Annotated in this window: 102 protein-coding genes and 1 tRNA gene (2 of these 103 only partly in view); 23 read left to right on the top strand and 80 right to left on the bottom strand. The window is 60.6% G+C overall.

Features of this window, described 5'->3' with window-relative positions; translation table 11 throughout:
* A protein-coding gene (locus tag KHU30_RS02965; protein ID WP_211441136.1) for a low temperature requirement protein A crosses the window boundary here: on the top strand, nucleotides 1–455 show its 3' portion. The gene continues 739 nt to the left of window position 1, outside the view; 455 of the gene's 1194 nt are visible here — the last part of the coding sequence; its start codon lies beyond the left edge, outside the window; it ends in the stop codon at nucleotides 453–455.
* Nucleotides 456–481: 26 nt separating this feature from the next.
* Here the strand turns inward: KHU30_RS02965 and KHU30_RS02960 are convergent, their stop codons facing one another.
* The 4 genes from KHU30_RS02960 to tauA form a co-directional block, all read right to left on the bottom strand.
* On the bottom strand, nucleotides 482–1426 hold the full coding sequence (locus KHU30_RS02960; protein WP_211441135.1) for an AraC family transcriptional regulator: 945 nt from the start codon (nucleotides 1424–1426) through the stop codon (nucleotides 482–484).
* Between the two features lie 257 nt (nucleotides 1427–1683).
* Nucleotides 1684–2583, bottom strand: coding sequence for a taurine ABC transporter permease TauC (tauC, locus tag KHU30_RS02955; protein WP_230427163.1), 900 nt, complete (start codon nucleotides 2581–2583; stop codon nucleotides 1684–1686).
* Nucleotides 2580–3371: a taurine ABC transporter ATP-binding protein gene (locus KHU30_RS02950; RefSeq protein WP_211441134.1), complete on the bottom strand. Its 792-nt coding sequence runs from the start codon at nucleotides 3369–3371 to the stop codon at nucleotides 2580–2582. The genes tauC and KHU30_RS02950 overlap by 4 nt, the downstream gene beginning before the upstream one ends.
* Nucleotides 3372–3380: 9 nt before the next feature.
* On the bottom strand, nucleotides 3381–4385 hold the full coding sequence (gene tauA / locus KHU30_RS02945; protein WP_211441133.1) for a taurine ABC transporter substrate-binding protein: 1005 nt from the start codon (nucleotides 4383–4385) through the stop codon (nucleotides 3381–3383).
* A gap of 322 nt (nucleotides 4386–4707) precedes the next feature.
* Between tauA and KHU30_RS02940 the strand changes: the two genes are divergently transcribed.
* The 4 genes from KHU30_RS02940 (at nucleotide 4708) to KHU30_RS02925 (ending at nucleotide 8517) form a co-directional block, all read left to right on the top strand.
* Nucleotides 4708–5004, top strand: a complete 297-nt coding sequence (locus tag KHU30_RS02940; RefSeq protein ID WP_211441132.1) for a helix-turn-helix domain-containing protein — start codon at nucleotides 4708–4710, stop codon at nucleotides 5002–5004.
* Nucleotides 5001–6305 (top strand): type II toxin-antitoxin system HipA family toxin, encoded by a 1305-nt coding sequence (locus KHU30_RS02935; RefSeq protein WP_211441131.1) that lies wholly within the window; start codon nucleotides 5001–5003, stop codon nucleotides 6303–6305. Before KHU30_RS02940 ends, KHU30_RS02935 begins: the two co-directional genes overlap by 4 nt.
* Before the next feature lie 91 nt (nucleotides 6306–6396).
* Nucleotides 6397–7284: a Dyp-type peroxidase gene (locus tag KHU30_RS02930; RefSeq protein ID WP_211441130.1), complete on the top strand. Its 888-nt coding sequence runs from the start codon at nucleotides 6397–6399 to the stop codon at nucleotides 7282–7284.
* A gap of 12 nt (nucleotides 7285–7296) precedes the next feature.
* Complete coding sequence (locus tag KHU30_RS02925) at nucleotides 7297–8517, top strand: winged helix-turn-helix domain-containing protein (RefSeq protein ID WP_211441129.1); 1221 nt, start codon at nucleotides 7297–7299, stop codon at nucleotides 8515–8517.
* Between the two features lie 17 nt (nucleotides 8518–8534).
* On the opposite strand, the gene KHU30_RS02920 is transcribed toward KHU30_RS02925, so the two are convergent.
* Nucleotides 8535–11348, bottom strand: coding sequence for an EAL domain-containing protein (locus tag KHU30_RS02920; protein ID WP_211441128.1), 2814 nt, complete (start codon nucleotides 11346–11348; stop codon nucleotides 8535–8537).
* Between the two features lie 324 nt (nucleotides 11349–11672).
* Between KHU30_RS02920 and KHU30_RS02915 the strand changes: the two genes are divergently transcribed.
* A complete protein-coding gene (locus tag KHU30_RS02915) occupies nucleotides 11673–15713 on the top strand; it encodes a Pls/PosA family non-ribosomal peptide synthetase (protein ID WP_211441127.1) in 4041 nt (1346 codons plus the stop codon).
* Nucleotides 15714–15945: 232 nt separating this feature from the next.
* Here KHU30_RS02915 and KHU30_RS02910 read toward each other — a convergent pair.
* The 8 genes from KHU30_RS02910 to KHU30_RS02875 form a co-directional block, all read right to left on the bottom strand.
* Nucleotides 15946–16030 (bottom strand) — tRNA-Leu (locus KHU30_RS02910).
* A 193-nt stretch (nucleotides 16031–16223) separates the two neighbouring features.
* On the bottom strand, nucleotides 16224–17018 hold the full coding sequence (gene iolB, locus KHU30_RS02905) for a 5-deoxy-glucuronate isomerase (RefSeq protein WP_211441126.1): 795 nt from the start codon (nucleotides 17016–17018) through the stop codon (nucleotides 16224–16226).
* Nucleotides 17015–17941 (bottom strand): myo-inosose-2 dehydratase, encoded by a 927-nt coding sequence (gene iolE, locus KHU30_RS02900; RefSeq protein WP_211441125.1) that lies wholly within the window; start codon nucleotides 17939–17941, stop codon nucleotides 17015–17017. Before iolE ends, iolB begins: the two co-directional genes overlap by 4 nt.
* A 33-nt stretch (nucleotides 17942–17974) precedes the next feature.
* Complete coding sequence (gene iolD, locus KHU30_RS02895; RefSeq protein ID WP_211441124.1) at nucleotides 17975–19846, bottom strand: 3D-(3,5/4)-trihydroxycyclohexane-1,2-dione acylhydrolase (decyclizing); 1872 nt, start codon at nucleotides 19844–19846, stop codon at nucleotides 17975–17977.
* On the bottom strand, nucleotides 19843–21816 hold the full coding sequence (locus tag KHU30_RS02890) for a bifunctional 5-dehydro-2-deoxygluconokinase/5-dehydro-2-deoxyphosphogluconate aldolase (RefSeq protein ID WP_211441123.1): 1974 nt from the start codon (nucleotides 21814–21816) through the stop codon (nucleotides 19843–19845). Before KHU30_RS02890 ends, iolD begins: the two co-directional genes overlap by 4 nt.
* 11 nt (nucleotides 21817–21827) lie before the next feature.
* Nucleotides 21828–22610, bottom strand: coding sequence for an ATP-binding cassette domain-containing protein (locus KHU30_RS02885; RefSeq protein ID WP_211441122.1), 783 nt, complete (start codon nucleotides 22608–22610; stop codon nucleotides 21828–21830).
* Nucleotides 22611–22612: 2 nt separating this feature from the next.
* The gene (locus KHU30_RS02880) at nucleotides 22613–23773 is read right to left on the bottom strand and encodes an ABC transporter permease (protein ID WP_230411511.1); all 1161 of its coding nucleotides are present in this window, start codon (nucleotides 23771–23773) and stop codon (nucleotides 22613–22615) included.
* Nucleotides 23774–23952: 179 nt separating this feature from the next.
* Nucleotides 23953–24996, bottom strand: a complete 1044-nt coding sequence (locus KHU30_RS02875) for a sugar ABC transporter substrate-binding protein (RefSeq protein WP_407928014.1) — start codon at nucleotides 24994–24996, stop codon at nucleotides 23953–23955.
* 207 nt (nucleotides 24997–25203) lie between these two features.
* Between KHU30_RS02875 and KHU30_RS02870 the strand changes: the two genes are divergently transcribed.
* Nucleotides 25204–26070, top strand: coding sequence for a MurR/RpiR family transcriptional regulator (locus tag KHU30_RS02870; protein ID WP_211441121.1), 867 nt, complete (start codon nucleotides 25204–25206; stop codon nucleotides 26068–26070).
* 127 nt (nucleotides 26071–26197) lie between these two features.
* Here the strand turns inward: KHU30_RS02870 and KHU30_RS02865 are convergent, their stop codons facing one another.
* From KHU30_RS02865 to KHU30_RS02855, 3 genes are all read right to left on the bottom strand, one after another.
* Entirely contained in the window at nucleotides 26198–27235 is a 1038-nt protein-coding gene (locus KHU30_RS02865; protein ID WP_211441120.1) for a Gfo/Idh/MocA family oxidoreductase, read from the bottom strand.
* On the bottom strand, nucleotides 27232–28224 hold the full coding sequence (iolG, locus tag KHU30_RS02860; protein WP_211441119.1) for an inositol 2-dehydrogenase: 993 nt from the start codon (nucleotides 28222–28224) through the stop codon (nucleotides 27232–27234). Before iolG ends, KHU30_RS02865 begins: the two co-directional genes overlap by 4 nt.
* Before the next feature lie 174 nt (nucleotides 28225–28398).
* Nucleotides 28399–29688 (bottom strand): MFS transporter, encoded by a 1290-nt coding sequence (locus tag KHU30_RS02855; protein ID WP_211441118.1) that lies wholly within the window; start codon nucleotides 29686–29688, stop codon nucleotides 28399–28401.
* Between the two features lie 244 nt (nucleotides 29689–29932).
* On the opposite strand from KHU30_RS02855, the gene KHU30_RS02850 reads away from it, so the two are divergent.
* From KHU30_RS02850 to KHU30_RS02825, 6 genes are all read left to right on the top strand, one after another.
* The gene (locus KHU30_RS02850; RefSeq protein WP_211441117.1) at nucleotides 29933–30940 is read left to right on the top strand and encodes a LacI family DNA-binding transcriptional regulator; all 1008 of its coding nucleotides are present in this window, start codon (nucleotides 29933–29935) and stop codon (nucleotides 30938–30940) included.
* A 2-nt stretch (nucleotides 30941–30942) separates the two neighbouring features.
* Entirely contained in the window at nucleotides 30943–32430 is a 1488-nt protein-coding gene (locus tag KHU30_RS02845) for a sugar ABC transporter ATP-binding protein (protein ID WP_211441116.1), read from the top strand.
* The gene (locus tag KHU30_RS02840) at nucleotides 32411–33415 is read left to right on the top strand and encodes an ABC transporter permease (RefSeq protein WP_211441115.1); all 1005 of its coding nucleotides are present in this window, start codon (nucleotides 32411–32413) and stop codon (nucleotides 33413–33415) included. Before KHU30_RS02845 ends, KHU30_RS02840 begins: the two co-directional genes overlap by 20 nt.
* A gap of 88 nt (nucleotides 33416–33503) precedes the next feature.
* Nucleotides 33504–34490 carry a substrate-binding domain-containing protein gene (locus KHU30_RS02835; RefSeq protein ID WP_230427162.1) on the top strand — a complete coding sequence of 329 codons (987 nt, stop codon included), beginning with the start codon at nucleotides 33504–33506 and terminating at the stop codon, nucleotides 34488–34490.
* Between the two features lie 67 nt (nucleotides 34491–34557).
* Nucleotides 34558–35610, top strand: coding sequence for a sugar phosphate isomerase/epimerase family protein (locus tag KHU30_RS02830; protein ID WP_211441114.1), 1053 nt, complete (start codon nucleotides 34558–34560; stop codon nucleotides 35608–35610).
* Nucleotides 35611–35612: 2 nt separating this feature from the next.
* Complete coding sequence (locus tag KHU30_RS02825; protein ID WP_211441113.1) at nucleotides 35613–36821, top strand: Gfo/Idh/MocA family protein; 1209 nt, start codon at nucleotides 35613–35615, stop codon at nucleotides 36819–36821.
* Nucleotides 36822–36882: 61 nt separating this feature from the next.
* Here the strand turns inward: KHU30_RS02825 and KHU30_RS02820 are convergent, their stop codons facing one another.
* From KHU30_RS02820 to ndk, 16 genes are all read right to left on the bottom strand, one after another.
* Nucleotides 36883–37419 carry a phosphoribosyltransferase gene (locus KHU30_RS02820; RefSeq protein WP_211441112.1) on the bottom strand — a complete coding sequence of 179 codons (537 nt, stop codon included), beginning with the start codon at nucleotides 37417–37419 and terminating at the stop codon, nucleotides 36883–36885.
* A gap of 7 nt (nucleotides 37420–37426) precedes the next feature.
* Complete coding sequence (locus tag KHU30_RS02815; protein WP_098497181.1) at nucleotides 37427–38740, bottom strand: adenylosuccinate synthase; 1314 nt, start codon at nucleotides 38738–38740, stop codon at nucleotides 37427–37429.
* Between the two features lie 3 nt (nucleotides 38741–38743).
* Nucleotides 38744–39892 carry an ATP phosphoribosyltransferase regulatory subunit gene (locus KHU30_RS02810; RefSeq protein WP_211441111.1) on the bottom strand — a complete coding sequence of 383 codons (1149 nt, stop codon included), beginning with the start codon at nucleotides 39890–39892 and terminating at the stop codon, nucleotides 38744–38746.
* A 233-nt stretch (nucleotides 39893–40125) separates the two neighbouring features.
* Nucleotides 40126–41022 carry a protease modulator HflC gene (hflC, locus tag KHU30_RS02805; RefSeq protein ID WP_211441110.1) on the bottom strand — a complete coding sequence of 299 codons (897 nt, stop codon included), beginning with the start codon at nucleotides 41020–41022 and terminating at the stop codon, nucleotides 40126–40128.
* A complete protein-coding gene (gene hflK, locus KHU30_RS02800) occupies nucleotides 41022–42320 on the bottom strand; it encodes an FtsH protease activity modulator HflK (protein WP_211441109.1) in 1299 nt (432 codons plus the stop codon). Before hflK ends, hflC begins: the two co-directional genes overlap by 1 nt.
* A gap of 138 nt (nucleotides 42321–42458) precedes the next feature.
* Complete coding sequence (gene hflX, locus KHU30_RS02795; RefSeq protein WP_211441108.1) at nucleotides 42459–43589, bottom strand: GTPase HflX; 1131 nt, start codon at nucleotides 43587–43589, stop codon at nucleotides 42459–42461.
* 51 nt (nucleotides 43590–43640) lie between these two features.
* The gene (hfq, locus tag KHU30_RS02790; RefSeq protein ID WP_019141241.1) at nucleotides 43641–43877 is read right to left on the bottom strand and encodes an RNA chaperone Hfq; all 237 of its coding nucleotides are present in this window, start codon (nucleotides 43875–43877) and stop codon (nucleotides 43641–43643) included.
* Nucleotides 43878–44024: 147 nt separating this feature from the next.
* Entirely contained in the window at nucleotides 44025–45371 is a 1347-nt protein-coding gene (der, locus tag KHU30_RS02785; RefSeq protein WP_211441107.1) for a ribosome biogenesis GTPase Der, read from the bottom strand.
* A 7-nt stretch (nucleotides 45372–45378) separates the two neighbouring features.
* On the bottom strand, nucleotides 45379–46518 hold the full coding sequence (gene bamB / locus KHU30_RS02780; protein ID WP_329956630.1) for an outer membrane protein assembly factor BamB: 1140 nt from the start codon (nucleotides 46516–46518) through the stop codon (nucleotides 45379–45381).
* 28 nt (nucleotides 46519–46546) lie between these two features.
* Nucleotides 46547–47197 carry a YfgM family protein gene (locus tag KHU30_RS02775; protein ID WP_211441105.1) on the bottom strand — a complete coding sequence of 217 codons (651 nt, stop codon included), beginning with the start codon at nucleotides 47195–47197 and terminating at the stop codon, nucleotides 46547–46549.
* A gap of 20 nt (nucleotides 47198–47217) precedes the next feature.
* On the bottom strand, nucleotides 47218–48615 hold the full coding sequence (gene hisS / locus KHU30_RS02770; RefSeq protein ID WP_211441104.1) for a histidine--tRNA ligase: 1398 nt from the start codon (nucleotides 48613–48615) through the stop codon (nucleotides 47218–47220).
* A gap of 66 nt (nucleotides 48616–48681) precedes the next feature.
* Entirely contained in the window at nucleotides 48682–49938 is a 1257-nt protein-coding gene (ispG, locus tag KHU30_RS02765) for a flavodoxin-dependent (E)-4-hydroxy-3-methylbut-2-enyl-diphosphate synthase (RefSeq protein ID WP_211441103.1), read from the bottom strand.
* A 19-nt stretch (nucleotides 49939–49957) separates the two neighbouring features.
* Entirely contained in the window at nucleotides 49958–50959 is a 1002-nt protein-coding gene (locus tag KHU30_RS02760; RefSeq protein ID WP_211441102.1) for a helix-turn-helix domain-containing protein, read from the bottom strand.
* Complete coding sequence (gene pilW, locus KHU30_RS02755) at nucleotides 50952–51794, bottom strand: type IV pilus biogenesis/stability protein PilW (RefSeq protein ID WP_211441101.1); 843 nt, start codon at nucleotides 51792–51794, stop codon at nucleotides 50952–50954. Before pilW ends, KHU30_RS02760 begins: the two co-directional genes overlap by 8 nt.
* Complete coding sequence (rlmN, locus tag KHU30_RS02750) at nucleotides 51791–52966, bottom strand: 23S rRNA (adenine(2503)-C(2))-methyltransferase RlmN (RefSeq protein WP_098497192.1); 1176 nt, start codon at nucleotides 52964–52966, stop codon at nucleotides 51791–51793. Before rlmN ends, pilW begins: the two co-directional genes overlap by 4 nt.
* Nucleotides 52967–53059: 93 nt before the next feature.
* Nucleotides 53060–53470: a nucleoside-diphosphate kinase gene (ndk, locus tag KHU30_RS02745; protein ID WP_211441100.1), complete on the bottom strand. Its 411-nt coding sequence runs from the start codon at nucleotides 53468–53470 to the stop codon at nucleotides 53060–53062.
* A 294-nt stretch (nucleotides 53471–53764) separates the two neighbouring features.
* Here ndk and KHU30_RS02740 point away from each other — a divergent pair, with 294 nt between their 5' ends.
* Nucleotides 53765–54460 (top strand): Bax inhibitor-1/YccA family protein, encoded by a 696-nt coding sequence (locus KHU30_RS02740; RefSeq protein WP_211441099.1) that lies wholly within the window; start codon nucleotides 53765–53767, stop codon nucleotides 54458–54460.
* An 82-nt stretch (nucleotides 54461–54542) separates the two neighbouring features.
* Here KHU30_RS02740 and rlmD read toward each other — a convergent pair whose 3' ends face one another.
* The 5 genes from rlmD to surE form a co-directional block, all read right to left on the bottom strand.
* Entirely contained in the window at nucleotides 54543–55892 is a 1350-nt protein-coding gene (gene rlmD / locus KHU30_RS02735; RefSeq protein WP_211441098.1) for a 23S rRNA (uracil(1939)-C(5))-methyltransferase RlmD, read from the bottom strand.
* Nucleotides 55893–56014: 122 nt separating this feature from the next.
* On the bottom strand, nucleotides 56015–57046 hold the full coding sequence (rpoS, locus tag KHU30_RS02730; protein WP_211441097.1) for an RNA polymerase sigma factor RpoS: 1032 nt from the start codon (nucleotides 57044–57046) through the stop codon (nucleotides 56015–56017).
* An 11-nt stretch (nucleotides 57047–57057) separates the two neighbouring features.
* Nucleotides 57058–58044, bottom strand: a complete 987-nt coding sequence (locus tag KHU30_RS02725; protein WP_211441096.1) for a peptidoglycan DD-metalloendopeptidase family protein — start codon at nucleotides 58042–58044, stop codon at nucleotides 57058–57060.
* Nucleotides 58045–58139: 95 nt separating this feature from the next.
* Entirely contained in the window at nucleotides 58140–59033 is an 894-nt protein-coding gene (locus KHU30_RS02720; protein WP_211441095.1) for a protein-L-isoaspartate(D-aspartate) O-methyltransferase, read from the bottom strand.
* The gene (surE, locus tag KHU30_RS02715; protein WP_211441094.1) at nucleotides 59030–59767 is read right to left on the bottom strand and encodes a 5'/3'-nucleotidase SurE; all 738 of its coding nucleotides are present in this window, start codon (nucleotides 59765–59767) and stop codon (nucleotides 59030–59032) included. The genes KHU30_RS02720 and surE overlap by 4 nt, the downstream gene beginning before the upstream one ends.
* A 250-nt stretch (nucleotides 59768–60017) precedes the next feature.
* On the opposite strand from surE, the gene KHU30_RS02710 reads away from it, so the two are divergent.
* Nucleotides 60018–60542: a polyhydroxyalkanoate granule-associated phasin gene (locus KHU30_RS02710; protein ID WP_211441093.1), complete on the top strand. Its 525-nt coding sequence runs from the start codon at nucleotides 60018–60020 to the stop codon at nucleotides 60540–60542.
* 188 nt (nucleotides 60543–60730) lie between these two features.
* Here KHU30_RS02710 and KHU30_RS02705 read toward each other — a convergent pair whose 3' ends face one another.
* From KHU30_RS02705 to KHU30_RS02595, 23 genes are all read right to left on the bottom strand, one after another.
* Entirely contained in the window at nucleotides 60731–61657 is a 927-nt protein-coding gene (locus KHU30_RS02705; RefSeq protein ID WP_211441092.1) for a hypothetical protein, read from the bottom strand.
* Nucleotides 61654–62715 carry a DUF2515 family protein gene (locus KHU30_RS02700; protein ID WP_230427161.1) on the bottom strand — a complete coding sequence of 354 codons (1062 nt, stop codon included), beginning with the start codon at nucleotides 62713–62715 and terminating at the stop codon, nucleotides 61654–61656. Before KHU30_RS02700 ends, KHU30_RS02705 begins: the two co-directional genes overlap by 4 nt.
* Nucleotides 62708–65380, bottom strand: a complete 2673-nt coding sequence (locus KHU30_RS02695; protein WP_230427160.1) for a type VI secretion system Vgr family protein — start codon at nucleotides 65378–65380, stop codon at nucleotides 62708–62710. Before KHU30_RS02695 ends, KHU30_RS02700 begins: the two co-directional genes overlap by 8 nt.
* A gap of 146 nt (nucleotides 65381–65526) precedes the next feature.
* Complete coding sequence (locus tag KHU30_RS02690; RefSeq protein ID WP_211441091.1) at nucleotides 65527–66228, bottom strand: 4'-phosphopantetheinyl transferase family protein; 702 nt, start codon at nucleotides 66226–66228, stop codon at nucleotides 65527–65529.
* Nucleotides 66229–66236: 8 nt separating this feature from the next.
* Nucleotides 66237–67481: a beta-ketoacyl-ACP synthase gene (locus tag KHU30_RS02685; protein WP_211441090.1), complete on the bottom strand. Its 1245-nt coding sequence runs from the start codon at nucleotides 67479–67481 to the stop codon at nucleotides 66237–66239.
* On the bottom strand, nucleotides 67478–68254 hold the full coding sequence (fabG, locus tag KHU30_RS02680) for a 3-oxoacyl-ACP reductase FabG (protein ID WP_211442172.1): 777 nt from the start codon (nucleotides 68252–68254) through the stop codon (nucleotides 67478–67480). The genes KHU30_RS02685 and fabG overlap by 4 nt, the downstream gene beginning before the upstream one ends.
* Entirely contained in the window at nucleotides 68254–68733 is a 480-nt protein-coding gene (locus KHU30_RS02675) for an ApeP family dehydratase (protein ID WP_211441089.1), read from the bottom strand. Before KHU30_RS02675 ends, fabG begins: the two co-directional genes overlap by 1 nt.
* Nucleotides 68730–69905: a beta-ketoacyl-ACP synthase gene (locus tag KHU30_RS02670; RefSeq protein WP_211441088.1), complete on the bottom strand. Its 1176-nt coding sequence runs from the start codon at nucleotides 69903–69905 to the stop codon at nucleotides 68730–68732. Before KHU30_RS02670 ends, KHU30_RS02675 begins: the two co-directional genes overlap by 4 nt.
* A gap of 2 nt (nucleotides 69906–69907) precedes the next feature.
* Nucleotides 69908–70549: a DUF3261 domain-containing protein gene (locus KHU30_RS02665; RefSeq protein WP_211441087.1), complete on the bottom strand. Its 642-nt coding sequence runs from the start codon at nucleotides 70547–70549 to the stop codon at nucleotides 69908–69910.
* Nucleotides 70540–71772: an NAD(P)/FAD-dependent oxidoreductase gene (locus KHU30_RS02660; RefSeq protein ID WP_211441086.1), complete on the bottom strand. Its 1233-nt coding sequence runs from the start codon at nucleotides 71770–71772 to the stop codon at nucleotides 70540–70542. Before KHU30_RS02660 ends, KHU30_RS02665 begins: the two co-directional genes overlap by 10 nt.
* Nucleotides 71772–74207: an MMPL family transporter gene (locus KHU30_RS02655; RefSeq protein WP_407928012.1), complete on the bottom strand. Its 2436-nt coding sequence runs from the start codon at nucleotides 74205–74207 to the stop codon at nucleotides 71772–71774. The genes KHU30_RS02660 and KHU30_RS02655 overlap by 1 nt, the downstream gene beginning before the upstream one ends.
* Nucleotides 74200–74820, bottom strand: a complete 621-nt coding sequence (locus KHU30_RS02650) for an outer membrane lipoprotein carrier protein LolA (RefSeq protein ID WP_211441085.1) — start codon at nucleotides 74818–74820, stop codon at nucleotides 74200–74202. Before KHU30_RS02650 ends, KHU30_RS02655 begins: the two co-directional genes overlap by 8 nt.
* Nucleotides 74817–75257, bottom strand: coding sequence for an acyl-CoA thioesterase (locus tag KHU30_RS02645; protein WP_211441084.1), 441 nt, complete (start codon nucleotides 75255–75257; stop codon nucleotides 74817–74819). Before KHU30_RS02645 ends, KHU30_RS02650 begins: the two co-directional genes overlap by 4 nt.
* 4 nt (nucleotides 75258–75261) lie before the next feature.
* Nucleotides 75262–76842 carry an HAL/PAL/TAL family ammonia-lyase gene (locus tag KHU30_RS02640; protein WP_211441083.1) on the bottom strand — a complete coding sequence of 527 codons (1581 nt, stop codon included), beginning with the start codon at nucleotides 76840–76842 and terminating at the stop codon, nucleotides 75262–75264.
* The gene (locus KHU30_RS02635) at nucleotides 76829–77797 is read right to left on the bottom strand and encodes an LpxL/LpxP family acyltransferase (RefSeq protein ID WP_211441082.1); all 969 of its coding nucleotides are present in this window, start codon (nucleotides 77795–77797) and stop codon (nucleotides 76829–76831) included. Before KHU30_RS02635 ends, KHU30_RS02640 begins: the two co-directional genes overlap by 14 nt.
* Nucleotides 77794–78600, bottom strand: coding sequence for a glycosyltransferase family 2 protein (locus KHU30_RS02630; RefSeq protein WP_211441081.1), 807 nt, complete (start codon nucleotides 78598–78600; stop codon nucleotides 77794–77796). Before KHU30_RS02630 ends, KHU30_RS02635 begins: the two co-directional genes overlap by 4 nt.
* A complete protein-coding gene (locus KHU30_RS02625; protein WP_211441080.1) occupies nucleotides 78587–80344 on the bottom strand; it encodes an AMP-binding protein in 1758 nt (585 codons plus the stop codon). The genes KHU30_RS02630 and KHU30_RS02625 overlap by 14 nt, the downstream gene beginning before the upstream one ends.
* Nucleotides 80337–80942, bottom strand: coding sequence for a COG4648 family protein (locus KHU30_RS02620; protein WP_211441079.1), 606 nt, complete (start codon nucleotides 80940–80942; stop codon nucleotides 80337–80339). Before KHU30_RS02620 ends, KHU30_RS02625 begins: the two co-directional genes overlap by 8 nt.
* 16 nt (nucleotides 80943–80958) lie before the next feature.
* Nucleotides 80959–81228, bottom strand: coding sequence for an acyl carrier protein (locus KHU30_RS02615; protein ID WP_230411571.1), 270 nt, complete (start codon nucleotides 81226–81228; stop codon nucleotides 80959–80961).
* 10 nt (nucleotides 81229–81238) lie between these two features.
* On the bottom strand, nucleotides 81239–81499 hold the full coding sequence (locus tag KHU30_RS02610) for a phosphopantetheine-binding protein (RefSeq protein WP_211441078.1): 261 nt from the start codon (nucleotides 81497–81499) through the stop codon (nucleotides 81239–81241).
* Nucleotides 81486–82265 carry a lysophospholipid acyltransferase family protein gene (locus KHU30_RS02605; RefSeq protein WP_211441077.1) on the bottom strand — a complete coding sequence of 260 codons (780 nt, stop codon included), beginning with the start codon at nucleotides 82263–82265 and terminating at the stop codon, nucleotides 81486–81488. The genes KHU30_RS02610 and KHU30_RS02605 overlap by 14 nt, the downstream gene beginning before the upstream one ends.
* The gene (locus KHU30_RS02600) at nucleotides 82258–82989 is read right to left on the bottom strand and encodes a beta-ketoacyl synthase chain length factor (protein WP_329956629.1); all 732 of its coding nucleotides are present in this window, start codon (nucleotides 82987–82989) and stop codon (nucleotides 82258–82260) included. The genes KHU30_RS02605 and KHU30_RS02600 overlap by 8 nt, the downstream gene beginning before the upstream one ends.
* A gap of 513 nt (nucleotides 82990–83502) precedes the next feature.
* Nucleotides 83503–83694, bottom strand: coding sequence for a DUF1289 domain-containing protein (locus tag KHU30_RS02595; protein WP_061940244.1), 192 nt, complete (start codon nucleotides 83692–83694; stop codon nucleotides 83503–83505).
* Between the two features lie 273 nt (nucleotides 83695–83967).
* Here KHU30_RS02595 and KHU30_RS02590 point away from each other — a divergent pair, with 273 nt between their 5' ends.
* Nucleotides 83968–84633: a TetR/AcrR family transcriptional regulator gene (locus KHU30_RS02590; protein ID WP_211441075.1), complete on the top strand. Its 666-nt coding sequence runs from the start codon at nucleotides 83968–83970 to the stop codon at nucleotides 84631–84633.
* A gap of 35 nt (nucleotides 84634–84668) precedes the next feature.
* Complete coding sequence (locus KHU30_RS02585; protein ID WP_211441074.1) at nucleotides 84669–85250, top strand: LOG family protein; 582 nt, start codon at nucleotides 84669–84671, stop codon at nucleotides 85248–85250.
* Between the two features lie 62 nt (nucleotides 85251–85312).
* On the opposite strand, the gene KHU30_RS02580 is transcribed toward KHU30_RS02585, so the two are convergent.
* From KHU30_RS02580 to KHU30_RS02500, 17 genes are all read right to left on the bottom strand, one after another.
* Nucleotides 85313–86548: a cystathionine gamma-synthase family protein gene (locus KHU30_RS02580; RefSeq protein ID WP_211441073.1), complete on the bottom strand. Its 1236-nt coding sequence runs from the start codon at nucleotides 86546–86548 to the stop codon at nucleotides 85313–85315.
* A 157-nt stretch (nucleotides 86549–86705) separates the two neighbouring features.
* Nucleotides 86706–88223: an amidophosphoribosyltransferase gene (gene purF, locus KHU30_RS02575; protein WP_098497228.1), complete on the bottom strand. Its 1518-nt coding sequence runs from the start codon at nucleotides 88221–88223 to the stop codon at nucleotides 86706–86708.
* A gap of 88 nt (nucleotides 88224–88311) precedes the next feature.
* Nucleotides 88312–88800, bottom strand: a complete 489-nt coding sequence (locus KHU30_RS02570) for a CvpA family protein (protein ID WP_211441072.1) — start codon at nucleotides 88798–88800, stop codon at nucleotides 88312–88314.
* Between the two features lie 80 nt (nucleotides 88801–88880).
* A complete protein-coding gene (locus KHU30_RS02565) occupies nucleotides 88881–89825 on the bottom strand; it encodes an SPOR domain-containing protein (protein ID WP_211441071.1) in 945 nt (314 codons plus the stop codon).
* A 55-nt stretch (nucleotides 89826–89880) separates the two neighbouring features.
* Entirely contained in the window at nucleotides 89881–91191 is a 1311-nt protein-coding gene (gene folC / locus KHU30_RS02560; protein WP_211441070.1) for a bifunctional tetrahydrofolate synthase/dihydrofolate synthase, read from the bottom strand.
* A gap of 67 nt (nucleotides 91192–91258) precedes the next feature.
* Nucleotides 91259–92131 carry an acetyl-CoA carboxylase, carboxyltransferase subunit beta gene (accD, locus tag KHU30_RS02555; protein ID WP_211441069.1) on the bottom strand — a complete coding sequence of 291 codons (873 nt, stop codon included), beginning with the start codon at nucleotides 92129–92131 and terminating at the stop codon, nucleotides 91259–91261.
* A 114-nt stretch (nucleotides 92132–92245) separates the two neighbouring features.
* The gene (gene trpA / locus KHU30_RS02550; RefSeq protein ID WP_211441068.1) at nucleotides 92246–93043 is read right to left on the bottom strand and encodes a tryptophan synthase subunit alpha; all 798 of its coding nucleotides are present in this window, start codon (nucleotides 93041–93043) and stop codon (nucleotides 92246–92248) included.
* Nucleotides 93044–93138: 95 nt separating this feature from the next.
* Nucleotides 93139–94404: a tryptophan synthase subunit beta gene (gene trpB / locus KHU30_RS02545; protein WP_211441067.1), complete on the bottom strand. Its 1266-nt coding sequence runs from the start codon at nucleotides 94402–94404 to the stop codon at nucleotides 93139–93141.
* Nucleotides 94405–94472: 68 nt separating this feature from the next.
* Nucleotides 94473–95147 (bottom strand): phosphoribosylanthranilate isomerase, encoded by a 675-nt coding sequence (locus tag KHU30_RS02540; RefSeq protein WP_211441066.1) that lies wholly within the window; start codon nucleotides 95145–95147, stop codon nucleotides 94473–94475.
* Between the two features lie 98 nt (nucleotides 95148–95245).
* Nucleotides 95246–96055: a tRNA pseudouridine(38-40) synthase TruA gene (truA, locus tag KHU30_RS02535; RefSeq protein WP_211441065.1), complete on the bottom strand. Its 810-nt coding sequence runs from the start codon at nucleotides 96053–96055 to the stop codon at nucleotides 95246–95248.
* Between the two features lie 119 nt (nucleotides 96056–96174).
* On the bottom strand, nucleotides 96175–99138 hold the full coding sequence (locus KHU30_RS02530; RefSeq protein ID WP_230427159.1) for a FimV/HubP family polar landmark protein: 2964 nt from the start codon (nucleotides 99136–99138) through the stop codon (nucleotides 96175–96177).
* A 262-nt stretch (nucleotides 99139–99400) separates the two neighbouring features.
* Nucleotides 99401–100534, bottom strand: a complete 1134-nt coding sequence (gene asd, locus KHU30_RS02525; protein WP_211442170.1) for an aspartate-semialdehyde dehydrogenase — start codon at nucleotides 100532–100534, stop codon at nucleotides 99401–99403.
* A gap of 66 nt (nucleotides 100535–100600) precedes the next feature.
* Nucleotides 100601–101671, bottom strand: coding sequence for a 3-isopropylmalate dehydrogenase (gene leuB, locus KHU30_RS02520; RefSeq protein ID WP_211441063.1), 1071 nt, complete (start codon nucleotides 101669–101671; stop codon nucleotides 100601–100603).
* A gap of 36 nt (nucleotides 101672–101707) precedes the next feature.
* Entirely contained in the window at nucleotides 101708–102355 is a 648-nt protein-coding gene (gene leuD, locus KHU30_RS02515) for a 3-isopropylmalate dehydratase small subunit (protein ID WP_211441062.1), read from the bottom strand.
* Between the two features lie 55 nt (nucleotides 102356–102410).
* Nucleotides 102411–102536 carry an entericidin A/B family lipoprotein gene (locus KHU30_RS02510; RefSeq protein ID WP_329956628.1) on the bottom strand — a complete coding sequence of 42 codons (126 nt, stop codon included), beginning with the start codon at nucleotides 102534–102536 and terminating at the stop codon, nucleotides 102411–102413.
* 17 nt (nucleotides 102537–102553) lie between these two features.
* On the bottom strand, nucleotides 102554–103954 hold the full coding sequence (gene leuC / locus KHU30_RS02505; protein WP_211441061.1) for a 3-isopropylmalate dehydratase large subunit: 1401 nt from the start codon (nucleotides 103952–103954) through the stop codon (nucleotides 102554–102556).
* 177 nt (nucleotides 103955–104131) lie between these two features.
* Nucleotides 104132–105016, bottom strand: coding sequence for a DMT family transporter (locus KHU30_RS02500; RefSeq protein WP_211441060.1), 885 nt, complete (start codon nucleotides 105014–105016; stop codon nucleotides 104132–104134).
* A 767-nt stretch (nucleotides 105017–105783) separates the two neighbouring features.
* Here KHU30_RS02500 and KHU30_RS25340 point away from each other — a divergent pair.
* The 5 genes from KHU30_RS25340 to KHU30_RS02470 all read left to right on the top strand — a co-directional run bounded on the left by KHU30_RS25340 (nucleotide 105784) and on the right by KHU30_RS02470 (nucleotide 110591).
* Nucleotides 105784–106407: a hypothetical protein gene (locus KHU30_RS25340; protein WP_268907163.1), complete on the top strand. Its 624-nt coding sequence runs from the start codon at nucleotides 105784–105786 to the stop codon at nucleotides 106405–106407.
* Nucleotides 106408–106506: 99 nt separating this feature from the next.
* Nucleotides 106507–107340, top strand: coding sequence for a hypothetical protein (locus tag KHU30_RS02485; RefSeq protein WP_211441058.1), 834 nt, complete (start codon nucleotides 106507–106509; stop codon nucleotides 107338–107340).
* Nucleotides 107341–107360: 20 nt separating this feature from the next.
* A complete protein-coding gene (locus KHU30_RS02480) occupies nucleotides 107361–107657 on the top strand; it encodes a transposase (RefSeq protein WP_211441057.1) in 297 nt (98 codons plus the stop codon).
* A 316-nt stretch (nucleotides 107658–107973) separates the two neighbouring features.
* Nucleotides 107974–108996 (top strand): GlxA family transcriptional regulator, encoded by a 1023-nt coding sequence (locus KHU30_RS02475; protein ID WP_211441056.1) that lies wholly within the window; start codon nucleotides 107974–107976, stop codon nucleotides 108994–108996.
* Between the two features lie 29 nt (nucleotides 108997–109025).
* Nucleotides 109026–110591, top strand: a complete 1566-nt coding sequence (locus KHU30_RS02470; protein WP_211441055.1) for a sensor domain-containing diguanylate cyclase — start codon at nucleotides 109026–109028, stop codon at nucleotides 110589–110591.
* A gap of 10 nt (nucleotides 110592–110601) precedes the next feature.
* On the opposite strand, the gene KHU30_RS02465 is transcribed toward KHU30_RS02470, so the two are convergent.
* Together KHU30_RS02465 and KHU30_RS25335 are read right to left on the bottom strand one after the other, a co-directional pair.
* Nucleotides 110602–110796 (bottom strand): hypothetical protein, encoded by a 195-nt coding sequence (locus KHU30_RS02465; protein ID WP_211441054.1) that lies wholly within the window; start codon nucleotides 110794–110796, stop codon nucleotides 110602–110604.
* A gap of 297 nt (nucleotides 110797–111093) precedes the next feature.
* A complete protein-coding gene (locus tag KHU30_RS25335; RefSeq protein ID WP_268907162.1) occupies nucleotides 111094–112917 on the bottom strand; it encodes a collagen-like triple helix repeat-containing protein in 1824 nt (607 codons plus the stop codon).
* Nucleotides 112918–113435: 518 nt separating this feature from the next.
* Here KHU30_RS25335 and KHU30_RS02455 point away from each other — a divergent pair.
* A complete protein-coding gene (locus KHU30_RS02455) occupies nucleotides 113436–114203 on the top strand; it encodes a peptidoglycan DD-metalloendopeptidase family protein (protein WP_230427158.1) in 768 nt (255 codons plus the stop codon).
* Between the two features lie 72 nt (nucleotides 114204–114275).
* Here the strand turns inward: KHU30_RS02455 and KHU30_RS02450 are convergent, their stop codons facing one another.
* A protein-coding gene (locus tag KHU30_RS02450) for a DUF3443 domain-containing protein (protein WP_211441052.1) crosses the window boundary here: on the bottom strand, nucleotides 114276–115343 show its 3' portion. Its footprint extends 159 nt past the window's final position; the window shows 1068 of its 1227 coding nt (coding positions 160–1227); the start codon falls outside the window, past its right edge; its stop codon occupies nucleotides 114276–114278.

Below are 115343 nucleotides of genomic sequence, written 5' to 3'. Positions count from 1 at the left end.
GCAGCCTGGCGATGTGGTGGCTCTACTTCGACACCAGCAGCCAGGCCGGCACCGAAGCCATCGTCACCTCCAACGATCCCGGGCGCATCGGTGCTTATTTTCACTACACCCATGTGATCATCGTCGCCGGCGTGATCATTGCCGCAGTCGGCAACGAACTGGCGATCGCGCATCCGGCCGGCCATATCGACACCAAATCGCTGGCAGTGCTGATCGGCGGCCCCATGACTTACCTGCTGGGCAACGGCATCTACAAGACCGTGGTGTACCGCCGCTTTCCGTTCTCCCACATGATCGGGCTGGCATTGCTGGCGATCCTGATCCCGTTCGCCTACCTCACCGACCAGCTGATGATTGCCGGCCTGACCACCGCGATATTGATCGCGGCGGCGATACAGGAAGCCGTTTCACGCCGCAGCGGCGCCAGGCAGCACGCAGCCGGGCACGCCGAATAAGGCGATTGCCCGGCCGGCCCTGGGCCCTAGGCTGCGCTGACCCCGGCCTGGCCGGCGCTGCGCAAGCGGGCGGCGTCGCGCGCGGGCGGTGCGCCGAACATGCGGTTGTACTCGCGGCTGAACTGCGAGGGACTTTCGTAACCGACCAGATGACCCGCAGTGGCGGCGTCGCCGACGTCGGTGAACAACAGCCGGCGCGCCTCTTGCAGCCGCAGCTGCTTCTGGAATTGCAGCGGCGTCATGGCGGTCACCGCCTTGAAATGCTGATGCAGCGAGGAAGAACTCATATTGGCTTCGCGCGCCAGGCTTTCAATGCGCAGCGGCAGCCGGTAATCGCGCTTGATCAGTTCAATGGCCTTGACCACGTGCTGCGCCTGGCTGTCGGACATGGCGATCTGCTGCAGCATGCTGCCCTGTTCTTCCTGCAACAGGCGGTACAGGATTTCGCGCATCACCAGCGGCGCCAGCACCGGGATATCCTGCGGCGCAGCCAGCAATTGCATCAGGCGCAACACCGCATCGAGCAAGCTGGTCGTGGCTTTGCTGACAAACATGCCGCGTGCCGGCGCATCGCCCTTCTTTGCCCGCATTTCAGTAGCCATCATCAGGTCGCCGATTTCTTTCGGATCAAGATCGAGCCGCAGGCACAGATACGGCAATTCCGGCGAGGCTTGCGTGACCTGCCCCGTGACCGGCAAATCGACCGACACCACCAGGTAGCTCGCGGAATTATAGACATACACTTCGTCGGCCAGTATCGCCCGCTTCTGGCCCTGGGCGATGATGCACAAGGCCGGCTTGTGCAAGGCGTGCACCGGCACCGACGGCTGCGACATGCGCACCACGTTGAGCGGCGCGATCGCCGTCTGGTGCACGCCGTCGGTGGCGGCGTATTGCGCAATCAGGCGCGCCAGCTCGATTTGCTGCAGCGACACCGCGCGTTCTGCCGAGATTGCTTCCGGATCTGTCATTTTCTGCCTCGTTTCCTGCCATTTGCAGGGTTAGCCCGAGTCTACTATTTTTCGATCCGCAGTGCCGCCGCCCACCCCCACATTTGGAGGATCGTGCAAGAAGTTGCGGGGATCCGGCTATCGGCGCCCGGCCGAGGCAGTCGCGCGGACGGTGCTGTTGCCATCGAACAGCCGGCTGACGTTGATATCGATGGGATCCTGGTGCGCCCTACCGCCAGCCTGCACTACGACGGGGAAAACCGCAGGCCGGCCTGCGCCTATGCCCGCCCCTCCCAGGGCACGTATTTGCGCTGCAGCCAGCGCAGGCCATATTCGAATGCCGAGGCGATCAGGGCGATCACCAGGATGCCCATGATGACGACGTCGGTCACCAGGAACTGCGCCGCCGACTGGATCATGAAACCGAGGCCGCGGGTGGCGGCGATCAGCTCTGCCGCCACCAGGGTCGACCAGCCCACGCCCAGGCCGATGCGAACGCCAGTCAGGATATCGGGCAAGGCCGACGGCAGGATCACGAAGCGCACCAGCTGCCAGCGCGTAGCGCCCAGCGTCTGCGCCGCCCGCAAGCGGTTCTGCTCGACCCGGCGCGCACCGTGCAAGGTGGCGATCGCCAGCGGCGCGAAGATCGCCAGGTAGATCAGCAGCACCTTCGACAGCTCGCCGATGCCGAACCAGATCACGATCAGCGGCAAGTAAGCCAGCGGCGGGATCGGCCGGTAGAACTCGATCAGGGGATCGAACACCGCTCTGGCGCGCCGGCTCAGCCCGATCAGGATGCCGACCGGGACCGCACTGACAATCGCCAGCAGCAGCGCCGCAAACACGCGGGCGACGCTGGTTGCGGCATGCTGCCACAAGGTGGCGTCGACAAAGCCTTGGAGCGCCACCGTCTTGAATTTTTGCAGCACCGCCAGCGGCGACGGCAGGAACAGCGGCGGCACCAGCGCCAGCGCGCTGACCAGCCACCAGAGGGCAAGCAAACCCAGCACGGTCAGCAGCGTGATGCCGCGGTCGGAAATGGCAAACCCGGTCCGCGGCCTGGCCACGGCAGGACTGCGGCGGCCTGTTTGCCAGGCGGCTGGATACGGCGCCAGCATTTGCGCCACCGGATCATGCGGCAGCTCAAGCGGCGCCAGGGTAACGGATAATTCGCTCATGAACAGGCTTCCTCTGATACATCAGCCGCCTGCGGATGCAACAGCTGCTCCAGGATTTCTTCGCGCAAGCTGACAAAACGCGGATCGGACTTGATGCTGCGGGCCGCTTCGCCGGCAGCAAAACGCTCGCCGAAATGCAGCCGGCGCACGCTCTCGACCCGCCCCGGCCGCGCCCGCAGCAACACCAGGTCGGTCGCCAGGAACAGGGCTTCCTCGACGCTGTGGGTAATCATGAAAATGCCTTTGCCGGTGGTTTTCCATACCTGCAGCAAATGCTCTTGCATCTGTTCCCGGGTCAGCGCGTCCAGCGCCCCCAGAGGCTCATCGAGCAGCAGGAAGCGCGGATCGACCGCCAGGGCGCGCGCCAGGCTGACGCGCTGACGCATGCCGCCGGACAGTTCCCAGATGGCGGCATCGGCATAATCCTGCAAACCGGTGAGCGCCAGGTATTCGCGCGCCTTGGCCTGGCGCTGCTGCGGCGACTGGCCGGCCAGGCGCAGACCGAAGGCGACGTTTTCCTGCACGCTCTGCCATGGCAGCAAAGTATCGCTCTGGAACACAACGCCGCGTTCGGCGCCGGGGCCGCTGACCGGCTGGCCGTCGATGCTGACGCTGCCGGCGGTCGGCGGCAGAAAGCCGGCAATCAGGTTGAGCAGAGTGGTTTTGCCGCAGCCGGAGGCGCCGATCACCACGGTAAAGCGGCCATCGTGCACATCCAGCGAAAGGTCGCGCAAGACCGGCCACGGCGCCGACGGATAGCTCACGCCGACTGCTTGCAAACGGATCATGTCAGCTCCTTATCGCGCCGCGGCCTGCCTGGCGAATGCCGGATTCACATACGGCTGGTAGTCAGGCAGCACGCGCTCGACCTTTTTCTGCTCTTGCAGGAAGCCGGAGGTGGCCGCCAGCGCCTGCACCGTCGGCCCGCTGAGCAACTGCTGCTGCTCGCTCAATGTCGGAAAGCCGCTGCCGGCCAGCAGTTCCGCGATGTCGCTCTGCTTGGCAGCCGTCAGGCGGGCAATTTTCCCGAACTGCGCTGAACCGGCTTTCCATTCGGCGCCGTGGGCGCGATAGTCGGCGTAGGCCTGGCCGGTGACTTTGACGAAAGCAGTAACGAAATCAGGATGCTTCTGCGCGAAATCCTTGCGCACGATCCAGGCGTCGAAGGTCGGCGCGCCCCACCTGGCGACTTCGGCCGAATTGGTCAGCACTTTGCCGCTCTCCTTGACCTTGCCGAGCGCCGGATCCCAGACATAGGCGGCATCAATATCGCCTCGCTGCCATGCCGCCGTGATTTCCTGCGGCCGCAGGTTCAGGATTTGCACCTTGGAAGCTGGAATGCCCCAATGCTTGAGCGCGGCCAGCAGGCTGTAATGCGTGGTCGAGACGAAAGGCACGGCGATCTTTTTGCCGATCAAGTCTTGCGCACTGGCGATGCCGCTGCCATTGCGCACCACCAAGGCCTCCGCCTGGCCGATCTGCGCTGCGACCAGGATGGTTTCTATCGGCAGTTCGCGCGTCGCCGCGGCGGCCAAGGGGCTGCTGCCGACATAGCCGACCTGGATATCGCCGGATGCCACAGCGGTGATCACATCCGCGCCGCTGTCGAATTTTTTCCAATTGATTTTCCAGCCGCTGGCTTTTTCATAGGCGCCATCGGCCTGGGCAATTTTGGCTGGTTCCACCACCGTTTGATAGGCGATGTTGACTTCCTGGCCTGCGCCCGATGCCGAACCGGCAGCGGCGGCAATGACGGCAGCTGCGGCCAGGACCGGCAAGCGTTTCAGAATATTGGTAAGCATGCTTTTCCTCGATGATTGAATGATCGGGCGCTTACAGTACTGTCAGGACAGCCAGTACTGTTACCGCTCTGTTATCCACGTTAATCGATTCAAGCGATTTGCAAAACGAAGGTTTTCGGAGATGCTTAGTTGCTTTCTGCGGGGCGGCATCATGTCGGCCGGCATGCGGCACGACACAAAAATAGCGGATGCTTTCCGCCCGCGGCGTCTCATAAATAGATATCAAACTATCTTTTTTATAGATAAAGATATTAATCTATTCTTTTTAAGAAGGAGATACTATACTATCCTTAACTAATCAATAGATAGTTTATTATCCATCATGAAAACCTTGAGCGAGCTTTCTTCCATCCTCCGCCATGCCAAGGACAGGCTGGCGCTGCCCGTAGTGGCCATGAGCCGCGACAGCGGACTGACCGCCGTCACGATACGCGGCGTGCTTGCGGGCAAGAACGATCCCCGCCTCAGCACCTTGATGACGATTGCCGACCAGTTAGGGCTGGAACTGATGCTGCTGCCGAAAACCATGGCATCGTCGATTGCCGCGCAAGCTCGCACTGAAGACGAGGTGCAAAGCCTGGTCGCTGCGGCGCTGGCGCGGCCGGGGAGCGGGCAATGAACCTGAGCGCGCTGGATATTTTCATTGGCGAACGCCAGGCCGGCATCCTGTTCCAGTATGGCGACATGCTGCGCTTCCAGGTCGATCCCGCCTATGCGCAAGACCCGCAGCGCCCTCCGCTGTCGCTCTCGATGCGTGCCGCCACGCCGCAACAGGACATGGCGCTGCTGCTCAATCCGCTGGCGGCAATCTTCAACTCGCCAGGCAAGATGCGGCTGCCGGCCTTCTTCCAGAACCTGCTGCCGGAAGGCGTGCTGCGCAAGCAGATCGCGCTGGAGCGCCAGTGCGCGGAGGACGATCATTTCGAGCTGCTGGCCGCCTGCGGCCGCGACTTGCCGGGCGCGGTGCGCGCCATTCCGACCAGGCTGACGCGGGCCATGATGACGCGCCTGGTCACTCAGGACAAGGAAGCCATCGAAGAAAGCGTGATGGCAGCGCCGCTGGTCGACGGCGTCTCGATTTCCGGCATGCAGCCGAAGCTGGCCCTGATCCTGGAAGGCGGCCGCTATGTCAGCCGCACCCGCCACAAAGACGCCCATATCATCGGCAAGCTGCCGACCGCCCAATACGATCGCTTGCCGGAAGTCGAGCACCTGTCGCTGCAACTGGCGCGCGCCGCCGGCGTGACGGTATGCGAAGCCAGCCTGCAGCCGCTGGCGGCGATCATGGCTGAACATCCCTATGCGGCGGAACACAGCCAGCAGTTCCTCGCGGTGCAGCGCTTCGACCGCGACCAGCCGGGGCGGCTGCACGTAGAGGATTTTTGCCAGATCCTCGGAGTCGATCCGGACAAGAAATATACCGGCGCCACCTATGCCGACATGGCGCTGGTGATGCAAGCCGTGCCCGACCTGGGTACAGCGGCCTGCCATGAGCTGCTGAGGCGCATTACGGTCAATGAACTGATCGGCAATTATGACGCGCACCTGAAAAATTTCGGCATCCGCTACCTGGCCGACGGCCGCATCGAATTCTCGCCCGCCTACGACATCGTGGCGTATAGCGTGTACCTGAACGGCAGCGGCCATGCGCTCAAGTTTGCCGAGGGCCAGGCCAAGCGCTCCTTCCTGTCGCCGCAAACCCTGCGCGCCTTCGCCAACCGCAGCGGCATGCTGGAGCCGCCGCTGCGCCAGGTGATCGCCGATGTCTGCAAAAAAGCCATGCAAACATGGCCCGGCCTGATCGCCGCCAGCCAGCTGCTGCCGCATCAAAAGCAGCGCCTGAACGACTACTTCATGGGGCGCGACATCATCGCCGGCTTACGCAAACGGCAGGCAAGACTGGCGACAAAAACACAGTAAACGACAGGATTTTTGCCGCCCTGGCCGGAAAGAATCATCAGAATCCGCTAATATCAACTCCCTCTTCCCTTCCCTCGCTCAAGGAAAAGCAATGCCCGCAACTGCAGATCTCGCCCAACCCGGAATCCTACAACCGCTTCCGCCACTCGGCCGCTCACTCACATTTCGCCTGGCCGGCCCCGATCCGCGGGCTGCGCTGCTGCGCTTGCGCGACACCTTCGAGGCTGACTGGGGCATCGTCGGGCTGGGTTTGCCGCTGATCCAGGCCTTGGACCAGCATGTCGCAGGCTTGCGGGCCTTCCCCGCGCTTGACGGCGTCGGCTGCAGCGCGCCGTCGACCCAGCAGGCGCTATGGATCCTGCTGCGCGGCGGCGACCGCAGCACGCTGTTCGAACGCAGCGCCCAGCTGGTCGCCCTGCTGGCTGACGCACTGGTGCTGGACAATAGCCAGGACACCTTCCGCTATCGCGACGGCCGCGACCTGACCGGCTATGAAGACGGCACCGAAAATCCGCAGGACAACGCCGCCGTGGAAGCGGCCCTGGTAGCGGAAGGCGCCGGCCGCCAGGGCGCCAGTTTTGTCGCGGTACAGCGCTGGATCCATGATCTGTCGCGTTTCCGCGGGTTTCCGGCAGCGCAGCGCGACGCCGCCATCGGCCGCCGCATCGAAGACAATGAAGAAATCGACGACGCGCCCGAATCGGCCCACGTCAAGCGCAGCGCGCAGGAGAGTTTTACCCCGGAAGCTTATATGGTGAGGCACTCCATGCCTTGGGACGACGGCATGCAGCAAGGCACCGAATTCATCGCTTTCGGCGAATCCAGCGATCGCTATGAAAACGTCTTGCGCCGCATGCTCGGCCATGAAGACAATATCGTCGACGCCCTGTTCAGCTTTTCGCAGCCGGTGACCGGCGGCTACTACTGGTGCCCGCCGCGCCTGGGCCAGCGCCTCGACCTGCAAGCGCTGGCGATCTAGGACCGCGCCGGCATGGACACCATCGAGCTCTCGCTGCCGGCAGCGCGCGCCCTGCAGCTGGCGGCGCAAGGCTTGCTGAATCCGCCGCGCCGGAAAGCCGTCAAGCAGGACGTGCTGGGCGCCATCCGCCAGATGGGCGTATTGCAGATCGATACCATCCATGTGGTGGCGCGCAGTCCTTACCTGGTGCTGTGGAGCCGCCTCGGCAGCTATCCGCAGAACTGGCTGGAAGAATTGCTGGAAGAGCGCCAGCTGTTCGAATACTGGGCGCATGAAGCCAGCTTCTTACCGATCGAGGATTACGGCCTGTTCCGGCACCGCATGATAGATCCCGGCTCGATGGGCTGGAAATATTCGGCCAAGTGGATGGAGGAGCATCGCGCCACCATTGAAAAGCTGCTGCAGCACATCCGCGAGAACGGCCCGGTGCGCTCCGCCGATTTCAAGCGCACCGACGGCAAGGGCGGCGGCTGGTGGGAATGGAAGCCGGAAAAACGTTCGCTCGAAGTGCTGTTTACCGCCGGCCGGCTGATGATCGCCAAGCGCCATAATTTCCATCGGATCTACGACCTGGCCGAGCGCATCCTGCCGGATTGGGACGATGCCCGCATGCCATCCAGCGCCGACACCCTGCGTACGCTGCAGCTGAAAGCGGTACAGGCGCTGGGCGTGGCCAGGGCCAGCTGGATAGGCGATTATTTTCGCACCGCCAAGAGCCGCCCCGATCCGGATCCGGAAACGCTGGTGGCGGACGGCAGCCTGCTGAAAGCCGGCGTGGAAGGCTGGCAGCAGCCTGTCTACATCCATCCGGCCCATCGCCAGCTGGCGCTGGACGCCGCCGCCGGCTTGCTGAAACCGACGGTCACCAGCCTGCTGTCGCCATTCGATCCGCTGGTATGGGACCGCAAGCGGACTCTGGAACTGTTCGGTTTCGATTACCGGCTGGAATGCTATACGCCCGAGGCCAAGCGCAGCTACGGTTACTTCACGCTGCCGATCCTGCATCGCGGCGCGCTGGTGGGCCGGCTCGACGCTAAAGCGCACCGCAGCCAGGGCATATTCGAAGTCAAGGCGCTGTACCTGGAAGCCAATACGCGGCAAACCCAGCGGCTGGCCAGCGAGCTGGCGGCGACCTTGCAGCGCTTCGCCGCCTGGCACGGCACGCCGCAGGTCGCGATAGGCAAGTGCACCCCGCGCACCTTCCGCAGCATTCTGAAAGCTGCGCTGGACTAAGCTTCCATTGCCAATGCCTAGCTGGCCTTCAGCAGATTCTTGTCGGTGTCTATGCCGAAGGCCTGGGGCCGGCCGATGCCGTAGCCCTGGGCAAAATCGACGCCGATCTCAGTGAGCGTACCGATGATCCGTTCATTGACGGCAAATTCGGCAATGGTCTGCTTGCCCATCAGATGGCCGATCTTGTTGATCGCCTCGACCATCGCATAGTCGGTCGGGCTGTTCAGCATGTCTTTCACAAAGCCGCCGTCGATCTTGATGAAGTCGACCGGCAGGTTTTTCAGGTAAGCGAACGAAGACATGCCGGCGCCGAAGTCGTCCAGCGCAAAACGATAGCCAACGCTTCTCAGTTCCTGGATGAAGTGGGCGGCCTTGGCGAAATTGGCGATGGCGCTGGTCTCGGTAATTTCAAAGCAGATGATTTCCGGCGCAATCCCGAACTTCACATGCTGCTCCTGCACGAAATGCAGGAAATTGTTGTCGCCTATGCTGGTGCCGGACAGGTTGATGGCGCAGGTCTGTATATCCAGCCCCTTCCCTTGTTTTTTCATCTTCGCCAGCGTGGCGAAGACGGTGGCGACCACCCAGCGGTCGACGGCGGGCATCAGGTTGTAGCGTTCCGCGGCAGGAATGAAGACCATCGGCAGCACCAGGTTGTCGTCCTTGTCCAGCATCCGCAACAGGATCTCGAAATGCATGCCGTGGCTGGGCTTCTGGCCCAGGGCCACGATTTCCTGCGAGAACAGGCAGAATTTTTCGTGCGTGAGGGCTTCGTTGATGCGCGTGATCCATTCCATCTCGCCATGCCGTATCGACAGCTCGCTGTCGTCCAGCCGGTACTCGTGCACCCGGTTGCGCCCCTTTTCCTTGGCCAGGTAGCAGGCGGCGTCGACCGCGCTCATGATCTGCCCTAGCGTATGCATTTCACCGGCCAGGTTGATCAGGCCGATGCTGACGCCGATGCTGAACGGCTTGTTGGACCAGACAAACTGGAAATCGGCGACGGTCTGCCGCAAGCCTTCGGCAATCCGCAGGGAATGCTCGACCGGGCAGTTTTCCAGCAAGACGCCGAACTCGTCGCCGCCCAGGCGCGCGATGGTGTCGGTATCGCGCAAACGCTGCTTCAGCAAGACGCTGACCTGTCGGATCAGCTCGTCGCCGGCGGCATGGCCGCAGGTATCGTTGACCACCTTGAACTGGTCCAGGTCGAGGTACAGCACGGCATGCTGGCGCTGCTGATCGCGCGAGGTGATCATCGCCACCGTCAGGCGCCGCTCGAACTCGCGGCGATTGATGAGGCCGGTCAGTTCGTCATGGCTGGCCTGGTAGGACAGCTGCGCCGCATATTCGCGGTCCTTGCTGACGTCATGCAGCACCAGCACGGTGCCGATGGTCTCGCCGCTCAGGTTGCGGATCGGTTCGGCCGACAGGTTGACCGCGACTTCGCTGCCGTCGTCGCACACCAGCAGCAGGTTGGAAGCGTTTTCGACCGGCATGCTGTTGTCGAGGATCTGGTGGATCAGGTCCGGCACCCGGTTGCCGGAGGCTTCGCCCACCACATTCAGGATTTTTTCCAGCGGCAGGCCGCGCGCTGACGCCAAAGTCCACCTGGTGAGGATTTCAGCGGTCGGGTTAAGGTATTCGACCCGGCCGTCGGTGCTGAGCGTGATCACCGCCTCGCCTATCGATTCCAGCGTGACCTGGGCCCGCTCCTTGGCTGCGTACAGCTGCTCTTCGGCGCGCTTGCGGGCGGTAATGTCGGTAAACGAACCAGCCATGCGCACCGGCTTGCCGGCGGAATTGCTGGTCGACTGCGCACAGGACCGTACCCAGCGCAATTCGCCCGACTTGGTCACCACGCGGAACTCGATGTCGCACGGCGAATTGTCGTGCAGATGCGAAGTCAGCTTGGCGCGCACCGCGTCCAGGTCCGAAGGATAGATGCAGTTCAGGAATTGCAGCGGCGTCGGCTCGTCGTCTTCCAGCGTATAGCCCAGCAACTCCTTCAGGCGCGGCGAATAGTAGATGTTGTCGGCCTGGATGTCCCAGTCCCATAGGCCGTCGTTGCTGCCCAGCATGGCTAGCTGCAGCCGTTCCTCGCTGACCTTCAGCGCCTCCTTGAACTGGTCGCTCTTGAACAGGATAAAGCGCGAAATCCAGCTGCCGAAAATCATCAGTCCGATGGCGATCGCCAGTGTTGCATACAGCAGCAGGCTCTGCACCCGGCGCGAGGATTCGCCCAGGCTGGCGGAAAAGCGCAGTTCCAGCGGCGTCAGGCGGGCGTCGATCTCACGGATGCGGGCGATGCTGGCGATCATCGCCACCGGATCGGGATTGCCGGCCGTGATCGCGGCGTGCAGGCGCTGGGCTTCGAGATCGAGTTGCTGGATCAGCTCGTCGCCGATCTTCCAGGTAGCCAGCGGTTCGCTCAGCAGGCTGAAGTTCTTGAAATTACGATACAGGCTGACGATGCCGCCGATATCGTCGGGATGATTGCCGCCATCGAGAAAACCCTGGCGCACGACGTCCATGTCCGGCCTGGGCTTGTCCAGTTCATTGCGTGCGCGCTGATCGCCCATCGGCACCGCCAGCGCCTTCAAGACTTTCTGATAGTCGGCGTCGGCCTGGGTCACCGCGTACTGGTTCAGCTGGAATACCGCCTCCTTCTGCGCTTTCGACCAAAGGCTCTCGCCGCCGACAAAAGCCCGTACCGAAGACAGTATATTCATGCTGAACGCCAGCAGCCCCACCATCAAGGCGACAATCGCCAGGAAAGGCAGGATCACCTTGATCCAGCGCATGCCGCTATCCAACGTCAAAAATTTCTTCAATCGCTGCATCGCAAGACCTCGCTGTAACAGTAGAACCGTTAGAAAGCTTGAGCCGAATGAGAGACCATGCAAAAAAAGAAACTACTTGCCTAGCCTGGTGCGAATACCCCATCATACGGCCAATAGTTTCTCATTAGCAAGTTGATCGTGAGGCAGCATGAAATGCGTCTTATGGCCAACTGCAAACACGGTAAAAACACGGCAAAGCGTCGCTAAAATAAAACGGCCCGCAACAACCTGTCCGCCAACACAAAATTGTCTGAACGTTACCTATATTCCCCGTGCTAAGATCGACGGTTTGCCATCTTTCACCCAGATTCCTCCATGACCCAGTCTTTGCTCGTCGATAGTGTGGCCGCCAGCAGTTTTTCTAGTCACCCCGACATCCTGCACGGGGCCTCACAAGCCGAACTGATACGCGATGAAGTATTGGCCGATTTGCTGGAAGCTACAGCCGCGCGCCTGCCGCACCAGGCCGCCCTGATATTCGGCGAGCGCCAGCTGTCTTATCAAGAACTTAACCAGCGCGCCGACAGGGTCGCATCCGGCCTGATCAGCGCCGGGGTGGTTCCCGGCCAGATCGTCGGACTCTGGCTGCCGCGCGGCATCGACCTGCTGGTCATGCAGGCCGGCATCGCCAAGGCCGGCGCCGCCTGGCTGCCGCTGGACGCCGATACGCCGGTCGAACGCATCGCCGTCTGCCTGGAAGACGCCAATGCGCCGGGCATCGTCAGCTGCGCGCAATTCGCGCCGCGCCTGGCCAATCTTGCATGCAAGGTATGGACCGCGGAGCAGCTGCTGGCGCCATCCGCCACCCCGCTGCTGCGCCGCCAGGGAGTTCAGCGCAGCGATCCGGCCTATGTGATCTATACCTCTGGCTCGACCGGCAAGCCGAAGGGCATTGCCATCACCCAGGGCGCCATCTGCCATTTCCTGCGCAGCGAGAATTCAGTGCTGGGCGTGAGCGAGCGCGATCGCGTCTATCAGGGATTTTCGGTCGCCTTCGACATGTCTTTCGAAGAAATCTGGATCAGTTATCTGGTGGGCGCAACGCTGTGGATCGCACCGAAAGAGATCGCCTCTGATCCGGAAGCCTTGCCGCTGGCGCTGGCCGCCAACGGCGTCACCGTGCTGCATGCGGTGCCGACGCTGCTAGCCTTGTTCAACCAGGACGTGCCGAGCTTGCGCATCATCAACCTGGGCGGCGAAATGTGCCCGGAATCGCTGGTCAGCCGCTGGGCCAGGCCGGAAGCCGGCCGTCAACTATTCAACACCTACGGCCCGACCGAGGCCACGGTATCGGCCAGCCTGGCGGAATTGCGCGCAGGCGAGCCCGTCACCATCGGCCGGCCTTTGCCCAACTACGGCCTGCTGGTGATCAACCCGGCCGTCGAGCACGGCCTGACCTTGCTGCCGCGCGGCGAAGTCGGCGAGCTGTGCATTACCGGCCCCGGCGTCGCCGAAGGCTATCTCGGCCGCCCGGAGCTGAGCGCCGAAAAATTCCTGGCCAACCCGTGGTCCGCCAGCGAACATGACCGACGCCTGTACCGTACCGGCGACCTGGCGCGGATCGAAACCGACGGCCGCGTCCAATGCCTGGGGCGTACCGACGACCAGGTCAAGATCCGCGGCTTTCGCGTCGAACTGGGTGAAATCGAAGAAGTGCTGGCGCGCCAGCCGGGCGTCGGCACCGTCGCGGTGGTGCTGCGCCAGGAAGACGGCATCGACCAGCTGATCGCATTCATCGTGCCGGAAAGCGGCGCCGACGTAGCGCCAGCCGCCTTGCGCGCTGCCCTCGGCGAACGCCTGCCGCCCTATATGGTGCCGGGCTTCTTTGAAGCGATGACGGAAATGCCGCGCCTGACCTCCGGCAAGATCGACCGCAAGGCGCTCAAGGCAAGGCCGCTGGCCGCCCCTCTGGCAGCGGGCGGCGACGCCGACGTTCCCGAAACGCCGGCCGAAATCGCCTTGTTCGCGGCATTGAACAAGCTCTTCCCCGGCCAGCCTATCCTGCGCAGCGCCGATTTTTTCAACGATCTTGGCGGCCACTCGCTGTTCGCGGCCAAGCTCGCCTCCGCCCTGCGCGCCGATCCGGCCTTCGCCCATGTGACGGTGCGCGACATCTACCTCAACCGCACCGTCGGCCGCATCGCCCAGGCACTGGCGGAGCCGCCGCTGGCCGGCATCGGCGTCGACACCAGCTGGACCGCACCCTCCGATTTCAAGCGCTGGGTATGCGGCGCGGCGCAAGCGGCCGCGGTGCCCTGGCTGGTGGCGATGCGCATGATGCAATGGCTGGCGCCATTCTTTACTTACCACTTCTTCACCGGCGATCCGGGCGATTCGATCGCGCGCGCGATCGCGGTGTCGGTGCTGGTGTTCCTGCTGGCGACCTTGTTCGAATTCGGCATTGCGATCGCCGCCAAATGGCTGATCGCCGGCCGCCTGAAACCCGGCCGCTATCCGCTCTGGGGCATGGTCTACTATCGCTGGTGGCTGGCGGACCGCCTGATCGAAGCCGCGCCGGCCTATCTGCTGAGCGGCTCGACGCTGTACAGCTGGTGGCTGCGCGCACTGGGCGCGAAGATCGGTTCGGAAGTCATCATCGGGTCCATGACCTTGCGCGCGCACGACCTGCTGGTGATCGAGGACGGCGTCAGCGTCGGCAATGCCGTCAATTTTGAAAACGCCCGGGTCGAGCATGGCGAGCTGCTGCTCGGCAGCATCACCCTGGAGCGGGAAAGCTGCGTCGGCTCGTATGTGGTGCTGGAAGGCGACACCCGGGTCGGCGCTTTCGGCCACCTGGAAGGCCAGACCGCCCTGAGCGAAGGCCAGTCGGTTCCCGCCAGGCGCATCTGGACCGGCTCGCCGGCGCGCGATGCCGGCGCTTTCGACCCGGACAGCAAGCAGCCGCGGCCGCCGGTCACGCGCCTGCGCCAGATGGGCGAGTCAGCCTTCTTCCTGTTCGGCGCCCTGCTGATCACCACCCTGTTCTTCATGCCGGTGTTCCCCAGCTTCATCCTGATCGACTGGCTGGACGACACCGAAATGTTCCCCTGGCTGCAAAGCAACAATGTTGCCTTCCAGCTGGCCAAATACTTTGTGCTGGCTTTCCCCGCGACCGCTATCCTGATCGTCTGCACCGCCCTGCTCTCGGCCGGCATCCGCTGGAGCCTGCTGCCGCGCATGCGCGCCGGCAGCTGGCCGGTGCGCAGCAATGTGTATTGCAGCAAATGGCTGGTCAACCAGATCCAGGAATCCAGCCTGAGCGTACTGCATGGCGTGTATGCGACGGTGTATGCGCCGCTCTGGTACCGCCTGCTGGGCGCGAAAATCGGCCGCCATGCCGAAATCTCGACCGCGCTCGGCGTGGTGCCTGACATGCTGACGCTGGGCGACGATACTTTCATTGCCGACGCCGTCCTGCTGGGCGACGAACAGATCGACGGCGGCTGGATCACCATGAAGCCCACCGTGATCTCGCGCCGCAGCTTCGTCGGCAACGGCGCCTACGTGCCGGATGGCACCATCCTGCCGGAAAACGTCCTGATCGGCGTGCACTCGCGGGTGCCGGACAACAACCGCATGCAGCCGGGCGACACCTGGCTCGGTTCGCCGCCGATCAACCTGCCGGCGCGCGAAGAAACCAGCGGCTTCCCCGAGCACCTGACGTTCCGGCCGTCGCGCCGGCGGCGCCTGGGGCGCGCGCTGGTCGAGGGCTTCCGCATCGTTTCGCCGCATGCCATCGTGATCGCGGTCGGCTACACCGTGGTGCTGAACCTGATGCCGCTGGCCGGCGCCGGCCAGTGGGGCGAAGTCGTTTCATTGCTGACCAGCGCCGGGCTGCTGTACGGCATCGGCACCTTCATCTTCATCGCCGCCCTCAAGTGGCTGCTGCTGGGACGCTACAAGAAACGCAGCGTGCCGATGTGGACGCCGTTCGTCTGGCTGTCGGAAGGCGTGACCAATCTGTATGAAGGGATTGCCATTCCCAATTTCATGAACTATCTGCGCGGCACGCCATGGCTGCCGCTGGCGTTCAACCTGCTGGGCTGCCGCATAGGCCGCGGCGTGTACATGAACACCACCGACATTACTGAATTCGATTGCGTCAGCATCGGCGACTACAGCGAGCTCAACGCCCAGGCCTGCCCGCAGACCCACCTGTTCGAAGACCGGGTCATGAAAATCGACCAGGTCAACATCGGCAGCCGCGTCTACATGGGCCCCCGCAGCTTTGTACTGTATGGCGCCACCGTGGGCGACAACGCCAAGCTGGGGGCGCTGACCCTGGTCATGAAGGGCGAAGCCATCCCGCCCGGCTCCAACTGGCGCGGCTGTCCAGCGGCGCCGGCCCGGATCTGACCATGGAAATCAAGCACCCGGCATTGCGGCGCCGGTGAATGGCGAACAGCTGCTGGCGCCCTTCGGCTGCCAGCAGCAAAGTTATCGGCCGGCGGTGTTTTCCACCGCGGCATCATCTCGCGACAGCCTTTGTCCGCACTCCCGCAGCAAACAATCCAGTACCCGGAAAACAAAAAAACCGCATAAACATAACTGTTTATGCGGTTTCTCTACACTTCTCACACCAGTTTCCTGGTGCCCACGGAGGGACTCGAACCCCCACACCTTGCGGCACATGGACCTGAACCATGCGCGTCTACCAATTCCGCCACGTGGGCTAAACTGCGAAGCCCCGTAAGACTTGCTGCAATCGCGAAGACAGAATCATAAGGCAACTCGATAGCTTTGGTCAATCAAAGTTTGCAAAATTATTTGACGGCAGCAATAAAAAAATAATTGGGGTCGGAGTCAAATAATAATTGGGGTCGGAATCAAATTACCGCAAGCTCCCCGCCAGCCCTGCTCCGCTCGTCATTTGACCAACATCCATTCATGCGCCGGGTCGTTTTTGAAATGCCATTCACGCTTGGGGCCGGCCATCACGTTCAGGTAATAGCTGTCGTAGCCATGCGGCGCCACCACCGGATGGTAACCGCGCGGCACCATGACCACATCGTGGTTCTCGACCGCCATCGCTTCGTCCAGCGAACGGTCGTCGGTATATACCCGCTGGAAGGCGAACCCCTGCGATGGATTGAGGCGATGGTAATAAGTCTCTTCGAGGAAGCTTTCCTGCGGCAGGTTATCGGTATCGTGCTTGTGCGGCGGATAACTGGAGGAATGCCCGGCTGGCGTCACCACCTCCACCACCAGCAAATGATCTGCTGCTTCCGTTTGCGGCAGGATATCGCAGACATAGCGCGTGTTGCTGCCGTGCCCGCGCACTGAACGCGTCGCCAAGCCCGGCTCGATCAGGCGCGCATCCCGGTCGCTGCTTCCCGGCGCGCTGCAGACAGCGATTTCAGCATCTTTATGCGCGCTGACAGTCACCACATGGCGGCGCGGCACGTACACTGAATAAGGCGAAACCGGATCAAATACGCTATCACGTTCGCCGATCTCCTTCCAGGCATGGCCGCCTGCCTGCACGCTGACAACGCCGCGCAACACCACGATGCAGATTTCGCGCTCGGCGCTATCAAGGCGGATCCGCTCTTCCGGCGCCAGCCGGTAGGCAGCGAAGCCGACGAATTTCCAGTTCGCCGATTGCGGCGTGACGCTGACGATTTCCCGCCCCTGTGGTTGCCCCTTGACCAGCAATCTCATGCGGCCTCCTGCTGCGGCCTGGCGCCGGCTTCGATCTCGCGCACCAGCGCTGCCAGATGGCGATAGCCCATGTCGGCGTATTGATAGCTTGGCGCCACCGCCGGATCCTGCTCTGCCTCCACCACCAGCCAGCCTTGATAATCATGCCGATGCAGCACTCGCAACAGGCCGTCGAAATCGATGGCGCCGTCGCCCGGCACCGTGAAGGCGCCGTTGATCACGGCTTGCAAAAAGCTCCAGTTGCCGTTGCGCGCCATCTTCACCACTGCCGGCCGCACATCCTTGCAATGCACATGCGACACGCGATCTATATGTTTTTCCAGGACGGCCAGCGGGTCGCCGCCGGCAAAGGTGATATGGCCGCTGTCGAACAGCAAGCCGACCTCAGGACCGGTCAGCGCCATCAAACGGTCGACATCGGCGGGCGTCTCGACGTAGGCGCCCATGTGATGGTGGTAAGACAGGCGCACCCCGTGCGACAAGGTAAAATGCGCAAACGCCGTCAGCTTGTCGGCGTATTGCCGCCACTCGGGCTCGCTGAGGAAGCGCGGGCGCTTGTACAGCGGGTCCGGCCGCCCCTGGATGGCATTGGCAACCTCGCCATACACCATCACCCTGGAACCGTTTTCCGCCAGCAGCCGCAGATGCGGCCCGACCGCGGCGATTTCCTCTTCCACCGTGCCGGTCCCCAGGCGGCCGGAATACCAGCCTGAGACGCATTCCAGATTATATTTGCCCAGCACCGCGGCCAATGCCGCCGGTTCCTTGGGAAACTTGTTGCCCAGTTCGAAGCCGCGATAGCCGATCTGCGCGCCCTCGGACAAGGCCGTTTCCAGCGGCGTCTCGCCGCCCAGCGACGGCAAATCGTCGTTCATCCAGGAAATCGGGTTGATGCCGATCTTTACGTTAAATGGTTTTGTCATCGTCTTCTTTCGCTGATCGTCACACTTTTATTGCTACACTTTTTGCCGCTGCCGGGCCTGCTCGTACTCTGCCCGCGCCGCTTGCACCTGCGGGCGCTGCGACACTTCCGGCACCGCCACTTCCCACCAGCAGCCGCCTTCTTCGGTGGTGCGGGCCGGATCGGTATCGATGCACACCAGGTAGGTGCGGTCGGCGGCGCGCGCCCTTTGCATGGCGGCCTCCAGCTGGGCGATGGTCTTGACGTTTTCAGCCAGCGCCCCGAGCGAACGGGCATGCGCGGCGAAATCGATGGCCGGCGCGCCCAGCGGCCCCTGCAGGCAGTCTTCCAGCATATTGTTGAACGGCGCGCCGCCGCAGGCTTGCTGCAGGCGGTTGATGCAGCCGTAGCCGCGGTTGTCCAGCACCACGATGATCAGCTTGCGGTCCAGCATGACCGAGGTGGCGATTTCCGAGTTCATCATCAGATAGCTGCCGTCGCCCACCATCACGATTACATCGCGGTCCGGCTGCGCCAGCTTGACCCCGAGGCCGCCGGCGATTTCATAACCCATGCAGGAATAGCCGTACTCGACGTGATAGCCGCCCGGCGTCGAAGTGCGCCACAACTTGTGCAATTCGGCCGGCAAGGTGCCGGCGGCGCACACCACGATGTCATGCACGGTTGAATCGATGCTGGAGCGCTGCACCGCGCCGATCACCTCGCCGTCATACGGTAGCGCCGGTGCGCTGACTTCGCGCTGGCTGGTGATCCAGTCGACCGTGCTGCGCCAGCTGTTGGCCTGTTCCAGCGCCAGCGCATGCCAGGCAGCGCTGGCGCGCCAGTCCTGCAAGCCATGCGACAAGGCCGCCAGGCCAAGGCGCGCATCGGACAGCATCGGCGTACCCTGCCATTTGATGGCGTCGACCGCATTGACGTTGATGCTGAGAAGTTTAGCCTGGCCGAACAGCGAGTGCGAGCCGGTCGTGAAATCCTGCAGCCGGGTGCCTATCGCGATCACCACGTCGGCCTTGCCGGCCAGCAGATTGGCCGCCGGCGAACCGGTGACGCCAAGCGCGCCCAGCTGCAAGGGATGGCGCCAGGCCAAGGCGCCCTTGCCGGCCTGGGTTTCCGCCACCGGCACGCCGTGCTTTTCCGCGAAACTGCGCAGCGCTTCGGTCGCTTCGCCGTACAGCACGCCGCCGCCGGCGACGATCAGCGGCTGGCGGGCGTTCTTCAGCAACGTCAGCGCCGCCTGCAATTCGTCCGCCGCCGGTGCTTGCGCACGGAACCTGACAGTCCGCGGCGCAAAGAATTCCACCGGATAATCGTAAGCCATGGCCTGGACATCCTGCGGCAGAGCCAATGTCACCGGTCCGCACTGGGCGGCATCGGTCAGCACCTGGATCGCGCGCGGCAATGCGCTCAGCAGCTGCTCCGGGTAATAGATGCGGTCGAAATAGCGCGACAGCGGCTTGAAGGCATCGTTGGCGGAAATGCCGCCATCCTGGAAATTCTCGACCTGCTGCAGCACAGGATCCGGCCGCCGCGAGACAAATATATCGCCCGGCAGCAGCAGCACCGGCAAGCGGTTGACATGCGCCAGCGCCGCCGCGGTCAACAGGTTGGTGGCGCCCGGCCCGATCGAACTGGTGACCGCCATCATGCGCCGCCGCATATGCGCCTTGGCGTAGGCAATGGCGGCGTGCGCCATGGCTTGTTCGTTATGCGCCCGATAGGTCGGCAACTGCTCCCGGTGCTGATACAGGGCCTCGCCCAGTCCCGCCACATTGCCGTGACCGAAAATCGAGAAGACGCCGCCGAACAGCGCTGCTTCGCCATCGTCGGTAGCCACGCGCAGGGCCGCCAGGTAACGCACCAGCGCTTGCGCCATGGTCAGGCGGATGGTTTTGCCGTAAGTGCTCATGCCGCCCGCTCCTGTTGATTGCCGTTGCCGCCTTTGCTGCGGCTGTCGCGCCAGACGCCGATCAGCCGCTCGAATGTGGTCCGCACTTGCTGAATCAGGGTGGCGTCATCGATCTGTCCCTGCAGCCAGAGTTTAGACGGCTCATGGAAAATCGTCCGGCCGACCATGAACCCGCGGCAAGTCTTGCTATGCCGCGAGGCGCGGAAGCCGGCAGCCAGTTCCTCGACCGGCGCCGCCAGTCCCAGCAGCACCACGCCGCGGCAATACGGATCGCGCTCGGCGATCAGGCGGTCGATCGCATCCCATTGCCCTTCCGACATCGATTCCAGTTTCCACCACTCCGGATAAATGCCCAGGTTATACAGGCGCTTGATGGCGCGCAGCACCGTATCATCTGCTTTCGGCAAATCCTTGGGCGGGATAATTTCCAGCAACAGTTCATGGCCGCTGACCTGCACCGCGTTGTACAGGGCGCGGATTTGCGCTTCCTGTTCCAGGCGCTTTTCAACCACATCGTCCGGATGGAACTGCACCAGGCATTTGACGACATGTTCCTTCGGCCAGCTCAGCAGATGCGAGCCGATCGACCTGCCGTAATCGAATTGAAGCGGATTGGAAAGCGGCAGCTCGACCGCATGGCCAACCCACCAGCCGCGCCCGCTGGCGGCATTCAAGGCGTCCTGGCCATAGCGGTCGTCCGCCAGGATGCCAATCTTCCCTTGCAGGCCCAGCGCTTGCTCGGTGGCGGCCACCGCTTGCACCAATAACTGCTTCAGCTGCGGCAGGCGCGCTTCGCTGGCGCCGCCGCCAAATTCGCGCGCCAGCTCGAAGAACTGATTGCGATGATCGAAGGCGAACACGTTGACCTCGCTCCATGCCTTGCGCGGCACGGTGACCCGGTGCAAGCGCTGCAAATGCGCATCCTGGTCGGGCCGCTGCATGCGCTCGGCGTGTTCCAGGAAATAGGCCAGCTCGACCGGCGTCGGCATCGCCGGCGCACAGGCATGGCGCGACACCACCAGCGCGCCGCACGCGTTGGCGTAGCGGCAGCAGCTTTCGTCGTCTTCGTTATTCAGCCAGCCTTTCAAAAAGCCGGAGAGAAAGGCGTCGCCGGCGCCCAGCACGTTCAGCACCTCGACTTGCACGCCTTTGTAATTGAAAGCCTGGTCCAGCGCTGCCGGGATCGCGCCATGGATTACGGCGCAGCCAAGCGGCCCGCGCTTGACCACCAGCGTCGCCTGGCTGATCGCCCGCACCGCCCGCAGCGAGGCGATGATGTCCTGGCCGCCGCCGGCGATCATGAACTCCTCTTCGGTGCCGACCACCAGGTCGAACTTCGGCAAGATGCCTTGCAAATGGGCGGTGACGCCATCATTCGCAATGAAACGGGTTTCGCCGTCGCCCTTTTGCGTCAGCCCCCACAGCACCGGGCGGTAGTCGATATCCAGTACCGTGCGGACGTCATGGCGCCGGGCGTAGTCCAATGCCAGGCTGGCGCTGCGATGCACCTGCCCGGTGGAGAAATGGGTCCCGGTAATCAGCAGCGCCTTGCTCGAGGCGATGAACGCTTCGTCGATATCCTCTTCCGCCAGCGCCATGTCGGCGCAGTTGTCGCGATAGAAAATCAAGGGGAAGGTGTCTTTATCCTTCAGGCCCAGCATCACCAGCGCCGTCAGCCGTTCCGGATCGACCGTGACATGGCTGACATCGCAACCTTCCGCCGCCAGCGCCGCGGTCAGGAACTGGCCGTTGTGTTCATCGCCGACCCGCGCCAGCATCGCCGATTTCAAGCCCAGCCGGGCGCAGCCGAATGCGATGTTGGCGGACGAGCCGCCCAGGTACTTGGCGAAGCTGGCGACATCGGCCAGCGGCGCGCCGATCTGCTGCGCATACAGGTCGACCGCCAGGCGGCCGATGCAGATGACGTCGAGCTTGCGGCCTGCGGCAAATTTGTTGTTGGTATGTTGCATGTGGTATTCCTTTAAACCTGGATGCCTTCTAACTGATTCATCAGCGTCTGCATTTCTGCGCCGCCGGCCATCATGTCCAGCACTTCATCCTTGCTGACATTGTCCTTGGTGAAGGTCCCCATCGACTTGCCGCGATTGAGCAAAGTGAAGGAATCGCCGATCGGATAGGCGTGATGCACATTGTGGGTGATGAAAATCACCGAAATGCCGCGTTCGCGCGCCTTGTGGATCAGCTTCAGCACATTGAAGGACTGCTTGACCCCCAGCGCCGCGGTCGGCTCATCGAGAATCAGCACGCGGGCGCCGAAGTGGATGGCGCGGGCGATCGCCAGGCATTGCTTTTCGCCGCCGGACATGGTGCCGATGGCGTGATGCGGATCGCGCACCATGATGCCCATTTCCGCCAGCTTGGCGCGCGCCGTCTCCGCCGCGTAATTGATATCCATGACGGTGATGCCGAACACTTTCTTGGTCGGCTCGCGGCCCATGAAGAAATTGCGCGCCACCGACAGCAAGGGCACCAGCGCCAGGTCCTGGTAGACAGTGGCGACGCCGACATCCAGCGCCTCTTTCGGCGAATTGAAGGAAACAGGCTGGCCGTCGACCAGGTACTGCCCTTCGGACGGCTTGTGCACCCCGGCCAGGGTCTTGATCAGGGTCGACTTGCCGGCGCCGTTGTCGCCCAGCAGGCAATGCACCTCGCCTTTCCGCAGACGCAAGGTGACATTCTGCAAAGCGATCACCGAGCCGAAATACTTGCTGACGTTTTCCAGCGCCAGAATAGTGTCATCCATGATTACCTCGCTTCCGTCACGCGGCGACGGACATAATTATTGAACAGCACGGCTACCAGCAGCATGACGCCGAGGAAGACGCGGAACCAGTCGGAATTGAGATTGGTGTAGGTAATGCCGATCTGCACCACGCCGAAGATCAGTGCGCCGAAGCAGGCGCCGATCACCGAACCGTAGCCGCCGGTCAGCAAGGCCCCGCCGATGACCGCGGCGATGATGGCTTCGAATTCCTTTTGCAGGCCGCGGTCAGCCGCGGCGGAGCCGACATCGGCCACCTGCAGCACCGCAAACAGGCAGGCGCAGAAAGCGGTAAATACGAACAGCGAGGTCTTGACGCGCTTGACCGGCACGCCGACGTTCTTGGCGGCATTGGCGTCGCCGCCGACGGCGAAGATCCAGTTGCCGAAACGGGTGCGCGCCAGCACGAAGCTTGCCCCCAGCGCCAGCACAAGCCACCAGACGATCACCTTGGGGATGCCGCCGACCAGCGGCTGGCCGCTGGCAGCCGTCGCAATCCAACCTTGCGTAGCCATCCAGTGGAACAAGCCGCTGCCGAGGTTGCCGGTGAACAGCCAGCTGCCCAGCCAGTCCTGCGCCGCCAGGTCGCCGACGCCGCTGACGATGGTGCGGTTGGCAAACATGATCGACAGCGCCAGCGTCAGGCCGCGCAGAATGAACATGAAGGCCAGCGTCACGATGAAAGACGGCAGCCGGGTCTTGACCACCAGGTACCCGTTCAGCCAGCCCAGCGCCATCGAACCGGCAAAGGCGAACATGACGGCCAGCCAGAACGGCCAGTGAAAATACACGGTGGGAATCGCCACCATCATGCCGGCGAAGCCGATCATGGAGCCGATCGACAAATCGAACTCGCCGGCGATCATCAGCACGCAGGCGCCGATCGATATCAGGCCGAGGTAGGCCGCCACCTGCATCCAATTGATGACGCCGTCGAGGTTGAACATGCCCGAATCGCCGGCGGCAAAACCGAAAACGATGAACACCAGGATGGCGCCGGCCAGCGAGGCAAATTCCGGCCGGCCTAGGAAGCGCTTCAAGGAACCTTCCTTGCGGACCCGCTCGTCCTGCGGAACGAGATTCTGCGGCGCCGGGCTATTGCCGTCGGCATGCAGCTTGTCAGCGTGCGCACTGCTTGAATTCATGACTATATCTCCTGCTTGTTTTGGCCAGTAGTGAAACCTCAGACTGGCGGCTCTTGTGGGGTGTTGCGGGATTCTGCGGGCGCAGCTGCGCCTGGGCCGGCCGCCCCGGAATTGCCGCCTGGCCGCCCCGGGGCAGCCAGGCAGGAAACACGATAGATTGGCTTGGCTAGCGAGATTGATTAACGATATTGGCCTGCGTATTTCAATACTTTATCCAGATTGTCCTTGGTGATGTAACCCGGGCCGGAACTGATGTGGCGCGGACCGTAGATCGGCGCCAGGCCATATTCAGCCAGGCGCGCCTGGAATTTCGGATTGGCTTTCAGCTTGGCCTGGATCGCAGCGACATCGGTAATCTTGTCCTGCGTCATGATGGCCAGCACGGCGACCGGGATATAGCCTTGCAGATAGGGTTGCTGGTCGATGGCGAACTGCACCGAGCCGTCCTTGATGCCCTTGGAGATTTCTTCGGAGAGGTCGAAGGTGGCGAACCACATCTTGCCTTTCAAGCCCATCTTTTGCAGCGCGCGCAAGCTTGGCGAGGCCGAATCAGGTCCCAGCGCCAGCACCGCCTGGGTGCCAGGGTTGTTGCGCAGATAAGCGCTGACCTTGCTTTCGATGCCGGTCGGATCCTGGCCGGCATCCAGCGTGGCTTTCTTGTAGTCGACGCCGATGGCATCGGCAAAGCCGCGGCAGCGTTCGAAGGAAGACGGGTTGGTGGCGTAATGATTGACGCACAGGAAAGATTTGATGCCTGCCGCCTTGGCTTTTTCTCCGGCGCCATGGCCCGCATCGTATTCCGGCTGGCCTACATGCATGATGGCGCCCAGCTCTTCACTTTGTTTCTGGGTGCCGGAATTGATGGTGACCAGCGGGATTTTCTTAGCCGTGACATTTTCCATGGCCTTTTTCAGCACGCTGAAATCGGCGATGCTGGCGATCACGCCATCGTAATGGCGGGCTGCAGCCTGCTCGATCAGGCGCGACATGTCGGCCAGGTCACCGTTCGGCGGATTGCGGTAATCGACAGTAACGTTGAAATCCTCGCCGGCCTGCTTGATGGCGTTCTTGATGGTGTTCCACCAGGAGTCGGAATCCGGCGCATGACTGATCAGGACAAACTTTTCATTGGCTGCATAACCGTTGCTCATCGCGCCCAAGCCCATCGCCAGCGCCGCCACCATCAAGACCTTCGACAGGCCTTTGCATCCGAGTCGTTGCATAGTCATCTCCATTGTTGTTTTATCTATGGTGAATCCAGGTTGATCCAGGCCGATCTTCAACGTCGGCAATAAACAATAGAACAAGCGGATTCAATATGCAACGTTTTTTTCAATTAAATTTAATTTAGAATTTTATTTTCATGTTTTGCATTCAACACATGAAATAACTTTATAATTGCCCGACGATATATACACAGAAAGCAAGCCATGGCAGACACCCCGACTGTCGACCAGTTGATGTTGCAAATCGCAGAACAGTACGCCACGCTCTCGCGCCAGCTGAAGCTCATCGCCACCTACGTGGAGCAGCATCGCAGCAGCCTGATGCTGGAGCGGATCAGCGACATTGCCGAGCATTGCCAGGTGCAGCCCTCCGCCATCGTACGCTTTGCCAAGCAGTTCGGCTTCAGCGGCTTCAGCGAGATGCAGGCGGTTTTCCGCGATGCCTATACGGCGCAAGCGATTCCGTCGCAAAATTACCAGCAGCGCATACGCAAGCTGATCGACGCCAAACCGACGCCGCTCACCAGCGGCTCGATGGCGCGCGAATTCATCGCTGCCAGCCGCAGCGGGCTGGACGAGCTTCTCAATGGCATGGACGACACGCAGTTCGATGCAGCCGTCAAGCTGCTGCAGAAGGCGGAAAACATCTATGTGATCGGGGTGCGGCGCTCGTTCCCGATCGCCAGCTACATCGTGTACGCCTTGCAGCACACGAACAAGCGCGTGCACCTGCTGTCCGGACTGGGCGGCATGATCCGCGAACAGATCCGCAGCATCGGCAAGAATGACGTCGTGATTGCCATCAGCTTTACGCCCTATGGCAAGGAAACCCAGGCTTGCGTCCGGCTGGCCCATCATCACCAGGCCAAGTCGCTGGTGATTACCGACAGCCAGCTGAGTCCGCTGGCCAGGCACGCGTCGGTCTTGCTGACGGTGAAAGAAGGCAGCGCATTTGCGTTTCGCTCGCTGACCAATGCCATGTGCTTGTGCCAGGCCCTGTTCATTGCCCTGGCTTACAGGCTGGAGCTCAATGTCGAGGAAACCGGCGCAATCGAAGGTTACGATGAATAAATAACAAGAGGATTACAGCGCCCCGCCTCACCCTCCTGTTTTCAGCTGCCCCATCGGATAACTAATCCGACAACTAACAACTATCGCGCCTGAGCGGATGTCGCTGCAAGCGCCGCTTGCAGCGGTTTCACAGCAACACCGGCTGCTTTGACAGCAGCGATTCGCGCAAGGCAATGCCGATCCGGGTCGCCTCGGTGGCGTCGGCCAATGTCAGGTCGAGCTTGCGCCGTTGCCGTATCGCCTCCACGAAGCTGGTGATCTCGGTCAGGAAAGCATCTTCAAAGCGCTCAAAGAAGCTGGGCAGGCACTCATTGCGAACGCCATGCGCATCGGCTATTTCCAGACGGTTCCTGCGCGGATTGCTGCCTACGGTCAGGCGCCCTGCCGTACCGGTGATTTCGGTCATGGTGTCATGTCCGTGCGCCATGGTGCGCGAGGCATAGAAAGTAGCCAGCTTGCCGTTGTCGAACTCGCAGATGGCGACGCCGTTGTCGACATCCTGGAACTGTTGCAGATCCTGGTGGATGGCGCGGGTGCCGCTGGCGTAGGCCCGGACCGGCTGCGGATTGCCCAGCAACCAGCGCGCCAGGTCGATATCGTGCACGCTGCAGTCGAGGAATATGCCGCCGCTGGTAGCCGCGAACTTGACGAAGAAACCGTCCGGATCATGCTGGTCGCAGGTTTGCGAATACACCATGAACGGCGAGCCGATGGCTCCTTGCTGGATTTTCTTGTAAGCGTCCTGGTAGCTGGCGTCGAAGCGCCGCACAAAGCCGATCATGACCTGCAGTTGCGGATGCCGCGCCGCTTCAGCTTCAACGCGGCGGCAATCCTCCAGGTCGAGCGACAGCGGTTTTTCGCAAAACACGTGCTTGCCGGCCTGCAAAGCCTGGATGATCTGCTGCGGATGCAGGGATGTCGGCGTTACCAGGAACACGGCATCCAGACCTTCATGCGCCAGCAACGCCGCATAGTCTTCATATAGATAAGGCACTTGCAAGGTATCGCGCGCCCATTCGAGTTCGCTTTGCAACGGGCTGCAGGCCGCAACCAGTGTGGCGCCGGCGACGCGCGACATGAGATTTTCTGCGTGGCGGCGCCCTAGCCTGCCGAGGCCGACGATCCCGACCTTCAGTATTGGCGCATGGTGTGATGATGGGCTCATTTGCTCAGCTCGATGGTACGGTTTTCACGCCAGGACAATGTCGCCGCCTCGGCCAGTTCCAGCGCCTTGACGCCGTCTTCGATGGTGGTGCGCACCGCAACCTTGTTGACCACCGCATCAAAGAAATGGGCAATCTCGCGGGCATAGGCCGCGCGATAGCGCTCCAGGAAAAAGTGCTCCGGCTTGTCCTGGCTGACGTGGTGGCCGCTGGCGGCGATCACCTCGGTCGGCTTGTGATTGCCTGCCTGCAGCATGCCTTTGCTGCCGAGCACTTCAAAGCGCTGGTCGTAGCCATAGGCGGCGCGGCGGCTGGTGTTGATCTGGCATAAACGGCCGCGGCGGCTGCGGATGGTGACGGCGGCGCAATCGATGTCGCCGGCTTCGGCAATCGCCGGGTCGGTCAGGCAGCTGCCGGTAGCGGAAATGCTGACCGCTTCGTCTTCCAGTATCCAGCGGAAAATATCGAAATCGTGGATCAGCATGTCCTTGAAAATGCCGCCCGAGCTTTTGATGTAGGAGACTGGCGGTGCACCAGGATCGCGGCTGGTGACGATCAGCATTTCCGGATCGCCGATCTCGCCGGCCGCCAGACGCGTTTTCAGTGCATCGAAGGTAGGATCGAAACGGCGCTGGAAACCGATCATGCAAGTCACCCCGGCGTCCGCCACCGCGCGCGCGCATGCCTTGGCGCGTTCCAGCGTCAGGTCGACCGGCTTCTCGCAAAAGATCGCCTTGCCTGCCGCCGCCGCGCGCATGATCAGGTCTGCGTGGGTATCGGTGCTGGAGGCGATCAGCACCGCGCCGATGCTCGGGTCCGCCAGCGCACTGTCGATGTCGCCTACCTGCGCACCGTGCTGCGCCGCCAATTCTTGCGCTGCCTGCGCATTCACGTCGCACACATATTTCAGCCTGGCGCCGGGCTGCGACACCAGGTTGCCAGCATGGATCTTGCCGATACGGCCGGCGCCGAATACCGCTGCATTAATCATGTCTTATCTCCGTTTATGTAGATGCCGCTACTTTCTCTTTCCTTATTGTAGACATGAATCGGATAATTTAGAAACATTTTTTCGTTTATTTTTTTTATCGAATATTTTTTGCATGGCAGGCAGGCAGCACCGGCGTTGACTGCCATGCATTTCCCGGACGGGCCGCGCGGAGCGTTAGCGCAGGCGCAACTTGTAACGCGCTGCAAGCGTGGCAATCACGCTCAATAACGCGCCGCCGATGACATAGAAGGTCACCGCCAGCTTGTTCTCGGTAACGGCGATCAGCCAGGTGATCGTCATGCCGGCGAAACCGCCGAAAATCATCACCGCGATGTTGTAGCTCAGGGACATGCCGGTGCCCCGGGTCTGGACCGGGAAAATATCCGACAGCAGCGCCGGCATGGAGGCGAAATACATGGTCATCAGCAGGCCGATCGCGCCTTGCACCAGCAGCAGGTTGATGAAGCTCGGATTAAACGACAGCCAGGAGAACAAGGGATAAGTCAGCAGCACGAACAGCACGCTGCTGCCCAGCATGAAGGGAGTGCGTCCATATTTATCGGAGAGCTGGCCGACCACCGGCGAGAACAGCAGCATGATCAGGCCGGCCAGGATCGTGGCGCTGAACGAAGCGGTCGACGTCATGCCCAGCTGCTTGACCGCATAGGTCGGCATGTAGACCACCAGGTAGACCGACACGGTAGCCATGATGACGCTGCCGGAACCGATCAGCAGCCGCATCTTCTGGCTGGCCACGATGTCGCGCAGCGGCGTGCGGGTAGCGTCGGCCTGGGCGAATTCAGGCGACTCTTCCAGGTTCTTGCGGATGTAATAGCCGGCCGGCCCGATCAGCAAGCCAAAGAAAAACGGCAAGCGCCAGCCCCAGGATTCCAGCTGTTCGACGGAGAGCTGCGACGACAGCAGCGCCCCGGCCAGCGCCGCCAGCACGATGCTCAGCCCCTGGCTGGCGACCTGCCAGCTGGAAAAGAAGCCGCGCCGGTGCGGCGCGTGCTCCACCAGGAAAGCGGTCGAGCTGCCGAATTCGCCGCCGGCGGAAAAACCTTGCAGCAAGCGCGCCACGACAATGCCCGCCGGCGCCCACAAGCCGATCTGGGCATAGGTCGGCATGATGGCGATCAGCAAAGTGCCGATCATCATCAGCAGGATCGACAGCGTCAAGGCAGCCTTGCGGCCGACCCGGTCAGAATAGGCGCCGATGACCACCGCGCCCAGCGGCCGCATGAAAAACGAAACACCGAAGGTGGCAAAGGTAATCAGCAGCGAAACGGTCTGGTTCGCTGTCGGGAAAAACAGTTTGGCGATGGTGACCGCCATGGCGCTGTACAGCAAGACATCGAACCATTCCAGCGCGTTGCCGATGGACGATGAAATGACGGCGCGCCAGGTCTGCGGGTGCTGTTCGAATGGCGTTGCGACGATGCTGCGGCTTGCAATGCTGCTCATAGACATATCCTTTTTTTGTTTGTTTTGCTTGACCACGGTGATGCCCCGGTTTTGTTTCTCCAGCTTCCTTTCCTGCACTTCGGCTCTCTCCCTCCTTCTCTTTTCCAAGTTCGGCCAAGTCCGGCCAAGTCCAGTTTCGATGCTGCATCACAGCATGGATTCATCTTGCCATCCATGCAACGAGCAGGTATAAAGCAAATGTAATCGATTACATTTAAATTAGCCACAGCAAACGAATTCCCCCATGCCGCCTAAAACCACGTCCGCCTCGATCTCCGCTGTCGCCCTGCATGCCGGCGTATCGGTGGCTACCGTGTCACGCGTCATGAACGACATGGATGGCGTTCGGCCCGGGACCCGCGACAAGGTCATGGCCTCCGTGACAGCGCTGGGCTATCGCATGAACCACCTGGCGCGCAACTTGCGCACCGCCGCCAGCCGCCTGCTGCTGACCATGGTGCCGGACGTCGGCAACCCGTTTTATTCAGAGATCGTGCGCGGCATCGACTGCGTCGCGCGCGAGCACGGCTACTTCGTCATGCTGTGCGATACCGGCGCCGAAGCCGGACGTGAAAGCGCCTACTTCGACCTGTTGCGCACGCACCGCGCCGACGGCGCAATCTGCCTCGACCCCGACACCGTGCAGCATGCACTGGCCAACGAATCGAACACCCTGCCATGGGTCGCCTGCTGCGAATTCGACCCCGGAATCGCCGTGCCGTATGTCGGCGTCGACAATTACCGCGCCGCCGGCGACGCCGTACGCCACCTGATCGCCCGCGGCCACACCCGGATCGGCCTGATCAATTCGGACCAGCGCTACCGCTACGCGCGCGAGCGCCAGCGCGGTTATCTCGACGCCTTGCAGGCAGCCGGATTGCCGGCACGCCAGGAATGGCGGCGACAGGTCGACAGCCTGGACTACGACGCCGGCAAACACGCCACGCTGCAGATGATGGCGCAGCCGGAAGCGCCTAGCGCCGTCTTCGCTGTGTCGGACACGCTGGCCATCGGCGCCCTGAGCGCCCTGCGCCAGTTGAACAAACGGGTTCCGGATGATGTCGCCGTGGTGGGCTTCGACGATATCGCCATCGCCGCGCAAACCTGGCCGGCCCTGACCACCATCGCCCAGCCCATGCGCGCCCTCGGTGAAACCGCCGCGCAGCTGTTGCTGCAGCGGCTGGCGGACCCGGAGGCAATGGTGCAAGGCGTGCTGCTGCCCCACCGGCTGGTCCAGAGAGAAAGCAGCTGACCATGAGCGTCGCCGTCCGCTTCGAGAATATCCGCAAGGATTTTGGCGCGGTGCGTGTGCTGCACGGCGTCAGTTTCGACCTTGAGCTGGGCCGGGTCTACGGCTTGCTGGGCGAAAACGGCGCCGGCAAATCGACCTTGATGAAGATACTGGCCGGTTATGAAAGCATCACCGAAGGCGAACTGGTCATCGACGGCGAGAGCCGCCATTTCACCGGTTCGCGCCAGGCCGAGGATTGCGGCATCGTCCTGATCCATCAGGAATTCAACCTCGCTGAGCACCTGACCATCGCCCAGAACATTTTCCTAGGCCATGAGAAACACAAGGGCTGGCTGCTGGATGACGCCGCCATGCGCAGCGAAGCGGCGGCCTGCCTGGCCCAGGTCGGCCTCGACCTGGATCCGGACACCAAGGTCAGCGCCCTGATCGTCGCCGAAAAACAGCTGGTGGAAATTGCCAAAGCCCTGTCGCGCAAGGCGCGCCTGCTGATCATGGACGAACCCAGCGCGACCCTGACCTCGAGCGAGACGCACAGGCTGTTTGCCTTGATGGCGCAGCTCAAGCAGCAAGGCGTCACCATCATTTACATCTCGCACAAGCTCGACGAGATCGAAAAACACACGGATGAAGTCATCATCATGCGCGACGGCCGCTTCATCACCCGCGAACCGACCGCCAGCCTGGACCGCCACCAGATGGCGAACCTGATGGTAGGACGCGACGTGTCGGACATGTTCCCGCCCAAGACGCTGCCGGCGGCGGATGCGCCGGTCCTGCTCAAGGTGGAAAACCTGGCGGTGCCGGGCTGGATTCCGGACCTCGGCTTTGAAGTGCGCGCCGGCGAAATCCTCGGTTTTGCCGGGCTGGTCGGGGCCGGCCGCACCGAAGCCATGGAAGCGCTGATCGGCCTGCGCCCGCGCAGCGGCGGCCGCATCGCCATCGGCGGCGAGCAGCTGGACCTGCGCAGCCCGCGCCAAGCCATGCAGCACGGCCTGACTTACCTGAGCGAAGACCGCAAGGGCAAAGGCTTGCATGTCGATCTCGGCCTGCGCGAAAACCTCACCCTGATGACGCTGGAGCGCTACAGCCATCCCCTGCTCGACCTGCGGGCGGAAAAACAGGCGCTCGCCCGCGCCATCCAGGACTTCAGCATCCGCACCGGCAACCCGCAAGCGAAGGCGCGCATGCTGTCCGGCGGCAACCAGCAAAAGCTGGCGCTGGCCAAATACCTGCATGCCGATCCGCGCGTCGTCATCCTGGACGAGCCGACCCGCGGCGTCGACGTCGGCGCCAAGCGCGACATCTATTTCCTGATCCAGCGCCTGGCCGCCGAAGGCCGGGCGGTGATCGTCATTTCATCCGAACTGATCGAACTGATCGGCCTGTGCCATCGCGTCGCCGTCATGCGCGCGGGCGTTGTGCAAACCACGCTGGCCAGCGACCAGCTGACCGAAGAGGAGTTGATTTCCCATGCTACCGGCACCCGTTGATTTCCGCGCATCCGCCCGGTTTTTCCAGCACCTCAACCATCTGAAGGGGCTGGGCCCGGTGCTCGGGCTGGCCGGCCTGTGCATCGCCGGCACCTTGCTCAACGGCGATTTCGCCACCATCGACAACCTGATGAACGTGCTGACCCGCACCGCTTTCATCGGCATCATTGCGGTCGGCATGACGTTTGTCATCATTTCGGGCGGCATCGACCTGTCCGTCGGTTCCATGGCTGCGCTGATTGCCGGCAGCATGATTTATTTCATGAACATGCTGGTGGGCGCAGGCGTCCTCGGGCCGCTGGCCGTCGTCGCGACCGGCATCGCGATGGCGCTGCTGCTTGGCCTGGCCTTCGGCCTGCTGCACGGCTTGCTGATCACCAAGGGCAAGATCGAGGCATTCATCGTCACGCTCGGGACCTTGGGCATCTTCCGCTCGGTGCTGACTTACCTGGCCGATGGCGGTGCGCTGACGCTGGACAACCAGCTGTCGGACCTGTACAGCCCGGTCTACTACACCAACCTGCTGGGCGTCCCGATCCCGATCTGGGTGTTCCTGGCGGTGGCGCTGGGCGGCGCGCTGATCCTGAACCGCACCGCTTTCGGCCGCCACGTGCAGGCGATCGGCTCAAATGAACAGGTGGCCCGTTACGCCGCCATCCGGGTCGATTTCGTCAAGACCTGCACCTACATGCTGCTGGGCGTGTGCGTCGGCATCGCCACAGTGCTGTACGTGCCGCGCCTGGGCTCAGCGTCGCCTACCACCGGCCTGCTGTGGGAGCTGGAAGCGATTGCCGCCGTGGTGGTTGGCGGCACCGCGCTCAAGGGTGGCTCCGGCCGCATCGTCGGCACCGTGGTGGGAGCGATCCTGCTGTCCGTGATCAGCAATATCCTTAACCTGACCAGCATCATCAGCGTGTACCTGAACGCCGCGGTGCAAGGCGTCGTCATCATCGCAGTAGCTTATTTCCAGCGCGGCCGGCATTGAGGGTTCCTGCCGGCGGCGTCATGCTGTTTGTCGTTTGTAATTTCAAAACCGGATGCCGATAGCGGCGCCACCAACTGGAGGAGATACCATGCATTCGATCCATCGCATTTTCAATCGCGGCTTGCTGGCAAGCGCTGCCCTGGCGACACTGGCCGTATTTTCGTATGGCGCCGCCCTGCCCGCCTGCGCCGCCGAAAAGGTCACGCTCGGCGTCGCCATCCCCACCGCTACCCACAGTTTCACTTCCGGCATCGTGTGGTGGGCCAACGAAGCCAAGAAAGAATTGGAAAAAGCGCATCCCGACCTGAAGATCATCGTCAAGACCTCGGCTGCGGCATCGGAACAGGCCAACCAGCTGCAGGACATGCTGACCGTCAACAAAATCAACGCCCTGGTGATCTTCCCGCTGGAATCGGCTGCGCTTACCCAGCCGGTGGCGCAGGTCAAGGGCAAGGGTGTGTATGTCACGGTAGTCGACCGCGGACTGACCAATACCGCGGCCCAGGATGCCTATGTCGCCGGCGACAATACCGCCTTCGGCAAGCTGCCGGCCGAGTACCTGGCCAAGCAGCTCAACGGCAAGGGCAACATCGTGGTGCTGCGCGGCATCCCGACCACCCTGGATAACGAACGGTTCGATGCCTTCAGCGCCGTCATGAAAGGACATCCGGACATCAAGATCCTCGACGCTAAATACGGCAACTGGAACCGCGACGACGCCTTCAAAGTGATGCAGGATTACCTGACGCGCTTCCGCCAGATCGACGCAGTCTGGGCGGCGGATGACGATATGGCGGTCGGCGTGCAGAAAGCCATCGACCAGGCCAAGCGCAGCGACATCAAGGAGATTTTCGGCGGCGCCGGCGCCAAGGGAGCCGTCAAGAAAATCATCGACGGCGACAAGATGATCAAGGCGGACGTATCGTATTCGCCGAAATTCATCTACGACGCCATCAAGATGACCGCCGAAGCCCGCCTCAAGGGTGAGAAGCTGCCGGCGACCACCATCATTCCTTCGGTCCTGATCACCAACCAGAACGCCAAGCAGTTCTATTTCCCTGATTCGCCGTTTTAATTGCCGGGCCGCGCTGCCGAGCCGGCGCGGCTGACATTCCGCATGCTCTGCACGAAAGGATTGCACCGTGAAAACGATACTAGGTCCGGCCCTGTTTCTGGCCCAGTACATGGGTGACAAGGCGCCGTTCGACACCCTCGAAAACATGGCCAGGTGGGCGTCCGCGCTGGGTTACAAGGCGCTGCAGCTGCCTACCGACGCGCGCCTGTTCAACCTGGAGCTGGCGGCGCAAAGCCAGGCCTATTGCGACGATGTCGCCGGCATGCTGGCTGGCCACGGTTTGCAGGTCAGCGAACTGTCGACCCACCTGCAAGGGCAACTGATGGCGATCCATCCGGCCTACGACCTGCTGTTCGACGGCTTTGCGCCGCCGGCGCTGCGCGGCAATGCGGCGGCGCGCACTGCCTGGGCCGTGGACCAGTTGCATTGCGCAGCCATCGCCTCGCGCCGGCTCGGCTTGCGCGCGCACGTCACGTTTTCCGGCGCCCTGGCCTGGCCCTACCTGTATCCCTGGCCGCAACGTCCGGCCGGACTGGTGGAAACCGCATTCGCCGAACTGGCGCGCCGCTGGCGTCCTGTACTCGACGCGTTCGACGAGGCCGGCGTCGATCTTTGTTATGAACTGCATCCTGGCGAGGACCTGCATGACGGCGTGACTTTCGAGCGTTTCCTGGAAGCGGTCGACCACCATCCGCGCGCGAATATCTTGTACGACCCCAGCCATTTCCTGCTGCAACAGCTGGACTACCTGGCGTTCATCGACATTTATCACTCGCGCATCAAAGCCTTCCACGTCAAGGATGCCGAGTTCCGCCCCGACGGCCGGCAAGGCGTCTACGGCGGATTTTCCGACTGGCAGGAACGGGCCGGACGCTTCCGCTCCCTGGGCGACGGCCAGATCGATTTCAAGGCCATTTTTTCCAAGATGGCGCAGTACGATTTCCCCGGCTGGGCTGTGCTGGAATGGGAATGCGCGCTGAAGCATCCGGAAGACGGCGCGGCCGAGGGCGCGGAATTCATCCGCCGCCACATCATCCGCGTCAGCGAGCGCGCCTTCGACGATTTTGCCGGCAGCCAGGTGCAAGCGGCGCAGATTGCACAACTATTAGGATTGGACTAGACATGGGCATCAATCACGGCAAGCAGGAAACCAGGCTGCCACGGCGTTTGCGCCTGGGCATGGTGGGCGGCGGCGACGGCGCTTTCATCGGCGCCGTGCACCGCATGGCTGCACGGCTGGACGACCATTACGAACTGGTGGCGGGAGCGCTGTCCGGCAACCCGCTGCGAGCGGCGTCCAGCGCCGCCGCGATACGCCTGGACCGCAGCCGCAGCTATGCCGATTATCGCGACATGGCGCAGCGCGAAGCCGCCCGCCCGGACGGCATCGACGTGGTAGCCATTGTCACTCCCAATCACCTGCACGCGCCGGTCGCCACCGCTTTCCTGGAAGCCGGCATCCACGTCATCTGCGACAAGCCGCTCGCCGTTTCGCTGCAAGAGGCGCAAGCGCTGGCAGCCCTGGCGCAACGCAAGAACCTGGTGTTCGCCCTTACCCATACGTATACCGGCTACCCGATGGTGCGCCACGCCAAGGAACTGGTTGAGTCGGGCGCGCTAGGTGAATTGCGCCTGCTGCAGGTGGAGTATTCCCAAGACTGGCTGGCCGATGAAATCCCCGCCGCTGCTGCCGCCGCCGAGGACGGCACGCAAGATCCGGCGGCGCTCGGCTGGCGCTCAGATCCCGCGCGCAACGGCCCGGCAGGCACCCTGGGCGATGTCGGCAGCCACGCCTACCAGCTGGCGCAATACGTCAGCGGCGCGACGCCGACCCAGCTGCTGGCCGAACTGCATACTTTTGTGCCGGGACGCCTGGTCGATGATCATGTACAAGTGATGCTGCGTTACGCCAACGGCGCGCGCGGCACGCTGTGGGCCAGCCAGGTCGCCACCGGCTGCGAGAACGCGCTGCGGCTGCGCCTGTACGGCAGCAAGGCCAGCCTGGCGTTCGACCAGGAGCACCCGAACCAGCTGTGGCTCACGCCGCAAGGCGGCCAGGCGCAATGCCTCACGCGCGGCCGCGCACAGGGCCAGGCCGCGGCGCACGCCACCCGCGTGCCGGCCGGCCATCCGGAAGGCTATCTGGAAGCGTTTGCCCAGCTCTACGTCGACGCTGCCCAGCAGATCTCGGCACTGAACGACGGCCGATCTATCCCCGACCATAGCCGCTTCCTGACTACCGTCAAGGATGGTGTGCAAGGCATGGAATTCATCGAGGCAGTGCTGCGCAGCCATGCGCAGGATGCCAGCTGGGTCAGCCTGGGACGCTAGGCATGGGCGTAAAAAAGCCCCGTTGCATCAGCTAACGGGGCTTTTTATTCAGCACGCTCGATTACCTCGATACGCCCTTTCTACTCCATGCTTCCAGCTGATGTGGACGCAAACTGTCGTATTCTTCAAACGGCTGATGAATCCACGGATTGGTCGGCAGGTAGTCGACGTAGAAATCCGGTTTCAGCGTAGAACACGCCTTCCACCAGATCACTGCCGACTTGACCTCCGTCACCGGCGCATAGTTTTCTTTCAGGTGATGCAAGACCTTGTCCAGCGTGACGCCAGAATCGACTAGGTCGTCTACCACCAGCACGCGGCCCGCCAGGGCGCCGCGGCTCATGGTGATGTGCTTGCCGATATCAAGCTCGCTGCGCACCGTGCCGGCCTCTTCGCGGTATGAGCTGGTCGACAGGATCGCCAGCGGCACATCGAAAATACGCGAGAACACGTCGCCCGGACGCAGGCCGCCGCGCGCCAGACACAGCACCTGATCGAACTGCCAGCCGGAGGCGTGAACATTCAGGACCAGTTTTTCAATGATGCGGTGATACTCATCCCACGACACCCACAGGTGCTTGTCATCAGATTTATTCATATTGTTTTTATTTAAATGGGTGGCGCAGAACGATGGTTTCCTCACGGTCAGGACCGGTCGAGACCATATCGATAGGCACGCCTACCAATTCTTCGATACGTTTGATGTAGGCACGGGCGGTGGCAGGCAAGGCATCCATCGATTTGGCGCCGACCGTCGACTCGCTCCAGCCTGGCATTTCTTCGTAGATAGGCTGGCACAGCGCCGCTTCTTCAGCGCCGACCGGGAAAATATCCACGGTCTTGCCGTTGAGCGTGTAGCCGGTGCACAGCTTCAGTGTCTCCAGGCCATCGAGCACGTCCAGCTTGGTCAGGCACATGCCGGAAACGCCATTGATCTGCACCGAACGCTTGAGCAAGGCGGCATCGAACCAGCCGCAGCGGCGGGCGCGGCCGGTGACGGTGCCGAACTCGTGGCCGACGCTGGCCAGATGCTTGCCGACGCCCTGGTCGGTCGGCAGTTCGGACGGGAACGGACCGGAGCCGACACGCGTGGTGTACGCCTTGGTGATGCCCAGGATGTAGTGCAGCATGTTCGGACCGACGCCGCTGCCGGCAGCGGCGTTGCCGGCCACGCAGTTGCTCGATGTGACGAACGGGTAAGTGCCGTGGTCGACGTCCAGCAGGCTGCCCTGCGCGCCTTCGAACAACAGGCTGGCGCCGTTGTTGTGGGCGGCGTACAGGTCGCTCGACACGTCAGCGACCATCGGCCGCAGGCGCTCCACGGTTGCCAGGGCGTCGTCCAGCGTCTTTTGATAGTCGACAGCCGGCGCCTTCAGGTAATTGGTGAGGACGAAATTATGGTATTCCAGATTGGCTTTCAGCTTTTCTGCAAAACGCTCTTCGTTGAGCAGGTCGGCCACGCGGATGGCGCGACGGGCAACCTTGTCTTCATAGGCCGGGCCGATGCCCTTGCCGGTCGTGCCGATCTTGGCATCGCCACGCGCCGCTTCGCGCGCCGCATCGAGTGCGGTGTGGTAAGGCAGGATGATCGGGCAAGCTTCGGATATCTTCAGGCGCGACGCCACTTCGACGCCGGCGGCCTGCAGCTTGTCGATCTCGCGCAGCAGGTCAGGCACCGACAGCACCACGCCATTGCCGATGTAGCAGGCCACGCCTGGGCGCATGATGCCGGACGGGATCAGCTGCAACGCAGTCTTGTGACCGCCGATGACCAATGTATGGCCAGCGTTATGGCCGCCCTGAAAACGCACAACTGCTTGTGCGTGATCGGTCAGCCAGTCAACGATCTTGCCTTTTCCTTCGTCGCCCCATTGGGTGCCAATCACAACGACGTTTTTTGCGGTGCTTTTCTGTAACATCACTTAGTCCAAATTTTTGATAATCCAGTTTCCATTTTCGAGTACGACCGCGCGGTCGCAATCGAACTCGTCTTGATCGTTTTCATGGCCGGGCAGACTCTGGATCACAACTTCCCCAGCCTTGCGCAATTCAACGATCTTTTCCTTCAAACCTGCTTCAATTCCCCAAGGCGCATGGATCGCGCGCTTGCGGATTGCCACCGGAATCAGTCTTGCCAGCTCTCGCAAATCCATCGAGAAGCCGGTCGCCGGCCGCGAACGGCCGAATGCCGCACCAACGTCGTAGCGGCCGCCGCGCAGTATCGCGTTCGGCAAACCGGGCACATAGGCGGCGAAAATCAAACCACTTTCGTAATGATACCCGCGTAAATCGGCTAAATCGACGGTGACGCAATCTTTCCCGGCAGCTTCCGCCAGGGTTTCCAGTTCGTCAAGCGCTTTGGCGATGGCCGGCAAGGCTGGCAGCACCTGGCGCGCCTGCTGCAGCACGCTGGCGTCGCCGTATAAGCCAGGCAAGGCCAGCAAGGCGGCGCGGGTGGCCGGCTTGTAATCGACGCTGATGGTGCGCAAACCGGGCAAATCCTTGGCTTCCAGCAACGCTACCAGCGCGCTTTCATCGACCTTGGCGGCATGATCGCCGCCAATGATGGTGCGCAAGATGCCAACATGGCACAAATCCAGGCGCACCTGGGTAATCCCGGCCAGCGCCAGGGTCGCCAGCGCCAGTTCCTGGATCTCGGCATCGGCTTCGAGGCCAAGATGACCGTAGATTTCAGCGCCGATCTGCAGAGGCTCGCGGGTGGCATGCAAGCCTATCTGGCGGGCATGCAAGACGCTGCCGACATAACACAGGCGGGTCACCGACTCGCGATTGAGCAAATGCGCGTCGATGCGCGCCACCTGGGTGGTCATGTCGGCGCGGATGCCGAGGGTGCGGCCGGACAGCTGGTCAACCAGCTTGAAGGTGCGCAGATCGGTATCCTGGCCGGCGCCGGCCAGCAGCGATTCGAGGTATTCCAGCATCGGCGGCATGACCAGCTCATAGCCGTACAGACGGAAGTTGTCCAGGATCAGGCGGCGCAGATCTTCTATCTTGCGCGCCTCGGACGGCAGGACGTCGGCGATATTTTCAGGGAGAAGCCAATTTGGCATAGGAAAAATGAATCTAAGGAAGGTTACTTTTCACCGGACAGCGGACATCCGCTTGCCAGCAAAACAACATCATTAACTTTAATGGGCCTGGATCTTTGCAAGAACCATTGCGACGAATTACAGCAAAAAATTACTGCAAAGAACTGCTGCAAGTACGCCGTCGCCGAAAATAAGGAATGGCGCCTCTATCGAGGGCGCCATTCCCAGACTACTTTATCCTTGCAGCGGCTGGCTTATTTTTTTGCTGGCGCTGCCGTCCCGCCACCGGCCGGACTGCGGAAATATTTAAAGAATTCCGAGTTCGGATCGATCACCATCAAGTCCTGGCGGGTCTTGAAGCTGGCGCGATAAGCTTCAAGGCTGCGATAGAACTTGTAAAACTCCGGATTCTGGCCGAATGCCTGGGCATAGATCTGCGAAGCCTTGGCGTCGCCCTCGCCGCGCATCTTTTCAGCATCGCGATAAGCCTCCGCAAGGATCACTGTACGCTGCTTGTCGGCATCGGCACGAATCTTCTCAGAATCGGCTGAACCGGTGGAACGCAATTCATTGGCGACCCGCAAACGCTCGGATTTCATCCGGTCATAGACGGACGCATTGATCTGGTCGACGTAGTCGACACGCTTGAGGCGCACATCGATGATATCGACGCCGATCTGCTTGGCTTCTTCCGCCACCTTGGAACGAATCGAATCCATGACTTTGCCGCGCTGGCCGGAAATCACTTCGCGCACGGTGCGCTTGGTGATTTCATCGTTCAGGGCTGCCTTGACGATTTGCGACATGCGGTCTTGCGCGCGCTTTTCATCGCCGCCGAAACTGACGAAATACAGTTTCGGATCGGTAATGCGCCATTTTACAAAGGCGTCGATCAAGATGTTCATTTTTTCCGCGGTGATGAAACGGTCGGTATCCGGCGGATCGATGGTCAAGATACGCTTGTCCAGGAACAGCACGTTCTGGAACGGCGGCGGCAGCTTGAAATGCAGGCCAGGCTGGTTGATCACCTGCTTGACTTCACCGAAGGCGAACAGGATCGCATACTGGCGCTGGTCGACCACGAAGATCGTCGAAAACATCAGCCATAGCGCCAGGAAGATGCATATCAGCAATGAGATAAGGCGATTCATTATCGACCCTCCCGATCACGGGAGTCGCGACTATCGCGCGACCGCTCATCCGACTGCGGCCGCTGTTCTACCGTGCTGGCGCCGTCTTTCATCGCCGTCGACGGGATCGTGCCGGTGCTTGCGCTGGCGGCGGCCGGTGCAGTAGCGCCAGACACTGATTGCGAAATCAGTTTATCCAATGGCAAATACAATAAATTACTCCCGCTTTTAGCATCAACCATTACTTTTGTCGTATTCGCAAAAATCTGCTGCATCGTGTCCAGATACATCCGGTCCCGCGTCACCGCCGGCGCTTTCTGGTATTCGGCCAGCACCTGCTTGAAGCGTGAGGCATCGCCTTCGGCATTGGCGGTAACCCGTGCACTGTAAGCTTCCGCTTCCTGCAGCAAGCGCGATGCTGCGCCGCGCGCCTTCGGAATCACGTCGTTGGCGTAGGCCTGGCCTTCATTCTTCTGACGCTCGCGGTCCTGGCTGGCCTTGACCGCATCGTCGAACGCCGCCTGCACCTGCTCCGGCGGTTGCACGCCTTGCATGGTGACGTTGGTGATCTGCACGCCGACCTTATAGCGATCCAGGATCTGCTGCATCAGCTGGCTGGTATCGAGCGCCACTTTTTCGCGGCCTTCGTACAGCACGAAATCCATCTTGCTCTTGCCGACGACCTCGCGAATCGAGGTTTCCGCCACCTGGCGTACAGTCTCTTCCGGGTCGCGCACGTTGAAAATCCAGTCCGATGCGCTCTTCAGCGTGTACTGCACGGCAAACTGGATGTCGATGATGTTTTCATCATCGGTCAGCATCAGGGCTTCTTTCGGCTGCTTGTTCTTGGCGTTGGCGCGATAGCCCACTTCCACCGTACGCACCTGGGAAACATTGACGATTTCATGGCTTTGGATAGGATAAGGCCAGCGCCAGTTGAAACCTGGCGTGGTCGCATGGCTGTACTTGCCGAATGTCATCACAACGCCGGTCTGGCCTTCCTGCACGGTAAAGAAACCGCTTGCCAGCCACAGCAAGGCCACTACCACGGCAATCGCGCCGACGCCGACGCCGGCGCCCTTCATGCCTGGATTGAAGCCGCCACCGCTGGAATCACCACCTCCGCCGCCGCTTTTACTGCCAAGCAGGCGGGTCAAACGCTGGTTGAAGTCTTGCCACAGCTTGTCCAGATCTGGAGGGCCGTTGTTTGGCTTTTTGCCATCGTTGTTTTGCTTGTTGTCATTTTGCGAATTGCGGCCCCATTGCGGGTCGTTCAGCGAAAATTTCAAACCAAGTTTTTTGAATAGGGTACCAAGCATTCGATCGTTATCTTTAAGTAAATAAAACAAATAGGTTGGAATGCTCGTGAGAGGCGTTTGATCAACGTTGCTTACTTACAATTACCTTTACAGTTCAGTTACCTTATAAGAACTTGTAAGAATTTGTTTAAAACCGGTTCACACCTGTTTAATGTGGTTATCCTCAAGATCCGCAGCCGGCGCCGGATAGGCCGTTGCTGTTGGTACCCGGGCAACAAATTCTGTAATGGCCTGACGCAATAAGTCCAGGCCTATGCCCTTTTGCGCGCTGATAAAAACTCGCTGAATTTTATCATACTCATCACGCTCGGCCGAAGGCTCCAGTTCTGCCGCATCGATCTTATTCCACACCAGAATCTGCGGAATATGGTCGGCGCCGATTTCCTTCAACACCAGGTTTACCTGCTCGATCTGCTCCATGCGCGCCGGACTTGCCGCATCGACCACGTGCAACAACAGGTCGGCATGGATGGTCTCTTCCAGGGTAGCCCGGAATGCAGCTACCAACTGATGCGGCAATTCACGAATGAAACCAACCGTATCCGAAATCACTACACTGCCCGCCTCGCCCAGGTAAACCCGCCTGGAAGTGGTGTCCAGCGTTGCAAACAGCTGGTCCGCGGCATATACGCCGGCCTTGGCCAGCGCATTGAACAAGGTTGACTTGCCGGCATTGGTATAGCCCACCAGCGAAATCGAAATCGTCGCACTGCGGCCGCGCGCCCGCCTTTGCGTTGCGTGCTGCTTATGCAGCTTGTCCAGCCGTGCGCGCAAGGCCTTGACCCTGTCGCCCAACAAGCGGCGGTCGGTTTCCAGCTGGGTTTCACCCGGGCCGCGCAGGCCGATACCGCCCTTTTGTCGTTCCAAGTGAGTCCAGCCGCGGATCAGGCGCGTCGCCAGATGCTGCAACTGCGCAAGCTCAACCTGCACCTTACCCTCATGGCTTTTGGCTCTTTGGGCAAAGATGTCGAGGATCAGGCTGGTGCGGTCCAGGACTCTGACTTTGAGTACTCGCTCAAGATTGCGCTGCTGGGCGGGTGACAAGGCGTGGTTGAAAATGACAATTTCAAGTTCATCATCAAACACGGCGTCGGCGATTTCCTGTGCCTTGCCGGAACCGACAAACAAGGCGGCGTCCGGGCTGCTGCGCTTTCCGGTGATGGTGATCAACGGCAACGCGCCGGCAGACTTGGCCAGCAAGGAAAGCTCTTCGAGACTCGCGGCAAAGTCGCCTTTGCCGAAGTCCACGCCAACTAGCGCTGCGCGCATAGGAACAATCGAGTAGCCGCCCCGCTCTGCGACAAAGCGGCCGGCAAATGGTTATTCTGCTTCAGATTCAAGATTCAGATTGACAGCGCGAGCAGGAACTACGGTTGAGATGGCGTGTTTGTATACCATTTGGGTAACGGTATTGCGCAATAAAACGACGTATTGATCGAAGGATTCAATATGGCCCTGCAGCTTGATGCCGTTGACCAGATAGATAGAAACCGGAACATGTTCCTTGCGCAAGGCGTTCAAAAACGGGTCTTGTAACAATTGCCCTTTATTACTCATGGCTACTCCACTGTGTTGTTGTGATTAGAAGTCAAATGCAAAATGCATATTAGAACCAATATGATTCTAAGTGAATGACTCGGTGGGTGTTTTACGAATGTAAACGATTTTCAGATTTACTGCTTAGAAAAAAGTATTTTTAAAAAATTATTTTTCCTGGCGCGCGTATGGATTCCGGCTGGATCTGAATTCGATACGTAATGGAGTCCCGACCAGCGAAAAAGTTTCGCGGAAATGTTTTTCCAGATAACGTTTATAGTTATCCTCGATCGATTCCAGGGCATTGCCATGGATGACGACGATAGGCGGGTTCATGCCGCCCTGGTGGGCATAACGCAGCTTCGGACGGATCGAACCCTTGCGCCGCGGCTGCTGGTGCTCCACTGCTTCGATCAGGGCACGCGTCAGTTTTGGCGTGGTCAGATTGGACATCGCTGCCGCATAGGCGGAATCGATGGATTTCATCAAAGGCGTGATGCCGGTCGACTTCAATGCGGAAATGAAGTGGAATTTCGCAAACGACAGGAAATTCAGCTTGCGGTCCATGTCCATCTTGATTTCATCGCGACGGTCGCTGGTCAGGCCATCCCATTTGTTGACGCCGACCACCAGCGCACGGCCGGTTTCCAGCACGAAGCCGGCGATATGGGCGTCCTGCTCCGAGATATCCTGCTGCGCATCCAGCAGCAGCAAGACTACGTTGGCTTCCGAAATCGATTGCAAGGTCTTGACCACCGAAAATTTCTCGATGGCTTCAAACACCTTGCCGCGCCGGCGGATGCCGGCCGTGTCGATCAAGGTGTATTTCTTGCCGTCGCGCTCGAACGGAATCTCGATCGAATCGCGGGTCGTGCCCGGCATGTCGAACGCGATCACGCGCTCTTCGCCCAGCAAGGTGTTGACCAGGGTCGACTTGCCGACATTCGGCCGGCCGACGATGGCAATCTTGATGCCGCGATCTTCCTTGCCTTCAGGCTCCTCCACTTCCGGCGGACGCTGCGCGAACGCCAGGTCCAGCGATTCTTCCACCAGGTCGGCAACGCCGTCGCCGTGCGCAGCCGATATGACATACGGATCGCCCATGCCGAGTTCGTAGAATTCGGCGGTGACCGAGGTGTACTTCATCCCTTCGGACTTGTTCACCACCAGCATCACCGAGCGGCCCGATTTGCGCAGGAAATCGGTGATGGTCTTGTCATGCGGCGTCAGGCCCTGGCGGCCGTCGACGATAAAGATCACGACGTCGGCTTCTGCCACGGCCTGCTTGGTCTGCTTGGCCATTTCGTGCATGATGCCTTCTTTGGCCACCGGCTCGAAACCACCAGTATCAATCACCAGGAATGGCCGCTCGCCGACCCGCCCTTCGCCATAGTGGCGATCGCGAGTCAGGCCGGGCAAATCGGCGACCAACGCATCACGGGAACGCGTCAGGCGATTAAATAACGTCGATTTGCCGACATTGGGACGTCCTACAAGTGCTATTACTGGCTTCATTAAAATCTTACTCTGTCGCAATAGCGATCAATGTTCCTGCTTTGGTTTGAAAAATCACATTAGAGCCAGCTACCACCGGGTTCGGCAGTACTGCGCTGCTATCTGCACGGATCCGTGCTTTCAGTGCGCCGTCTTCGCGCGACAAGAAGTGAATATACCCTTCAAAATCGCCGACAACCACTGTGTTGCCCAATACCACCGGAGTAGTCAGGACACGGTTGGCCAACTGCTTGTTTTGCCATACTACCGCACCGCTGTCCAGAGTGAACGCGGAGATTGCGCCGCGTTCGTCAGCCGCATAGATGTTATGGCCATCGCTGCCGACCCCGACATCGCTGGAGAACGGCTTGACCCAGTGCGCGTTGCCGCTGCCGGCATCGAAACAGCCGACCCGGCCTTGATAAGCGACGGCGCAAACGTCACGGCCGACGATCACCGGCATGCCGGAAGCGTCTGCAACCCGTTCCAGCTCGGTAGTGCCGCGCGGATCGCCGATCGCCATTTCCCACCATGGGCCGCCGTTAGTCAGGTTCAAGGCCGACAAGCGGCCACCCGGCAACGACAGGAATGTTGCCTGCGGAACAACCAGGATACCAGGCGCCGAGCGCAGCGTCAGCGTCGGCAAAGTGCGCAGCACGGTCCAGCGGCGCTCGCCGGTTTCGGCGTCGAATGCGGAAATGCGATTGTCCTGGCTGCGGACGATCACCAGCCCCTGGCCTACCGCCGGCGCCGACAGGATCTCGCTGGAAGCCTGCGCCTGCCAACGCTTCTTGCCTTCGGCGTCAAACGCCAGCAGCATGCCCTTGTCGCCGGCTACGGCGACAATCGTGCCGTCCGTGCCGACGCCGCCGGTCAGCTTGCTGCCGGCGCTGATCTTCCAGGCCACCGCGCCGGTAACGGCGTCGATGCGGACCACGGTGCCGTCGGTCGCTGCTGCGTACACGCTGTTGCCGGCAACTGCCGGCGAGAATGTAAAGATGGAAGCACTGCCTATCGATTGCGTCCATGCAGGATGGACTTTCAGGCTTTGCGTAAACTCGACCAAAGGTGCCGGCGGATTACTTGGCGCCTTGCCGCTGAACAAGGAACAGCCGCCCAATATCAGCAGAGCGCCAGCACAGGCAACCTTCACCGCTCGCATAGTCATAACACGCATATTCTTCCTTTTCGAATTATCAGGCTGCCGCTTTGGCTGGAGCTCCGCCAATCGCATCCAGTTTCAATTGAATCAATTGTTTGCCGGGATTCTTGCTATCCATCTTGTCCAGCGCCAGCTGGTAAGCGGCGCGTGCTTCGTCGAGCTTGTTCTGCGCGACAAGGATGTCGCCCTTGCGGTCAGCCGCGGCGCTGGCGAAAGGTGCGGGCAAGTCGGCCGCCAGCACTTTCAAGCCATCGTCATAGGCCTTCTGGTCCAGCAAGATGCCCGCCAGGCGGATTCTGGCCAGCGCCTTGTAGTCTGCATCGTGACCATGATCGACCACCCATTGCAGCTGTTCCTTGGCGGCGTTCAGATCGTTGGCGTCGAACGCTGCCTTGGCGGCAGACATGGCGGCCATGCCGGCATAGGCGGTGCTGCCGAATTTCTGCTGGATATCGGCGGCGGCGCGCTGCACCTTGGCGTTGTCTTTCGCCGTCACAGCCTTTTGCTGCTCGTCGTAGAGCTGCGAAGCCTGCAAGGCCTGGCTGCGCTGGTAGTAGTTCCAGCCGGACCAGCCGGCATACGCCGCCAGCGCGATGATCAGCACCCAGGTGGCCAGATTGCCGTACTTGTCCCACCAGTTCTTGAGCGTTGCCAGTTGTTCCTGTTCGTCGAGATCGAATGCCATATGATTTTTAGTTGTTGATTTTAGTGATGATAATGAACGTGATCGCCATGGTCGTGACCATGATCGTCACCTGCTCCGACGATCTGATCAACCAGATAATCGCTTACCGCATCGAAAGGTACGACACTTTGATTGCCGCCGCTCGCTTTTTCGCCATCGGCCGCATGATCATGCCCCGCGTGGCTGTCGGCACGCAAGGTCTTGACAGTCGCAGTATGGTTGGCGACTTCATCGTCGCCGATGATGATGGCGTATGCCGCACCGCTGGCGTCGGCCCGTTTCATCTGCGATTTGAAGCTGCCGCCGGCATTGGACGAAGCGCAATGTAGCACAACATCCAGCCCGGCATTGCGCAGACGTTCCGCCAGCACGAACGATTGCAGCTGCGCCGCCTCGCCCTGATGCACCAGATAAACGTCGCACTCGTTGCGTTCAGCCTGTTCGCCGTTCGCCCGCATCAGTTCCAGCAGGCGTTCCACGCCCATGGCAAAGCCGCAGGCCGGGGTCGGCTTGCCGCCGAACATTTCCACCAGCGGATCGTAGCGGCCGCCGCCACAGACCGTCCCCTGCGAACCGAGCTGGTCGGTCACCCATTCGAACACCGTGCGGTTGTAGTAATCCATGCCGCGCACCAGGCGCGGGTTGATGGTGAAAGGAATATTGTTGTGATTCAGGATCTTCTGCACGCCTTCGAAGTGCGCCAGCGATTCCGCGCCCAGGTAGGACAGCAGCTGCGGCGCGGCATTGACCATTTCCTGCATCGCGGGATTCTTGGTGTCCAGGATGCGCAGCGGATTGGTATGCAAGCGGCGCTGGGCATCGGCGTCCAGCAATTCCTGATGCTGTTCAAAGTAAGCGATCAGGTCAGCGCGATGGCGGTTGCGCTCTTCGGCGTCGCCGATCGAATTGAGTTGCAGCTTGACGTCTTGCAAACCGAGGTCGTCCCACAGCCGCTGGCACATCATGATCAGTTCGGCATCGATATCCGGGCCGGTAAAGCCCAGCGCTTCGGCGCCGACCTGATGGAACTGCCGATAGCGTCCGCGCTGCGGCCGCTCGTGGCGGAACATCGGGCCGTTATACCAGAGCCGCTTAGGGCCGTCGTAGGTCAGGTTATGTTCGATGGCGGCGCGCACCACGCCGGCAGTGCTTTCCGGACGGAGGGTCAGGTTGTCGCCGTTCATCGAATCGGTGAAGGAATACATTTCCTTTTCGACGATATCGGTGACCGCGCCGAGGCCGCGCGCAAACAAGGCCGTCGGTTCGACGATAGGCGTACGGATCTTCTGGAAGCCGTAGCTCTTGAGCACCGATTCGACGGTGTTTTCAAACAATTCCCACAAGGCCGCATCGGCCGGCAGGATATCGTTCATTCCCTTTACGCCGACGATTTTTTCGGCTTTCTTATTTTCTGACATTCTTTTTCAATTCACTGGTAGTGATCAATTTTTCGCGACTATTTGTTGCTGTATTGCTGGCTTGGCTCAGGCTGCCTGCTTGCCGTAATGGCTCTTCACATAATCCAGCACGACTGCCTGGAATTCTTCGGCAATCCGCTCGCCGCGCAACGTCAGTTTCTTCTCGCCATCGATGAATACCGGCGCCGCAGGCGATTCGCCCGTGCCCGGCAAGCTGATACCGATATTCGCATGCTTGGACTCGCCGGGGCCATTCACGATGCAACCCATGACCGCCACATTCATGCCTTCAACGCCCGGGTAAGCTTTTTTCCAGACCGGCATCTGATCGCGCAGATAGGTCTGGATCTTGTCAGCCAGGTCCTGGAACACGGTCGACGTGGTGCGGCCGCAGCCAGGACATGCAATCACCATCGGCGCGAATTTGCGCAAGCCCATGGTCTGCAAGATTTCCTGGCCGACGATCACTTCGCGGGTGCGGTCGCCGCCCGGTTCCGGCGTCAGCGAAATCCGGATGGTGTCGCCTATGCCCTCTTGCAGCAGCACCGACAAGGCCGCGGTCGAGGCGACGATGCCCTTGCTGCCCATGCCCGCTTCGGTCAACCCCAGATGCAGAGGGTAGTCGCAGCGGCGCGCCAGTTCCCGGTATACGGCGATCAGATCCTGCACGCCGGAGACCTTGCACGACAGGATGATACGGTCGGCAGCCAAGCCGAGCTCTTCCGCTCTTTGCGCGTTTTCGATGGCCGAAGTCACCAGCGCTTCGTACATCACCGCCTGCGCCGGCCAAGGCTGGCTGCGCGCGGCGTTCTCGTCCATGATGCGCGCCAGCAGCGCCTGGTCGAGACTGCCCCAGTTGACGCCGATGCGCACCGGCTTGTTGTACTTGCAAGCGGCTTCAATCATCTGCGCAAACTGGGTGTCGCGCTTGGCGCCCTTGCCCACATTGCCCGGGTTGATGCGGTATTTCGACAAGGCCTGGGCACACTCAGGATAATCGTTCAGCAAGGTATGGCCGTTGTAGTGAAAATCGCCCACCAGCGGCACATCGATGCCCATCTTGTCCAGCTGTTCGCGGATCGCCGGCACAGCCGCCGCCGCTTCCGGATTATTCACGGTAATCCGCACCAGTTCGGAACCGGCGCGCGCCAGGTCCTTGATCTGGATCGCGGTGCCGATGGCGTCGGCGGTATCGGTATTGGTCATCGACTGCACCACCACCGGTGCGCCGCCGCCGACCATGATCTTGCGCTCGCCGTAGCTGATCACCGCGCCGCGGCTGAGACGTCGTGCAGTAGGGCCTGAGCCGATCGGAAGATTCATGAACATCTCTCTTTCAAGCTTATTTCAAGGTCAGCCGGGCGACATTGGTCTTGGACCCGGCCTTCAGGTCCAGCGGCGCGCCGCGCAAGGTAGCGTCAACCCCGGCGATATTGCCGATGATGACGTTGACCGGCTGCGACATGTCTACCGTTTCCGTGCTGCCGGCTTTCACCAGACGCGAAATCAGCACGGTGTTGTCAGCGCGCTTGATATCGACCCATGAATCCTGGCGGAAGTTCAGGCTTAGTTCGCCGCCGCCCGCCGGGCTGGCTGTCGCTGCAGTTGCTCCGCCATTGGCCGCAACAGGACTGGCCGCGGCAGCGTTAACTTCGGCGCCAGCTACCGTTGCCCCGTTCGCCGCAGGAACGGCCGCAGCCGGAGCAGCCGTCAAAGCTGCATTCGCTTCTTTATCGGCGGCCTGGGTATCCATGCTCGCAGACGAAGCGGCAGCAGCGTCTTCGCTAGTTGACGCAGCCGTTGAGGCAGTTGCCGATGCGGCAGCTTTCTCGCTCAACGACTGCAAGGTATTCTGCACCACCGGCAGCACATCGAGCCGTATCGCCACCGCCGCCAGCAACAACAGCACCGCCAGCACGACCAGCCATTTATAAGCGAATTTGCTGCGCCCCATCAAGCTGAAACGGGACTCTGAAAAAGGCGTCGACAGCTGGCCATGCGCGGTAGCGCGCACGGGTTGCACCGCGGCTGCGGGTGAAATGGCCGCCAATGCGTCGCTCACGTCGAGGTCCAGCAATTTGGCGTAGGAGCGGATAAAGCCGCGCGTCATGACCATGGTCGGCAAGGCGGAGTAATTATCGGCTTCCATTGCTTCGATCTGGCGCGGCGCCAGCTTCAGATGGCTGGCGACTTCCGCCACCGACCAGCCAAGCTGCTCGCGCCTGCCGGCCAGCTGGCTACCGAGCGTGGCCGGGCCGGCTGCGCTGTGCGCCTGCTCGGCCAGATTGTCCAAGTGCAGGACTTCGTCGGCAGCAGCCCGCTTCAACTGTTCTGGCTCACTCATTAAACGCTCCGCGCTGGTAAGCAGCGAATTCCGGGGAGCCGGCAAAACGACGGCGTAATTGCGTCACCAAACTTGCTTCTGCAGCTGTGTCACCCAACTTGCGCTCCACTTTGATTGCTGTCCATAATGCTTCCGCATTTTGCACATCTGTTTTCAATACGAGCCCAATATAAAACCGGGCCCGCTCATAGTCGTTGTGGTCATATGCCAGCTGCGCAAGCTTGGCATTGGTCAGCGGATTGCTGGCATCGAACTGGAAGGCTTGCAGCAGATAACGCTCTGCCGCCGCCGTATCGTTCAGTTTGAGGCTGCACACGCCGGCATTGGTCAGAGCCTTTGCCGGCGACTGGTAGGTACGGCTCTTCAAGGCAGTCTCGAAATAAGCCAGCGACTCCTTGGCGCGGCCGTTCTGGCACAGGAACCAGCCATAATTATTGGCAAAATCCGGATTGCTCGGCGCCAGCCGCAAGGCACGCTGGAAATTTTCGTCGGCCAGGCGATTCTCGCCCATATCCATATAAATCAGGCCGCGCACACTGTAGCCATCGGCCATCTCAGGATCAGCGGCCAGCGCCTGCTTGATCTCGTCCAGGGCGACTTCCAGCTGGCGCTGCTCGTAATAACCGACCGCCAGCTGCAAACGGATGCCGGCACGGCGTTGCGCCTCGGTCTGGTCGGAGCTGGTCGCCAGCTCGCGGGTGGATCCGCTCTGCTGCTCGCTGCTCAGCGGCGGATTGGCGCAGCCGCTCAGGCCTGCCAGTAATGACAAGGCCGTCGCGGCAAACACGATACGGCCACTCCAGCTACCCAGTTTGCTGCTCACTTGATCTGTCACTCAGACACCTCGATGATGCGGCCAAAATTCTTCCCGAATTTCTGCTGATATTCGGTCATTTTCTGCATGCGTTCCTGCACGCGCGTACGGTCTTGCACTTCCCCTGCCAGCTGGCCGCAGGCGGCATCGATATCGTCGCCGCGCGTCTTGCGCACAGTGGTGACGATGCCGGCGTCCATCAGGATCTGCGCAAAGGCCTTGATGCGCGGATTGTTGGAGCGCTTCAGGCCGGACTCAGGGAAAGGGTTAAACGGAATCAGGTTGAATTTGCACGGCACCACCGGACCGCCGCCATGGCCCTGCACCAGGGCGATCAGCTCGCGGGCGTGGGCGTCGGTATCGTTGACGTCATCCAGCATGCAGTATTCAAAGGTAATGAAATCGCGCGGCGCGAATTCCAGATAACGCTTGCAGGCCGCCATCAGCTCACGCAACGGGTATTTCTTGTTGAGCGGCACCAGGCCATCGCGCAAGGTGTCGTTGGAGGCGTGCAGCGACACCGCCATCGCCACCGCGCAGTCTTGCGACAGCTTGTCGATCATCGGCACCACGCCGCTGGTGGACAGCGTCACGCGGCGGCGCGACAGGCCGTAGGCGTTATCGTCCAGCATCAGCTTCAGCGCCGTCACCGTCGGCTCATAGTTCAGCAGAGGCTCGCCCATGCCCATCATCACCACGTTGGTGATCTGGCGCTCGCCTTTATGGCCGGGCTCGACACCCTTGGACTTGCGCAATTCGAATTCCGCCATCCACAGCTGGCCGATGATTTCACCGACCGTCAGATTGCGGCTGAAACCTTGCTTGCCGGTGGAGCAAAAGCGGCAGTTCACGGCGCAGCCGGCCTGTGTCGAAATACACAAGGTGCCGCGGTTTTCCTCGGGGATGAACACCGTCTCGACCGCATTGCCCTGGCCAACATCAAGCAGCCATTTGCGGGTGCCGTCAGTCGAGGTGTGATCGCTGATCACAGCGGGAGCGGCGATGATCGCCCGGGTCGCCAGCTTGTCACGCAATGACTTGGCGAGGTCGGTCATCGCGTCGAAATCGTGCGCGCCGAATTGATGAATCCAGCGCAATAATTGTTTGGCGCGGAATGGCTTCTCCCCCAACTCGCCGCAATACGCGGTCAGTTGTGCGGGATCCAGATCCAGCAGGTTGGTGAGAGCAGTCATGGCATTTCCAATTTTCTATATTACTCAGGGTGGCAGCGGCATCGTTCTGCCTGCCGCGTCCGCCCTGCTACAACAAAACAACTTTAGTTCAGCTTAGACCGTTGGGAAGAAATAGGCGATTTCAACCTTGCCGGCTTCCACTGCGTCCGAACCGTGCACTGCGTTAGCGTCGATCGAATCAGCGAAATCAGCACGGATCGTGCCTTTTTCCGCCTTCTTAGGATCGGTTGCGCCCATCAGGTCGCGGTGCTTCAAAACTGCGTTTTCGCCTTCCAGAGCCTGGATCATTACCGGACCGGAGATCATGAAATCAACTAGGTCCTTGAAGAAAGGACGCTCGCGGTGCACAGCGTAGAAGCCTTCGGCTTCAGCGCGTGTCAGGTGCGTCATGCGGGCAGCAACGATTTTCAAGCCAGCGTTTTCGAAACGGGTGTAGATTTGACCGATTACGTTTTTTGCGACTGCGTCTGGTTTGATAATCGACAGGGTGCGTTCAATTGCCATCTGAAAAACTCCAATAGAAAGAAAGGGTTAAGGTGCTTTATGAAAGCATTAAATGAGTGACTGGCCAATAGTTCAATCAACCTTTGATTTTAACACGAAACACCCGTATAGAATCGTCAAAACTAGCCAAAACGCAAGGTGATTACCCCGCAAAACCGATAAAAGCACCAGGAAGACGCTCCGAAACCCGCCGAGAACCACTTTGCCGGTTTACTGTCTGACGTAACGACGACGTCAGCAAGTGCTATGATCGCAACAGTTTAATACTTTTGCAATTTTCAAAGGAGTCCTTTAATGAACCCAAACCTGCAACCAACCTACTCACCAGGCAGCACAGTGCTCAGCGTTCAGCATCGCGTGCTGCGCAATACGTACTGGCTGTTGGCGCTGTCCATGCTGCCGACGATTGCCGGCGCCTGGCTTGGGGTCCAGATGGATTTCAGCTTCTTCAGGAACAGCCCGCTGATCGGCTTCATGGTCTTCATGGCGGTCGCCTTTGGTTTCTTCTATGCAATTGAAAAGACCAAGAACAGCGGCTGGGGCGTACTGCTGCTGCTTGGCTTCACCTTATTCATGGGCCTGATGCTGTCGCGCCTGATCGGCCACACGCTGGTCGGCTTCTCCAACGGCGCCACCCTGATCATGATGGCTTTCGGCGGTACCGCCAGCGTATTTGTCGTCATGGCAAGTATCGCCACGGTGAGCAAGCGCGACTTCTCGAACATGGGAAAATGGCTGTTCGCCGGCGTCGTAGTGCTGCTGCTGGCTTCGCTGGCCAATGTTTTCCTGCAGATTCCGGCGCTTTACCTGGCAGTATCAGTGATCGCGATTGCCATTTTTTCGGCCTACATCCTGTATGACGTGCAGCGCATCATCAATGGCGGCGAAACAAATTACATTTCCGCAACATTGAGCCTGTATCTGGATGTCTACAACATCTTTGTCAATCTACTGTCCTTGCTGGGCATCTTCGGCGGCAACCGCAACTAGGCAAAACCCTGCTTCAGACACAAAAAAACCGGCTCGAGGGCCGGTTTTTTTATGGGCCGTCCAGCCGCATCAGGCAGCTGAATCAAGCCAGATCGAACACCGCAATCGATTCCACGTGAGCGGTATGCGGGAACATGTTCACCACCCCGGCCTGGCTCAGACGATAGCCGCCGGCGGTCAGCAGGCCGGCATCGCGCGCCAGCGTCGACGGATTGCAAGAGACATAGACAATCCGCTGCGGCATGAAACTCTTGTCGATGGCGGCCAGCCCGACGATCGCTTCGCACACGGCCGCGGCGCCGTCGCGCGGCGGGTCAATCAGCATGCGCTCGAACTTGCCCAGGGCGATGAAATCCTGCGCGGTTGCTTCAAACAGGTTGCGGCAGTAAAACGTTGTCTTGTCCGCAAGTTGATTGACGGCGGCATTTTCACCGGCGCGGTTGATCAGGGCCTGGCTGCCTTCGATGCCGACCACTTCACGCACCTGGGTCGCCAGCGGCAAGGTGAAATTCCCCAGGCCGCAAAACAGGTCGGCCACGCGGTCCTGCGGCTGCAGGTCCAGCAGGCGCAAGGCGCGCGCCACCAGGACCCGGTTGATCTGGTGGTTGACCTGGGTGAAATCGGTAGGCTTGAACGGCATCCGCACGCCGAATTCCGGCAAGGTGTAATACAAGTCGCCTTGCGCCGGATAAAACGGATAGGCGCTGTCCGGCCCCGCGGTCTGCAGCCACCAGTTGACCTGATACTGGTCCGCGAACGCCTTCAGCTTGATCTCATCATCGCCGCTCAAGGCCGCCATGATGCGCAACACCAGCGCTGTCACCTTGCCTTGCGGCCCTTCGCCGACCGCCAGTTCGATCTGCGGAATATGGTCGATCAGGCTGAGCGAAGCGATCAGATGACGCAAAGGGACCAGCATCGCCGATACATTCGCCGGCAATATCTCGCACTGCTTCATGTCCGTGATGAAGGATGACTTGCGCTCATGGAAACCGACCAGCACCCCGCCCTTTTTTGGCACATTGCGCACCGATATGCGGGCGCGGTAGCGGTAGCCCCAGGTAGGCCCGTAAATCGGCCGCAGCATGGATTCCGCTTTGACCTTGCCGATATGCCACAGATTATCTTCCAGCACGCGCTGCTTGATCGCCACCTGCGCCGACGGCTCCAGGTGCTGCATGGCGCAGCCGCCGCAAATGCCGAACACGGGGCAATGCGGCTTGACCCGCAACACCGACTCCTTGTGCAAGGCTGTCATGCTGGCGGCTTCCCATTTGGCCTTCTTGCGATAGGACAGGAAGCTGACGCGCTCGCCCGGCAAGGCGCCTTCGACAAAGATCACCTTGCCCTGGGTGCCGTCTTCATTTTGCAAATGGCCGATCCCGCGCGCATCCATGTCGAGGGATTTGATATCGATAATGTCTTGTTGCATAGGAAGCAGTTGCAGGCCGCCGCATGCGGCAACCTGGAAAATGGAGTGAAATCAGGCCGAGATTATAGCGTCATGCAAGGCCGCTGAGGACAGCTTAACGCAATGCCTGCAGATGCGGCTGACTAAAGGAATGAATCCTTGCCAACACCCTTGGCGCCCAGCAAGCGTTTCAGCTTGAGCAAGGCTTCCTGCTGGATTTGCCGCACCCGTTCGCGCGTCACGCCGATTTCGGCGGCCAGCTCTTCCAGGGTGGACGGATCGTCATTATCCAGACCGAACCTGCGCATGATCACATTGCGCTGCTTGTCGGTCAGCTTTTCCAGCCAGACCCGCACCAGGATCGAGGTTTCTTGCTGCTCGGCGCGGGAATCGGGATTTTCTTCGGTGGCGCTGGGCAGCAAATCCATCAGGCTGGCCAGCGGATCCTGGTCCAGCGGCGCATCCAGCGAAGCTGCATGTTCGGACAGCGCCAGCACGTCTTGCACATCCTCCACTGGCCGGTCCACCAGATGGGCGATATCTTCGGCGCTGGCGTCCTTGCCGTCGTGATGCTGGGCTTCCAGATGATATTTGGCGCGCAGGATCTGGTTCAGCTCGCGCACCATGTGCACCGGCAAGCGCACGGTGCGCGCCTGGTTCATGATGGCGCGTTCGATGCTTTGACGTATCCACCAGGTGGCGTAAGTGGAGAAACGGAAACCGCGTTCCGGCTCGAACTTGTCGATCGCCCGCATCAGCCCGAGATTGCCTTCTTCGATCAGGTCGAGCAAGGCGACGCCGCGGTTGATATAGTGCTTGGCGATCGACACCACCAGCCGCAGATTGTGTTCGATCATCTTCTGCCGGGCGTCGAAATTGCCCTGCTTGGCCAAGGTGGCGAAATGCACTTCCTCGGTTACCGTCAGCAACGGCCGGGTGCCGATCTGGTTCAGGTAGTGCTGGGTGGTGTCGGTCGACAGTTCCGCCGCCAGGACCTTCTTCAGCTCCTCGACGCCGTCGACTACCACCACCACGCCGTCAACCACTACCTCGTCGTCGATATCCTGCTCGCCGGCGATAGCATCAACATCGTCGTCATCGCGCCCATCATCGGCCAGCCGCTCCGATGAGACCTCATGCTCTTCGTCTTGATGATCTGCCGGGCGTTTGCTCATTTAGCGCTCATTTAGCGGTTCGGTAGGAATTTCGATGGATCCACAGGTTTGCCTTGCTGACGAATTTCGAAATGCAACTTGACCACGTCGCTGTCCGAATTTCCCATCTCGGCAATTTTCTGGCCCTTGCTTACAGTCTGGCCTTCCTTCACCAGAATGGTCTTATTATGCGCGTAAGCGGACAACAAGTTGCTAGTATGTTTGATGATAACCAAATTACCATAGCCGCGGATACCGCTGCCGGCATACATCACCTTGCCGCCGGCTGCCGCCACCACCGATTGCCCTGATTTTCCGGCAATATCGATACCCTTTTTGCCCTGGTCGAAAGCGCCTACCTGCTTGCCTTCGGCCGGCCACATCCAGTCCACCTTGTCCTCATCGCCGGAGGCCGCTGCTGCTGACGCTGGCGTAGAAGCAGCCGGCGTGCTGGCCGCGACGGCAGCAGCAGGCGCGACAACTGCCGGCGCCACTGCCTTCGGCGCATCGCTGGAGGACGCCGCGTCAGGTTTTTGCAATTCTGCCAGCGCCGCTTCCGAATACGGCCGCTTGTCGCCGCGCGGTCCGTTCTTGTTAGCGGCGCTGCCGCCGCTTGCGGCCGCCGATGGCGCCGATCCCAGCGAGCGCACCTCGACTCCCGAACCGGTTCCTACGCTGACGGCCTGGGCGCCGCCCGCGGCGCCAGAACTGCCATCCGGCGGCTGCACGCGCAATACCTGGCCGACTTTGATGTCGTTGGCGTTTTCCAGCTTGTTCCAGGCCACGATGTCGCGATAGCTCTGACCAAATTCCAGCGCGATCCGGTACAAGGTGTCACCTTGCTTGACGGTGTAAGAACCGCGCCCTTCAACCGCACGCGGTGCATCGGCTGCGGCTGTACCTGTGGCAACGCTGCCGCCTGTGCGGCGCTCGACTACCGGAGCGGGGGTACGCGGAGTGGTGCACGCCGCCAGCGTAGCGATCATTACTCCCAAAGCGATAAAGCGAGTTTTCTTCATTCTCATTACATTGATATTAGTATGTGCGACTGGGTCGCTGATTGTTCGTCGATTTATTCGTCAATATGTTTCGCCGGCTGCGGCACAAGCTATCCTCAAACCGTGCCGGCGCGCAAAGGCACAAAATGACAGTCTTCCAGTGTGGTGCTGGTCCAATCAAATTTACTGGTTCGCTGGATGAGCTGCAGTACCTGATGACGGGAACCGACCGGAGCCACCAGGCGGCCGCCGATCGTCATTTGATCCAATAACGCCTGCGGCACTTCGAGTCCCGCCGCAGCCAGGATGATACCGTCGAATGGCGCCACCTGCGGCAGCCCAAGCATACCATCTCCGTAATGCAAACGGATGTTGGCGATCCGCAGCGGACGCAAGTTGCTGCGCGCCAGTTCATGCAAAGGCTTGATGCGCTCGATCGAATACACTTCCTTCGCCACCAGCGACAGCACCGCCGCCTGGTAGCCGCAGCCGGTGCCGATTTCCAGCACCCGGTTGAGGACGCCGCCCTGCTGGTTATCGCGCATGATCTCGATCATGCGCGCCACGATATACGGCTGCGAAATGGTCTGGTGATGGCCAATCGGCAGGGAGGCGTCGATATACGCCTGGCTCGACAAGCCAGGTTCCATGAACATATGGCGCGGCACGCTTTCCATTGCCGCCAGCACCTTGGCATCCGTCACGCCCTGTTTGGCGACGCGCGCCACCATGGCTTTGCGCACGCCGTCGGACACCATCGAATTGGAGCGCTCGACGTGGCTGGCGCTCTCGGCCGGGCGCGCCATCGGCTTGCTGGCGGCGGGCGCCGGTTTCTGCGGCTGCGCTGACGGCACGGCGCCGCTGCGCGGCGTGTTGCGGGAGTTTTCCCAGGCGGCGTTCTTGGTTGCAGTCTGCGGCGTCGCAACGCTGCGGTTGCTGCGGTCAGCGCTGGGTTTCTTGTCGACTACGGATGACAGCTGCAACGGAAAACGCTTCGCCTTGTCAGTCATGACAAGTCTTTCCTCAGGGCGGCCAGCTGGGTCGCGTGCGTCAGATCGATCTGCAAAGGCGTGATCGAGACATGGCCGTTGGCGGTAGCGTGGAAGTCGGTTCCCTCGCCAGCATCGCGCGCGCCGCCCGGCGGCCCGATCCAGTAAATGTCGCGGCCATGCGGATCCTGCGCCTTGATCACCGATTCCGACTCATGCCGCTTGCCGAGCCGCGTCGCCAGGGCCGGCTTGAGCTGATCGTAAGGCAGGTTGGGAATGTTGACATTCAGCAGATAAGGCTGCGGCAGGTTGTCAAAGCGCCGCTCGACGATATCGCGCGCCACCATGGCCGCTGCCTCAAGCTCGTCCCAGCCTTTGTGCAACTGCGAAAAAGCGATCGCCGGGATACCGAATAGATATCCCTCGGTGGCGGCCGCCACAGTGCCCGAATACAGTGTATCGTCACCCATGTTCTGGCCCTGGTTGATGCCGGAAACGATCAGGTCGGGACGGAAATTCAACAAGCCGGTCAAGGCCACGTGCACGCAGTCGGATGGCGTGCCGTTAATGAAATAGAAACCGTTTTCGGCGCGCTGGACAGACAAAGGACGGTCCAGAGTCAAGGAGTTGGACGAGCCGGAACGATTGCTGTCCGGGGCTACCACCACGATTTCCGCAATCGGCGCCAGCGCGTTCGCCAAGGCGATAATGCCCGGCGCCAAGTAACCATCGTCGTTACTGATCAAAATTTTCATATTGGGATTTTACCTGAAGCAATGTTACTGATTTATGAAGATTTGGGAAATTTAACGAACTGCCTTTATGAGACACTTTCACTCGCGGATTAGTTGCTTTTACTGCATGAAAACGAGTCAATTGCAAAATTATGTTGCAGCGCCACAAAAAAGCCCCAACCCGGGAATAAAACAGGTATTGTTAGCGCTATCAAGACTACTCGGATGAGCACATCGCCGCTTGCCGTCGTCAGACCACCAAGGAGTCACAATGAAATCGTACCGCGTCCGCAATCCTATCGCCAGCAGCCCTGACATTCTCAGCAGCCCCGCCGCCTCCATCAATGCATGGACCGACCTGATGCTGCAAACCGGAGAAATGATGAGCGCCTCGGCCCAGGTGATCGGCCACCGCACCGCGCGCATGGCCATGGCCGGACCTGCGCCCAGCCAGCGCGACCGCAAGGAATTCAACCTGATGAGCCAGGAAAAAATCGAAGCCATCACCGAATCCGCACACGCCATGGCGATCCGCATGATGAGCATGCATCAGGAAGCCGCGCGCCTGGCCATCCAGCAAATGCTGAGCGGCGCCGTCAACCTGATGTCGGTCGCCAGCAGCAGCACCCTGCACCAGTCGGGACACCGGCAAAGCAAGCTGGCACATGACACCATGCTCAATTCGGCTGAAGCGGTGTCGCAGTTCAATACATCGCTGGCGGATATTGCGCAGACGGGGTTGCAGCCGCTTCATGCGCGAGCTACTGCGAATGCGAAGCGGCTGAAGAAGCTCTAAGACTGCTTGACGAGACAGCGACTTATTTCAAGTGCTTTCATCGCGTTAGACCTAGTCTTTTCAAGGGTTAGTCAAGTCAGACAGCTTCTCGTCTGAAGCAAAATTATTTCAATAACGCTGGTCACTTTAACTAACTGCTGGGAATATTTCTGCATCTGAGACTAATGCTTGAGCACCGCTTCTTAATCTCAATCGTCAGGATTTCGATATTCCATATCAACTTTAAAACCTAAATTGCGTACATATTCCTCTGAATGCAGCCTTTTTTCAGCTTGCCGCTTACGTACATCTGGATACAGTTCTTTCCAGCGCTGCCGATTTTCATAAGCCAACTCGCTGCGCTGAAAACTCTCTTTGCTCTGCAGTTTGAGTGTGAGGAAATAGGCACCCGGTAAATTAGGATCCATTCTTTTTCTATCTCTTGTGAACTGCACGCTCATGTAGATATTATTTAGATAAAACTGCCAACCGGACATATCCTTCATCGTCATCCAGACCTCCAATGAAGGGATATAACTAGGATCAAGTGACATCAGACTGGCGACGTTTTCAACTCCCCCCATTTGATAACGTAGTGCATCGGCACCATTAAGGCGTGGCATGCCAGGAGCAATCCAACGCTTCCATCCAGCTTGCTGAATACGCTGAAGCAAAGCATAAAATTTGAGTCGAGCATCATCGTGAAGAATATTATTTCTCGGTGGCAGTCCCAGGTTGATAGAAAAATCAGATATCCCTTCGGCCGGATATGTGTCGTCGGAATCGCCGAGTATAGAGAGAACCGTCCCCATCTCAAAAGTACTGGAGCCATTTTTGACAGTTGCGGTACCAAGAGGATCGACAGACCAATTTACTCTATAAAAATGAGAACCGGGATTTCTGTCGTTTACGTCAATCATTCCCTGGTATTTTTTTGCGAAATCATTACCGGATTCACCAACCTCAACAACAATATTTTTATACATAATGGATTTCTTCTCAAATAAGTTAAATGGACTGGCTGCATTGACGTAACCGCCAAATAGTAGCCAAGACACGATAACCATCGATGCAATTAGCCAAGCGGCTAGCGCCCTAGACCGCCAACCTTCGGGGACGTTTTTTTGGATCTTCATTGAGGAGATAATTCGTCAGGGTAGATCACACCATCATGCGTACCGACCCAACCTGCCATAGTAGCCAGCTCGCCCTCCATTTGGCTTTTGAATTTAATCATTCGCTGGTGAAACTGATCCGCCACCGACGAGATCCAGTCCATCCGGCTGTCGTAGTCCTCCAATTTTGTTTCTTTGGGGGCTACATTCTTTAATTCGGGCATTTTGGTATCACATTGGCTGGTAAATACGACCTCCAAGCCAGGGCTGAAAATACTTGCAGCAACGGCAAATCCTCGAGTGGGATAGCCATAATTTTGTCGCAATTCCTTGTCATCAGCTCTTTGGATTTTGATCCACCAAGCAAAGTCAGGGTTATTGTAGATCAGGTTTTGCAATATATTTCCCTGTTCGTGCTTTGCCATTGCCAACAAGTGTTGCAATTGCAATTTTTGCTTGTCGCTGCCATCAGGCAAAGTCTCCATTTGCTTCACCAAAGCAAATCCTTCTTCAACCTCCGGCTTGACCATCAAATTATGAATTTTGGGAAGCGCATCGCTTTGCCATGGAAGCTTCTTAATCTGTTGCTTGACCTCGTCAACATAAGTGTCCGTATTGCGCGAACGGACGCAGTCATCAAATGTTGTCGGGCTGAAGCTGTAGTACCAGTGCCACGCCGCGATGTCCATAAACAACCAGAAATTGCCCTCTCCGAGTCCTTCACGTACAGTGCTTCCCATCACAAGCCGGGTATACGAAAGCTGTACGGTTTCCAACGTGCAGGCCACCGTTTTACTGGCAAACGCCCCTAGTGCCATCCAGTAGTAGCGTCCTTTCTTCTCGGGTGCACCATGCTCCTCTGTTTCCAGATACATCCGCGCATACGTCGCAGCAATGCGGCGGGCCCGAGCTGGATAAAGATTTATAAGCCGATATCCACCTTTATTTTTCTTGTTTGACAGGCGCACGTAGCAAAACTGCTGCGCCATTGACCATAAAACCGGACAATTGCAATGGACGTTAACACAACTGTCGGGCTTATCATTAGTCGTTGCTTCGATCATTACACCGTCAGCCATTTTGATCCTTTGGAATATTGTTGGTCGCGTCTTTATTCTGTTCTTCCGCAATTGATATTTCAGCCCACTGCAATGAAAATTTCAATTTCTGCGGCGCGTCTGTATGAACTCTGGGCGTATCGCCTTTGATCGTCGTTAGAGCTTCATGGCCCTCGTCATTTGCACCGGTGACTGTATATTTTATATTCGGCAAAGGGTTACCCGCCGGATCGAGCAAACGGAAAGTTTCGTTGTAGGCTTTAATGGCGGGAAGGCCACGTATGTCTACACCCATGGCTTGCGGCCCCGGCAAGCTGTGCGAAGCCGCATGCGCCACATAAGCGCCGTTAGTGCCCTTCTCGATTCCGCTTGCATTGAACTTGGTGTAACTGCCGCCGCCATTGATCACCACTTCTTCCTTGGCGGTGATCGTGATGCGATTGGCGGTTTGTGTGATGTTGAGCTTCGCCAGAATATTGAGGCTGTCTGTCAGCGCCTGGACATCGATGTCGCCGGCAGCCGCCACCATCTTGATGCCCGTCTTTTGCACAAACAAACGGAAGGTATTCCGGATGCTGGCGAACAGGCTGTCGCCGCTGGCAATGGACAAACTCTTGCCGGTCGTGATGGCCGTGTTCTGGTCGCTGGCGATATGGGTGCTGCCGCTGGTGGTAGTCTCAATCCCGGCAGGGCTGGCCAGCACGAGATGCGGTTGTGACAGTTCCGGGAAACTGCCCTCCTCGCTTGCACCACCTCCCTTGATCGCATCGTTCTGCGCCTTCAAGGTTTGTGCGACATCACTCTGCTGCCCCTGCTTCTCCTGCGCCCCCGCCTGCTGCGCCGCATCGGCCAGCGACTCATGCTGATCCCGTGCAGCCGTCAGCCGGCTGACCGTCTCGCCCATATCCTTGATATGCGAGCTCGCATTGCTGCGTGCCTCGGTGGTGATCAGCATGCCCTTGGCCGCACGCGCCACACCGTGGCCATCAGTGCGCAATTCCCACCCTTCGCCGCGCGCATCCTTGCGCCCCGCATTGTCTTCGATGCGGCTGATGCTGCCCAGGCTCAGCTGGCTGTGCTGGTGATCGCTTTTGAGTTGCGCCTGGATCTTGCCGTTGGTGTCGTCCAGCACCAGGTGGTTGCTCCTGCCGCCGGGCTGGTTGCCGCCGTTGGGCGTCAGTTCGCGGCTCCTGAAGCCCATCAAGGATTGCTGGGTCGCCAGCTTCCAGGGCGGCATGTTGCGCTGGTTGTAGACGCTGCCGGTGACGATGGGGCGGTCGGGATTGCCGTCTAGCCATTGCACCAGGCATTCCGAGCCGACGCGCGGAATCGATTTGGCGCCCAGTTCGCCGCCGGCCCAGGAGCTAGCCACGCGCACCCAAGCCGAGCTGCGCTCGTCGTTGTTGCCGATGCGGTCCCAGTGGAACTGGACGCGGATACGGCCGTATTCGTCGGTGTGGACGCTGCCCTGGCCGGATGGGCCGACGACCGTCACCGTTTGCGGCGACAGGATCTTGGTGTTGACGCTATGGTAATTGCGGCCCGGACGCCAGGGGATGGTCTTGCGCAGGCAGGTCAATTCATTACGGTACTCGGCCTTCTCGCTTGCCTGCTGCAGGTAGTTGTTGCTGGCGATGTGGTGCACCGAGATGATCAGGAATTCGTTCTTGCCGGCGTCCTCATGGCTGGCAAACGGGCTGGAAGCAAAATGGCCGCTCAGGCGGTACCAGCGTCCCGGCAGCACGTAGCGGTTGTTGCCCGCGGCTTCAAAGTGCTTGCCTGCCGCTTCGATCTCTTCCATGCGCAACCGCGACAGCTTGTCCGCATCCTGGACGCCCTTGACGCCATAGGCGCCGGCATATTCGTAGGATTCGACATCGAGCACATTGCCCTGCTTGTTCAGGGTCGGCACGCCGGCATGGATCGGCACCGGGCTCTTGAAGTTGAAGCCGGACAGCGACACGGAACCGGGCACGATCTGGCGCACCGGGGAGAATTCGCCGATGCCGTCTTCCTCTATCGCGCCGCCATGGCGCTGGAAGCGGATTTCCTCCCCGCCGTCGATGGGCGCGGCCTGGGTGGAGTCATCGGTGATGATGAGCTTATGGCCCTTGTCGGTATGTTCGTAGTAGTACAGCAGGCCAGCCGCTTCCAGCCGGCGATGGAGATAGTTATGGTCGCTTTCGTCGAACTGGATGGCGTCCGTCATGACCGGGTCGGCGCCGCCGACGCGGAAATCCCAATCCGGCAAGGTGCCGTAGTCGGCGCAGATGCTGTCGATCTGTTCGCGCAGGGTCTTGCCGTGGAAGATGTAGTTGTCCTTGCGCAGGCGCAGGTAGTGGGTCCAGGGCCCTAGCCTGGCCTGGTAGAAGGCGATATTGCCATCGGTGCGCGCGAGGCGGAATTCGAAGCAGTAGCCGGAGAAGTAACGCAGGCTGCCGTCGCCACGCACCAGTTCCACGCAGAACAGCTTGCCTTGCAGATCCTTCAGGGCCAGCTCGGCGTCATCGGACAGCAATTCCACGGTGTAGTCAAAATCGCGCGACAGGCTTTCGACGGCGTTGAGCTTGTTCACCAGCAGCTGGGCGTGCGGGCCGTCGTCGTGGGGGAAGGAGAGGCGGAGGATACGCTTGTTCTGGCGGCCGTTGACAAGGCTTTGCAAAGTCTGGATGACGTTATTGCTCATGCGGTATTCCTATGGCAGCACAATATTTCACAAGGGAAATAAACAATGTGATTTTAACAAACTTCTGCAAAATAGGAATTGCTATGTTGCATCGCCGGACGCGATGCAACAGCTCGGAACGGATCTTCTATGTGATTGGCTGATCTTTAAGCGATCAATTGCTGACGCCACGCGCAAGGCTCTGCGCCGTGCAGATGAATCTGTTCGACCGCGGCCAGTTCCTCGCGGCTGCAAAGGGAAATCGCGAAACCATGCTGCGACCAGCTCCGCGCATGCCACCCAGGCCCTGACTGCAAGCGCAAGCCGCCCGCTACAAGCTCGGGGGATACGCCATCCACACCCTGATTCGACATCAGCTTATACAGCGCTTCCTTGGCGCTCCACAGGGCATAAAACGCCTCTACCCTTTCGGCATCAGGGCGCTCGGATAACCAGTTGCTCTCTGCGACGGAAAAAGCGCTGCGGGCAAGCGCCTCAACATCGCGCCCGCCGTCCAGCGCTTCTATATCGATGCCGACAGGCGTATCGGCGCTGGTCGCACAGGCTACCCAGCCGCGGCTGTGCGACAGACTGAACTGAGGCGTCAACGGGCAAGCGGCCGGCAACCGCAGCTGCGGCGCCCTGCCTTGGCGTTCGATGACTTCGATCGCCTCGAACGCGATGCCGGCCAGCTGTGCGGCCGCGAAGCGCAGCAGGACCCGCCCCAGCAGGAATTCGCGCTGGCGCAGCGGCCGCAAAAAGCGCCGGTAGCGCAGCAGTTCAGGCTCGCTCAGGCAGGCCAGCATGCGCTCGCAGTCATCGTCAGCCAATGCATTCGCATCGAGCAGCCAAATGACGGCAGATCGCACGGCAGGCCTCAATCCAGGCGTTTGAAAATCAACGAAGTGTTGATGCCGCCAAACGCAAAATTGTTCGACATCACATACTCGCATTGCAGCGCGCGGCCCTGGTCGACAATGTAGTCCAGCTCGGCGCACAGCGGGTCGAGCTGCTGCAGGTTGATGGTCGGCGCGAACCAGCCGCTGCGCATCATCTCGATGCTGACCCAGGCTTCCAGCGCGCCGCACGCGCCCAGCGTGTGGCCGGTGTAGCTCTTGAGCGAACTGATGGCGGTGTTGCGCGCGAACACGGCGGCGGTGGCGTGCGATTCGGCGATGTCGCCCTGCTCGGTGCCGGTGCCGTGGGCATTGACATAGCCGATGGCCGAGGCCGGCAAGCCGGCATCCGCCAGCGCCAGCGTCATCGCAATCTGCATGGTGTCGGCGTTCGGATGAGTGACGTGGCAGCCGTCGCTATTGGTGCCGAAGCCGACGATTTCGGCATACATCCTGGCGCCTCTGGCGCGCGCATGTTCGAAGTCTTCCAGGATCAGCGTGCCGGCGCCCTCGCCGATCACCAGGCCGTCCCGGCTGCGGTCGAACGGGCTCGGCGTCATGGCCGGCGTATCGTTGCGGATGCTGGTGGCGAACAAGGTATCGAACACCGCGGCTTCGGTGGCGCACAATTCCTCGGCGCCGCCGGCGACCATCACTTGCTGGCGGCCGCTGCGGATCGCTTCGTAAGCATAGCCTATGCCCTGGCTGCCGGAAGTGCAGGCGCTGGAAGTAGTGATGACGCGGCCGGTGATGCCGAAAAACACGCCGATATTGACCGGCGCCGTATGCGCCATCATCTTGATATAAGTAGTGGCGTTGATGCCGCGGGTGCTGCGCTCTTCCATCATGCGGCCGAAATCGCCGATCGCCGCCGGCGTGCCGGCGGACGAACCGTAGGCGACGCCGCAGACGCCGCTTTTCAGCAAGGGATCGTCGACCAGGCCGGCATCGATCAAGGCCAGCTCGCTGGCGCGGGTTGCCATCAGCGCCACCCGCCCCATGCTGCGGGTGGTCTTGCGGTTATAGCGTTCCGACAGAGAAAACTCGGCGGCAGGCGCGCCCAGCTGGGTGTTCAGGCCATCGTAGTCGGCCCACTCATGCATGCGCACGACGGCGTTGCGATAGCTGCCGAGATGGGCGCGGATGGCATTCCAGTCGTTGCCGATCGGGCTGATGCCGGCCATGCCAGTCACCACCACCCGGCGCGCTGTTGAAACATGCGTCATGCCATGCCTCCGTTCACCGAAATGACCTGGCGCGTGATATAGGCTGCATCCGGATGCAGCAGGAAAGCCACGGTCGCCGCCACTTCCTCCGGCTTGCCGACCCGGCGCGCGGGGATCATCTTGAGCGCTTCGTCCAGCGGCACGTCATCGATCATGTCGGTTTCTATCAACCCCGGCGCCACGCAGTTGACCGTGATGCTGCGCTTGGCCAGCTCGATCGCCAGCGCTTTGGTGGCGCCGATAATGCCGGCTTTGGCGGCGCTGTAGTTGACCTGGCCGCGGTTGCCGATCAGTCCGGACACCGAGGCCAGCGTCACGATGCGGCCAGCCGCGCGGCGCTGCACCAGCGGCATCACCAGCGGGTTGAGCACGTTGTAGAAACCGTCCAGGTTGGTCTTCAGCACCAGGTCCCAGTCCTCGCCCGGCATCGCCGGGAACGCATTGTCGCGCGCCACGCCGGCATTGCACACCACGCCGTAATAACAACCGTGCTGCTCGATGTCGGCCAGCAGGATATCCGCCGTAGCCTGGCGGTCGCCTATGTCGAACTGCAATACGCGCGCCTGCACGCCCAGCTCGCGCACCGTCTGCGCCACCGCATCGGCGGCCGCGCGCTGCTGATGGCAATGCAGGACGATATCGTAACCGTCGCGCGCCAGCCGCAAAGCGATGGCCTTGCCGATGCCGCGGCTGGAGCCGGTCACCAGCACGGTTTTATTCAGCCCGGCAAGCGGGGCCGCAGCCGGACCTGCGGCAATATTCAAATCCGACATCATTCAGTACTTCCTTCTAGAAAAACAGCCGCGTCAACCGGCTGGAATACGGTAATCGTGGCGCTCGCCAGTTGCTGCATACCCGTACTGGCGCGGATATGGCATTCGAACGAGCCGATGCCGTTGTCCGCCTGCAGCAGCCTGTGCACCTGCACCTGCAATACGCTGCCTATGGCAAATTCGGCGCAGGCGGCTTCGTAGCGCCGGGTGCCCAGCAGGAAGCCGATCTTGACTTCCTCGCCGCGCTGCCTGGCGGTATAGCCGGCATAGGCGGCAATCGCCTGCGCCATGTATTCGACGCCGACCCAGGCCGGCACGCCGTGCTGCCGGCAGAACAGGCTGTCGGTGCGGATCGTCACCTCGGCCAGCAGCTCTTCAGCGCCGGCGTGCAGCAGGCGATCCAGCAGCACCATCGTGCCGGAATGCGGCAACAGGCTGCGGATATCCAGGTTTTCAAAAGCTATCGGTTCGCTCATCATTCGCGTCCCAGCAGCAGGCTGGCATTGGCGCCGCCGAAGGCAAAGGAATTGCTCAGGGCCCAGCGCAAGGGCCGGCCCAGCCTCGCGCCCGGCGGCTGCAGATTGAGCTGCGGCAGCTGCGCATCGGCCATGCCGTCCCACAAATGCGGCGGCAGGCAGCCCTGCGGATTGCTGTCCTGCATCGCCAGCCAGCACAAGCCAGCCTCCACCGCGCCGGCCGCGCCCAAGGCATGTCCGGTGAACGGTTTGGTCGAGCTGAGCGCGACCTGGTCGCCGAACAAGGCTGCGATCACACGGCCTTCCATGGCGTCGTTCTGCACCGTCGCCGTGCCATGCAAGTTGATATAGTCGCATTGCACCGGCGCCAGGCCGGCACGCGCCAGCGCCTGTTCGATGGCGCTCCTGGCGCCGTTGCCGGACGGATCGGGCGCCGAAATATGATAGCCGTCGGAGGACTCGCCCCAGCCGCGCAGGCCGACCGTCGCCTCTGCCCTGGTCATCAGGAACAGCGCGGCGCCCTCGCCGATATTGATGCCGTTGCGATTGGCGCTAAAGGGGTTGCAGCGAACGGCGCTGACCGATTCCAGCGCGGCAAAGCCGGCCACCGTAAAGGCGCACAGCGAATCGACGCCGCCGCTCAGCACAGCGTCGCAGATCCCCATGTTGAGCAGGCGGGCTGCGCTCGCCATTGCCTTGCTGCTCGATGCACAGGCGCTGGAATGCACATAGGCCGGACCGCTGACGCCCAGTTCGGCGGCCAGCATGGCTGCCGGCGACGCCATTTCCTGCTGCGCATAGCTGAAATCCGCAGGAAAGCCGCCGTTGGCCCGGCGATAGCGGAAAGCCGCCTCGGTCTGGGCGATGCCGGAAGTACTGGTGCCGAGCACGATCGCCACCCGGTGTGCGCCGAAGCGCTGTATGGCGGCGTCGACCTGCGGCCGGATCTGCGCCAGCGCGGCCAGCGCCAGCTGGTTATTGCGGCTGCGGTGATGCAGAGGCAGGCTCTCGATATCAGGCAGGACGGCGTCTACGCAACCGAGCGCCAGCTCCCGCTCCGGCGAATGGCGGCGCGTCATGGCGACGCCGCTGTGACCGGCGAACAGGCGGCGGCTGATCCCGGCGTGGGTATCGCCGAGCGCACAGATCATGCCGAGTTGATTGAGATAAACCATGTCTAAGGCGCCGCGGGAGCTGCATTAGTTACCGGACCGGCCGGCGCATCGCCGGCGGCGTCGCTGACCGAATCGATCGTCAGGCGATAGTGGTAACGCAGATTGTTCAATTCTATCTTTCCGCTCCAGGGCGCCGTCTTGCTGTCCGAACTGTAGTTGATGACCATCACCGGCTCACTCTGCAGCGACAAGGTGCGCGTCAGACCTTGCTGCTGGATGTCCCAGCCGGCCGGCAGCGCCGAACGGATTGCCGCCAGCGGCCACAGGGTCAGCTGGGTGTCTTCCAGCACATCCTCCGCACGCACCTGGGACGGCAGCATCGGATGGCGCCAGGATTGCAAGGTCTCGCCATCATAATGCAGGGTCAGGACGCGCTGGCCGAAAGCCAGTCCGACCATATTGAATTGCTGCTGGTCGATCTCCAGCGCAGCATCCAGCTGGTCGATGCGGCCGTTGCGTTCCACCGTCAGATGCTGCTGCAGGCTGATATTGGCGCCCAGCGTCGCCGGCGCCAGCTTCAGTCCAAGCCGGGCTGGGACCGGCGCCTGGCCGCCCGGCTGCGTCGCGCAGGCAGCCAGCAGCAGCGCGCTGAGCGGCAAGCCGAGCGAGCGCCAGCCGGCAAGCCGGAAGCCCCCTAGCTGCATATTTCCTCCAGCGTATTGAGGCGACGCTTGCTCTCCTTGACATAGGGATTGCTCTCGTCCCAGGCATAGCCGGCCAGGATGGCGGCGATCATGCGGCGCACCTCCGGCTGCTGCCGTTCATAGAAAATCACGTTCTGGAAGCCGCCGGAATACCAGGATTCGACAAAGGTGCGGAAAGCGTCCACGCCCTTTTTCAGGGGCAGCGCATATTCTTTCTCCCAATCGACGGCTTCGCCGGCAAACTGGCGCTGCAAGGCCGCGGCGGCCAGGCTGGCTGACTTGACGGCGATCGTCACGCCGGAAGAAAACACCGGGTCGAGGAATTCGCCGGCATTGCCTAACAGGGCATAGCCTTTGCCCCACAAGGACTTGACGTTGGCCGAGTAGCCGACAATCTGGCGCGCCGGCGTATCCCAGCGTGCATTTTTCAGCAGCGCGCGCGAAGCCGGGTCCTGCATCACCAGTTCCTGCAGGCGCTCGGTTTCGCTGCCCTTGAATTGTTCCAGGAACTTGGTTTCCGCCACCACGCCGATGGAACAGCGGCCGCCGGCAAACGGAATCAGCCAATACCAGACATTGCAATGTTCCGGATGAACCGTGATGCGGATCTTGTTGCGGTCGAATCCCCCTGCGGCGACGCCGTCCTCGATATGCGTGAAAATCGCGCCGCGCACAGGAAAATTCGACGGCGTTTCCAATTGCAGCAACTTTGGCAAGACACGGCCAAAACCGCTGGCGTCCAGCACAAAACCTGCCTCCACGATGTATTCGCTGCCGTCGGCATGACGCACGGTGACGCGCGGCTTCGCTCCTTCTTGATCGAATGCCGTGACAGTGTGCCGGTAACGCACTTCGGCGCCCTGGCGTTCAGCCTCATTCGCCAGCACCTGGTCGAAATGGGCGCGCTGCACTTGATAGGTGGTGCCCCAGCCGGCTGAATGCTTGTCGCGGAAATCGAAGTCGGTATAGCGCTCGCCACGGACAAAGGCGGCGCCGTTCTTGTACTGGAAGCCGGCTTCCACCACGGCCTGCAGCATGCCGGCTTGTTCCAGGTACTCCATGCTTTGCGGCAGCAGGCTTTCGCCGATGCTGAAACGCGGAAACTGTTCGCGCTCCAGCACCAGGACCTGGCGGCCCTGCTTCAACAGCAGGGCCGCCGCCACCGCTCCGGCCGGACCGGCGCCGATGACCAGGACATCACATTGCTCAACTCTTGTATGCATTATTGTTTTTCTTCCTTTTGTGAATCTTGGCTAAAACATGGTGCGATCATCCAGACAACCGCAATCCCGATCAACATCGTAAATCCAAAAGCATGCAGCGGCGGCGTTCCCGACAGCGCCAGCAGGCCGAACGAAAGCAAGGCGCTGGCGGCCGACAAGCCCACGGTCAGCCAGGCAAAACGATCGCGCTGCATGCTTTGTTCCTGCAGAAAAATGCCGTAGTCGACGCCCAGGCCGAGAATCAGCATCAGCGCCAGCACATGGAACAGCTGCAAGGGCTGGCCGATGACGCCCAGCAAAGCCAGGGTGGCGATGCTGGCCACGGCCGGCGGCGCCAGTACGCGCCAGGCAGCAAAGCGGTAGCGTGAAAACAGCAGCAGAAAGATCGCGGCGTAGGCCCCGGACAAGACCCAGCCCATGTACTGCCGGTAGTGCCCCAGCACCGAGGATATTTCACTGACCTTGTCGACCCACTGCACGCCGTCGAGCTGCTCGCCAGCCTGCTTGAGCAGCGGCAGATTGGCGTAATTGTTGACGCCGCGCAAAGCGACGATGCTGGCGTAGACGCTGCCTTGCGCGCTATCCACCTTGCCCAGCCACAGATGGCGCGACGGTTCGCTGGCCGCGGTTTTCAGGAACGCTTCCGGGGTCAGTGCCTGGCCGCCGTTGGCGCTGGCGGCGCCGCTCAGCGCGCGTTCGCGCATCTGCCTGATCCAGCTATCGTCCTCGCCCAGCTGCGTCGCCAGCGCCTTCAAGGGGCCGTCAGGCGCCAGCAGCGCTTGCGTCGCCAGGCTGCGGTTGGCTTGCTGCGCCTGCATCGAAGGCGTCCAGTTAGACATGGCCTGATAGCCGCTGATGATGCGGCTCGCGACCAGCGGTTCGAGTTTTTGCTTGAGGACTTCTTCGCGCTGCAGAACCTGCTCCGCGCTGGCGCCGCGCACCAGGTAGAACTGCACCGGGGTGGGCGCATCGAGCAGCTTGCCGAGCTTGATCTGGTCCGCCAGCAGCGCCTTGGGCGGGGTCTGCAATGAACGTATATCGTCATTCACTTTCAGGCGCGCAATGCCGGTGACTGCAAATGCAGCGAATAACAGAGCCGCCAGCAAGGTCGCCCGGTTCCACTGCAGCAAGGGCCAATGGCGGCGCGTCTGGCCGAGCCATGCGGCCAAGCCGGAGCCGTTCAGCGTCGAAGCGCTCACCAGTGCGGGAAACCAGAAAACCACGGTGAGCCAGGCAAACAGCAAGCCGATCACTGAAAACAGCGCCATCTGCCGCAAGCCGGGAAACGGCGTCAGCGCCAGGCCGACATAGCCGATCACGGCAGCAGTCAGCGTCAGCAGCAGGCCCGGCATCAGGCGTCGCAGCAGCTGCCAGGAATCGAGCTTGCGATCGGCCGCCGTTCGGCTGCATAGAAAGTAGATGCCATAGTCCTGCGCCACGCCGATCAGGCTGGCGCCGAACACCAGCGTCAGCAAGTGCACTTGCCCGAAGATCAGCCAGCACAGGGAAAACGCGGCCAGGCAGCCGACCGCGATCGACAGCATGATCAGCACTATCGGCCGCAGCGAACGGAAAGTCAGCCACATCAGCAGGATGATCCCGAGCAGGGAGCCGATGCCGATAGTCGACATTTCACGGCTGGCCTGGGCGCTGCCGGCGCCCGCATGCAGCACCACGCCGGCGCTGACAAGTTCCACCGACGGCACCGCCTGGCGCGCGGCGGCGCCGGCCTGCTCCAGCAAGGGCAAGATGGCGCGCTGGGTGGCCATCGAAAACGCAGGCTGTCGCAAGGTCATCAGCAGCACAATATAGGGACGGCCTTTATCTTCTACAAACAGGTAGCCGTCGCGCGGACGCACCGGGGTTTCCTGCGCGCGCGCCTGCACCCAGCCGCTGAACAAGCCGAAAGGATCGTCTTGCCAGGCCCCCAGCTTGGGACCGGAAAACGGGCTGTAGAGCTGCTGCAACGCGGTGTCGGCCCAATATTTGGAGGGCTGCTGGCGCAGCGCGGCCTGCTGCGCCGGCGTCAGCAGGCTGAGCCGCATCTGCTGCGACGGCGCCAGCCAGTCCTGCTGGCTTTGCTCCGACAGCTGCATGCCGGCTTGCAGCAAAGCGGAATGCTTGGCCAGCACGGCATTGTAGGCATCGGCGGCAGTGCGGGCATGCTCCCAGTCATCGGCGCCGACCAGCACGATGACGCGCTGCTGGGCAGCATCGACCATATGCGTGAAAGCTTGCTGCAAGACCGGATCGCGCTGCTGGACCGGCAGCAGCGCCATGATGTCGGTATCCGGCACCACGCCCTTGCCCAGCCAAAGATAGGCGTTATGCGCCAGCAGCAAGGCCACCGCCAACGCCCAAGGCAAAGCAAAAATCAGCGCCAGGCGTCTGGACCGGCTGCATGCCGGCTTCGCCTCTGTGGCGGGATTACTCAAGCGCCGCCCCTTCTTCCGCTGTCATGGCGCTGCTGCCGCTTTGCAGGCCGGAAAAGCTGATTTCAGTGCGGTCGCCGCTGGCTTCGCTGATGGTGACCGTCTTCACATAGGCGCCGCCGCTCAGCGTCAGCGTGCCGATCGCCTTGGCCAGCGCCGGCTGGCGTGCTTTCAGGGCCACGTTCCAGCTATTGCCGGTGACGCTGCCATCGAGCTCAAACAGGGTTTCCAGCTGGCTCAAGTCGCCGGCCAGCAAGGAAAACAGCACGCCGTTGATCATCTTCACCACCGGTTCCTGCTTGGCGTCCATGCGCATGGCGACGCGGTCGCCCTGCATCTGCACGATTTCGTCGCGCTTGAGCCGCAGCGTATTGGGAAACGGCTGCAAGGTGCGCCACAAGACGCCCTTGCCGTTCACCACGCAGAAACGGCCGTTGGAGAGCAGCGGCTTCTTGATGCCGACCAGCTGCTTGCTTTGATCGAAACGGCCGCACAGGACCGGCGGCCGCGCCAGCATCGCCTGGATTTTGTCGACCGGAGCGGCGGCATATGCGGAACACGCCGAAGCAGCGAGCAGGACGGCCATGAGGATGCTGCGTGCGCGACTTGATTTCATGTTGGTTCGATTCCTAGTTTTTGAAACAATACCGGCGGCGAGGCAAAGCACATTTCGCGGGTCGCCATAGACACCGCCACCTGGGTGGTGGTGCCGCGGCTCAGGCGCTGGCCGCTGGCGCTGTCGCTGATCACATACTCGATCCGCAGGCGGTTTTCCCATTCGATGATGGCGGCGCTGACCTTGATGCGCTGGCCGAAGGTCGCCGGGTGGGCATAACGCAGATGCAGGTCGATGATCGGCCAGCTGTAGCCGGACGCCTGCATCTGCGGATAGTTGTAAGCGATCGTATCGAGCAGCGCGCAACGGGCCACCTCCAGATACTTGACGTAGTTGCCGTGCCAGACGACTTCCATCGGATCGAGATCGTAGAACTGCACCTGCAATTCCACTTCGGCCGACCAGCGGCTGCGCGGTTTGTCGTTGCGTATCGTCATGGTCTTACTCGTACAGCTGCCAGTGCTGTAGGCGCAGACGTTCCAGCAAGCGGCGCAGATCCGGTTCCAGCATGCGGTCTTCCCGGATGACGTCGATATCCGCAGCCAGCAGCTCCATCATCTGCTGCAGCTTGTGTTGCGGCTGGGTCGCGCCATCCTGGCGGCTGCGCAGCCAGACGCCCTGGCGTACGCTGATCAGCATGGCCGCCGCCACCTGCTCGGTGAGTTGCAGCACGCGCAGGCAATCGCGGGCGGCGATGGTGCCCATGCTGACCTTGTCCTGGTTATGGCATTCGGTGGAACGGGAAAACACCGAGGCCGGCATGGTTTGCTTGAGCGCTTCCGCGGTCCAGGCGGAAGCGCTGATCTGCAGCGCTTTCAAGCCATGGTTGATGCTGGCGCGCGGCCCTTCCGCGCCGGACAGGTTGGCCGGCAAGCCGTGGTTGTAGCGGCTGTCGACCAGCAAGGCCATCTGCCGGTCCAGCAAATCGGCGACGTTGGCGACCGCGTTCTTCATGCTGTCCATGACGAAGGCGATATGGCCGCCGTAGAAATGGCCGCCGTGCAGCACGCGTTCGTTTTCGCCATCGATGATGGGATTGTCGTTGGCGCTGTTGAGCTCGTTTTCAATCGACTCGCGCATCCACGGCAAGGCATCCGCCAGCACGCCGATCACGTGCGGCGCGCAGCGGATCGAATAGCGGTCCTGCAGGCGCTTCTGGTTGCGCGGGGCATCGCTGGTCGGCAGATCCTGGCGCAGCCAGGCCGCCACTTGCTGCTGGCCGGCGTGCGGCTTGACCGCAAACAGGGTTTCGTCGAAATGATGGGCATTGCCGTCCAGCGCGAAGCTGGCCATGGCGGTGATGCGGGTGGCGATGCGCACCAGGTATGCAGCACGGTCATAGGCCAGGCAAGCCAGGGCTGTCATCACCGCGGTGCCGTTCATGATCGCCAGCCCTTCTTTCGGCCGCAGGCGCAGCGGCGCGATGCCGGCCGCGGCCAGGGCTTCGGCGGCGGGCACCTTGGCGCCGTCGCGCCAGACTTCGCGCTCGCCGCACAGCACGGCGGCCAGGTACGACAAGGGCGTGAGGTCGCCGCTGGCGCCGACCGAGCCTTCGGACGGAATCAGCGGCAGCAAGTCTTCTTTCAGCAGGCGCGCGATCTGCTCCAGCAAGCCGACGCTGACCCCGGAATAGCCTTTGCTGAGCGACGCCAGCCGCACCGCCATGATGGCGCGCGTCTGCGGCGGGCTGAACAGCTCGCCCAGGCCGCAGCCGTGATAGGTGTACAGGTGATGCGGCAGCTCGGGGATCAGCTCGGCCGGCACGTTGACGGTGCAGGAATCGCCATAGCCGGTGGTGACGCCATAGATGGTGCCGTCTTCGCGCAGCAGGCGGTCGAGGAAATCGGCGCCGCGGGTAATCGCGGCGCGGAACGCCGGCGCCTCGGACAAGCTCACCTGTGCGGCGCCGGAGGAAATGGCGACGATGTCTTCAATCGTCAGGCGTCCCTGGTCGAAACAGATGGCGCGGCGGCCGTCTGCAGCAGCCGGCAGAGGGAAATCTTTCAGTTCAGCGAGATGCATCTTTATATCCAGATAATTGCCAGAAATCGTAGAAATTGAACCATTGCAGCGGAGCTCTCAGGCAAAAGTGCTCCAGCCTTGCCGCGTATGCGGCCGCCAGTTCATTGAGGACCATGTCGCGCTCCTTGCGCGGCAGCCGGACGGATTCCCGGAACAATTCAAAATGGCATTCGGAATGACCGTTCTTGGTCATCGAAAACAGCAGGTAGACCGGACATTGCAGCAGGCTGGCCAGCACATAGGGCCCGACCGGGAAGGCTGCCGTTTTACCGAGGAAAGGTGCGCACGCGACGCGCGGCGCGGCCGACACCGGGATGCGGTCGCCGGCAATCGCGACGAACTCGCCGCGCCCAACCTTTTCCGCCAGGATCATGGCGGTGGCCGGCGTCATCTCGCTGACCTGCATCAGGTTAAGCTGGCTGTCCGGATCGAGTTTTGCCAGCATGCGGTTGAAGGCCTGCGCATGCTTGGTGTGCACCAGCACGGTGATCCGCAGCGCCTGCCGCTGCCTGGACAGCACCCGGCACAATTCCAGGTTGCCCAGGTGCGCGCAGATCAGCAGGCCGCCGCGCTGCGCCTGTATGTTCTCCAGCATCTGCTCGCGTCCGAATGAGACCACCTCGGCAGTCTTGAACAGGCCGCCCCAGAGCAGCATCTTGTCGAGGATGTTTTCAGCAAAGGAAGCGAAATGCTGGAACACGCCGCGCAGGCCCGGCCGGATCCGGTTGATCCTGCCGACCGCTGGATCGAAGGCGCACAAGCGCTGTAAATAAGTCATGGAGGCATGCCGCGCCGCCGGCTTGCTCAGCAAATACCAGCCCAGCACCGGATACAGGGCTATGCGGAAGGGCCAGCGGCCGGCAATGCGGTAAACCCAGAACAGCAGCCGCATGCCGCCGACAAAGCTGGCTTCGTTGATCTGCGCCCAGTGCTGCTGCGCTTGCTGTGTGCTCATGCCGCACCTCGCCTGGGCAGCAGGCGGCGCCCCAGCAAGCGCGGTGCGCGCCACAACATGCCGAAGAACAACGTCGCATGCAGGCGCGAGATCAGGAGATTATCGAGGCCGGCGCGGAAATGCGAGACGCCGTCCAGCGGATAGGCAACCCGGGTCGGCAGATTGACGATGGCGACGCCGTCCCAGTACAAGCGTACCAGCACTTCGATATCGAAATTCATGCGTTCGCCCAGCTGCCTGCGCTGCGCCAAGCGGATCAGGGACGGCAAAGGATAGACGCGGAAGCCGCACATCGAATCCTTGATATCCAGCGACAAGGTGTTGATCCAGACCCATACATGGGTCAGATAGCGGGCATACAAGCGTACGGTAGGCACGCTGTCATCGTATTGCGGACATCCGGCGATCAGGCTGTGCGGCGCGGCGGCGGCATGCTGCAGGAAACGCGGGATGTCGTCGGTGCAATGCTGGCCGTCGGCATCGATTTGCAGCGCGTGGCTGAAGCCGGCAGCGGCGGCATGCTGGACGCCGGTCAAAACCGCGCCGCCTTTGCCGCGGTTGACGGCGTGGCGCAGCAAGGTGATGCGCTGCGGATTTGCGCCGGCCAGCGCATCGAGCACCGCGGCGCATGAAGCCGAACTGGCATCGTCCACCAGCACGCACGGCAAGTCGTGGGCCAGCACCGCGGCCACTACCGCGCCGATGGCATGTTCGTGGTTGTACACCGGGATCACGGCGCAAGGCGTGAATTGTCCCGGATCGTGCCCGATACCGGGCTCAGTAAGATATTCAGCCCGCGACATGGGCGCCTCCAAAAACGATACGGCCGCCGGCATGCTGGCCGGCGGCAGAGAACATGCGGAATGACAAGCTGCTTTTTTTCAGATCGTGCTGCAGTTCCAGCTGCACCACCATGCCGGGCGTGATCACGCGCTGGAACTTCAGCGCCTGCATGCCCAGGAATTGCGGCGCCAGCGGAAAATATGCGCGGCCGTAGCTGACAGCCCAGTCGACCTGCACCACGCCAGGCAGGATAGGCGCCTCGGCGAAATGGCCGTCGAAGTACAGGAGATCGGCCGGCACCGCCAGCTCCAGCAATACCCTGAGCGGCTCCTGCTCCAGCACGCGCATGGCCGGCAGGATGGGCCGCTTGGTTGCCACCGGCGGTTCCAGCAGCGCCAGCAAATCAGCGCGGGTGGTCTTGCCCTGCGCATTGAGCGGCAAGGCTTCCAGATAGCGCCAGCTGCGTGGCAGCGCCACCGGCTCGACTGCGTGCGCCATGCCGTCGCGCAGCTGGCGGTTCAAGGCCAGCTTGCCTTGCGCCGCCAGAATCTGACTGCCGACCGCGGACAGCACCACAAAAGCGGCAATCCGCTGCCGCGGCTGGGAGGCCGATTGATCCAGCAGCAGGACTTTGGCATCGGCCACCGCGGCCTGCGCCTTGAGCTGGCGTTCCAGTGCATCCAGGGAAATGCGCTTCTCTTCGACTTTGACAATCCGGTCCACTCGTCCCTGCAGGCGGAAGCGCCGCTGGTCGAGCGCTTGCACCTGGTCGGCCATTGCGTGCCATTCCATATCCGGCAGATGCGGCGAACGGATTTCCAGCAGCTCCTGGCCGGCCGCTACGCGCCACGCGACCGCCGGCATGACCTGCCAGCTGTCATCGTCGCTGCTGCGCTGGCGCCAGGCGACGCCGCCGGTTTCCGAACTGCCATATACTTCAATCGGGACCGATCCCAGCAAACGCCCTGCTTCGGCCGCCACTTCCGGCGGCAGCGGGCCGCCGGAGGAAAAGATGGCGCGCATGGCAGCCAGCGAAGAAGCATTCTGCGCGGAAGCCAGCTCGACCGGCAGCCGCTTCAGATGGGCCGGGCTGGAAATGAGGACAAATGGACGGCCAGCCGGCCGCAGCTCTTCCAGGAAATTGATCTGCTGCGCATGTATCGCGCGCCGCTGGCTCACAGGCCACAGCACCTTGAACAGCAAGCCGTATATATGCTGGTGCGAGACTGTAGCGAAGATGCCGGCGTCGCCGATGCGTTCGCCGAACAGTTGTTCCAGGGTGGCCACTTCCGTGGCCAGCTGCGAGAGGAATTTCGGCACCGCTTGCGGTTCGCCGGTACTGCCGGAAGTGAAGATCACGAGTCCTGGAAAATCCGGCTGCAGCGCCTTGAAATCATGCTTTACGGATTGCTCGCTTGCGGCGGCGATTGTCAGCGGCGCATATTGTGCAGGAAACTCACCGAGATAACCGTCCACCAGCCTGTCCAGATTGGCGCACGTAGAGGGCAGCACGTCGCCCGGCAGATAAACCGTCTTGCCGGCCTGCCAGGCGCCAAACAGGATGCCGGCAAAATGCGCGCTGTCGCTGGAGTACAGGGCGAAGCGGCTGCCAGGCTGGCGCGCCAGCATATTGCGCCAGGCGGCGGCCTGCGCCAGAAAATAATCCCAGCTCAGCGCCCTGCCGTCGCGCCAGGCGAACGGCCGTTCATCAGCGCAGCGCGAAGACTCGCTCAGCAGCGTCAGCAGATTGCGCGGATCAGACATGCTGACCGTCCTGCCGCAGGCTGGCTTGCGCTTCAAGCCGGGAATGACGGCGCCTTACCAGGATGCGCACCAGGTATTCGCCGGCGAACAGGCAGCCCATCAGGACGTAGGCCACTACGCCGTTGTACAGGGACCAGAGCGCGGCCGAAGCCCACAACGCGGTCGCCAGCGCCAGTCCGCCATTGAGGACAAAAAAGCCGCACCATACCTGTGTCACGCGGCGCGTATAGGCAACCGCATAAGCGGGTAAAGCGGGATCGCTCAGGCGCGCCATGCGTTCGATGATCGATGGCGGCACGTACAGGCTATAGCTGAACAAGGCCAGCATGCCAAGATTGACCAGCACCGGATACAGCTTCAAGGGCAGCAAGGCATTATTCCAGATGGCGATCCCTGCCAGCAGCAAGGCGCCGGCCAGCCACCAGCGGCTGGCGCGGTTGATCTTCAGCGTAGGCAGGCGTGTTGCGGCCGCCAGCACCAGCAGCAAAGCCAGCAGGCGCGGCTCGGCATGGCCGTGCCCCAGCCAGATCGCGAGCGGATAGAGCAAGGTGACCAGCACGCTGACGGCGGTCGGCACAAGGCGCCAGAAATTCTGCACGGTATTCCCGGGCGCCTTAGCCGGCATCCTCTGCCAGCAAGGCAGCCAATGCATCGACCACGTCCTGCACCGTGCGCACCGCCTTGAACACATCCGGCTGCAGGCGCTTGCCGGTCAGCTGCTTGAGCTTGACCACCAGATCCACGGCATCGATGCTGTCGATATCCAGATCGGTATACAGATTGGCTTGCGGCGTTACCTTGTCCTTGTCGATCTCGAACATTTCATGCAACACATTCACCAGCCACAGGTAGATCTCTTCCTTGCTCATCGAATTGGTCAACATCGTCACACCGTCATTTCTTTCTATTGCTGGCGATCATCGCGGCCAGCGTGCGCACTGAAGCAAAATGATTGCGGGTCTCGGTCGAATCCGCCGACAACGAGATGCCGTATCGCTTTTGGATCGCCACGCCGAGTTCCAGCGCATCGATCGAATCGAGGCCGAGGCCGTCGACGAACAACGGCGCATCGCTGACGATGTCGGCCGGAGTGATATCTTCCAACTGCAGGACATCGATGATGACCTGCTTTACTTCTTCTTCAAGCTGCTGCATGGACTTGGCTTTCTTTCCTAAAATAATCCTGCAAATACGCGGTCAAATGCCTGGCAGCCAATACTTCGCTGCCGGATCTGGCAAGAAACTCGTGAACGTCGATATCGTCCTTTACTTCGATGCTGAAATGCGCGGCGACCGGCGGCACCTGCCACCATTTGGCGCCCTTGCCCAAGGTCGGCGGCAGGCAGCGGATCACCACCGGCGTCACGTTCGACAGGCTGCGCACCGCAATGTTGGCGGCGCCGCGCTTCAGGTTGATCTGGCCGTCGCCGGCAGTGCGCGTGCCTTCCGGAAAGATGATCAGGTTGCTGCCGCGCCGCAGGGAAGTGATGCAGCTTTCCACCAGGCCATTGCCATCGTCGTTGCTGATGTAGCCGGCGGCGCTCACCGGTCCGCGCGTGAACGGGTTGTCCCACAGCCGTCCCTTGACGATGCAGTCGGCGCGCTTGACGAAGGCCATCAGGAACACCGTATCGATCAAGGTCGGATGATTGGCCAGGATCAGCAAACCTTGCCGCTCCAGGCGCTCCAGGCCGCTGATGTCGTAATTCAGCACGCCGAGCCAGCGCATCAGGCCGACAAAGCCGCGGAACACCCAGCGAATCACCCGGCGCGCGATCAGCCGGCGCAACTGGTGCTCCCAAATGATCAGATTCAGCAGCGGAAACACCACAGCGCGCAAGATCAGGCCGCCGATGGCGAACACCACGAAACTGGCGCCGGTGGCCAGCACCCGCCAATAACGGTTCAGGCGATTAAGCATGCTGTCCCCGCAGCCGTTGCCAGCGCCAGCGTTGCTTATCCACAGTACGCAGAAGTTCGGCCTGCCGGCGCAGATAAAATGCCAGCAACTCCAGGCCGGCCGGCTGGCGCGCGTCGCCGCCATCTTCGCTGCCTGCCTCCGCCGTGCCTGACTCTGGTTTCATGACGTTTGCATCATCCTCATCCAGGCTCCCCCAGGACAGCCCGATCACATCGCTCGATTCCGCGCTCACCGCCTGCACCAGCCAGGCCCAGGCGAAGGGCTGTTCCCGGCAATCTTGAAATTCGTGAAACAACGCTGGCAACACGCCGTCGTAGACCACCAGCAGCACTTCGGAGGCGCCGTCCGCCAGCAAGCCGCAGGCTTCGATCACCGCGTGTTCGACACCTGCATGCCCGGCTGCCAGGGCAGCATGGCTGGCCTGGTCCTGGCGCGCGATCGAAAACAGGCCGGCAGCGGCATTGTGAACAGACAGGCTGAAAGAAGCGGGAGACAGAGGCTGCTCATCTGCGAGATCGGCAAGCAGCTCGACCGAGCGCATGCACTCGCCATGGCGCGAACAAAACACGGTCGGCACGCCAACCCTGCCATCGAGGCAGCGATAAGCGGTTTCCAGCGCCATTTTGCCGGTAAAACCGGCGCGCCGGCGCAGCATGGCGGGCATCGCGGCGACCGCTGCTTCGCGCTCGCCTTCAATGACATAGGGCTGTTCGGCCCATGCCATCCAGGCAATGGCCGTGTCTAGCCCCGGCGCCCATGCAGCATGCGACGCGATTGAAAATCTAACTCCCCCGAGTTCCATCTACCACTCCCCGACAACCATTGAATCGACTTTATTTTTTGCCGGCAGCCCAGGGAGCCGAACCGACGGCAATTTGTCTATTTTGCGCGGCATTATAATCCATATGCCACAGAGAAATATTACCAATTGCCTAATATCGCAAACTTTAACCATTGTTTGCAATTATTCATGAGTCTGCCTATTTTTGCGGCAAAATATACAGTAAGTTACAGTTGGCCATGCGGTTAAATTGAGCTTCACGATACGCAAGAAATCAAACAAGACTGTGCAAAACTGAGCAAGGCCGATAAATAGCGGTCATTATGATGGTCAAAAACAACACTATGATTTTCTGTGGCATGACAAACAATACAAGCACGGATCCCGGCGCAAGACGGGCGACGACAGAGAAAGCATGCAAGCCGCAGGGTAGCCGTAAGCACCCTGGCTAGCGCATCAGCCCTGGCGGCGCGGATAGCCCTCGGCGGTAATGCGCTCCCAGACCTTGGTTTTTTCCTCCTCGGTCATGAAAACCCAGTGCGCCACCTCATTCACGGTGCGGCCGCAGCCGCGGCAGACATCGTCGAAGGTGGTCGAACAGACCGCTACACAAGGGGTATCGGGACGTTGCGGGGGAGAATCTGACATGCTGACCTTTATAAAAATAAAACGCAGGAACGCTTGCCCTCAAGCGCCGCCCTGTCCCGTATTTTATAACAGCGCCTGTCCGCACCATCCCTATTTCAGGATTCGATGGCAGCCGCGGCAGGAAATCCTGACCGGATAAAATGAATGCTATTACTAGCATTTCAGCAATGCATCTACGACGATCGGCAGGAAGCAATATACAATCTTTGCTGAGCCAATTTATCAATCTGGTAAAACGGCATTGCGGACAGAACATCAGAAAGAAAACAAGTCATGGAGCAAAAGGCGCCACGTCGCACCCGCGAAAAAATCATGGATCTGTCGTTGCGGCTCTTCAATGAGTTCGGCGAACCCAACATCACCACCACCATCATCGCCGACGAGATGAAAATCTCGCCGGGCAATCTGTATTACCATTTCCGCAACAAGGACGATATCGTCAACTCGATTTTCGTGACCTTCGAGGAAGAAATCAGCCGCATGCTGGCCATGACGCAGGGGCAGCGCCCCACCATGCATGACGTCTGGCACTATCTGCACCACATGTTCCAGCTGATCTGGCGCTACCGCTTCTTTTACCGCGACCTGAACGACCTGCTGTCGCGCAACCGCACCCTAGAGCTGCACTTCAAGGAAATCTTCGGCCACAAGATCGCCGTCGTCCGCGAACTGTGCCAAGGCTTGCACGAAGACCAGGCGCTCGATGCCAGCCCGGCCGAGATCGATGCGCTGTCGTCCAACATGGTGGTGGTGGCCAGTTACTGGCTGTCTTACCAGTATGTCCTGAATCCGCGCCAGTACACGGAACAACCCGTGGTGGATCATGCCCTGGCCAGCGGCTGCTATCAGGTGCTGGCGCTGATGCAACCCTATCTGCGCGGCGAAACGCTGACCCATTTCGAAGAATTGAAAACCAAATACCTGCAAAGCAACACCTGATTGGCGGCTCGGCAGATACCAACCTGAATATCACCATGAAATCTCTCTGTATCTATTGCGGCTCTTCTCCCGGCGCCACGCCGGCCTATGCGCTGGCCGCGCGCGGCCTGGCGCAAGCCATGGCCGAGCAGGAAATCGCGCTGGTCTACGGCGGCGGCAATGTCGGCTTGATGGGCATCATTGCCGATGAAGTGATGCGCCTGGGCGGCCGGGCCACCGGCGTCATTCCCGAAGCGCTGCTGAACAAGGAACTGGGCCACAAGGGCTTGACGCAACTGCATATCGTCAAGGACATGCACGAGCGCAAGGCGATGATGGCGGAGCTGTCGGATGGCTTTATCGCCATGCCGGGCGGGATCGGCACGCTGGAGGAATTATTCGAAGTATTTACCTGGGCGCAGCTGGGCTTTCACCAGAAGCCCATCGGCCTGCTGAACGTCGACGGCTTTTATGACGGCTTGCTGCAGTTCATCCAGCACATGGTGTCGCAGCGCTTCCTCAAGGGTGAGCAGGCCGGGCTGCTGATGGCGGAAGCGCAACCTGAAGCGTTGCTGCAACGCTTCAGATCGTTCGTGCCGCTGCATGTGCCGAAGTGGCTGGACCGCACCACCATCTAAAATGCAAACGGGGCGGCTGCCTTGGCAACCGCCCCGCTCCCTTTTCTCCAACAGCTGCCGGCTCAGGCCTCTAAAGCCTGCTTGAAATCCGCCACCAGGTCGGCCGTATCTTCGATCCCGATCGAGACCCGGATCAGCGATTCGCTGATGCCCATGGCAGCGCGCCGCTCTGCTCCCATCTCGTAGAAAATAGTGTGCGCGACGGCAATCACCAGGGTCCGGTTGTCGCCCAGATGGGTGCCGGAAATCGCCAGTTTCAAGCGATTCAGGTAGTCGAAGCAATCGATTTCCGGCTTCAATTCAAAGCTGAACAGATAGCTGTTGCTGCGAAACAGCTCAGCCGCCAAGGCGTGCTGCGGATGCGACTCCAGGCCCGGGTAATGTACGGCGGCGACGCGCGGATCGGCTTCCAGCATGTTAGCCACGGCCAGCGCGCTGGCGCTGCTGCGCTCCATGCGCAAGGCGATGGTCTCCGCGCCGACAGCAATGTGATGCGCCGCTTCGGGGCCGAGCGATGCGCCGAAATCGCGCAGGCTCTTGGCGCGGATCTGCGCCAAGGCCCATTGCGCTTCCGGATTGCGCTTGTAGGCATCGTAGATATTAGGGAAACGAGTCCAGTCAAACAAGCCTGTATCGGTCAGTGCGCCGCCCAGGGCATTGCCATGGCCGCCTATCGATTTGGTCAGCGAGTTGACCACCAGGCCGGCGCCGACCGCCTTGGGCTGGAACAGGTAAGGCGAAGTCATGGTGTTGTCGACCACGAACAGGATCCCGCGCGCACGGCACAATTCGCCGATGCGCTTGAGATCGGCAATCTGCGTGCGCGGATTGGCGATGGTTTCGACGAACACCATGCGGGTCGCCGGCGTCAGCGCCGCTTCCACCTGCGCCACATCGGTGGCGTCGACCATGCTGACTTTGCCGCCCTGGCCGCCAAAGGTTTGCCACATGCTGGCAGTATTGCCAAACAAAAATACCGACGACACCACATGATCGCCCTCGCGCAGCAAGGCCTGGATCAGCGCGCCAATGGCCGCCATGCCGGAAGCGAAGCAGATAGTGGCAAGACCGCCCTCCATCTTGGTGACCTTGTCTTCCAGCGCTGCAACCGTAGGATTGCCCTGGCGGCCATAGCGGTAGCCCGACTGCTTGCCCTGGAATACCTCGGCCAGCTGGCGCGCATCGCTGTAGCCCCAGGTGACCGAGGTGTGGACCGGCTTGTGCGGCGCGCCGTGTTCGATGGTTTTCTGGCGGTCGCTGTGCAGGATGGTGGTGGTGAAACCGTATTTTTGCGTCATGTTGGATTTTTACCTGTCATGCCTTTGTCCACGAAAAACGCGAAAGGCACGAAAACCAGCCGAATGAAGGAAATCATTAACGGATATTTTCGCGCCTTTCGTGTTTTGCGTGAACCAGGTTTTTAAGCTGAATATTGCATACGTTCAGAACACAAGATCAGTCGACTTGCGCCAAGCTCAGATTCAGCTGCGAACGCACCGCATCTTCACTCTCCGGCTTCGGATTGTTGCGCGCAAACTCGATGCGGTCGAGGTAGTCGCGTGAAATATCGCCGGTGATGTAGTTGCCGTCAAAGCAGGATGCCTCGAAATTTCTCAGCAATGGATTGACGTCGGAGATCGAACGCTTGAGGGCGTCGATATCCTGGTACACCAGCGCGTCGGCGGTGATCTCGCGGCACACTTCTTCATCGCTGCGGCCGTAGGCGATCAGCTCGCCGCGGGTCGGCATGTCGATGCCGTAGACGTTCGGGAACTTGACCGGCGGCGCCGCCGAGGCAAAGATCACGCGCTTGGCGCCGGAGTCGCGCGCCATCTGCACGATTTCACGGCTGGTGGTGCCGCGCACGATCGAATCGTCGACCAGCAGCACAGTCTTGCCCTTGAATTCAGAGCCGATCGCGTTCAATTTCTGGCGCACCGATTTCTTGCGGATCGCCTGCCCCGGCATCAGGAAGGTACGGCCGATGTAACGGTTCTTGATGAAGCCTTCGCGGTATTCGATGTTCAGCTTGAGCGCCAATTGGATGGCAGCCGGACGCGACGAGTCGGGAATCGGCATGACCACGTCGATGTCGCCGCTGGAGAATTCGCGCTTGATCTTGTCGGCCAGGTACTCGCCCATTTTCAGGCGGGTGGCGTACACCGACGCGCCGTCGATGATCGAATCCGGACGGGCCAGGTAGACGAATTCAAACGCGCATGGATTCAGGGTTGGATTGTCAGCGCATTGCTGGTTATACATCTGGCCGTCGATATCGATGAAAATCGCTTCGCCTGGCATGACGTCGCGTAGGAAACGGAAGCCCAGGCCTTCCAACGCGACCGACTCGCTGGCGATGACGTATTCGGTGCCCTTGTCGGTTTCGTTGGCGCCGATGCACAGCGGACGGATGCCGTAAGGATCGCGGAAAGCCAGCAAACCGTGGCCGGCGATCTGCGCCACGACGGCGTAGGAACCGCGCACCCGCTTGTGAACATTGGCGACCGCCTTGAACAGCACGCCCGGGTCGAGCGAATAGCCGATCGTGGCTTGCTGGATTTCATGCGCCAGGACGTTCAGCAGCACTTCGGTATCGGAATCGGTATTGATGTGCCGGCGATCGTTCTTGAACATCTCGATCTTCAGTTGCTCGGCGTTGGTCAGGTTGCCGTTGTGCGCCAGGATGATGCCGAACGGGGCATTGACGTAGAACGGTTGCGCTTCTTCCGCGCTGGCAGTGCCGGCGGTCGGGTAGCGCACCTGGCCGATGCCGAAATTGCCCGGCAGCGAACGCATGTTGCGGGTACGGAAGACGTCGCGCACCAGGCCGTTGGCCTTGTGCATGAAAAATCCGTTGCCGTGGTTGGTTGCAATGCCCGCCGCATCCTGGCCGCGATGTTGCAAAAGCAACAAGGCGTCATAAATGAGTTGATTGGCGGGGTTATGGGAAGCGATGCCGACTATGCCACACATGGTGGACTCCTAAACAATAAACAATCCGATACGGCTCAATGGCACTTGCGCGCAGGTCCTGGGCGCAGGCAAGTCCAGTACAGCAAATTCAAAACTTCAAATGGCTCGCAAACTCCCCCGGCAAATAGGGGATGGCAGTTCGCGCGGCGGTTTCCGCCAGCGGGCTCAGCATCGCATCGCGCCAGAAAGGCTGTCGCGGAATTGCCGTAGCACCGCACACCAGGACCGCCGCCAGCACGATCACCAGGCCGCGCGCCAGTCCGAACACCACACCCAGCCCATGATCCACCAGCCCCAGGCCGCTGGCCTTGATCACAGCGTCGAGCGCCATGCTCAACAACATCATTAATAACCTTACGCCAATAAACAGCGCCAGGAAAGCCACGATTAACCGCGTTACATTTCCAGGAATCGCATCGGGGAGCAATTCTGCCAGATTTTGGCCGTACGCGTTGGCAACAATCAAGGCAATCACCCAGCTTGCCAGGGACAGGACTTCCTTCACCAGACCGCGCAAGGTGCTGATCACGACCGAGCAGAGCAGCACGAACAGCACCAGATAATCGAAAATTGTCACGCGGCTCGAAGGTTTCTGATCAGTAGTCTATATGGCGCAGATGACGCGGAAATCAAGCTGCCTGTATCAAGCCAGTCTATTTAACCCGGAATCAAACTGCCGTTGAGACCCAGCTTGGCCAGCTTGGCGCGGGCCTTTTCAGCTTCTTCCTTGCTGCTGAACGGACCGACCCGGATGCGGATGCGCTCACCCGCCGCGGTCGGGACCTTTTGCGTATAGGAATGGATGCCGGCTTCTTTCAGCTTGCCCTGCAGTTCATTGACCTTGTCCTGAGACGCCAGCGCAGCAACCTGCAGCACGAACTTGCCTGGCTTTTTCTCTGGAGCCGGCGCAGCGTCGCTGTGGCCGTCCAGGATCGCCAGCGCGCGCGCTGAGTCGTCGCTCTTGTCCGCCGCCGGCTCCGGCTTCGGTTTAGCTTCCGCTTTCGGCTTGGCTTCCGGCTTCGGCTTCGCTTCAGGTTTAGGCGTGGCCGCAGGCGCCACCGGCTTCGGCGCCGGCATTGGCGGTGTCACAACAGCAAGACTGTCAGGCGCCGCAGGCTTGGCGGCGGCAGTTGCCGGCGGCGTTGCGGCTGCCGGCGGTTTGACGGCCGCCGCAGGAGTAGTACTGCTGGCGGGATCGACGATTTCTTCCTGCTTATCGAGACCGCTGCTATTGACTGAGGCCGCCGCACTGGCAGAAGCGCTGGCCGCCTGCGTGTCGCGCGAGGGAATCTGGATCGCAATGTCGTCCGCCAGCGGTTTCGGTTCGGAATCGAGGATCATCGGCAGCACGATCACGACCGCCAGCACCAGCGCCACCGCCCCCACCAGGCGACGGCGGGCACGTTTCTTTTCCGGCAAGACCGGATCCACTGCTTCGTTTTGCTGATTCGACGCTTTGCCAGTCCTGGCTTTGCGGGCACGCAAAGGCAATTCCGCCTGTTCGGCGTCCGTGCCGATTCCGGTATCGGCCTTGGAACGGTAAACACCCTGGTCAGGGTCGGTTTGCTGCTTGTTTTTGCGAAGAAAAGAGAACAAACCCATGCGATATATTTTGCTAGCTAGTCAGCGGCCGGAAACCATGGCCGCCGATAAATCGTCAGTGAAATCCGGACTTTCTCGCCGCCATTACGCCAGCTACAGTCAGGAACGATCCGAAAACCACAATTCTATCATTCTCACCTGCCCTGCCTAAGGCATTTGCATAGGCTTCAGCGGGAGAATCGAAACTGCTGATGCTCGATTGCGCATCCGGTCCGGCCTCGGGATGGACACCGGCTTCCAGCAAACGTTCTTTCAATTGCTCGCCGCTGGCGGCGCGCGGCAGCGGCAAGGCGGTCAGGCACCAGTGATCGATACGGGTCTTCAGTTGCGCGACGATGCCTTCGATATCCTTGTCCAGCATGGCGCCGAACACCGCATAGGTGTAAGGGTGAAAGCCCATGTTGTCGAGATTCTGCGCCAGCGTTGCAGCCGCATGCGGGTTATGCGCCACATCCAGGATCACCAGCGGCTGGCCTGGCAGCACCTGGAAGCGGCCAGGCAGATCCATCATGACGAAGCCGCTGCGCACTTCCTGGGCGCTGACCGGCAATTGCTGCCGCAGCGCCTCCAGGGCAGCCAGCGCGGCCGAAGCATTCAGCAGCTGATTGGCGCCGCGCAGGCTGGGATAGCCCAGCGCATTGCGGCGCTGGCCGCGGCCGCCGTAGTTCCACTGCTGCTTGTCGCCGGTATAGTTGAAGTCGCGCCCCAGCAGCCAGAGATCGGCGCCAATGGCGTTGGCGTGATCGATCAGCGATTGCGGCGGCACCGGATCGCTGCAGATGGCGGCCTTGCCCGGACGGAAAATGCCAGCCTTTTCAAAGCCGATTTTCTCGCGTGTGTCGCCCAGGTATTCGGTGTGGTCGATATCCACGCTGGTGACGATGGAGACGTCGGCATCGACAATATTGACGGCGTCGAGACGGCCGCCCAGGCCGACTTCCAGGATCACCACATCGAGTCCGGCCTCTGCCAGCAGATGCATGATGGCCAGGGTAGTGAATTCAAAATAAGTCAGGGAAATATCGCCGCGCTGCGCTTCCACCGCTTCGAAGCTGGCGATCAGGGCGGCGTCCGAGGCCGATTCGCCGCCAATGCGGGCGCGTTCGTTGAAGTCGAGGAAATGCGGCTTGATGTACAGCCCGACCTTGTAGCCGGCGCGCAGCAATATCGATTCCAGCATGGCGCAAGTCGAACCCTTGCCATTGGTGCCAGCCACCATGATGACCGGACAGGCGAATTGCAGCTGAAGTCTTTGCTTCACCTGCACCACCCGGTCCAGGCCCATGTCGATGGTTTTGAAATGGCGCGACTCCAGCAGCGCGAGCCAGTCGGCAAGCGTCACAGGCTTGGCGGAAATATTTGACATTTTGACATCCAGCTAAAAACAAAAGGCCTGAACCGTCGCCGGTTCAGGCCTTGGAACAGGCTTTACATCAGGCGATGGATTCGGCCGGCTGATCTTGCAATAACGCCAACAAACGGGCAATTTCTTCACGCATCTTGCGGCGATCGACAATCATGTCGACGGCGCCCTTGGTGACCAGGAACTCGGCGCGCTGGAAGCCCTCAGGCAGCTTTTCACGCACGGTGTTCTCGATCACGCGCGGACCGGCAAAACCGATCAGCGCTTTCGGCTCGGCAATCACGACGTCGCCCATGAAGGCGAACGAAGCGGAGACGCCGCCCATGGTCGGGTCGGTCAGGACACTGATGAACGGCAGCTTCTTTTCCGACAGCTTGGTCAGCATGGAAGTGGTCTTGGCCATCTGCATCAGCGACAGCAAGCCCTCCTGCATGCGCGCGCCGCCGGTGGCAGTAATGCAGATGAATGGCACTTTCTGCTCCAGCGCAACCTGGGCGCCGCGCACAAAGCGTTCGCCGACGACCGAGCCCATGGAGCCGCCCATGAATTCGAATTCAAACGCCGCCACCACTACCGGCAAGGTCATGATGGAACCGCCGAGCACGACCAGGGCATCGGTTTCGCCGGTGGCGTCCATCGCGGCCTTGAGGCGATCAGGGTATTTTTTGCTGTCTTTGAACTTGAGCGTATCGATCGGCAGCGCTTCCTGGCCGATTTCATAGCGGCCGCCGGCATCCAGCAGCGCGTCCAGGCGTTCGCGTGCGCGTATCCGCATGTGGTGATCGCATTTCGGGCAGACATGGATGTTCGATTCCAGGTCGGTACGATACAGCACCGCTTCGCAGGATGGGCACTTGACCCACAGGCCTTCAGGGATGGACTTGCGGGTTGCCGAGTCACTGCGCTGAATGCGCGGGGGTAGTAATTTTTCTAGCCAACTCATGGAGCGACCTCCTTCATATTTTTTTCTTGCCGAATTTTACCTTTATCCCTGCATCAGCGAAATAGCTAATCAAAGATAGATTGCGTGCCATTAATACATTAAAAATATCAAAAATCACTCATCCAGCGCTTTTCTGATCCCCGACAAGAAGCTTTCCACCGCTGCCACCGCCTGTGCAGGCGGCGTATTTTCCAGTTCCTGAATGATCCGGCTGCCGATGACGATGGCGTCCGACACCTGCGCCACGGCCTTGGCAGTGGCGGCGTCGCGGATGCCGAAACCGACGCCGATTGGCAGTTTGACATGCTTGCGGATGGCCGCTACGCGCGCCGCCACCTCTGCCGTGTCGATATTGGCGGCGCCGGTTACACCTTTCAACGACACATAATACGTGAATCCGCCGCCGACCTTGGCAACTTGCTTAATCCGCTCTTCGGTCGAGGTCGGCGCCAGCAGGAAAATCGGGTCCATGCCGTTGGCCTGCATTTTCTCGGCGAACTCTTCGCACTCTTCCGGCGGATAATCGACCACGATACTGCCATCGACACCAGCTTCTTTCGCAGCAGCGATGAAAGCGTCGACACCCATCCGCTCCAGCGGATTGGCATAGCCCATCAATACCACAGGCGTGCTGCTGTTGGTCTGGCGGAACTCGCGTACGTAGCCGAGAACATCATGCAGGCTGACGCCGAACTTGAGCGCACGCTCGCAAGCGCGCTGGATCACCGGCCCTTCCGCCATTGGATCGGAAAACGGCACACCCAGTTCCAGGATGTCGGCGCCGCCCCTGACCAGCGCGTGCATCAGCGGCACGGTCAGTTCCGGCGCCGGGTCGCCGGCGGTGATGAATGGGATCAAGCCTTTTTTATTGCTGGCCGCGAGTGCGGCCAGGGTAGTCTGGATTCGGGACATAGGATTTATCGAATTTTATCGAAATGGATTGCGTTGTGGGGAGCTTGCGCGCTTGTACCGGGCCGCGGTGATGCCGGCCCGGACCTGGTCACGGACTAGGCCAGTTTCAAGCGTTCGGCAACGGTGTGCATGTCCTTGTCGCCGCGGCCGGACAAATTGGCCAGGATGATCTTATCCTTCGGCAAGGTCGCCGCCAGCCGCGCTGCATACGCCAGCGCATGGCTCGATTCCAGCGCCGGGATGATCCCTTCGATGCGGCAGCAGGTATGGAAAGCCGCCAACGCTTCGTCATCGGTCACGGTTTCGTAAGTTGCGCGGCCGGAATCCTTGAGCCAGGCATGCTCGGGACCCACGCCCGGATAATCCAGCCCGGCCGACACCGAATGGGTCTCGATGATCTGACCGTTTTCATCTTGCAGCAGATAGGTACGGTTGCCGTGCAACACGCCCGGCGAACCCAGCGTCAGCGAAGCGGAGTGCTTGCCGCTGGCCAGTCCCTCGCCCGCCGCTTCCACCCCGACCAGCGCGACATCGTGGTGATCGATATACGGATAGAAAATCCCCATCGCGTTCGAGCCGCCGCCAACGCAGGCGACCACGTGATCAGGCTGGCGTCCGGCCATTTCCGGCATCTGCGTCAGACACTCGTTGCCGATCACCGACTGGAAATCGCGCACCATCATCGGATAAGGATGCGGGCCAGCCACCGTGCCGATGATGTAGAAAGTGTCTTCGACATTGGTGACCCAGTCGCGCATGGCTTCGTTGAGCGCGTCTTTCAGGGTCTTGGAGCCGGACTCCACCGGCACCACCTTGGCGCCCAGCAGGTTCATGCGGTAGACGTTCTGCATCTGCCGCTTGACGTCTTCGCTGCCCATGTAGACCACGCATTCAAGGCCGAAGCGGGCGCAGATGGTGGCGGTGGCGACGCCGTGCTGGCCGGCGCCGGTTTCCGCGATCACGCGCGGCTTACCCATGCGCCGGGCCAGCAAGGCCTGGCCGATCACATTATTGATCTTGTGGGCGCCCGTGTGATTCAGATCCTCGCGTTTGAAATAGATCTGCGCGCCACCCATCTGTTCCGACCAGCGCTTGGCGTGGTAAATCGGACTGGGACGGCCGACGAAGTGTTTCAGCTCGTTGTGGAATTCGGCCAGGAATTGCGGCTCGTTTTGGTATTTGGCATAAGCCTGTTGCAATTCGCTCAGGGCCAGGGTCAGCGTTTCCGAGACGAAGCTGCCGCCGTACATGCCGAAGTGGCCTTTGGCGTCCGGCAAATTGTATTGCGCGCTCTGGCGCAAGGTGCTGGCGGCGAGCGGCTGGCGCTCGGCGTATTGCTCGAGTGGGGTTAACTCTTTCATGATTTGTCTCTATAAAGGTGTGCCGGTTTGCCGATCCAAGCAATGCTGCAGCGGGCTGCGGCTATAGGCTATATCTCGCCCGGATCTGCATCCGCCTGCCGTATCGCGGCAATGAATGCGCGAATCTTGGCGGCGTCCTTGATGCCCTTTTCTTGTTCGACGCCACTGCTGATGTCGACCGCAAAGGGGCGTACGCGCCTTACCGCGTCAGTCGCATTGTGCACGCTCAAGCCACCACTTAAAACGACCTGAGGCGCGAGCTCTTTTGGGATGAGAGACCAATCAAATACCTTTCCACTGCCACCATAAGCTTCTACCAGGGTATCCAGCAGCAATCCTGCAAACAGACGGCTGCCGGCCGCGTAGGCCTGGGCATATTCTATCAAATCTGCGGCCAGGGTTGCATTTCCAATGCGCATGGCACGGACAAACGGCCGATTGACTGCCGCCGCCAGCGCCGCGCTGTGCCCTACCGTCTCATCGCCGTGGAATTGCAGCAGCGATACCGGCGCCTCGGCCACGATCTCGCGCAGCTGCGCCGCTTCGGCGTTGACGAACAAACCGACCGTGGTGACAAAAGGCGGCACCGTAGCGATCAGGGCGGCGGCCTGGCTGGGCGTGACATAGCGCGGACTCTTGGGATAGAACACGAAACCGAGCGCGTCGGCGCCGGCTTCCACGGCGGCGCGCACATCCTGCGCGCGGGTCAGGCCGCAGATCTTGATTCTGGTACGGTGGCTCATGGGCTGGTCTATTCAACAAAACATCAACAAACACACTATATCATTGTGCAGGCGTGACAAATTGACAGCCAATTTACTTCCTAACGAGGCCTTCGCTTTTACAGCCAAGGCAACAATCCCGCCGGCTGCTGCGGCAGCTGCCACTTCTGGTCGTAAGCCACTTGCGCAAGGTACAAGCCGTCCGGCATGAACGTCGGCGCGGCGCGGCTGCGGTCGCGCTGCTGCAGCAGTTCGGCGATCCACTGCGGCGGTTTGCTGCCATGGCCGGTGTAGATCAGGGAACCGACGATATTGCGCACCATGTGATGCAGGAAGGCGTTGGCGCGCAAAGTGAAGACGATCAGATCGCCGCGCCGCTCTATGCCGATCTGGTCCATGCTGCGCACCGGCGACTTGGCCTGGCACTCGATGGCGCGAAATGCGGAAAAATCGTGCGTGCCGATCAGGTGGGCAGCTGCCTGACGCATCAGCTCGACCTCCAGCGGCCGGAATACCCACCCTGCCTTGCCCTCCAGCAGCGGCGAGCGCACCGGATTATTATACAAAAGATAATGATAAGTCCTGGCGCTGGCGCTGAAGCGTGCATGAAAATTATCGTGCTCCTCGCCGCCGGCAACGATAGGCAGCTCATGCGCCCAGCGCACGGCGATGGAAGGCGGCAAAAAGGCGTTCAGGCCGCGCACCCAGGAAAATATCTCGCGCGACAAGTGGGTATCGAAATGCACCACCTGCTCCAGCGCATGCACACCCGAGTCGGTACGGCCGGCGCAGGTAGTGGCGACCGGGCTCTGGGTGAATTTTTGCAAGGCGAATTCGAGCCGGTCCTGCACAGTCATGCCGCTGGGCTGGGTCTGCCATCCTTGCCAAGGTGTGCCGTCGTACTGCACGCCGAGAACGATACGTTTCATCCAAATCCTGTTATATAAATGAAAACGGGCGCCAGCATTACGCTGCGCCCGTCCTTTGGCAAAATGCTACCGTGATTCTAGCAGTGAGTTGCTTCCTCAGTCAGGATGCAACGCACTGATTACAGTTTAGCGATCAACAGCTTCGCTGCATCCACCTGCTCTGCACTGCCGCCCTTCAATACTTCTTCCAGCAACTCACGCGCGCCTTCCTTGTCGCCGATTTCCTTGTAAGCGACAGCCAGGTCAAGCTTGGTAGCCATTTCAGGATTGGCGCTGGCCGCCGCCGACGCCACTTCAGCGACAGCCGCCACAGGAGCGCTGGCAGTTGCAGGAGGATGCGCATGGACCGCGCTGTCCAGGTCCAGGTTCATGCCGGACAGATTGAATTCCAGCGGCGCCACCATCGGCTCTGCATGCTGCGCATACGAAGGCGCTACAGGCGCTTTGACTGCCGGCTTGGTTTCAAATGGCAGGTCGATGTGAGCGTGGGCAGGCTCGTAGTTGGACGGCTGGCCGCCGGCTGGGAAATCCAGCGCGCCGAACGTCGCCGCTGCCGGCGCAGCCTTCTCTACCGCTTGAACTACGGCAGGCGCCGCGGCGGCGGGAGCCGCTGCCTTATGGTCCAGTTCGAAATCGAGCGAGTCGAGCATCGACTTGCCGGCTTCGTGCACAGGCGACAACAGCACGGTGTTCTGATTGGCGGACGCGGCGCTGCCGAGTTCTTCCAGATCAAAATCCATGTCGCTGATCTCAGCCTTAGGAGCGGCGTTGGCTTGTTTGCCCAGATCATTCTGGCTCAATGGCGCCAGCAGTTCTGCCGCAGGGGCGGCATGCACCAGCTCAGGAATCGGCGCCGGCGCAGCTTGCGGCTCGGTCGGCGCTGTCAGCGAGTTGAAATCGAGACCATCCATAGGCTGTGTCGGTGCGGTAATTGCATCGGCCTTGGCGATCACCTGCTCCTGCAACTTGCCGCCGCCATACAGTGGATTGGCCGGATCGACATTCAGGCCCAGTGCCGCTGCCTGCTGCCAGTCCTCGCCCTCGCCGCGGGTCAGGCTGTACAACTCGCTGGCCAGGATTTCAAACGAGCGCGGATCCTTGCGGTTGGCATAGATTTCCAGCAGCTTGACGCGGATTGCATTGCGGCCTGGCTGGTTGCGCAAGGCTTCTTTCAGGATTTCTTCGGCCTGGGCATCGCGTCCGTAAGCGATGTAGACGTCAGCCTCGGCGACCGGATCGACATTGGTGTCGAGATGGCTGACCGACGGCACGAAATTCGAATTGAAAATGCTGTTCTTGGTGTCGACGCTCTGACCGCCGGTCGAACCGAACAGGGAATTACCCTTCAAGCTCGAATTCGTCATTGGCGCGCCGCTGCTGTCCAGGAACGCTTGCTGGCGCGCCCGGTTGCGACGATAGCGGAACAGGCCGAGGCCGGCCAGCAAGGCCACCAGCACGCCGCCAACCGGCAACAGCAATGGATTGTCGGTCAGGCTGGCAAGCATGCTTGGTTCTGGCGCAGGCGCAGGTGCCGCTTTTGGCTTGACCACTGGCTTAGGCGCATCGGCCGCCGGAGCTGCCGGTGCTGCAGCGCTGGCATCAGCGGCGGCCGCCGCTGCGGAAGCCACAGGGGCTGCTGCTCCGGTAGCGACGATAGCAGCGCCGGCAGCCGGTGTCGCTTCTGTTGAATCAGTCTTGGCCGGAGCCGCAACCGCTGGCGCTGGCGTTGGAGCCGCTGCAACAGGGGCCGGGGTTGCAGCCACGACAGGAGCAGGCGCCGCCGCAGGAGCGGCAGGTTTCACGCTGGCGGCCTGATTCTGCAGGTCAGCCAGGTTCTTGTTCTTCAGTTCCAGCGTCTTTTGCAGATCGCTGACATTCTTTTCCAGTTCCTTGACACGCGCCTGGGCTTCGGCAGCTGCCTTTTCACGGGCGATCTTTTCTTCCGTCGCCGCAGTTGCTGCCGCCTTGGCGTCAGCAGCGCCGGCCGCAGCCGCGCCGCGCGACAGTTTCAGCTTGTCCTTGGATTCGCTAGCTGGCGTGGCCTGTTCTTCCACCTTGGCAGTGATTTTACCGCCGCTGCTTTGGCGCGGCTCCGCGGTTGCCGCCGGAGCGGCCGACTCAACCAGCCCGGCCAGCGTATTGCGATAGTTCTTGAAGTCTTTCGATTGCGCCACTACCACGTTCCGCGCTTCCGACTTGCTGACGCTGCCGGCACTGGCGGCATCAGGAATCGACAGGATCTGGCCGGAACGCAGGCGGTTCATGTTCTTGCCGACAAACGCGCCTTCATTGCTGCGGTACAAGGCCACCAGCATCTGGTCGAGCGAAACGCCGGCAGGCAGGTTTTCGCTAGCGATGCGCGCCAGTGTATCGCCCTTCTTGACGTGATAATCGCCGCCCGAGGATTCCGCCGCCGGCGCTGCCTGCGCCGCCTTGGCCGGGCTGCCCGAACCTGCCGCCTTGCCGGCTGCAGGGCTACTGCTATTGCCGCCACTGGCGACAGCCCTGGCTGCCGCAGCGCGCGTGGCATCGGAAATGGTGGAGCCGCCGCTGGCCTGCGACGATGGTGCTGCCTGGCTCGGCGCGATGCGGGCAACCGGTGCGGCGGCAGCGGCATTACGCGCCGGAGCTGCCATTTGGGCCGGCTGAGGCTGGCGCTGGCCGGCCGGATCCAGCAGCAAAGTGTATTCGCGCACCAGATGCGACTTGGTGCCGCCCAGCTCCATCAGCATGTCGACGAAAGGCTCATTGATCGGCTGGCTTGAAGTCACCCGCACGAAACGGCGGTCGCCGCGCTGGTCGATAGCAAACTGTAAAGAGAGCAAGGCCGGATTGAAATCGATATTGGCCTTCTGGTAGGTTTCAGGGCTGGCCAGCTTGGCCACCAGGCCGCCCGCCTCATCCTGGCTTACCGAGGTAAGCTCAATTTCTGCACGTAACGGTTGCCCCAGCGAGGACAGCACGGTTAATTTACCCAGCCCGGCAGCCTCAACATTAGACACCATCAGCAGGGTCGAAACCACAGCTGCAGTGAGGGTCTTTAAACCGGTGGAAATAAATTTATTCGAAGAATTCGGGTGCATGTTGTGTGGCATGAAGGACTATCCGTTGGCGTATAAGGAAACAAATCTTGCTGAAAGCAAATACTGTACCCAGTTTTTTTAAAAATCAATATGCAGATTGACATGCATGCGTATCAATATGCGATAAACACTGCCAAATAATAATAAATGCCAATCAATACCGCTAGATACATCAAACCCGCCAAGCCGTTCTCAGGAAAAGCTTAGCGGGCTTTATTGCAAGTCGGCAACAATATCACAACTAGTGCGACAAGTCAGCGGCTCAGTTATCCAGAACTATGCGCAGCATGCGGCGCAACGGTTCTGCCGCGCCCCACAGCAACTGGTCGCCGACGGTAAATGCTGACAAATAATCGCCACCCATCTGCAATTTACGCAGACGACCGACAGGAATTGTCAGGCTGCCGGTAACCGCTGCAGGGGTGAGGTCGTGCATAGATGACTCTTTGTCATTAGGCACCACCTTCACCCACTGGTTATTACTGGCGATGATGTCATTGATTTCATCGAGCGGCACATCTTTCTTCAGCTTGATGGTCAATGCCTGCGAATGGCAGCGCATGGCGCCGATGCGGATGCACAGGCCATCCACCGGGATGACCTTGCCGCCGTTGCTGAAGCCTTCGCCGCGGCCGAGAATCTTGTTGGTTTCGGCGCCGGCTTTCCATTCTTCCTTCGACAAGCCTGCACCCAGGTCCTTATCGATCCAGGGAATCAGGTTGCCGCCCAGCGGCACGCCGAACTGCTTGATTTCATCGGCTGGCATCGAATGCTGCTTGCCGAGCACCTTGCGGTCGATTTCCAGGATGGCCGATTTCGGATCGTCCAGCAGCGCCTTGACTTCGGCGTTGATGGAGCCGAACTGGGTCAGCAGCTCACGCATGTGCTGGGCGCCGCCGCCGGAAGCCGCCTGGTAGGTCATGGACGTCATCCACTCGATCATGTCGTGCTCGAATAGGCCGCCCAGGCCCATCATCATGCAGGATACGGTGCAGTTGCCGCCGATGTAGTTTTTGACGCCGCGCTTGAGGCTGTCCTTGATCACATTCAGGTTGACCGGATCGAGCACGATGATGGCGTCATCCTTCATGCGCAGGGTCGATGCGGCATCGATCCAGTAGCCGTTCCAGCCGGCCGCACGCAGCTTGGGGAAAATCTCGCTGGTGTAGTCGCCGCCCTGGCAGGTAATAATGATGTCGCATTTTTTCAGGGCTTCAATATCGCTGGCGTCTTTCAGCGTTGTTTCGTTTTTCGCCAGCGCCGGAGCTTTACCGCCGGCATTTGAAGTTGAGAAAAATACCGGTTCGATATGGGCGAAATCGCCCTCTTCCTGCATACGCTGCAACAAGACCGAACCCACCATGCCACGCCAACCGACCAAACCAACCAGTTTCATCATGATTCCCTAACAAAATCGGGGAAAAGCCCCGCACTCCACGGCAGACCCACCTGCCAAATTCTTTTAACCCAGCGCCTTGACCACCGCCGCACCCATTTCGCTGGTGCCGACCTTGGTCGTGCCCGCTTCATAAATGTCCGCAGTGCGCAAGCCTTGCGCCAGCACCTTCTTGACGGCATTGTCGATGCGATCGGCCTGTTCCGCCTTGTTGAGCGAGAAGCGCAGCATCATGGCCGCCGACAGAATCGTCGCCAGCGGATTGGCGATGTTCTTGCCGGCGATATCAGGCGCCGAACCGTGCGACGGTTCGTACAGACCCTTGTTGTTGGCGTCCAGCGAAGCCGACGGCAGCATGCCGATCGAGCCGGTCAGCATGGCGGCCTGGTCCGACAGGATGTCGCCGAACATGTTGCCGGTGACGATGACGTCGAACTTCTTCGGCGCGCGCACCAGCTGCATCGCGGCGTTGTCGATATACATGTGATCCAGCGCAACGTCAGGATATTCCTGATGCACTTCAGTGACGATGTCTCTCCAGAACTGGAAAGTTTCCAGCACATTGGCCTTGTCGACGCTGGTCAGGCGCTTGTCGCGCTTTTGCGCCGCCTGGAAGGCGACGTGGGCGATGCGGCGGATTTCCGGCTCGGCATAGCGCATGGTGTCGAAACCTTCGCGCTCGCCTTTGAAAGCGCCGTCCGGCGCGGTACGGACGCCACGCGGCTGGCCGAAATAAACGTCGCCGGTAAGTTCGCGGATGATCAGGATGTCCAGGCCGGACACCACTTCCGGCTTCAATGTCGAGGCATTGGCCAGCTCCGGGTACAGGATCGCCGGACGCAGGTTGGCGAACAGGCCGAGATGCTTGCGCAGGCCGAGGATCGCCTGTTCCGGGCGCAGCGAACGCTCCAGGCTATCGTATTGCCAGTCGCCCACGGCGCCAAACAGGATGGCGTCGGCTTCCTTTGCCAGCTTCAGTGTGTCTTCCGGCAGCGGATGGCCGTGCGCGGCATAGCCGGCGCCGCCGACCGGGGCGCTTTCCAGTTCAAATTTTTCGCCCAGCGCGTTCAACACATTGACCGCTTGCTCGACGATTTCCTGACCGATGCCATCACCTGGCAAGATTGCTATTTTCATTTTTTCCTGGATTGAATATTCAAAAATATCGCTTACTTAGATGGTGTTGCTCAGCCAAGGCTGCGCAAACAGATGACGTTCTTCGAATTCGCGGATCTTGTCAGCCTGGCGCAAGGTCAGGCCGATATCGTCAAGGCCGTTCAGCAGGCAATATTTGCGGAACTCGCCGACTTCAAACGGGAAAGCCAGGTTGCCGTTGGCCGTGCTGACCAGCTGCTTTTCCAGGTCGATCACCAGCTTGTAGCCGGGGAAGGCCTTGACTTCATCGAACAGGCGGTCGATCTGCGCCTCAGGCAGCACGATCGGCAGCAAACCGTTCTTGAAACAGTTATTGAAAAAAATATCGGCGAAGCTAGGCGCGATAACGGCACGGAAGCCGTACTGGTCCAGCGCCCATGGCGCGTGTTCGCGCGAAGAACCGCAGCCGAAATTCTTGCGCGTCAGCAAAATGGACGCGCCCTGGTAGCGTTGCTGGTTAAGGACGAAATCCGGATTCAGCGGACGCCGCGAATTATCCATGCCCGGCTCGCCATGGTCCAGGTAACGCCATTCATCGAACAGGTTGGGGCCGAAACCGGTGCGCTGGATCGACTTCAGGAACTGCTTGGGGATAATCGCATCGGTATCGACGTTGGCGCGGTCCAGCGGCGCCACCAAGCCATCCAGTACAGTAAATTTATTCATCACATATCCAATCTTGATGCGCCTTTTCTTGACGCCGTTCCGCTTGCGCGGGTGATCACTTGCCTTGAATCTTCTCGCCGACGTGTTCTACATCTTTGCCAAAACCGTGAAAGGTATTGCAAGCAGTCAGCGCATAAACAGCCGTCAGCAACACGCACAGGGTGATCATTTTCTTCATCATTGTTCTATCCTTCAATCTTATAGCGAGCGAATATCCACGAAATGGCCGGCGATCCCTGCCGCCGCGGCCATTGCCGGGCTGACCAGATGGGTGCGGCCGCCGGCGCCCTGGCGGCCTTCGAAGTTGCGGTTCGAGGTGGAAGCGCAACGTTCGCCCGGCTCCAGCCGGTCGGCGTTCATCGCCAGGCACATCGAGCAGCCCGGCTCGCGCCATTCGAAACCGGCATCCTTGAAAATCTTGTCCAGGCCTTCGCGCTCGGCCTGTTCCTTGACCAGGCCGGAGCCCGGCACCACCATCGCCAGCTTGACGTTGGAGGCCCGGAACTTGCCGCGCACCACTGCCGCCGCAGAGCGCAGATCTTCAATCCGCGAGTTGGTGCAGGAGCCGATGAAGACCTTGTCGATGCGGATATCTTCAATCGCGGTGTTCGGCTTGAGCGCCATGTAAGCCAGCGCCTTTTCCATGCCGTCGCGCTTGGTGGCGTCTTTTTCCTTGTCCGGATCCGGTACACGGCCATCCACGGCCACGACCATTTCGGGCGATGTGCCCCAGGTCACTTGCGGCTTGATCTCAGCAGCATTCAGGGTCACCACCATGTCGAATTTGGCGCCGGGGTCGGAATGCAGGGTGCGCCAGTAGGTCACGGCGCGCTCCCAATGCGGTCCTGCCGGCGAAAAAGGCCGGCCCTTGACATAGTTCAGCGTGGTGTCGTCGACGGCAATCATGCCGGCGCGGGCGCCGGCTTCAATCGCCATGTTGCACACCGTCATGCGGCCTTCCATCGACAAGGCGCGAATCGCCGTGCCGGCGAACTCAATTGCGTAGCCGGTGCCGCCGGCGGTGCCGATGCGGCCGATCACGGCCAGCACGATATCCTTGGCGGTAACACCATTGGGAATCGCGCCGTCGACCTGCACCAGCATCGATTTGGATTTCTTGGTCAGCAAGGTTTGCGTGGCCAGCACGTGCTCGACTTCCGAGGTGCCGATGCCGTGCGCCAGGCAGCCGAAGGCGCCGTGGGTGGAGGTGTGCGAATCGCCGCAGACCACGGTCATGCCCGGCAGGGTTGCGCCCTGCTCCGGCCCGATCACGTGGACGATGCCTTGGCGGTGGTCGTTCATGCCGAAATAGGTCAGGCCGTAGCTCTTGGCATTGGCATCCAGCGTTTCGACCTGCAGGCGCGATATCGGATCGGCAATGCCGTTGGCGCGGCCGGTAGTCGGCACATTATGGTCGGCCACCATCAGGTTGGCCGGCAGGCGCCATGGCTTGCGCCCGGCCAGCTTCAATCCTTCGAAGGCCTGAGGGCTGGTGACCTCGTGCAAAAGATGTCGATCGATATACAGAATCGCCGTGCCGTCCTGTTCAGTATGGACGACATGGGCATCCCAGAGTTTGTCATAGAGCGTTTTAAGCATGATCCAGGGCGGCTTCGAGACCGCGCAAAACAGTGAATTTAGCTCTTGATTATGCCATAGAAGCAGCTCGCCAATACTCTAGAACATCGTGAAAATGACATTCCCGGCCCTGTCATGTTGCTTATATTCACGCATTGCCTGGCCCCGGGATCGCCAAAGCTGGAAATTGTTTAGCTCTTATTTAGCCGCTTTGCCGCGCAGATAGGCGGACAGATCAAGCTTGCCGGTCGCCAGCGCGGTTCCCAGCAAGATGATCAGGCAGCCGAGGACCATGCCGGGGGTCACCTGCTCCTTCAGGAAAATGGCGCCCCAGATCACGCCGAAGATCGGGATCAGGAAAGTCACGGAAGCCGCATAGGCCGAGCCGACGCGGTCCAACAGGCGATAGAAGATTACATAGGCCACACCGGTGCAGAGTACGCCCAGCGCCAGCACCGAATACCAGGCGAGGCTGGACACCGGCGCCGCCGGCCAGTAGACCAACGCCAGCGGCAGCAGCACCAGGGTCGCCGCCAGCTGACTGCCGCACGCCACGACAAAAGGCGGCACGCCGACCAGGCGGGTTTTCGAATAGTTGATCGCAAAACCATAGGACAGCGTGGCCAGCAGCACCGCGCCGGTCGCCAGCCAGACTCCGGGCTGCCCCTCGCCGATCTTGTCCCACACCAGCACAATCACGCCCGCCATGCCGACCAGCATGCCGATCACCTGCGGCCGGCTCATCGGCGTTTTCAGCCAGACGAACGCGATCAGGCCGGTCCATAACGGCACGGTGGCGTTCAAGACGGCATCGAAACCGGCGTTCACATACAGGGTCGAGTAGGCAAACAGAGAAAACGGCAAGGCCGAATTGGTGACGCCGACCACCAGCATCGGCCACAACTTGCTGCGCAACTGCCCGCGCGCAACAGCCGAACGCAATACCGGCAGCAGCACCAGCGCCGCGATGCCGACGCGCAAGGCGATCAACGGCACCGGGCCGAATTCCGGCGTACCGATGCGCATGAAAAGAAACGATGCGCCCCAGATGGCCGCGAGAGAAAACAGTTCCGCAATATTCATGGCTGGCTTTTCGATGTGGATTGAGTGCCCCGGCAGCAACTCGCAGCGGGACGAAAATTAGCATGCGGCAATATATCCGATAATCGCGACCGCGTACAAAATTCACGCGATCGAGACCTCTGCCGATCGCAAAAAAAAATCAGTACGCCACGCCAATGCACAGCCCGCCACGCATAAAAATCTGCCTGCGCATCACATCAGAAAGCAGCGTCTGCATGCCATTTCAGCGAAACCGTGCGGAGTCTGCGCATGTTGTTTTACGCCTTGTCAAAAACGGACATCACATGCTCTCGACTGTTTTCCCGTACATCATTATTTATATCTGCGCCGTTTCAGGCGCCAAGAATGAAATGGCATTTTTATATTTTTTTGTTAGCGCTCCCAAGATGCAGCACGGAAAAACACTAGCCAAATCGGCCAACTTATCTGTCCGAAGCCGACAAGGTTTTGTCGTAAACACTAGGTTTCGCACTCCTATTATCAGATCAACGTAAATGCACTCGCTCGACGAGCCCTGCGTTGATCGCATCCCAAACAGCGCACTTCGGTCACGCTTTGTCCTGTCAAAAAGAGACATTTTCGTTCAGCTCGGCTGAGACATTCGCAACGCTTGTTGCTGCATAAGAATTTCGCTCTTACCCGGCACATTTCTTATGCACAGCATGCTGACGACATGTTCTTTATTTGTGGTAACACTTGCCGATGGCCAGGGGCGCATGGGCAAGACAATCTGGTGAATGATGCCCCCACTCCAAGGAGAAACAGAAATGAAAAAGCAAATTATTGCCGCATCCATAGTTTCACTGTTCGCCGTCTCTGCATTCGCTCATCAATCTTCGGGCTCAACCACCACCACTACCACAGCTACCTTCACTAGCGTCGCAACTGCGGCATCGATTGGCGGCGCAGGCGGCGCAGGCGGCTCGGCAACGTCAGGCGGCGCAACCGGCGGCACAGCCATGGGCGGCACATCAACGGGCGGCAGTGCCACTCAAACCATTACCGGCGGCGCAGCAACCAGCGGCAACAACTGGACCGGCGCTGGCGGCGGCTCTGCAACCGGCGGCGCTACTACAGCCAGCGGCGGAACCAGCGGCGGCGGCGCTGGCGGCGGCAATGCCGGCAACACCTCGCATGGCGACTCGACTGGCGGCGCAGGCGGCATGCCAAGCACCACTGGCAGTACACAAGCCTATAACGGCAATGCACTGGCAGGCGGCGGATCGGCCTATTCCCACACCGGCAGCTCTGACGCTTCGATCGGCGCCACCAATGCCGGCGGCTCGGCCGGCAACTTCGTGTTCGCCGGCGGCGCCAAATCCGGCAGTGCTTTTGCTGGCGACGGCGGCAGCGGCGGCAATGCAAAATCAACAGCAATCTCTGGGTTCTAATAACAACAACAGGCAACGGCTCGGCTAGCTATGAGTTGCGGGAGGGAAAAGCAATTTTTCCCTCCCGTTTATAAAACCAACCATTACGATGGAGAAGCCATGAAACGCATACTTATAGGTATCCTGGTCGCCTCGGCCTTCACAGTACCTGTGCTAGCGCAGACGACACCTACCACCACATCCACATCGACAGCAACTGCGGCTGGCGGCGCGGGCGGCACCGGCGGTTCGGCAGCAGGCGGCACCGCAGCAGGCGGCACCGCTTCCAATACGATTTCAGGAACATATGGCGCATCAGCCACCAATGGCGGCAGCGGGACCGGCGGTTCAGGCACCGGCGGCAATTCAACCGTGAGCGTATCCGTTTCCCTGCCAACGACATCGGGCTCAGGCGCCTCGGGCACTGGAACCTCCGCAGGAACCGGAGCCAGCAGCGCCGCGGGCGATCCAGGCAGCAGCCCCAACAACACCAAGACCACGGTCGACTACGGCGGCACGTATTCCATCAAGACCGTGCCGAATATCGTTGCGCCATCGCTGACGACAACTCTGTCCGACACCTGCATGGGTTCAGCATCGTTCGGCTTGTCGTTCACAGGTTTCGGCGCCACCGGCGGCACCACCATGGTCGACCAGGCATGCGTACGGCGCCTGGACTCCAGGGAATTCCGCGCCATGGGCCTGAACGATGTAGCGCTTGCCCTGCTCTGCCAAAGCGAAGCCAACCGCAAGGCGGTTGAATCGACCGGACGTTCCTGCCCTGGCATGGAAAGAGCCGCCGCACCTGCTGCCCCGGCCACGCCTTCCGCAGAAAACAATGCCGTCAGCCAGAACCTGATGAACATCGGCGATCAATATAAAGACCCATTGATTCGAGCCCGTCTTGGCCTGGATAGCAAAATGCCGGATTTGTCCGCCTTAAAAGATCGCTAAAAAGAATGCGAGGCCATGCCATGAAGCGCTCGCCATTCTCCAGCGACCAGATCGCTGCAGCCCTGAAGCAGGAGGAACTGGGCATGCCGTTGGCCGACGTCATCAAGCAAGCAGGAATCACGGAACGCACCTTCCTTAATTGGAAGCGGCAATACGGAGGCCTGCCTGACTATCCGCAAGACTTGAAATGCCTGCAGGAAGAAAACGCCAAGCTGAAACAAATCGTGGCTGAACTGACGCTGGAAAACGCTCGCTTGCAAGACGTGCTCGAGGATAAGCGGAGCAAGCACGAGCAGCACTACACGCCTTCCAGTTGAATGCCGTCTGGCAAGAATAGGCCGCTCGGAATAAACGATATAAATCGTAATATTATTTTTACTGAATGTGAAAAAAACGGCTTCAAATGTCAAATGAATACTCACAAGAAATTAACATTGGTGCACGAGAAAAATTTCGGCGGATTTTTTTGTTGCCTTGGAAAATCATGTGTTTATACGCCACATAAATAACGAAATTTAACAATCATTTTCTGGACAATGTCCAATTTTGTAGCAGAATGGGGAATAGTAATTTACCAATAAAAAATTGCGTTCCGGCAATGCACAACGGTAGATCAGCAGCAGGGAGAGTCTCATGGATATCGAGTGCGCAAAGACACTTGAAGTGATAGACAGCGGCAGCTCAACCAGGCATATAGGAATCATCGTTTTCGAGGGCGTCGTGCTGGCTGACGTGGTGGGCGCGGCGGACGTTTTCGGGGTCGGCGACAAGCTGATTTCCACGGTCTTTCCCGGCACCACGCGCTATGCCGTGTCCGTCCTGTCCATTGCGGGCGGCATGATCATGTCATCGGCCTCGGTGCAGATCATGACTTCGGCACTGGCGTCCTTCGACAAACATCATTTCGACACCTTGCTCATTGCCAGCGGCACCGGAAATTTCGACGCCTACCGTGATCCCGTCCTGATTGCCTGGCTGCAGCAAATGCGCGGCAACGTGCGCCGCATCGCCGCGATCTGCACCGGCGTCTTCGTGATCGGCGCCGCCGGCTTCCTCAACAACCGCCGCGCCACCACCCATTGGGCCCTGCTGGACAAGCTGGCGCGCGAATTCCCGCTGATCAAGATCGACCGCGAAGCGCAGATCAGCGAAGACGACGGCATCTTCACGTCTTGCGATGTCGGCATGGCCACCGACCTGGCATTGCGCCTGCTGGAAAACGATCTGGGGCCGGCGGTTGCGCGGCGGGTGGCGCAAAGCCTGGTCGTCTGCCAGCGCCGCCGCGACACGCCGCCTGCCAGCCAGGCGTCGCCTGCCAGCCTGCCGGTCAAGACCAGCAAGATCCAGCGCGCCTCATTATGGTTTGTGGAACATCTGGCGGAATCCATCAGCGTGGTCGACGCCGCCAATTTCGTATCCATGAGCGAGCGCAATTTTGTGCGCCAATTCAAGCGCGAAACCGGACAGACGCCGCATGATTTCCTGCTCAACCTGCGGCTGGAAGCGGTGCGCCAGCAATTGACCGAGACCGACCTGCCGGTGGACAAGATAGCCAGGCGCTGCGGCCTGTTCAGCGGCGAGCACGTCGCCAAATTGTTCCGCAAGCACATGTGGACATCTCCCACGGAATATCGCAAGGGCATAAGGCCAAACTGAGACTGTACGCACTATTGCCTGGAGCACCGATGAACACGACCATCGCGATAGCGGCCCGCCAAGTGCGCTTCAATGTCAAGCCCTTGCCTATCACTTTTCTGGCGACACTGTTCGTGGCGCTGGTATGCGTGTCGCTGCTGACGGTGGAGGCATGGCGCAGCTGGAACGCACGCATCGTCGAATTGCAAGAAGCTGAAATCGCCACGCGCAACCTGACGCGCGCGCTGTCGGAACAGGCCGACGACACGATCAAACAGGCCGATACCGTGCTGGTAGGCGTGGTTGAACGCCTTGAACTGGACGGCAGCAACAGCGCTGCGCTGGAACGCTTGCACAAGCTGCTGATCCAGCATATTGCCGAACTGCCGCAGCTGAACGACCTCTCGATCTACGATGAAACCGGGCTCTGGCTGGTCAACGCCCGCAGCGGTCCGATCCCGGTCGTCAACAATTCCGACCGCCAGTATTTTCACCATCACCGCGACGATCTCGAGCGCGGCCCCTATATCGGGCCGCCAATACGCAGCCGCTCCACGGGCGCATGGATAGTCACCGTCTCGCGCCGCTACAATCACGCCGACGGCAGTTTTGCCGGCGTCGCCCTGGCCACCATCAACATCGGTTATTTCAAGAATTTTTACGACAGCTTCGATATCGGCCACGCCGGCTCGATCTTCCTCAGCCTGAATGACGGCACGATGCTGGTCAGGAGTCCCATGCAGGACAACGCGATCGGCAAGAACCTGGCCAACTATCCGATCTACCGCGACTACGCTTCCAAGAATGCGGGCGGCACCGCCGTCATGCGCGCGGGCCAGGATGGCGTGGAACGGCTGATCGCCTTCCGCCATCTGGATCGCTATCCGCTGTTTGTCACTGTCGCCCGCTCCAAGGACGAAGTATTGGCTGACTGGCGCGCCGACACCTACCTGCATGTGCTGGGCGCCATGCTGCTGACGTTAGCCCTGGGCCTGCTCGGCTGGCGGCTGATCCATCAGATCCAGCTGCGCCTGGCGGCGGAGGCGGGCTTGCTGCAAGTTCAGGAATCGTTGCGCACCCTGAACCAGCACCTGGAACAGCTGGCGCTGCAAGACAGCCTGACCGGCCTCGCCAACCGCCGCCATTTCGACAGCACCTTGCGCGAAGAATTCAGCCGCGCCGTGCGCAATGCAACTTCGCTGGCGCTGGTGATGATCGACGTCGACTACTTCAAGCAATACAACGATATCTACGGGCATCTGGCCGGCGATGAATGCCTGCGGCAGATCAGTGAAGTCGTGAAAGCCAGCAAGAACCGGCCGGGAGACCTGGCCGCGCGTTACGGCGGCGAAGAACTGGCAGTCTTGCTGCCGGATACCAATCTGGCGGGAGCAATTGCCGTAGCAGAAAAAATCCGCCTGGCGATTTACGATTTACAGATAGATCATGCATTCGGCCCGGTCGGCATGGTCACCATCAGCGCCGGCGTCGCGGCTTTCGTGCCGCTCAGGGACGACAACATCCCTTTTGAACTGATCCAGGCCGCAGACAAGTCAATGTATGCGGCAAAGGCGGCTGGGCGCAATTGCGTGCGCTCCAGCGATGATTTGCGTTGAATCCCGGGCCTCATATGCGGCCGCGGCGCCCTCTTTCATAGACCAGGGAACCTACTGCTATCAACCGGTACAGCTCCTGCTCCGTGAGCTTGTAAGATAGCGCCGCAATCTCGCGCGCCAGCATGCCGATCAGCAAATCATTTCCCGGCACCTGCGCCTGTGGGCTGGCACATGCGATCAAATCGACTATATGTTCGGCTCTCATGATCCCACCTCGGTAGTATTAATTACTGACATTAATTACTGAACTTCAACGTTCGCCTGAACGGCTCTGTCCGCTGAAGCCGGCGCATCAGATTCAAACTATGGCGCCGGTTGTTTGCGCATTGCCGGGGAAACCGGCCATTGGATCAATGGTTCAAGCAGGAGCCAAGGGTCGCAACAGACTTTGCTCTACTTTCAATGCGGAAGCATCACCGCATTTCATCGCTGTCTCCGACCAGGCGCCGAGGCAAGGAAGGCTGGCCGATGGCCAGCGCCTCCCTGGATTAGCGCAGCACGATTATTTCTTGCCGGCTCCTAACAAGCCGCTCAGCAAACCGGTCGCAGGCGCCTGGTTATCCGTGCCGCCGGTTGTACCTTTGCCGCCGGTCAAGCCCGTCACAAGGTTGACCACAGGAGCCAGGATGCCTCCTGCCGCGCCGCCTGCACCGCCGCTCGCACCACCGGCTGCGCCGGTCAAGCCGCCTACCAGGCCGGTCACCGGCGCCAGGACGCCGCCAGCGCCACCACCGGCCGCACCGGTCACACTACCCACCAGGCCGGTCACCGGAGCCAGGACATTACCTGCACCGCCGCCGGCGCCGCCAGCTGCGCCAGTCAAGCCACCCACCAGGCCAGTAACTGGAGCAAGGATGTTGCCTGCGCCGCCGCTAGCACCACCGGATTTACCGGTCAGGCTACCCACCAGGCCGGTCACCGGCGCCAGGACGCTGCCGGCGCCGCTGCCAGCGCCGCCAGCTGCGCCAGTCAAGCCACCCACCAGACCGGTGACCGGAGCCAGGATGCTGCCTGCCCCGCCGCCGGCGCCACCAGTTGCGCCGCCCAGACCACCAAGCAAGCCGGTAACGGGCGCAAGGATGCCGCCTGCCGGGCCGCCCGTACCGCCAGCTGCACCAGCCAAGCCACCCAGCACGCCAGTGATCGGCGCCAACGGGTTGCCGCCAGCCGCACCGCCTGCCCCTCCCAGGCCGCCTATCACTCCTGCAGCTACGTTATCCAGGGGCTGCAACACGCCGCCGGTCTTGTTGCCCAGCAGAGGCTGGCCGGTGCCGACCAGAGCATTCGTACTGAGACCCGCCACGGTGCCGCCGAGATCGCTGACAACGCCTCCCAAGCTGCTGGCGCCGGGAACTTTTGCGCCGGTCAGAGTCTGGCCGATGCCGTTGACGGTTCCGCCCAGCGCCGCCAGCAGGCCGTTCACAGGCTGGTTCAGGCCGGTAGCGTTACCGACTGTCTGGGTCAAGGTTGTCACGGTACTGGTCAATGGAACGATTGCCTGGCTGACGGTTTGCGTGACCTGCTGCACCGGCCCGGTAGTCAGCAGCGTCGTCACCGGCGCCCCCAGTCCTGATACAGTCGCGCCTACCTGAGTCACCAGGTTGCCCACTGGCGCGGTCACGGCAGCCAATGGCGCCAACGGCCCGGTGCCCAGTCCGGCGACCACTTGCCCGACGCCTTGCACCGCATTACCCGCCTGGGTCACGACGCCGCCAGCGCTGCCGACAGTGGTGCCAAGCGCATTAGGATTGCTGCCGATCTGGCCCAGGCCATTGGTGACGCCGGCACCCAGCGTGCCGACAATGCCGCTGCCGCTATCGACGACGGTTGCCAGGCCGCTCTTGGATTGAGACGAGAGCAACGGCAGGTTGTTGATGGCGGTATTGGCGGCCCCGTCCAGAGCTACGCTAGCGTGGGATACCGCAGTGCCGACGTTGGTGAGAAAATTGCTCGACGCGCCGCCGCCTGTGCCGCCACCTCCACCTCCTGCGCCGCCACCTCCTGTGCCGCCACCTCCACCTCCTGTACCGCCACCTCCACCTCCTGTACCGCCACCTCCGCCTCCTGTGCCACCACCTCCGCCTCCTGTGCCACCACCTCCGCCGCCTGTACCGCCACCCCCGCCGCCTGTACCGCCACCCCCGCCGCCATCGCCGCCTGTACCACTGCCGCCGCCGTCGGTACCGCTTCCTCCACCTGCGCCGCCTCCCGCGCCAGCGCCAGCGCCGATAGCGCCGGTTCCCCGAGTCGCTCCTGCCTCTGAACCGAATGTTTTCCCGAGGTCGCCGCCACTTGAGCAACCGACCAACAAACTGGTCAACAACAATGAAGCTGCAACCAGATTCGTTTTCCGCGATGTATTCATGATGTATTTCCCCTTTGTGAAAGTTCGAACCACATGTCCCTGCTTGTTCATTTCGCAAAGAGCATGCCAGCGGGACGGAGGGGCAAATACGATCAATATTCCCATCAAGAAATCAACATAAATACTTTAAAATCAAGCACATAGATTTTCTCTTCCTCAGATCGGAAAATCTGAAATAGTCGATGGGGCAAGGCTTGATACGTTACATGTAACGTAACGCCGAGCTTGACTCGGGTACAATTAATTATCTTTACAGCATTTAAATAAGGGATTTTCCAAGCGCCTGGACCCGGCCTTTCAGCTGACGCCCGACGTAACCTGGCCGGCACGCAGAATTGCGCTATCCTCCGCCGCTGAAAAAACGGCAACAGCTTGCCGGTCACGCAACTAGTTTCGTCAAACGAGGTCAGAGGATCGCGTCAGGCTGACGGCGCCGGCGTCTATCAATCCAGGTCAGATCTATCAGAGGAATAACATTGTTGGTCCAGAATACAGAGGCATCCAGCTCGCAACATCGCGGCACACGTTCCAGCCTTCGGGGCGCGCTTTCGCGGATTATTTCCCCTGCGCTGCCGCTGGCATTCCTGCTCGCGCTAGGTGCCTGCAGCACGCCATCCGGTCCGGCCCAGCCCAGCGGCCCCGGCTATTACACGATACAAAAGGGCGACACGCTTTCCAGCATTGCCCGCAAATTCAAGCGCAGCAACAGCGAAATCATCGCCTGGAACAAGCTTTCCGATCCAAATGACATCAAGGTCGACCAGGCCCTGCGCATAGCGCCGGATGGCGCTCGCGCCAGCGGCAATCCTGTGGCAAGCCGCACTGCCCGCCCGCGCAACGATGACAGCGATGATGCCGCGGCGGCCGCCGGCGAACAAAAAGATGCGCTTGACTGGACCTGGCCGGCTGCCGGCCAATCGAGCCGCGGCACCGGCCAGGGACGGAAAGGCATAGATATCGCCGGCCAGCTGGGACAACCGGTAATGGCAGCCGCCGCAGGCAAGGTGACCTATGCCGGCAGCGGCATACGCGGCTACGGCAACCTTGTGATCATCAAGCACAGCAGCACCATGCTGTCGGTTTACGCCCATAACAAAACCATCATGGTCAAGGAGGGGCAGATGGTCAGCAAGGGTCAGGCAATCGCTGAAATGGGGAAATCCGACAGCAATACGGTCAAGCTGTACTTCGAAATCCGCCGCCAGGGAAAAGCAGTGGATCCAACGCGCTATTTGCCTAGTCGCTGAAAGCCGGATTCATGGCGCGAAAAAAAGGGGCGCACTGCGCGCCCCTTTGCATGAACATCATCTTTCGCTATTTCAATAGGCAACAAAGGGGCCGACAGTGCCGGCTGCGGTAACGCCTTCCAGCGCGGTATACACAGATTTGCCAAAGTAGAACGGCAATCCCCAATCGAAGTAGGAAGCGAAAGCCGGTCCGCCGGCCAGATTGTTGAAGGCCGTGTTGTTCGGATTCGACTGGAACAGCGAATTGGCGTTTGCCACGCTGAAGTTGACGATGTTGCTCAGGCCGTTGATGCCGGTATTCGTCGCGCTTCGGCTCAGCGTCGACAAGGGGCAGTAAAAGCCGGTGTTGTTGGTGCAGGACGGGATGGTGGAATCCGCAAAGAACAAGCCGTTCGAGCCGCTGTCAAAGAAACCCTGCATCACCTGCCCCTGATACAGCACGCTCAGGTTGCCGGAGCCGTTGAGCGTATAGACGCGGGCACTGCCAAGCCCGTTGTTTGATTGCGTACCGATGCCGAACACCAGCGAGCCGGTGACGCCTGACGCGCCGCTGGCGCCGATGCTCGGCAACTGGATGATCGTACCGTTATTGTCCTGAGCGAAAGAAGCCACCGGGTTCCCCACTTGCTTGGCCTGCGGCAGCGTGGTCGCCGTGCAATTCACGCCCCCCGGGCAGGAGTAGTACCAGCCTTCAAGCGCTTGGCCGGCGCAGGCACTGCCGCAATCCTCGATGAATGTACTGAGGCCGATCACGCCGTTGGCATGGAAGGCAGCCACGGTATTTTCCGCCACCAGGCTGCCGGAACAGCCGTTGGGCACCGAGGTGAAGGCGCTGTCGCCGATGACGTGCACTGAAATGTTGCTGGCGACTTCGCCGGCCATGCGCAGGTCGGCCTGCCGCACCGAACCCCAGCTATAACCGTCGGCAAAGCGCGCGCATTCGGCCAGCGGATTGCCGCTGGGTGCCGCCAGCGAAGGCAATGTAATGCTGGGGGACAAGACCGACGAGATGATGCGCAAGCCGCTGGATCCGGTATCGACCAGGATATGGTCGATGGTCTGGCATTGCGCGGTGCTGCCGGGCGCGCAGAGAGTGATCGAGACAAACGGTGAATTGACGGCATTGACCGACTGTCCGGA

It is taken from the genome of Collimonas humicola (genome assembly GCF_018304945.1).
Lineage (GTDB): Bacteria > Pseudomonadota > Gammaproteobacteria > Burkholderiales > Burkholderiaceae_D > Collimonas > Collimonas humicola.
Note: the sequence above shows the minus strand (reverse complement) of the source record. Positions and strands in the feature narration are given on the sequence as shown.

Bases quoted from the DNA above. Each gene is read 5' to 3' on its own strand.
- KHU30_RS02630 (WP_211441081.1), bottom strand. From the start codon at position 78,600: ATGTCGCGGGCTGAATATCTTACTGAGCCCGGTATCGGGCACGATCCG.
- KHU30_RS02670 (WP_211441088.1), bottom strand. From the start codon at position 69,905: ATGGTTTATCTCAATCAACTCGGCATGATCTGTGCGCTCGGCGATACC.
- KHU30_RS02915 (WP_211441127.1), top strand. From the start codon at position 11,673: ATGACCCAGTCTTTGCTCGTCGATAGTGTGGCCGCCAGCAGTTTTTCT.
- folC (WP_211441070.1), bottom strand. From the start codon at position 91,191: ATGTCAAATATTTCCGCCAAGCCTGTGACGCTTGCCGACTGGCTCGCG.
- KHU30_RS02815 (WP_098497181.1), bottom strand. From the start codon at position 38,740: ATGTTACAGAAAAGCACCGCAAAAAACGTCGTTGTGATTGGCACCCAA.
- hflK (WP_211441109.1), bottom strand. From the start codon at position 42,320: ATGCTTGGTACCCTATTCAAAAAACTTGGTTTGAAATTTTCGCTGAAC.
- purF (WP_098497228.1), bottom strand. From the start codon at position 88,223: ATGTGTGGCATAGTCGGCATCGCTTCCCATAACCCCGCCAATCAACTC.
- KHU30_RS02645 (WP_211441084.1), bottom strand. From the start codon at position 75,257: ATGACGATACGCAACGACAAACCGCGCAGCCGCTGGTCGGCCGAAGTG.
- iolG (WP_211441119.1), bottom strand. From the start codon at position 28,224: ATGATTAATGCAGCGGTATTCGGCGCCGGCCGTATCGGCAAGATCCAT.
- KHU30_RS02465 (WP_211441054.1), bottom strand. From the start codon at position 110,796: ATGAGAGCCGAACATATAGTCGATTTGATCGCATGTGCCAGCCCACAG.
- KHU30_RS02665 (WP_211441087.1), bottom strand. From the start codon at position 70,549: ATGCAGCTAGGGGGCTTCCGGCTTGCCGGCTGGCGCTCGCTCGGCTTG.
- KHU30_RS02760 (WP_211441102.1), bottom strand. From the start codon at position 50,959: ATGAGTGAGCCAGAACAGTTGAAGCGGGCTGCTGCCGACGAAGTCCTG.
- KHU30_RS02660 (WP_211441086.1), bottom strand. From the start codon at position 71,772: ATGCATACAAGAGTTGAGCAATGTGATGTCCTGGTCATCGGCGCCGGT.
- KHU30_RS02950 (WP_211441134.1), bottom strand. From the start codon at position 3,371: ATGATCCGTTTGCAAGCAGTCGGCGTGAGCTATCCGTCGGCGCCGTGG.
- KHU30_RS02700 (WP_230427161.1), bottom strand. From the start codon at position 62,715: ATGGCTGACGGTGTAATGATCGAAGCAACGACTAATGATAAGCCCGAC.
- KHU30_RS02855 (WP_211441118.1), bottom strand. From the start codon at position 29,688: ATGAGCAGCATTGCAAGCCGCAGCATCGTCGCAACGCCATTCGAACAG.
- KHU30_RS02850 (WP_211441117.1), top strand. From the start codon at position 29,933: ATGCCGCCTAAAACCACGTCCGCCTCGATCTCCGCTGTCGCCCTGCAT.
- hflX (WP_211441108.1), bottom strand. From the start codon at position 43,589: ATGCGCGCAGCGCTAGTTGGCGTGGACTTCGGCAAAGGCGACTTTGCC.
- KHU30_RS02695 (WP_230427160.1), bottom strand. From the start codon at position 65,380: ATGAGCAATAACGTCATCCAGACTTTGCAAAGCCTTGTCAACGGCCGC.
- KHU30_RS02710 (WP_211441093.1), top strand. From the start codon at position 60,018: ATGAAATCGTACCGCGTCCGCAATCCTATCGCCAGCAGCCCTGACATT.
- KHU30_RS02705 (WP_211441092.1), bottom strand. From the start codon at position 61,657: ATGAAGATCCAAAAAAACGTCCCCGAAGGTTGGCGGTCTAGGGCGCTA.
- KHU30_RS02825 (WP_211441113.1), top strand. From the start codon at position 35,613: ATGGGCATCAATCACGGCAAGCAGGAAACCAGGCTGCCACGGCGTTTG.
- KHU30_RS02605 (WP_211441077.1), bottom strand. From the start codon at position 82,265: ATGCTTAATCGCCTGAACCGTTATTGGCGGGTGCTGGCCACCGGCGCC.
- KHU30_RS02475 (WP_211441056.1), top strand. From the start codon at position 107,974: ATGGATATCGAGTGCGCAAAGACACTTGAAGTGATAGACAGCGGCAGC.
- KHU30_RS02565 (WP_211441071.1), bottom strand. From the start codon at position 89,825: ATGGGTTTGTTCTCTTTTCTTCGCAAAAACAAGCAGCAAACCGACCCT.
- KHU30_RS02720 (WP_211441095.1), bottom strand. From the start codon at position 59,033: ATGACTGACAAGGCGAAGCGTTTTCCGTTGCAGCTGTCATCCGTAGTC.
- leuC (WP_211441061.1), bottom strand. From the start codon at position 103,954: ATGCTTAAAACGCTCTATGACAAACTCTGGGATGCCCATGTCGTCCAT.
- KHU30_RS02675 (WP_211441089.1), bottom strand. From the start codon at position 68,733: ATGATGAGCGAACCGATAGCTTTTGAAAACCTGGATATCCGCAGCCTG.
- iolE (WP_211441125.1), bottom strand. From the start codon at position 17,941: ATGACAAAACCATTTAACGTAAAGATCGGCATCAACCCGATTTCCTGG.
- KHU30_RS02610 (WP_211441078.1), bottom strand. From the start codon at position 81,499: ATGCAGCAGCTTGAAGAAGAAGTAAAGCAGGTCATCATCGATGTCCTG.
- KHU30_RS02540 (WP_211441066.1), bottom strand. From the start codon at position 95,147: ATGAGCCACCGTACCAGAATCAAGATCTGCGGCCTGACCCGCGCGCAG.
- KHU30_RS02875 (WP_407928014.1), bottom strand. From the start codon at position 24,996: ATGCAACGACTCGGATGCAAAGGCCTGTCGAAGGTCTTGATGGTGGCG.
- KHU30_RS02600 (WP_329956629.1), bottom strand. From the start codon at position 82,989: ATGGCATGGGCCGAACAGCCCTATGTCATTGAAGGCGAGCGCGAAGCA.
- KHU30_RS02685 (WP_211441090.1), bottom strand. From the start codon at position 67,481: ATGACGCATGTTTCAACAGCGCGCCGGGTGGTGGTGACTGGCATGGCC.
- KHU30_RS02580 (WP_211441073.1), bottom strand. From the start codon at position 86,548: ATGACGCAAAAATACGGTTTCACCACCACCATCCTGCACAGCGACCGC.
- KHU30_RS02595 (WP_061940244.1), bottom strand. From the start codon at position 83,694: ATGTCAGATTCTCCCCCGCAACGTCCCGATACCCCTTGTGTAGCGGTC.
- KHU30_RS02775 (WP_211441105.1), bottom strand. From the start codon at position 47,197: ATGGCATTCGATCTCGACGAACAGGAACAACTGGCAACGCTCAAGAAC.
- KHU30_RS02635 (WP_211441082.1), bottom strand. From the start codon at position 77,797: ATGAGCACACAGCAAGCGCAGCAGCACTGGGCGCAGATCAACGAAGCC.
- KHU30_RS02890 (WP_211441123.1), bottom strand. From the start codon at position 21,816: ATGCAACATACCAACAACAAATTTGCCGCAGGCCGCAAGCTCGACGTC.
- KHU30_RS02865 (WP_211441120.1), bottom strand. From the start codon at position 27,235: ATGAGCCCATCATCACACCATGCGCCAATACTGAAGGTCGGGATCGTC.
- hisS (WP_211441104.1), bottom strand. From the start codon at position 48,615: ATGTCAGAAAATAAGAAAGCCGAAAAAATCGTCGGCGTAAAGGGAATG.
- hfq (WP_019141241.1), bottom strand. From the start codon at position 43,877: ATGAGTAATAAAGGGCAATTGTTACAAGACCCGTTTTTGAACGCCTTG.
- leuD (WP_211441062.1), bottom strand. From the start codon at position 102,355: ATGAATAAATTTACTGTACTGGATGGCTTGGTGGCGCCGCTGGACCGC.
- asd (WP_211442170.1), bottom strand. From the start codon at position 100,534: ATGAAACTGGTTGGTTTGGTCGGTTGGCGTGGCATGGTGGGTTCGGTC.
- KHU30_RS02640 (WP_211441083.1), bottom strand. From the start codon at position 76,842: ATGCATCTCGCTGAACTGAAAGATTTCCCTCTGCCGGCTGCTGCAGAC.
- KHU30_RS02885 (WP_211441122.1), bottom strand. From the start codon at position 22,610: ATGGATGACACTATTCTGGCGCTGGAAAACGTCAGCAAGTATTTCGGC.
- KHU30_RS02880 (WP_230411511.1), bottom strand. From the start codon at position 23,773: ATGAATTCAAGCAGTGCGCACGCTGACAAGCTGCATGCCGACGGCAAT.
- KHU30_RS25340 (WP_268907163.1), top strand. From the start codon at position 105,784: ATGAAAAAGCAAATTATTGCCGCATCCATAGTTTCACTGTTCGCCGTC.
- rlmD (WP_211441098.1), bottom strand. From the start codon at position 55,892: ATGCAACAAGACATTATCGATATCAAATCCCTCGACATGGATGCGCGC.
- surE (WP_211441094.1), bottom strand. From the start codon at position 59,767: ATGAAAATTTTGATCAGTAACGACGATGGTTACTTGGCGCCGGGCATT.
- fabG (WP_211442172.1), bottom strand. From the start codon at position 68,254: ATGTCGGATTTGAATATTGCCGCAGGTCCGGCTGCGGCCCCGCTTGCC.
- KHU30_RS02870 (WP_211441121.1), top strand. From the start codon at position 25,204: ATGGCAGACACCCCGACTGTCGACCAGTTGATGTTGCAAATCGCAGAA.
- iolB (WP_211441126.1), bottom strand. From the start codon at position 17,018: ATGAGATTGCTGGTCAAGGGGCAACCACAGGGGCGGGAAATCGTCAGC.
- KHU30_RS02615 (WP_230411571.1), bottom strand. From the start codon at position 81,228: ATGTTGACCAATTCGATGAGCAAGGAAGAGATCTACCTGTGGCTGGTG.
- bamB (WP_329956630.1), bottom strand. From the start codon at position 46,518: ATGACTATGCGAGCGGTGAAGGTTGCCTGTGCTGGCGCTCTGCTGATA.
- rpoS (WP_211441097.1), bottom strand. From the start codon at position 57,046: ATGAGCAAACGCCCGGCAGATCATCAAGACGAAGAGCATGAGGTCTCA.
- accD (WP_211441069.1), bottom strand. From the start codon at position 92,131: ATGAGTTGGCTAGAAAAATTACTACCCCCGCGCATTCAGCGCAGTGAC.
- KHU30_RS02820 (WP_211441112.1), bottom strand. From the start codon at position 37,419: ATGAATAAATCTGATGACAAGCACCTGTGGGTGTCGTGGGATGAGTAT.
- KHU30_RS02530 (WP_230427159.1), bottom strand. From the start codon at position 99,138: ATGCACCCGAATTCTTCGAATAAATTTATTTCCACCGGTTTAAAGACC.
- KHU30_RS02935 (WP_211441131.1), top strand. From the start codon at position 5,001: ATGAACCTGAGCGCGCTGGATATTTTCATTGGCGAACGCCAGGCCGGC.
- KHU30_RS02960 (WP_211441135.1), bottom strand. From the start codon at position 1,426: ATGACAGATCCGGAAGCAATCTCGGCAGAACGCGCGGTGTCGCTGCAG.
- KHU30_RS02930 (WP_211441130.1), top strand. From the start codon at position 6,397: ATGCCCGCAACTGCAGATCTCGCCCAACCCGGAATCCTACAACCGCTT.
- KHU30_RS02925 (WP_211441129.1), top strand. From the start codon at position 7,297: ATGGACACCATCGAGCTCTCGCTGCCGGCAGCGCGCGCCCTGCAGCTG.
- tauC (WP_230427163.1), bottom strand. From the start codon at position 2,583: ATGAGCGAATTATCCGTTACCCTGGCGCCGCTTGAGCTGCCGCATGAT.
- KHU30_RS02725 (WP_211441096.1), bottom strand. From the start codon at position 58,044: ATGAAGAAAACTCGCTTTATCGCTTTGGGAGTAATGATCGCTACGCTG.
- KHU30_RS02650 (WP_211441085.1), bottom strand. From the start codon at position 74,820: ATGAAATCAAGTCGCGCACGCAGCATCCTCATGGCCGTCCTGCTCGCT.
- KHU30_RS02510 (WP_329956628.1), bottom strand. From the start codon at position 102,536: ATGATGAAGAAAATGATCACCCTGTGCGTGTTGCTGACGGCTGTTTAT.
- KHU30_RS02480 (WP_211441057.1), top strand. From the start codon at position 107,361: ATGAAGCGCTCGCCATTCTCCAGCGACCAGATCGCTGCAGCCCTGAAG.
- truA (WP_211441065.1), bottom strand. From the start codon at position 96,055: ATGAAACGTATCGTTCTCGGCGTGCAGTACGACGGCACACCTTGGCAA.
- KHU30_RS02840 (WP_211441115.1), top strand. From the start codon at position 32,411: ATGCTACCGGCACCCGTTGATTTCCGCGCATCCGCCCGGTTTTTCCAG.
- trpA (WP_211441068.1), bottom strand. From the start codon at position 93,043: ATGTCCCGAATCCAGACTACCCTGGCCGCACTCGCGGCCAGCAATAAA.
- KHU30_RS02485 (WP_211441058.1), top strand. From the start codon at position 106,507: ATGAAACGCATACTTATAGGTATCCTGGTCGCCTCGGCCTTCACAGTA.
- KHU30_RS02810 (WP_211441111.1), bottom strand. From the start codon at position 39,892: ATGCCAAATTGGCTTCTCCCTGAAAATATCGCCGACGTCCTGCCGTCC.
- KHU30_RS02835 (WP_230427162.1), top strand. From the start codon at position 33,504: ATGCATTCGATCCATCGCATTTTCAATCGCGGCTTGCTGGCAAGCGCT.
- KHU30_RS02845 (WP_211441116.1), top strand. From the start codon at position 30,943: ATGAGCGTCGCCGTCCGCTTCGAGAATATCCGCAAGGATTTTGGCGCG.
- tauA (WP_211441133.1), bottom strand. From the start codon at position 4,385: ATGCTTACCAATATTCTGAAACGCTTGCCGGTCCTGGCCGCAGCTGCC.
- KHU30_RS02470 (WP_211441055.1), top strand. From the start codon at position 109,026: ATGAACACGACCATCGCGATAGCGGCCCGCCAAGTGCGCTTCAATGTC.
- iolD (WP_211441124.1), bottom strand. From the start codon at position 19,846: ATGAGCACTTACGGCAAAACCATCCGCCTGACCATGGCGCAAGCGCTG.
- leuB (WP_211441063.1), bottom strand. From the start codon at position 101,671: ATGAAAATAGCAATCTTGCCAGGTGATGGCATCGGTCAGGAAATCGTC.
- KHU30_RS02940 (WP_211441132.1), top strand. From the start codon at position 4,708: ATGAAAACCTTGAGCGAGCTTTCTTCCATCCTCCGCCATGCCAAGGAC.
- der (WP_211441107.1), bottom strand. From the start codon at position 45,371: ATGAAGCCAGTAATAGCACTTGTAGGACGTCCCAATGTCGGCAAATCG.
- rlmN (WP_098497192.1), bottom strand. From the start codon at position 52,966: ATGACTGCTCTCACCAACCTGCTGGATCTGGATCCCGCACAACTGACC.
- hflC (WP_211441110.1), bottom strand. From the start codon at position 41,022: ATGAATCGCCTTATCTCATTGCTGATATGCATCTTCCTGGCGCTATGG.
- KHU30_RS02740 (WP_211441099.1), top strand. From the start codon at position 53,765: ATGAACCCAAACCTGCAACCAACCTACTCACCAGGCAGCACAGTGCTC.
- KHU30_RS02625 (WP_211441080.1), bottom strand. From the start codon at position 80,344: ATGTCTGATCCGCGCAATCTGCTGACGCTGCTGAGCGAGTCTTCGCGC.
- ispG (WP_211441103.1), bottom strand. From the start codon at position 49,938: ATGAATCTTCCGATCGGCTCAGGCCCTACTGCACGACGTCTCAGCCGC.
- ndk (WP_211441100.1), bottom strand. From the start codon at position 53,470: ATGGCAATTGAACGCACCCTGTCGATTATCAAACCAGACGCAGTCGCA.
- KHU30_RS02585 (WP_211441074.1), top strand. From the start codon at position 84,669: ATGAAATCTCTCTGTATCTATTGCGGCTCTTCTCCCGGCGCCACGCCG.
- KHU30_RS02590 (WP_211441075.1), top strand. From the start codon at position 83,968: ATGGAGCAAAAGGCGCCACGTCGCACCCGCGAAAAAATCATGGATCTG.
- trpB (WP_211441067.1), bottom strand. From the start codon at position 94,404: ATGAAAGAGTTAACCCCACTCGAGCAATACGCCGAGCGCCAGCCGCTC.
- KHU30_RS02500 (WP_211441060.1), bottom strand. From the start codon at position 105,016: ATGAATATTGCGGAACTGTTTTCTCTCGCGGCCATCTGGGGCGCATCG.